Source organism: Kitasatospora sp. NPDC094015, assembly GCF_040304075.1.
GTDB lineage: Bacteria > Actinomycetota > Actinomycetes > Streptomycetales > Streptomycetaceae > Kitasatospora.
Map to the genome: position 1 here is coordinate 111918 of NZ_JBEOUL010000010.1, position 111662 is coordinate 223579.

The window sequence follows — 111662 nt, forward strand, 5'->3', positions numbered from 1 at the left end:
CGCCACCGGCCTGTCCGATCTCGACTGGCAGCGCGCCCACGGCCCGCACGTGACGCGGATGTTGGCCACCGGCCGCTTCCCGGCGCTGAGCAGGGCCGTGCACGACGCCACGGAGGTGGACGCCGGAACCACCTTCGCGACCGGACTGGACTGGGTCCTCGACGCCGTGGCCGCCCGGCTCGACCGACCCCCGGCGTGACGCCCCGCGCCCCGGGCGGGCGGTTCGGCCCGGGGTGACGGGTGTGCGGACGGCGGGTCAGCCGCGGGTGTCGGCCTCGATCTCGGCGTCGACCACGGCGATGGCGATGCCCAGGGCCGAGGCGATGTTGCCCGCCGCGGTCATGACCCGGGCGGTGCCGACGATCGGCGCGATCGCCACCAGGACGTCCTGGAGCTGCTCGGCGGTCATGCCGGCGCGCAGCGCCGGGTCGATGTGCGCGAGGTAGGAGATCGGCGGCGCGTCCGAAGCGGCCAGCGCGGCGATGCGGGTGAGGATGAGCGTGTCCGGCGGGAGGCCGCAGCGCTCGATCGAGTCGATGGTCATGGCCGCCAGGGTGTCCATGACGGGGGTCTCGGATGCAGTGGCCATCAGGGGTGCCTCCTGTACGTCGCCGGCGCCGGGGTGGAGGATGCGGCGGAACTCACGGGTCCGCGGACGCCGAGCCTGTCCCACTTCACCGTAGAAGCCTCCCGGGCCCACCGCACCCGCCCGCCGGCCGGCCCCGGTCAGCCACGCCCGGAACGGCACTCCGGGCCGGGCCCGGCGGCAGCCAGGAACCGGTCGACGGCAGCTCGCACCGGGGCCGGCAGGTCGTCCAACTCCGATACGATCGAGCGGAGTTGGTGGCGCAGCGCAGGCCACTCGATCCAGCTGTCCGGGCCGGTCGTGAGCACCGCGGCGAGCAGGTCACCCGCGTACAGGTCGCCCTCCGCCGCCGGGTCGGCGCGCAGCACCTCGATCGCCACCGGTCCGACGATCGGGTCATCGCAGGAGCGTGCCGCCAGGCTCGGCCGCCGGGGCCTGCGCCGGTACGGCCCGGTCGGTGCCGGGCGGGGGTGTGGCGGTGCGGTGGGCGCGTTCGACGGCCTGGCCCCAGGAGGTGCCGGCCACCATCAGCGCGGCGCCGAGCCCGGCGAGCGGGGTGAAGTGTTCGCCGCCGAGGCCGATGCCGATCGCGACGGCCCAGACCGGTTCGGTGCCGAGCAGCAGGCTGGCCCGGCTGGCCGAGGTCCGCTGCACCGCCCAGGTCTGGGCGAGGAAGGCGAACACGCTGCAGAGCAGGGCGAGATAGCCGAGCTGGGCCCAGACCGCCGCCCCGGCGTGGCCGAGCGCCGGCAGCCCGCCGGCGGCGGGCAGCGCGAACAGCAGCGTGCCGACCACCATCTGGACGGTGGTGAGCTGCATCGGCCGTACCGGGTGCCGGCCGGTGAGCCGCCCGACCAGTGCGACGTGCGCCGCCCGGACGCCCGCGGCGAGCAGCATCAGCAGGTCACCCGCCCCCGGGGTGCGGAAGCCGCTGCCCGCCACCAGCAGCCCGACCGCGAGCAGGCACACGGCGGTGGCGGCGAAGAAGCGCGGCGGGAGGCGCCGGGCGGCCGTGCGGTCGAGCAGCGGGGTCAGCACGATGGTGAGGCTGATGATCAGGCCGGCGTTGGCGGCGCTGGTGTGCGCGACCCCGTAGGTCTCCACCAGCAGGACGGCGGCCTGGGTGATGCCCAGCACCGTCCCGTACCGGACCTCCTCCCGGGTGCAGGTCCACTGGCGGCGCCCGGCGAGCAGGGCGAGGCAGGCGAGCGCCGAGAGCAGGTAGCGCGCGAACAGCACCGCCGGCACCGGGAGGACGGCGGTGGCGGTCTTGGCGGCGAGGTAGCTGGAGCCCCAGACCAGGGCGACGAGGAGGAGCACTGCGTCAGTGCGGCGGGCGCGGATCACGCCCCTACGCTCCCCCACCGGGATCTTGAAGCCAAGAGCGACCTTCTTCATCGACCATGAAGTTTTGCTACACCGTCTCCTACACTGGGTGGATGAACGAGCGGCAGTTGCGGATCCTGCGCGAGCTCGGCGAGCTGGGCAGCGTCACCGCCGCCGCCGAGGCGCTGTCGATGACCCCGTCCGCGGTCTCCCAGCAACTCCAGCTGCTGCAGCGGCCGATCCCCGTCCCGCTGACCGAACGCGACGGCCGGCGCCTGGTGCTGACCGAGGCCGGTCAGGCGCTGGCCGCCGCCGCGGTGGAGGTGGAGACCGCGCTGGCCAGGGCCCGGCACGTGGTGGACGAGTTCGTCGAGCAGCCGGACGCGGAGGTCTCGGTGGCGGCCTTCCACAGCGCGGCCTCGGCCTTCTTCCCGATCCTGCTGCGCGACCGGGCCGGCTCCGGACTCCCCCGGCTCGCGCTCGCGGACCAGGACGTCGCCCGTGACCGGTTCCCCCCGCTGACCCGGGAGTACGACCTCGTCATCGCCCACCACCCGGACCACGCTCCCCCGTGGCCGCCGGGCGTCTCGGCCGCCACTCTGCTGGTCGAGCCGCTGGACGTGGCGATGCCGGCCGATCACCCGCTGGCCGCGGCCCGGCGGGTGACCCCGCGGGAGGTGGCGGACCAGCCGTGGATCACCGTGCACGACGGGTTCCCGCTGATGGCCACCATCGACGGGATCTCGGCGGCCGCCAACCGCCGGCTCGACATCGTCCACCGGATCAACGAGTTCGCGGTGGTGGCCGAGGTGGTCGCGGCCGGCGGCGGGCTCGCCCTGATGCCCCGCTGGACCGTGCCCCGCCACCCGGCGCTGGTGCTGCGCCCGCTGAGCGGGGTGCCGGCCCGCCGCCACATCGACGTCCTGGCCCGTCCGGAGCGCCTCGCCCGGCGGGCCGTCCGCACGGTGCTGGCCGAGCTGCACCGGGCGGCGGCCGCGGTCCAGGGCCGGCGCAAGGCGTCGTAGCGGGCACGGCCCCCGCGGACGGACCGGCGCCGTGCGCCGAACGGGTGGACTCGCCGGGCGGCCCGTCGGTCCGGGTGCCGCGTCGCCGGCCCGGGTGGTGACGTGGCCCTCCGAATCCCCGCCCCGGAGGAAGCCCATGCCCCGCACCCCGTCCCGCCGGCTGCTCGCCGCGGCCCTGCTCGCGCTGTCCGTGCTCGCCCCGACGGCCGCCGCGCCCGCCACCGCCGCACCGGCCGCGCCCGCCACCCGGCCCGGCACCCGGCCCGGCACCGCGTCGCCGGACGGGCTCGGCCCCGAGCTGACCGCCCGCCTGGACCGCGCCGTCGAGGAGGTCCGCCGGCAGGCCGGCATCCCGGGCGCCGTCGTCGGCCTCTGGCTGCCCGGCCGGGGCAGTTACGTCCGCGCGAGCGGGGTCGCCGACACCGCCACCGGTGCGCCGATGACCACCGGCGTGTTCACCCGGATCGGCAGCGAGACCAAGACCTTCACCGTCACCGCGCTGCTCGAACTGGTCGACGACGGCCTGGTCCGGCTGGACGACCCGATCTCCGCGTACGTCGACGGGGTGCCGTGCGGCGACACCATCACGCTGCGCCAGCTCGCCGGGATGCGCAGCGGACTCTTCCCGTACAGCGAGGACCCGGACTTCGACCGGGCGCTGGAGAGCGACCCGACCCGGACGTTCAGCCCGCAGGAGGTGCTCGCGTACGGCTTCCGGCACGACAACGACTTCGGTCCGGGCGAGAAGTTCGAGTACTCCAACACCAACCTGGTGCTGCTCGGCCTGGTGGTCGAGAAGGTCAGCGGGCGCAGCCTCGCCGACTTCGTCCGCGCGCGGGTGCTGCGACCGTCGCACCTGGACGGCACGCTGTTCCCGAGCGGGGCGGAGTTCCCCGAGCCGCACGCGCAGGGCTACAGCGACGAGACCCCGAGCGGTGAGGTGGCGGACGCCGCGGACTGGAACCCGAGTTGGGCCTGGGCGGCCGGCGCGATGATCTCCGACCTGCCCGACCTGCGCCGCTGGGCGGAGATCGTGGCCACCGGGCGGCTGCTGCGGCCGGAGACCCAGCGCGAGCGCCTGACGATGCTGCCGACCGGCTTCCCCGGCACCGGTTACGGCCTCGGCATCATGGAGACCGGGGGCTGGATCGGGCACAACGGCTCGATCCCCGGCTACGAGACGGTCGCCGTGCACCTCCCCGAGCAGCGGGCCACCCTGGTGCTGATGATCAACACGGACATCCGCTACCAGGGCCAGGAGCCGTCCACCCTGCTGGCCCGCGCGATCACCCAGGTGGTGACCCCGGACCACGTCTACGACGGCTCGGTCCCGCCGCGGTAGGGCCGGTCCGGCAGGCCCTGGGCGAGGAGTTGACGGTTGCGGTAGCGGCCGGGGGTCTCACCGACGAGCGCGGCGAACGCGTCGATGAAGGTCGTCGGGTTGGCCCAGCCGCAGGCGAGGGCGGTGTCGGTGACGGACTTCCCCGCGGCGAGCCGGGTGAGTGCGTGGTGGACGCGGAGCTGGGTGCGCCACTGGGGGAAGCTCATCCGGAGCTCCTGCCCGAAGAGCCGGCTGAGCGTCCGCTCGCTCGCCCCGACGCGCGCGCCGAGCTCGGCGAGGGTCTGCTGGTTGGCGGGGTCGGCGTGCAGGATGCCGGTCAGCGCGCGGAGCCGGTCGTCGGCCGGCTCGGGCAGGTGCAGGGGCTGCTCCGGCGCCGCGATGAGCTCGTCGACGACGACCGCGTGCAACCGGTCGACCGCGTCCGGCGCCCGCCCTCCGGTGTCGGTCTCCTCCGTGGTGAGGGCGAGCAGGGCTTCGCGGGCGAGGCCGGAGACGGTGAGCACGGCGGGATGCGCCGGCAGCCGGGCGGCGAGTGCGTCCGGCAGGAACAGGATCCGCATGTCCGCGTTGCCGTGCGCGGTGTGGTGGTGCTCGAAGGCCGCGGGAGTCCACGCCACCCGGGTCGGCGGAGCGATCCAGGTCCCCCCGGCGGTGGTCACGGACAGCACGCCGGTGGCCGGGTAGACCAGGTGACCGCGGTCATGGGCATGGGTGGGCAGCCGCTGCCCGTGCGCCAGGACGAGGCGGCCGCGCTCCGCGCGATCAAGATGGCGGGTTTCCCTCATGGATTGGCATCTTATCGGTGGCCCGCCGCCCCGGATCCGCCCGAGAGTGGATGCCATGAACAGCCCAACGACCCATCAGGCCCCGGCGGTCCGCCCGTCGGCGTCCCGTCAGCCGTCCCCTTCCGGACCGGTCGCGGCGCGCACCGTCCGAGCCGCTCTCGCGTTCGGCCTGGCCGCACTGAACCTGCGCATCGCCGTCGCGTCGCTGTCCCCCGTCCTCACGGAGGTCGAGCACGACGAGCACCTCTCGTCGTTCGGCGGCGGAGCCCTCTCGACGGTCCCGGTCGTCTGCTTCGGGGCGTTCGCGTTCCTCGCGCCCCGGCTCACCCGCCGCTTCGGCCCCCACCACCTGCTCTGGTACGCGCTGCTCGCGCTGAGCGGCGGCATCGTGCTGCGCTCGGTCCCGGGCGTGCTCGCCCTGTTCGGGGGCACCCTGATCGCCGGTGCGGCGATCGCGGTCGGCAACGTCCTCATGCCGCAGCTCGTCAAGCACGACTTCGCCCACCGCGCCGGACTGATGCTCGGCTGCTACTCCCTGGCCCTGTCCGGTGGGGCCGCACTCGCCGCGGGCGTGGTCGTCCCGCTGGAGTCGGCCACCGGCTGGGGCTGGCGACAGGTGCTCGCGCTGGGGGCGATCCCGTCCTTCATGGCCGCCCTCGCCTGGCTCCCCGAACTCCTCGCACCGGGCCGGAGTACCCCGAACCGCCGGCGGCAGGAGCCGGCGGACCACGAAGGAGCCGGTACCGCCCCACCCGCGCTCGGGGCGTTGTGGCGCGACCGGACCGCCTGGGCGGTGACCCTGTACATGGGTCTGCAGTCCCTCGGCTACTACGCGATCCTCGCCTGGCTGCCGACGCTCCTGCAGGACCACGGCATGAGCGACAGCCAGGCAGGATGGATGCTCTCCTTCTCGAGCTTCCCCGGCATGGCCGCCTCCTTCGCGGCGCCCTGGCTGCAGCAACGTCTGCGCCCGGCCTTCGTCGCGCCCCTGGCGGCCGCCGTGCTGTGCGCGACCGGCTTCGTCGGCCTGCTCACGTCCCCCGTGGCGGGCGCCTACCTCTGGATGACCGCCCTCGGACTGGGCCAGGGCCTCGCCGTCGGTCTCGCCCTCGGCTACATCGTCGCCCGCTCGCCCGACGCGCACCACACCGGCCGGCTCTCGACGATGGCCCAGGGGATCGGCTACCTGATCGCCTGCCTCGGCCCGCTCGGCCTCGGCCTGCTGCACTCCGCGAGCGGGGGATGGACGCTTCCGCTCTCCGTGCTGCTCGCCGTACTCGTCGCCCAGAGCGTCGCGGCCTACGGCGCGAGCCGCGACCGCCACGTCCTGACGTCCTGACGTCCTCCTGACCGGCCGGCGCGGGCGAAGGCCACGCAGCCCTGCGGCCGGGCGCGGCACGGTAGTTGCCCGCGGGCGTACCGGGGTGCCGGTGGCCGGCGCCCTGGTGCGGCGCGTGCTCCGGCGGGACGTCCGCGGGCTCAGCCGCGGAAGCTGGCGCTGCGCTCGTCGAGGTAGATCGACCGCGGCCGGAAGGGCTCGCCGCCGTGCGGCGGCCTGAGCTCCACACCGAGCTTGCGGACCCCGATCGCGGCCCAGACCAGCCCCTCGGAGAAGGACTGGAGCCGCCACTCCTCCTGTGCGGCGAACAGCGGGCGCACCGCCTCCCAGCCGCGTCCGGGCACGAAGCGGCAGACCGCGGCGGCCCGGTCGCCGGTCACGTCCCAGAGGGATCCCACCAGCGAATCGCCGTGCCAGACCTCGTAGTCGGCTGATCTCCTCGCGGCCTTCGGCATCCGGCCACCTCCCTGCGTCGTGCCCGACCGTAGCCGTCGGCGGCCCGCTCCGGTGGTCCGTGAACCCAACGGATGGTGACACTTGGGTGTCCGCCGGTGAAGACCGGTGCACCGCGGGCCGGACGACCGCCCCGCGTGCGCGGAGGGCGCGAGCGGTACGGCTGCGCGCCGGGCGCGGCCGGACGGCTCCGCGCCCCCGACGGCGCGCGGGCGGCGCGGCAGGCCAGCGGCCGGGCGTCCGCGCCTACCATCGCGGTATGGCGTTCTTCCAGCTCACCCGGCGCTGCCCGCTGCCCCCCGCCGAGGCCTGGCGGCGGATGACGGACTGGGAGCGGCACGCCGGGCCGGTGCCGTTCACCACGATCCGGGTGACCAGCGCCTCCGGGCAGGGGGTGGGGGCGGCCTTCACGGCCCGGACGGCGGTCGGGCCGGTCGGCTTCGACGACGCCATGGAGGTGACGCACTGGCAGCCGCCCGAGGCCGGCCGGCCGGGGCTGTGCCGGCTGGAGAAGCGGGGCTCGACGGTGACCGGCTGGGCCGAGATCGAGGTCCGCGCCGACGGGACGGGCTCGGCCGTCCGCTGGCGGGAGGACCTGCGGGTGGCGGCGCTGCCCGGCCTGCTCGACCGGCCGACGGTCTGGAGCGGGCGGCTGCTGTTCGGCCGGGTGGTGCGACAGCTGCTGGACGGGCGGAGCTGACCGGCGCCGGCGGCGGCGAGTGGTCCGTGCGGGCGAATTCCCGCCGGTCGCGGGGCCGGCGCCGGACTCCGGGGGCCCCGCGGCGCGAAGGTGGTGCCCGGCCTCGCCCCCGTGGAGGAATCACCCGTGCTCACGCTCCCCGCCCGGCTGCTGTCGGTTCCGCTCGCCGCCGTCCTCGTCGCGCTGGTCCCGGCCGGCTCGGCCCCAGGCTCGGTGGAACGCCCGCCCGGCGCGGCCCGGCCCCTCGCCGCCGACCTGGACGGCCTGTGGGCCGACGCCCGGCTGACGGGCGCCCAGGTCTCGGCCCTGGTGACCGATCCCGCCACCGGCGAGGTGCTGTACGAGCACGCCCCCGGTGCGTTGCTGCTGCCCGCCTCCACCCAGAAGACGGTGACCGCGGCGGCCGCCCTCGACCTGCTCGGCCCCGACCACCGGTTCCGCACCGACGTGCTCGCCGCCGGCACGCGCTCCGGCGCCACCCTGGACGGCGACCTGGTGCTGCTCGGCGGCGGCGACCCGACCCTGCTGCCGGCCGACCTGGACGGGCTCGCCGCCGAGGTCGCGGACAGCGGGGTGCGTTCGGTCACCGGTGGTCTGGTGGCGGACGCCACCCGCTACGACGACGTGCCGCTCGGCCCGAACTGGGCCTGGGACGACCAGGCCGCCTACTACAGCCCGCAGATCTCCGCACTCACCCTCACCACCGACGAGGACTACGACCCGGGGACCGTGCGCCTCACCGTCACGCCCGGCAGCGGCGCCGGCCGGCCGGCCACCGTCCGGGTCACCCCCGCCGAGGCCCCGGTCCACGTGACCGGCCAGATCCGCACCGGGCCGGCCGGCGGCGAGCGCGCGGTGGACGTCGCACGCCGCCCGGGCGGCAACGAGCTGGTGGTCTCCGGCAGCGTCCCCGCCGGCGCGGAGCCCGGCGACGAGTGGATCGCGGTGGACCGCCCCGCGCTGCTGGCCGCCACCGTCTTCGCCACCGCGCTCGCCCGGCACGGCGTCACCCTCGCCGGCCCGGTCACCGAGGGCCCGGCACCCCGCGGCGCCGGCGCGCTCGCGAGCCACGACTCCGCCCCGCTCTCCACGCTGATGATCCCGTTCCTCAAGCTCAGCAACAACGGCATCGCCGAACACCTGGTCAAGGAGATCGGCAAGGTCCGGGCCGACGAAGGCAGTTGGGCGGCCGGCACCGACCAGGTCCGCGCCTTCCTGCACGGCAGCGGCCTGGAGGACGGCGACGCCCGGCAGGTCGACGGCTCGGGCCTGTCCCGGCACAACCTGCTGAGCGCCCGCCGGCTCGCCGCACTGCTCCAATTCGCCCGCCGGCAAAGCTGGTTCACCCCCTGGTACGAGGCGCTGCCGGTGGCCGGTGACACCCAGCGGATGGTCGGCGGCACCCTGACCAACCGCCTGCGCGGCACCGTCGCCGAGGGCCGGGTGCACGCCAAGACCGGTTCGATGACCGGGGTCGACGCGCTCACCGGCTACCTCGAGCGTCCGGGCGCCGGGCCGCTGGCGTTCACCGTCCTCGTCAACAACTTCGCGGGTGACAGCCCCCGGCCGGTGATCGACGCCTTCGTGCTGCGGCTGGCCGGCGACACCTCCGCCCGGCCCGCCGCGGCCGGCCCCGCCGACCGCACCGCCGGAGCTGCCGGAGCCGCCGGCCGCACCGGTCACGACTGGGAGAACGCCTGCCTCACGGGGGCGCGGTGCTGAACCGGGCCCCCGGCCGGACCGGAGCCGCCGTCACGGTGCTGCTCGCCCTGCTGGTGGCGCTGGTGCCCGGCTGCGCCCGGCGCGCTGCCGACGACGGCGCCCCCGACCCGCCGGCCGTCCCGGGCGGCGGGTACACGGTCGCGCTCACCGAGCCCGACCACCTCACCCCCGGCCGCACCACCAGCAGTTACGCCCTCCAGGTGATCGAAGGACTCTTCGACCCGCCGGTCGCCCTCGACCCGGCCGACGGGCACCCGGTGCCGCTCGCCGCCGAGTCGCTGACCACCGAGGACCAGCGGGTGTGGACGCTGAAGGTCCGGCCCGGCGGCGTCTTCCACGACGGCGAGCCGGTCACCGCGCAGAGCTTCGCCGCCGCCTGGAACGCCGCCGCGTACGGCCCCAACGGCTGGGAGGCCAACGGGTACTTCACCCAGATCGACGGCTACGACGAGCTCAACCCCGCGGACGGCAGCCCGCCGCGCGGCCGGGAACTCTCCGGCCTCCAGGTGCTCGACCCCGCCACCCTGCGGGTCACCCTGAGCGCGCCGTTCAGCCAGTTCCCGATGCTGCTGGCCTTCCCGGCGTTCGCCCCGCTGCCCGCCGCAGCGTTCACCGACCCGGCCGGGTACGACCGGCACCCGGTCGGCAACGGCCCGTACGCGATGGACGGCGACTGGCGGCACAACCAGCGGATCGACCTGCGGCGGGCCGGCGGCTACGGGGGCCCGCGGCCGCCGATGGCCGACCAGGTGCACTTCCGGATCTTCACCAGCAAGGACACCGCCTTCACCGAACTGCGGGCCGGCCACGTCGACTTCATGGCCAGCGTGCCGCCCGCCCGGGCGTACGAGGCGAAGCGCACCTTCGGCCGGCGCTACTCCGTGCGGCCCAGCGGCACCATGGACTACCTGGGGCTGCCGCTGTGGGACCAGCGCTACGCCCGGCCGGAGCTGCGCCGGGCACTGTCGATGGCGATCGACCGCAAGGGCATCACCCGCGCCATCTTCAACGAGGTGTTCGCACCCGCCGACTCGCTGGTCGCCCCGATGATCCCCGGCCACCGCACCGGGGCGTGCGGCGCCACCTGCGAGTACCGGCCGGGCGAGGCCAAGGAGCTGTTCGACCGGGCCGGCGGCTTCACCGGCACCCTGGAGCTGTACTTCGCCAACTCCGACCCCACCTACGAGCAGTGGATGACGGCGGTGGCCAACGAGCTGAAGCAGAACCTGGGCATCCGCGACATCGCCTTCCGCAAGATGTCCGGGGCCGACCTCGGCCCGCTGCTCAACGGCCGCAAGGCCACCGGCCCGTACCGGCAGAACTGGGTGGTCGACTACCCCAGCGCGCAGAACTACCTGGCCGGGCTGCTCGGGCACGGCAACCGCTCCGGCTGGTCCAGCCCCGACTTCGACGCCGCCCTCGCCGGCGGGAACGCCGCCGCCACGCCCGAGGAGAGCATCGCCGGCTACCACCGGGCCGAGGACATCGCACTGGCCGACCTGCCGCTGATCCCGCTGTGGAACTGGCAGGACCAGACCGTCTGGAGCAGCCGGGTCGGCAACGTCCAGGTGGACCCGTACGTGGCCGGTCTCCACCTGGAGCGGGTGACCGTCCGCCACTGAACCGAGAGAGCGACGCCGGCGCGACGCGCCGCGCGAACCACCACCCGCCCGATGCGAGAACGCGAGAACCGGGGGCGCCTGGATGGGCCGTTACATCGCCCGCCGCCTGCTGTACGCCATCCCCGTACTGCTGGCCACCACCTTCCTTATCCACACCATGGTCTTCGTGCTGCCCGGCGACCCGATCCAGGGGCTCGCCGGCGACCGCCCGGTGCCGCCCGCCGTACTCGCCGAGCTGCACCGGCGGTACCACCTGGACGACCCGCTGTTCGTCCGGTACTTCCACTACCTGGGCGGCCTGCTGACCGGCGACCTCGGCAGCACCTTCACCGGGGAGCCGGTCGCCGGGACGCTGGCCGGGCGCTGGCAGGTGACGCTGCGGCTCGGGCTGACGGCCTGGTGCCTGGAGACCGTGCTCGGGGTCGGGCTGGGCGTCTGGGCCGCGCTGCGCAAGGGCCGCTGGGCGGACAACACGGTGCTGGCCGGCACCACCCTGGTGATCGCGGTGCCGGTGTACATCGTCGGCTACCTCGCCCAGCTGATCCTCGGGGTGCGCCTGGGCTGGTTCCCGGTCTCCGGCGCGGAGGGCGGCTGGCCCACCGCGTACCTGCTCCCCGGCCTGGTGCTGGCCTCCTTCGGCGTCGCGTACGTGGCCCGACTGGCCCGCGCCTCGCTGCTGGAGAACCTGCGCGCCGACTACGTGCGCACCGCCGGGGCGAAGGGCCTGCGGTGGCACCGGGTGGTGCTGCGGCACACCCTGCGCAACTCGCTGATCCCGGTGGTGACCTTCCTCGGGGTGGAGCTCGGCTCGCTGATGGCGGGCGCCGTGGTGACCGAGTACATCTTCAACCTCCCCGGCATCGGGCAGCTGGTGTTCCAGGCCATCCAGCTGCGCGAGGGCCCGACCGTGGTCGGCGTCACCACCCTGCTGGTGCTGGTGTTCTGCCTGGCCAACCTGCTCGTCGACGTCCTGTACGGCCTGCTCGACCCGAGGATCCGCCATGAGTGACCCGCAGCCGCTGCCCGCCGCCGGACCCGCCGTGCCCGGCGCGGTGCCGACCGCCGTGCCGGTCCCGGTGCCGACCGAGGACCTGCTGCTGCCGGGCCGCAGCGGCCGCCGGCCCGCGGCGCGGCGGCGGGCGGACGGCCCGGACGGGGACGGCCGGGCGGCCGGGCGGCCCGGCGCGAGCGCCTGGCACGACCTGCGGACCCGGCCGCTGGTGATCGTCTGCACCGCCGTCCTGGTGCTGATGGGCCTGATGGCCGCCTTCCCGGCCCCGTTCATCGCCCTGTTCACCGAGGACAGCGGCCGCTGCGAGCTGTCCGACTCGCGGGTGGGGCCGACCGCCGGGCACCCGTTCGGGTTTGACCTCCAGGGCTGCGACTACCTCGCGCAGGTGGTGCGGGGCAGCCGCCCGTCGCTGGTCATCGGCCTCGCGGTGACGGCCGGGGCGCTGGCCGTCTCGGTGCTGCTCGGGCTGCTCGCCGGGTACTTCGGCGGCTGGGTGGACGGCCTGGTCTGCCGGGTGACCGACGTGTTCTTCGGACTGCCGTTCGTGCTCGGCGCCACCGTGGTCCTGGTCGCCTTCCCCGACCACGGGCTGGGCGCGATGACCCTGGTGCTGGTCGCCCTCGGCTGGACCACCATGACCCGGGTGATGCGGGCCCAGGTGATCGGCGTACGGGACGCCGACTTCGTCCAGGCGGCGCGCTCCACCGGCGCGGGGCCGGTCCGCCTGATGGCCCGCCACCTGCTGCCGAACGCGATGACCCCGGTCGTGGTGGTGGCCATGCTCAACGTCGGGAACGTGATCTCCGGCGAGGCCACCCTGGACTTCCTCGGGGTCGGACTCCAGTACCCTGCCCTCTCCTGGGGGCTGCAACTCAACGCCGCCCAGGCGTACTTCCTCGACTTCCCGCACCTGCTCGCGTTCCCCGCACTGTTCCTCTCGGCGACCGTGCTGAGCTTCATCCTGCTCGGCGACGCCGTCCGGGACGCCTACGACCCGAAGCTGAGATGAGGACCGCCGTGCCGGACCCGACCATCGAGCCGGACCCGACCGCCGAGCCCGCCGTACCGGCCGCGCTGCGCCCCGGCGACCTGGTGGCGGTGGCCGCGCCCGCCGGGCCGCCCGACCCCGGGCTGCTGGCCCGCGGCGTGGCACTGCTGGAGTCCTGGGGGCTGGTGGTGCGGGTGCTGCCGCACGCCGGCGACACCCACCTCGGCCACCTGGCCGGCCACGACCGCGACCGGGCCGCCGACCTCACCGCGACCTGCGCCGATCCCGAGGTCCGGGCGGTGTTCTGCGCCCGCGGCGGCTACGGCAGCCAGCGCATGGTCGACCTGGTGGACTGGCCGGCGATCGCCGCCACCGGGCGTCCGCCGCTGCTGATCGGCTCCAGCGACATCACCGCCCTGCACGAGGCGTTCGCCGCCCGGCTGGGCACCAGCACGCTGCACGCGCCGATGCCCGCCACCGGCGCGCTCGCGGACCGGCCGGAGAGCGCCGCGCACCTGCGGACCGTGCTGTTCGAACCGGAGCTGGTCACCGGACTGCCGCTGACCGGCCCCCCGCTGGTGCCCGGCGCCGCCCGGGGCCGGCTCGCCGGCGGCAACGCCAGCCTGCTCGCCGCCTCGGTCGGCACGCCCACCGCGGCGGTGCCGGAGGGCTGCCTGCTGCTGCTGGAGGAGGTCGGCGAGGAGCCGTACCGGCTGGACCGGATCCTGACCCAGCTGCTGCGGGCGGGGGTGCTGGCCCGGGCGGCCGGGATCGTGCTCGGCGACTTCACCGACTGCGGGCCGCCGGAGCAGGTGACGGCGGTGCTCGCCGACCGGCTCGGCGGGCTCGGCGTACCGGTGGCGGCCGGACTGCCCGCCGGGCACGGGCCGCTGCAGCTCACCGTGCCGCTCGGCGTGCGGGCCGAGCTGACGCCGGGCCGGCTGGTCCTGCTGGAGCAGCCGCTCGCCGCGCGGGCCGCCGCGGCGACGGGCGGCGAGCGGGCGCGCTGCCCGTCCTGACCGCGCCGGCCCGGGGCCCGAACTCACCGGTCCGCGGTGACGCCGTCCAGGACCCGGCGCAGCAGGGCGGTCAGTTGGGCCTGTTCGGCGGTGCTCAGCGGAGCCAGCAGCTCGCCCTGGACCTCCTGCGCCTCGGCGTGCAGGTCGCGCAGCGCGCCGCGGCCGGCGGCGGTCAGGCTGATCCGCACCCGGCGGCGGTCGGCCGGGTCCCGGGAGCGGTCGACCCAGCCGCGGGTGGCGAGTTCGTCCACGACCTTGGCGATGTCGCTGGGGTCGACCGAGAGCCGCACCGACAGCTCGCGCTGGACGTGCGGGCCGAAGTCGGCCAGCGCGGCGAGCGCCGCCAGGTGCCAGAGCCGCAGGCCGTGCCCGGCAAGCCGGTCGGCGAGCCGGCCGCGGGCGGACTTGCCGGTGCGCGACAGCAGGTAGGTGGTGAGGCCGAGCAGGCTCGGCGGGGCGGCGGTGGTGGGCTGCACGGGGCTATTGTAGGCGCCGACCCATCGTGGGTCCGCACCTATCAATGTGCTCCCCGCCGATCCGAGGAGTCCTCGTGGACGCCCTGCACCCCCGCCTGCTGGTCGACCGGTTCGCCGACAGCTTCCGGTTCTACGCCGCGGTCCTTCCCGAACTGGCCGGCGCGCAGCTGGTCCGCGGCGATGCGGGCGGCCCGTACGCCGGTTGGGACGTGGCCGGGCAGGGGATCCTGGCGCTGTTCGACCGGGCGGCGATGCGGGCCGTCCTCGGTGACGCGACCCCGGCCGGGCCGGCGGGCGCGGCCGTGTTCGTCTGCCGGGTGGCCGACGTGGACGCCGCCCACGCCCTCTGCGTGCGGCACGGCGGGACGTCGGTGACCGCCCCGGCCGACCGGCCCGACTGGGGGCCGGGGCTGCGCACCGCCCATCTCCGCGACCTCGAGGGCACCTTGATCGAACTTCAGTCGTACGGGCCTGCGGCCGGCGCCGGCCGGGTGGCAGAGTAGGACCCGCCCGCACCGAACCGCCCGCACCGAGGGGACCTGGCATGGCCGTCATCCACCGCACCACGCTGACGCCGACCAAGCTCGAACTGCTCACCGCCTGGCTCCCGTCCAGGCCCTGGTACCGGGGTGGCGCGGTGCCGGAGCCGGCCAAGGCCGGCGGATTCCGGCTGGACGACCCGCAGGGCGAGGTGGGGATCGAGTTCATGGTGGTCACCGACGCCTCGGGCGGCGACCCGGCCGCCTACCTGGTGCCGCTCACCTACCGCGGCGCTCCCCTGCCCGGCGCCGAGCACGCCCTGGTCGGCACCACCGAGCACGGTGTGCTGGGCCACCGCTGGGTGTACGACGGATGCCAGGACCCGGTCCTGGTCGACCAGTTGCTGGCGCTGATGGCGGGCCTGGCGCCCGCTCAGGACCAGAGCGCCAGCGACACCCCCGACCGCGAGGTGACCCGCTCCGCCCGGGAGGACGGCCGGGTGCCCGCCGGCTTCACCGGCACCGCCGCGGACGGCCCGGAGGGCACCGACCTGCCGGGTCCGGACGGTGCGGTGCTGCGGGTGCGGCGCGTCCTGCGGCCCGGCGAGGCCGCCGGCCCCCTCCCGGCCGGGGTGGCCGGGAGGGTGGGCGGCGCCTGGCAGCAGCCGGACGGCACCCGGGTCCAGGGCCTGTTCGCGGAGCTGCGGACCGGCTGACCGGTCCGGGCGCCGACGGGTCCGCTCAGGCCTGCCAGGTGGCGCGGACCAACGCCCCTTCCGCTGCGGTGAGATGGACGGCGGCGGCGAGCCAGGCCGCGGCGTAGTGGTCGTCGGCCGGCTCGCCGAGCCGCCCGAAGACGTCCCGGTGGCGCCGGTCGGCCTCGGTGACCAGGGACTCGGCGAGGGCGGCCGCCCCGGCGAAGCCGGTCCGCCGGAGCGCGGCCCCGTCGGTGCGGGGGTCGCCGCTGCGGGCGGATTCCGCCGCGGCCCGGCGGCCGCCGGTGACGGCGAGTTCCACCAGGCGGCGCACCCGCCACAGCGGCGAGCCGGCCAGCGGGTCCGGCGGGAGGTCACCGAGCGGGCCGACCGGGTCGAGCGCGTCCGCGTCCGGGAAGTGCGCGCCCTGGAGGCGGTCGTAGCCGAGGTCGGCCCGGCCCTGCCACTGCGGTGGCAGCCGCAGGGTCGCCGCACTGCCGGGCACCGGCCCGACGGCGAGCGGGCGCAGGGTGGCGGCCCGGTCCGGCTCGATCCGGCCGATCACCCGGATCCGTACGCCGGGCCGGGCGGCGAGCTGCCGGAGGTTGGCGCCGTGCGCGAGGTCCGGGTGGCCGTTGGCGGCGGCCAGCCGGACCAGCGGGCCGGCGGGCGCCCCGGTGTCCCGGTCCAGCTCCCGGGTGAGCAGGCAGTCGGCGGCGGAGCCGAGCACCACCAGGTCGGCGCCGACCAGGGCGCGGGCGCTGCCACCCGACTCGGGATCGGCCCCGGGCCCGTCGGCCAGGCGTTCGGCGGCGGCCTGCGCGAGCGGTGCGGCGAACAGCGCGGCCAGCGGGCCGGACCCCCACTCCAGGCCGGGGACGGCACTGGCGCGCACGCCCTTGCCGGAACCGAGCCTGCCGTCCGCGGACACCGTGGCGCCGGCCACCAGCACGCCGCCGCGGGAGAGTTCGGCATGGTTGAGGACGGCAGCGCCCACGGTCACCGGCGCCGTGCCGGCTCCCCGCGCGCGGGCCGGGCCGCCGGGCTTGACGTCGGACACCGAGTACCAGCGGCCGTCCTCCGCGATCAGGTGGGTGACCACGCCGCCGTACCCGGTGGCGCTGATCACCGGCTCCCGGCAGACGCCCTGCACCCGCAGCGCGCCGCCGTCGCGGTAGGCCCGCCGCGCGGTGCCGAGCAGGTCGGCGCGCGGGACGACTCCGGCGGCGGGCGAGTCGGGGGCGGGCGACTCGGGCGCGGCCAGCAGCGCGGTGGTGAGCAGGAGTTCGCGCAGGGCGGTGACCAGGTCGGCGGTCCGGTGGCTCTCGTGCCGGGCCCGGGCGCCGCGCAGGCCGCGCACCACCCGCAGGGCCGCCGCCTCGGCCCGCAGCAGGCCCGCCAGCCGGGCGGTGTGGGCGGCGCGCAGCAGTTCGGCCTGCGGCACGGCGCCCGCGGCGGGCACGCCGGCCGCGAGCACGGCGGCGGCCGCCGACCACAGGCCGGCCGCGGCCGCGACCTGGGCGGCGGTCAGCGGCACGGCGGTCGGCGGCGCGGCGGCGGGGACCCGGGCGTCCGCGGCGGGCTCCGCCGTCCCGGCGGGCACGGTCGGGGCCGCGCCCGCCTCGGGTGCGGCCTCCGGCGCCGCCTCGGGGACGTCACCGGGCCCGGCCAGCGGGCAGGCCCCGAGCACGGCGGCCCGGTGCAGACAGCGCGGGGCCAGCAGGCAACTGCACACCACCTGGTCCTGAGCGGTGATCACCCCGGACGGGCCCGGGGCGAGGGTGACCACCGCGTCCTCCGCGCAGGTGACGGTGAGCAGGCCTGCGTCGGTGGTGCCGCGCGGCAGGCCGGGGTAGAGCTCCACGGCGGCGTCCAGCTTCTTCCGCAGCCGGGCGGTCAGCCCCTCGACCGCGGCGGCCACGGCGTCCGGCGTGGCCGGTGGGAAGGGGGCGGGGGTGGCAGGTGTCATCGGGTTTCTCCGCGGAGGCGGTCGCCGACCCAGCGGGCGAGGGCGAGCGGGCTGAGTGCGGCCACCGGCATGCCGGCCGCCACGAGTTGCTGCGCCACCGGCACCGAGTAGCGGGGGGCGCCGGTGTCGTCCAGGGCGGCGCAGCCCATCAGGTGGACCCCGGCCGAGGCGAGCGAGCGGACCTCGGCGAGCAGGCCGCCGACCGGGTAGCCCTCCTCGAAGTCGCTGACCACCACGACCAGCGTGCGGCTGGGCACGGTCACCAGGGAGCGGGCCCGGGCGAGTCCGGCGGCGATGTGGGTGCCACCGCCGACCCGGACCTCCAGCAGCAGCGAGAGCGGGTCGTCGACCCGGTCGGTCAGGTCGATCACCTGGGTGGAGAACGCCAGGAAGTGGGTGGACAGGGTGGGCACCCCGCCGAGCACGGCCGCGGTGAGCGCCGACCAGATGACGGACGCCTCCATCGAGCCGGAGACGTCGACCACCAGGATCAGCCGCCAGTCGGCCTCCTTGCGGGCCCGGGTGCTGAACACCGGCTGCTCGGGGACGACCACGGTGCGGCCGTCGGAGAGCCGGCGGGTACGGGCCAGGTTGGCCCGCAGGGTGCGGGCCAGGTCGAGGCGGCCGCCGGGGCGGCGGGTGGGGCGCGGGTTGGCCAGCCCGGACAGGGCGGGGCGCAGCCGGGTGGCGAGTTCGCGGGAGAGCTCGTCGACCAGGCGACGCACCAGCGGGCGCAGCCGGGCGAGCCGCTGCTCGGGGAGGCCGCCGGCCAGGTTGAGGACCGAGGTCAGCAGGTCGATCGAGGGGCGGACGGCGGCGGGGTCGAGTTCGGCCAGCACGTCGGTGCGGCCGGCCTCGGCGGCGCGGCCGAGCACCTCCTCGCGGACGTCGGCGCCGAACAGGGCGTCGAGTTCCTCCGCCCATTCGCGGGCGGTCGGGAACGAGGCCTCCCGGCCGCCGCCGTCGCCCCCGGCCCCGCCGAGGTCGGCGGCGCCCTCGCCGCGGCCCGCGCCGTACAGCTCGTCGAGGGCGTGCGCGTAGCGGCGGGCGTGGTCGGGCAGGCGTTCCGCCTCCCGGCCGAGCAGCAGGCGCCAGCGGTCGGCGGGCGCGAGCCGGGGCGCCGGGTGCCCCGGGAGGGCCTCGGCGGCCGGGCCTGCGGCGGGCGGATCGGCAGCCGGGGGCTCGGCGGCCGGGGGCAGCGGGGCCGTACCGGTCGTCGGGCCGGCCGGGTGCGGGCCGGGCAGGCCGAGCGCGGCGAGGGCCTCGGTGGCGGCGGTGTCGGCGGCCGTCCACAGCGCGAGCAGCTCCGGTGCGGCCGCCAGGGTGAGGTCCAGGCGCTCGCCCAGCCGGTCGGTGACGGTCCGCAGCAGCCGGTCGCGGCCGGCCGGGGAGAGCGCGTCGAAGCCGCCGCGCAGGGCCGGCAGCCGGTCCAGGAAGCCCTGGTCCGGGAGGGTGTCGACGCGCTCCAGCAGCGGGCCGAGGGCGTCCGGCGCGGCCTGCAGCAGCGGGCCGGCGGCGGTGAGCAGTCCGGTCAGCAGCCGGGCGAGCCGGCGCCGGGCGTCGGGGTGGGTTGCGGTGTCGACCCAGCCGGCGGCGCGGATGCCCAGGGTGTCCGGGCCGTCCAGATCGAGCAGGACCCGGGCGGCCAGGGCCGCGCCCTGGACCAGCGGGGAGCCGGTCCGGGCGAGGGTGCCGAGCGCGTCGTCCATCCGCAGGCCGAGGCGGTGCTCGCCGGCCCGGGTGGCCAGCGCGACCAGCGCGGTGGCGTCCTGCGGGTCGTCGCTGCCGGCGAGACCGGGCAGGCCCCGGACGGCGGCGTCCAGCAGGGTGACGGCCAGCTCGCCGGCCCTGGCCCGGCCGGCCTCCGTGGCGCCGGGCAGGTGGGCGCGGCGCAGCGCCTCCAACAGGTCGAGCGCGCCGAGCAGTTCGGGCACGGTCGCGGCGGCGGGGAGCACCAGCTCGGCCTCGGTGAGCCGCTCGGTGACCAGCTCGGGCAGGTCGCAGCGGGCCGCCTCGTGCAGGCCCTCCAGGACCTGCGCGCAGGTCGGGCCGCCCTCGGCGGCGTGGCGCCGCGCGGTCTCCCGCAGGGTGCCGGCGGCGGCCAGCGCGGCCGTGACGCCCCGGACGCCCGCCAGGTCGAGGCGGGCGGCGACGGACGGGGTCCAGGAGAGCCGCCAGCGGGTGGTGAGCGCGGTGGCGTCGCCGGCCGCGGTGACCTCGACCGGCTCGCCGTAGCCGACCCCGCAGACCCGCAGGCGCTGCAGCAGGCTCTCGCGGCGGGCGTCGAGGGCGGAGCGCAGCGGGTCCAGGCGCAGCTCGCGGGCCTCGGGCTCGTCCGGGAACGGCAGGCGCAGCGCGGCGAGTTCGGTCTCGACGTGCGGGCCGAGCCCGGAGCGCGGGGTGCCCGGGGCGGTGCGGCCGCGGGCGGCGCCGACCAGCACGCTCTCCAGGGCGCGGGCGAGGGCCCGGCCGCGGCCGAGCGGTTCGCCCTGGCCGAGCACGCTGGTGACGGCCTCGATCAGCTCGCCGCGGCCGGGCGCCGGCAGGCCGCGCAGTCGGGCCAGGTCGCAGGCCAGCCGGAGCGTCTCGGCGGCCTCGCCGGTACCGGCGGTGTGCCCGTCGGCGCGCAGCCGGCGGCACAGGTCGGTGATCGCGCGGGCGGCCGCCTCCCGGACCGCCTCCGGGTCGCCGGCGGCCTCCAGCACGGCCTGCTGCCACTGCGGGTCGCGGATGCCCGCGGGGTAGCCGGAGCGGGAGTCGAGCAGGCCGAAGGTGTAGGGGACGAGGGAGGTGGCGATCGCGGATCCGTCCGGGGCGTCGGCGAGCTGCGGGGTGTCCGGGTCGGCGCCTGTGAGCAGGGCCGGGGCGTGGAAGGCGCCGATCACGGCGGCGACCCGGGCGCCGGAGGCACCGGCGCCGGCGATCACGGCCCGCATCCGGGCCTCGCGGGCGAGGTCGGTGGCGGGCACCCCGCCGCGCCCGGCCGCGTCGCGGCGCAGCGCCCAGCCGACGCCGAGCGCGGCCCGGCGGACCGCCTCGGGCGCGCAGCCCGGGGCGAGCACCTCGACGGCGCGGTCCCATAGGTCCTCGCCCTCGCGGCCGGTGCCCGCCGCGGTGAGGGCGTCGGCGAAGGCCGGGCCGGGCTGCTGCGCGGCGTCCGGCCGTTCGGCGGTGGGCCCGGCGCCGCCCGCGGACCAGCCCGGGTCACCCATCGGCAGGTCGCAGCAGAGCACGGTGGCGCCGCGCTCGCGCGCCCAGCGCAGTGCGGCCAGTTCCGGCGAGAAGTCGGCGAACGGGTAGAAGCCGAGCTGCCCGTTCGGGCCGGTGCCGGCGAGCGCGACGGGGGCGAGGGTCTGCGGGTCGGCGAGGTGCGGCAGCCAGTCCTGGAAGTCGGCGGGCAGCTCGACGCAGACCACCTCGGCGCCGGCCGCGTCCAGCAACGCCGGCACGGCGGCGGCCAGCGCCGGGCTGTGGTGGCGGACGCCGATCAGGTACGGGTCCGCCGAACCCGCGAGCGCCTCCAGGGCGTCCCGGGGGTGGGTCTGCACGGGGGCGTCGGTCATCGCAGGTTCTCCCGCAGGTCCCACAGGCGGCGCCAGGTGGCCGAGCCGTCCTCGGCGCGGCGCCGGACCGGGCCGTCCCAGTAGCCGAGCAGCCGGGCGTGGTCGGCCTGGTCGTCCTTGCGGACGGCGCCGAGCAGGTGGCCGGGGACCAGGTCGAGCACGTCCCCGCCGGGCAGGTACGCCGAGGCGAGGCCGAGCGAGGTGGCCACCTGGACGGCCTCGGCGGTGGACATCACGGTGCCGGGGCGCTCCAGGTCCCACCCTTCGGCGGAGCGGCCGGTGCGCAGGTCGCGGAAGACGGTGACCAGCACGTCCAGGACGGCGTCGTCGACCCCGAAGGCCGCGCCGGCCCGCCGCACGGCGGCGGTGGCCTGGCCGCGCACCAGCGCCGTCTCGGCGTCCGCGTCGGCGATCGGCTGCACGGTCTCGAAGTTGAAGCGCCGCTTGAGCGCGGCGGACATCTCGGAGACGCCGCGGTCGCGCAGGTTGGCGGTGGCGAGCACGGTGAAGCCGGGGGCGGCGGCGACCGTGGCGGACTCGGTGCCGGCGAGTTCGGGGACGCTCACCCGACGGTCGGAGAGGATCGAGACCAGGGCGTCCTGCACCTCCGGGAGGCAGCGGGTGATCTCCTCGATCCGGGCGACCCGCCCGGTGCGCATCGCGGTGAGCACCGGCGAGGCCACCAGGGCCTGCGGGGTCGGCCCCTGGGCGAGCAGCAGGGCGTAGTTCCAGCCGTACCGGAAGGCGTCCTCGGTGGTGCCGGCGGTGCCCTGGACGGTGAGCTCGCTGGTGCCGCTGACGGCGGCCGAGAGCAGCTCCGAGAGCAGCGACTTGGCGGTACCGGGCTCGCCGACCAGCAGCAGGCCGCGCTCGCCGGCGAGGGTCACCACGCAGCGTTCCACGAGTGCCCGCTCGCCGACGAACTTCTGGGTGATCACCAGCTTGGCGGGCAGCTCGCCGCCGGCGCGGCGGCGGGCCGGCAGGGCGAGGGCGGCGCCGTCGCTGCCGCAGACGAAGGTGACCACGGCGCTCGGGGTGAGCGCCCAGCCGGGCGGGCGGGGGCCGTCGTCGAGTGCGGCGAGGAAGGCGAGTTCGGCGGCGTGGAGCTCCTCGGCGGGCAGGATCTGCCGGGCGGGCGGGGCCTGCGGGGCCGTCGGCTGGTCGGCGGTCAGGGTCATGCGAGGTCCTTTGACAGGTCGTTGACGGGTCGGTGCGGAGGGGTGGCCGAGGGTGCGGCGCCGTCGCGGGGACGGCGCCGCACCCTCGGCCGAGGGGCGGTCAGCGGCGGCGGCCGCGGCGGGTCTTCAGCTCCTGGAAGCGCGGCGCGTCACCGTCGGTGACCCGCTGCCAGGCCCGGCGGTGGAGCGCGGCGGCGGGTTCGACCGGCACGCCGACGCCGAGCGGGGAGTTCTTGTCGCCGACCAGGTCGAGCATCGGGAGCTTCCAGGTCTCCACCGGCAGGAGCGGGGTGCGCAGCTCGGTCCAGCCACCGGGCAGGAACAGCGAGCGGCCGGCCCGGCTGCGACTGGCCTCGATCACCAGGTCGGTGGCGGCCAGTTCGGCCCGCGCGGCCTTGAGGCGGGCGGGCCGCCAGCCCGTCCAGCGGGCGGTGTTGCGGTCGGTCGGGTCGGGCATCGCCAGCAGCATCAGGTAGAGCGCGGCGGCGTCCGCCCCGAGGCCGTGCCGTTCGGCGGCGGCCTCGACCAGGTCGGGCACCGAGCGGGACGGGTCCTGCGGCCACCAGGTGCCGTCCGGGCCGCGCTCGCCGGCCGCCGGCTCCCCCGGGTCGGCGAGCAGCGCCTCGAAGCGAGGGTCGCGGGCCACCTGCAGCGCGGCCTCGGCGGGGAACGGCTGCTGGTCGTCCAGGCGCAGCGCGGGCAGGTACGGGTCCTCGCCGGCCGCGTCCAGCAGGGCCGTCCGGATGCCGGGGGCGGGCTGGCTGTCGTAGGTGGCCATGATGACGGCGCCGTACCGCTCGTAGCCCTCGCCGACCTCGGTCGGGGCGCCGGCCGCCTTGCGGAAGTCCGGCAGGCTGACGTACCGGCCGAGGTCGAGCATCAGCTCCGGGTTGGCCAGCCGGGCCCGGACGGCGGCCAGGGCGCGCGGCAGGCCGGCGCGCAGCGGGTCGCCGGCGGGCAGCCGGTGGGCGAGCCAGGCGGTGGCGGCGACGGCGCCGACCAGGGTCTTCGCGGTGAAGCCGGTGGCGCCGTGCTCGACCGGCACCACCCGGTCGCCCTTGACGTGCCAGGCGAGGTCGCGTTCGAGTTCCGGCGAGGCGGCCGGGTCGAGCACGGCGGGCAGCGCGTGGGTGGGCGCCCACTCGCCGCGCAGCGCCCGGACCGCCTCGGCGAGCAGCGCCTCGGGGACGGGGACCCGGCGGCCGACGTGCTGGTTCCAGAGCTCGGCGGCGGTCGCCACGTCGGGGCCCTCGGTCCACAGCCGGGCCGGGTCGGCGGGCAGCAGGGCGCCGACCAGGGCCCGCCGCACCTCGGAACTCAGGCCGCGCAGCTCGTCCTTGGCGACCGCGGCGTCCGCGACCTTGAGGCCGAGCAGGGCGCGCACCTGCGGGTCGAGGAAGTTCCGCTCGTAGGAGTCGACCTGCGGCAGTCCGGCCACCACCAGGGCGGCCAGGGTCGGGGTGACGCCGGTGAGGCGGGCGAACTCCTCGGCCGCCGCCGGGTGCCAGGGCGCGGGGCCCCGGGCGGCGAGCTCGGTGAGCAGGGCGGCCACCCGGTCGTCCGCCGGGGCGCCGGGGAGCGGCTCGGCGGAGCGCCGGGTGTAGGGCGCCGGCACCGCGAAGCGGCCGGCCGGGTCGTGCAGCAGCACGGTGGACTCCACGTCCCCGTCGTCGAGGCGGCCGGAGTCGACGAAGGCGAGGAACGCCCCGCCGTCCTGCGGGAGCAGCCGGTCCTCGTACAGCTCGCGCGGGGTGCCGTCGGCGGCGAGCAGCCGGCTGCCGGCCACGTGGACCCGCAGGAGGCGCCAGCGGTCGGCGCCGGCGGCGGTGGTGAGGCCGAGCGGCGCCAGGCCCTGAGCCAGGGCGTGCAGGCTGTCGCGGCTCTCCGGGGTGGTGGTGGCGACGGCGGCGCGGAAGGCCGCGACGGCGCCCACCGCCAGCAGGTCCGTCCAGGTCATCGACTCGGTGGGCAGCGGCACGGCGTCCAGGTGCAGGGCGCCGGGCCCGGCCGGCGGGTGCTCGCCGGCGGCGGCCCGGTCGAGGGCGCGCAGCTGGCGCAGGATGTCGTGGGTGGGCTCCGAGCCGTACCAGCCGCGGTGCGTGCCGACGCCGCTGAGCGCCTCGCGCAGCTGCTGGTCGGTGGGGCCGCTCAGCTCCTCCTCGGTCTCCGTGCCGGCGCCCGAGAGCTCGCGCTCCAGACGCTCGGTGACGGCCTCCAGGGCGATGTGCTGCGCGCCGGCGAACCGGGCGAGGCCGGCCACGCCCGCCACCAGCGCCGGGTGGCCGATCCCGGGCAGCAGCGCACCGACGGCGGCGCGCAGCTCCTCGGGGTTGCCCGCGGCCCCGGCGGCCTTGAGCAGGGCGGCCGCGGTGTCGCGGTCGATCCGGCGCAGGGCCTGCGAACCGGCCGGGTCGCGCGGCTGGAGGTTGTGCCAGTAGCGCAGCGGCGGCAGGACGAGGCTGCCCTCGGCGAAGGTGCCCGGGGCGTCGTCGGTGCGGGCCACGGCGGTGACCACGCCGTCCTGGTCGACCAGGCTGATCCGGTAGGTGTCCATGGCGACGGCCACCGGGCGGTCGCTGCCGGGGAAGAGCACCCGGCGGACCGGGGTGCTGCGGTGGGCGGGGACGGTCACGGTGTTGCCGGCGAGGTCCTCGCCGCGCTGCGAGCCGTCCGGCAGGGTGACGACCCGCCAGCCGTAGCAGCCGTCGACCGGGGTGTCGGCGGCGGTGGCGTGCCCGAGCGGGGCCGGTCGCAGCCAGGCGGGGCCGGCGGTGCTGCCGGCGGGGGCGGTGCGCAGCGCGTCGGCGAGGAAGGCGGGCCCGGCGGCGCGGCCGAGTGCGCCGGTGGCCGGGTCGTACTCGTGCCAGGTGTACGCCGGTTCGGCGTCGGCCCACACCCAGTAGGAGGTGCCGTCGCTGATCACCAGGCGCTCGGCGGGCAGGGTGGTGTCGCCCGGGTGGATGACGCCCGCGCCGGTGGTGCGGCCGCCGCGGGCCAGTGCCAGGCTGTGGTCGCGCATGGCGCCGAGCCAGGTGACCCGGGTGCCGCGCGGGCGGGTTTCCTCGGGCATGCCGAAGATCCGGTCGGCGGCGGTGTGCCAGTAGCCCTGGGCCACCGAGCCGCGCGAGCGCCAGTGGACCAGCAGCGAGCCGTCCACGTAGTGGTAGCCGGGGTCGCCGACCACCTCGGCGGGGGTGACCCGCAGGTCGTGGGTGAGGACGGTGCCCTCGGCGCCGATCACCCGGGCCTGGGTGGGGCCGGCCACCACGAGGTGCGGCCAGGCGTCCGCGACCACCAGGTCGTCGACGTCCTTGGGGGCGACCAGCTCGGCGGCGGCCTCGTCCCAGGCCGGCCAGCCGAGCTCGTCCAGCACACCGCCGCGCAGCGTGCGGGCCAGGATGTCGGCGACGTCCAGGGCGGCGGCGGCGCGGACCTGCTCCTCGGCGAGGGCCAGCACCTCGCCCGGCAGCCAGCCCAGGTCCTTGGTGGCGTCGGGCAGTTCGGGCAGGCCGGCGGCGGAGGACGCCTGTGCGACCTGGGTCATCCATTCGGCGAGCATCGGACGGCCGCCTGGCGAGGCGGCGAGCGCGCGCAGGGTGTGCAGGCCGTCGCGGTTGCCGCCGAGGCGGCCGGCGCCGCGGCGGAACGCGGCCCGGAAGCGGGGGTCGGCCTCGATCGCGGTCAGGTCGCGGCGGTCGTCGTCCTCGGCCCAGGCCTCGAGTCGCAGGCTGGCGTCGGTGCCGGGGTCGGCCACGGGTATGCCGAGGGCGAGCAGCTGGTCCAGCAGGTCGAGGTCGGCCTCGGTGACCCGTACGCCGGCGCCGGCGCCGGTGACGGCGAGTTCGGCGCGCAGCTGACCGGCGGCGGCGTCGGCCAGCCGGTAGAGGGCCGGGATCCGGGCGGGGGCGCCCCAGCGGGTGCCGCGCCAGGCGAGGAACCGCTCCAGCCAGCCGGCGGTGCCGTCGGCCGGGCGCTGCTGCGCGGGCAGCGAGGCGTCGCTCAGCCCGGTGGTGGCGCCGCACTCCTCCAGCATCTCCAGCCACAGGCCGGGCATGTCCCGGTCGTCGGTGGTGGGCATCAGGTCGAGCAGCACGCCGCGGATCGCGGGGTCGGCGGTGGCGAGCGCGGTCAGCGCCTTGCGGTGGCCCTTCCACCAGCCGGCGGCGGCGCGCAGGGTGGCCGGCCGGCCGAGCAGCTCGGCCAGGTACTCGCCCTCGGCGGCGTCCGGGTCGGCGCCGGCGGCCCGGGCCAGCTTGCGCAGGTCGGTGGCCATCTGCGCGGACGGCTGCAGGCCGCCCGCGGTGCGGCGCACGCACAGGGTGCGGAACCGGCGGAACGCCTCCTCGGCCGGCACCCGGGCGGCGAGCTCCTTGGCGTAGCCGGACAGCACCTTGACGGGCAGTGCGCCGGCCAGCGCGAACTCCAGGAAGACCGCGTCCAGCCGGGTCTCGTCGAGCGGCAGGCCGTGCTCGGCCTCGGCCTTGCGGGCCCGGGTGAACATCTGCGCCGCGTAGGTCGCGTTCTCCACCGCGAGGAAGACCCGGCCGGCCTGCTCGTAGAAGGTGGGCAGGAAGTGCGGCACCGAGGCGGCCAGCCGGCCGGCGATCTCGTGGTAGGCGTCCAGCGCGGCCTTGGGCTTGGACTTGGCCTGGACGGCGACCCGGTCCAGCTCGGGGACGACCGCCAGCGCGTGGTGCCCGTCGGCCGGGTGGTGGACCAGCACCCACTCCGGGAAGCCGAGGGCCTGGCGCAGCCCGAGGCCGACCTCGACCGGCCCGGCGTCCGGGCCCTGCGCGGGGAGCAGGCCGAGGAATCCGGCGGCCAGGTCCTCGGCCGGGCCGAGCTCGCCGGCGACCAGTCGCACCACGATCCGGCCGTCCAGGCCCGGGTGGTGGTAGCTGCGGGCGGTGAGCGGGACCGCCCGCTCGCCCGCACCGGTGGTGCCGGGCGGCAGCACCGCGCCGGCCAGCAGCAGTTCCTCGGCCCGGGCCTCGGTCATCGTCGTCTCCGTCACCGCGTCACTTCCGTCCGTCGTCCCCGCCGTACCCGCCGTCCCTGCCGTCGTGCTCATGCGTCCTTGCCTTCCTCGACCGTGCGGCCGGCGTGCAGCGCCGCGGCCATCCGCATGCCCTCGGACCAGGCGACCGGGCCGACCTCGGCCAGCGGCAGTGCGCGGCCGTCGAGGTCGTGCCAGCTGAGCCCGCCGGTCTCCGAGTCGCCGTCCCAGTACGGCTCGCCGATCCAGACGTTGGCCTCGACGGTGCGGCCGCCGTCGCGCACCCGGCAGGTGGCGTAGCCGCCGGAGACGCGGTAACCGAGGCCGGTGGCGCGGGCGGCCAGGCCGAACCGGGAGGCGAACCGGCCGCCGGCGAAGTCCCGTACCTCGACGGCGTTGGCCGCCAGGTCGGCCGGCTTGTGCCAGGTGGCCCGGTCGATCTGGTCGACGCCCTGGACGATGCCGAGTTCGGCAGCGAACTCGCGCAGGTCGGCGAGGTCGGGCAGCAGGACGGGGTGGGGCAGGGTCACCGTGGTGGGCGAGATGCGCACCGTCTCGCCGTCCAGGTCGACCAGCCGCAGCTCGCCCGCGGCGGTGGCGTCCCGCAGGAAGCCGACCTCGTCGGGGTCGTCGCCGACCACGGCGAGGTCGCGGAGCGCGGCCTGCCACGCCTCGTCCGGCCAGACCCGGGCGAGCAGCCCGGTCGGGATGGGCAGCGAGGACACCATCCAGTTGTCCACCTGGGCGACGCAGGAGGCCGCGTGCCGCTCCAGCCATTCGGCGAACTTGCGCAGCCGGTCGGTCTCGGGGTGCTCCCGGACCGCCTTCGGCAGCGTCTTCAGCTGCTTACCGGCGGCCCGGCCCGCGGTCGACCTCGCCGTCACCCGCCCCTCCACCAAGGCGATTTCGTAACCTTCGCCCGCTGCCAGCCAGCCCATCGGATCCCCACCTCTTGCTCTTGCCGTCGCACGTGCCGTGATCAGGAATGTCCGCAGGACGGGGGGTTTGCCGACACCCTCGTCGTCGCGGTGATCGGAACGCTAGCGGCACCCTCGGACAACTCACCCCCGAGGGGTCGATTCCTCCTCAGCGCGGAGGAATCGGGTGCTGGTCGGTGCTTCGGCCGAACGGGCCCTGCGCACACGGACGGTGGGGCCGTCCGGCGGCCGGCCCCGGCTCAGGCCAGGTCGAGCAGTTGCTCGTGGAATCCGCCGAAGCCGCGCCGGCGGTCGACCAGGTGCAGTTCCAGGATCCAGTGGCAGGCCCGGCCGGCCCGGTCGGTGCGCCGCAGCGGGGTGGTGTTCTCCGGCGTCAGGTAGGACTCGGCGCGGGCGCCGTCGTTGGTCTCGTGCGGGAACTCCCCGACCAAGTGGCCGGCGTGCCAGGCTCCGAGGTCCCAGCCGCCTTCGGCCGCCAGGCGTTCGACGTGGGCGTGCAGCTGCCGGCCGGTGATGCCGGGGTCGGCGGCGAACGCGGCCCGGCCGGCGTCGAAGATCCGCGGCAGCTCGTGCAGCAGGCGGTGCTTGTCGGGGTCGTCGCCGAAGACGTAGGTGCGGCCGAAGTCCGCCTCGTACTCCTCGAAGATCGGGCCGAAGTCGGCGAAGGCGATGTCGTCGGCGCCGATGATCCGGTCCGGCGGGTTCTCCCGGTACGGGTACAGGGTGTTGGGGCCGGACCGGATGATCCGCTTGTGCCAGTGCCGGGTGGTGCCGAACATCTCGTCGGCGAGGTCGCGGATCCGGTCGCTCGCCTGCCGTTCGCCGACCCCGGGCTCGACCAGGCCGCGCCGTTCGACCTCGGCGAACAGGGCGACGGCCTTCTCCTGGGCCGCCACCAGCGCCTCGGCCCGCCGGGCCTCCAGCTCCTGGGACGTCTCGACTGCCATGCGCGATCGGGCCTCTCTCCGGTGTGGTGGGGCCACCCGCCGCGGGCCGTGGCGGACCGGCCGGGACGGAGCCGCGCGGACGGCGACGCCGGTGGCCGCCCCGGTCGGCCGGGGCCCGCCACCATCCTGCACATGCGAGGGGAAATAGCCAATCCTGGTGGCATCTGCGGCGGAGTCCGGCCTCGACCCCGGGACGGCCCCCGACGACGGGGAGGTGGGCCCGGGCCGCACGGCCGGACCGCAGGGTGGCCTCCGGGCCCGTGACGGTGATCCAGGTCGGGCGATGGCCGGGCAAGGCGTCGGGGTGCCCTTCGAGCAGCCGGCCGAACCGGTCGAACCGGGCCTGCGGCAGCGGCAACGTGCCGCAGGAGAAGAGGTGGTGCTCGGAACGATCGCCCGTCGGACGCCTCCGGGGATCGCCGACGCGGGCGCGGAGCGCCCGATCCGACGAACGCACGACGGCCGGCCGAACACGTCTTCGACGATGGCGCACTGCCGCCCGCCGGATCGGGGAGCCGCCGGAATCTCCGTGCCCGAATCCAGCCCGATCGAGATTGTGCCGTGATGGGAACGAAATTTCGATCCCGGGTCCTTCGTTCCCGCCCCGCCGGACAATTCCGGCGGCCCGGACGGTGAGCATCCGCCGGCGCAGCCGTGAACGGCGCCTGCCGTGCGCCGGAGCACTACGCCTCGCGCGCCCGCCCGCCGTCCGCCGTCCACCGGTCGGGCCGGCCGGGATCACCGCTGGTCAGCGTCCCGGCGGTGGGCGGAGCCCGCCTCGGCCCGCACGACGCCGCCTTGATCATCCGGATCTGACGGGACGTCAGTCGGAGCACCCGGCGCACATATTCGCGCCAGGGCTCGTTCGCGGATCGCATACGCGCTGGTTGTGCATATCCCCGCTGAATAATCGTTTCCGCGCCGTTGCGCACGAACTCAGCGGACCCCAACACTTCGGATAGTCGCATCGCACCACGGGCTTTCCGGAGCCCGCCGGTGCAGCGTCGAGCCCCCTGCCCTCCCCCGGGCCGGTGCCGATCCCCGCCCACTGCGCCACCGCACCCGAGCACTCCCCTGCCCTGAGGAGGGATCCCGTTGGACAACCGGTACGAGGCCTACGCCTACGCCGATCCCCTGTTCTACGACTCGCCCCGGCGATGGGGCGCCCCCGACGAGTTCGCGGCCGTCGACCGGCCGCTGCCCGCCGGCTGGGAGCGCGGCGACCTGGAGATCTGGGCCGTGGTGCGGCCCGTGGGCGTGCCGCTGCCGGACCAGGGCTGGAAGATCCACGTGTCCTCCTGCCTGGCGGACGCGGAGGAGGTGCTCGAGGAGGTGTGGGCGTACTGCCTGCGGGAGCGGATCACCTTCAAGTTCCTGCGCGGCCTGCCGATCCTCCAGGTCCAGAACTCCAAGTACGCCGCCCGCGGTTCGAGCGGGAAGTTCTGCACGCTCTACCCGGTGGACGACGCGGAGCTCGAACGATGTCTCCACGGGCTCGGCCCGCTGCTGGCCGGGCGCCGGGGCCCGTACATCCTGAGCGACCTGCGCTGGGGCGACGGCCCGCTCTACCTGCGGTACGGGGGCTTCGCCGAGCGGCACTGCCGCAACGACGCCGGCGAGCGGGTGCTCGCACTGGAGGGCCCGGACGGCCGGTTGGTGCCGGACGTGCGCGGCGCCGGCTTCTCCGTCCCCTCCTGGGCACCGGTGCCGGAGGTGCTGGCCCCGGCACTGGCCGCCCGGGCCGCGCAGCAGGGCCCCGCGCTCCCCTACACCGTGGAGCGGGTGCTGCACTTCTCCAACGCCGGCGGCGTCTACCTGGCCCGCGACGGGGCGGACGGCCCTCAGCTGGTGCTGAAGGAGGCCCGGCCGCACGCCGGCCTCGACCAGCGCGGCACCGATGCCGTCACCCGGCTCGAGCAGGAGCACGCGATGCTCTCCCGGCTGGCCGGGGTGCCCGGGGTGCCCGCTGTGCACGGACTGCTGACCGCCTGGGAACACCGCTTCCTGGCCCAGGAGTTCATCGACGGGCAGTCGCTCAGCCAGTGGCTCACCGCGCGCTACCCGCTGATCCACCCCGACCCGGACGAGGCCGCGGTCGCCGACTACACCCGCGAGGCGCTCGGCATCGTCGAGCGGATCGAACGGGCGCTGGACGCCATCCACGCCCGGGGCGTGGTCTTCGGCGACCTCCACCCGCGCAACCTGATCATCCGGCCGGACGGCGAGGTCTGCTTCATCGACTTCGAACTCGCCAGCCCGACCGAGGAGTTCGTCCGCCCTGCGCTGGGCGCCGCCGGCTTCACCGCACCGTCCGGGTACACCGGCCCGCAGATCGACCGATACGGGCTGGCCGCGATCCGGCTCTGGCTCTTCCTCCCGCTGGCGCAACTCCCGGCCCTGGACGCGGGCAAGGCCCTGGAACTCGCCGACGCCGTCGAGCGGCGCTTCCCGGTGCCCCCCGGCTACACCGACGAGATCCGCCGCCTGCTCGCCCCGGCACCCGCCGACGGCCGCACCCCGCGACCCGAGCTCGGGCAGCGCCGCACCGAGGCCCGCGCCCTGCTGACCGCCGAACAGGCCGACTGGCCCGCCCTCCGGGACTCGCTCGCCGCGGGCATCGCCGCGATGGCCACCCCGCAGCGCGTCGACCGGCTCTTCCCGGGCGACGTCGCCCAGTTCACCCAGGGCGGCCTGGGCCTGGCGCACGGCGCAGCGGGCGTCCTGTACGCCCTGCACGCCACCGGCGCCCCGATCGACCCCGACCACCTGGACTGGGTGCTGCGCGCCGCCCGCAACAGCCCGCTCGGCCCTGGGCTCTACTCCGGCGGGCACGGCGTGGCCTACACCCTCGACCTGCTCGGGGAGCGCGAGGCGGCGCTCGACCTGCTGCACCGGCTGCCCGCCACCGGCGACAGCGAGCTCGGCCCGGGGCTGGCCGGCGGCGGCGCCGGCATCGCCCTGACCCTGCTGCACTTCGCCACCGCCACCGCCGACCCCCGCCTGCTGGACGAGGCGCTGGCCCTCGCCCGGGCCGCCGCCGACGAGGCCGAGAAGGCCGACCCGGACGACGCCCGCCGCAAGGCCGGGCTGCTGGCGGGCGCCTCCGGCCCCGCACTCGCCCTGGTCCGGCTGTACGAGCGGACCGGTGAGCACGCGCTGCTCGACCAGGCCGAGACCCTGCTGCAGCGCGACCTCGACCGGTGCGCCACGGTCGCGGACGGCACCCTCCAGGTGGTCGACGGCCGCCGGGTGCTGCCCTACGTCGAGACCGGCAGCGCGGGCATCGGCCTGGTGCTGAACGCCCTGCTGGCGCACCGGCCGGACAGCCCCTCGGCCGACCGGGCCGCCCCGCTGCGGCGCGCCGCGGAGCCGGAGTTCATCATCCAGCCGGGCCTGTTCAACGGACGGGCGGGCCTGCTCGGCCACCTGGCGCTGACCGCACCGCCGGACGGCACGGCCGCGGCCGCGGAGCACCACGCGCTGCTCCGCCGCCAGCGGGCGCTGCTGGCCCTGCACCAGATCACCTACCAGGGCCATCTCGCCTTCCCCGGTGACCAGTTGCTGCGGCTGTCGGCGGACCTGGCGACCGGCTCGGCCGGCGTGCTGCTCGCCCTCGGCACCGCGCTGGCCGGCACCCCCTTCCTCCCCTGGACCGGCGGAGCGGCACCCGCGCCGCCCGCCACCACCGCGGACTGAGCGGGCCGTCCGGCCCGCCTGCTCCGCCCCCGGGCGCTCCACGCGCCCCCATTGACTCCCGGCCGCCGGGCCGGGTGATGCAGGGTGATTCACCCTCGAAGAGAAGGAGACAGTCATGGCGATCCTCGACCTCCAGACGATGGAGCTGCCCGAGACCGAGGCGGCCCCGATCGACGACACCCTCGCCAGCACCAGCTCGCTGAGCGTCCTCAACTGCGGCACCAGCACGGTCAGCACGCTCGTCTGCCTCTGACCCGCACCGCCGTCCGGTAGGACGGGCAGTACCGCGCAGCCGGCCGGGCCTTCAGTACGGGCCCGGCCGGCCACCGGGCCGGAGCAGCAGACCCTGCCGCTCCGGCCCGGTCCGTCGCTCGGCCCCCGCCCGCAGGCAGTACGCCCGCCGGAGCAGCACGCCCACCCCGCATCACCAGAGAGGCTCCCCGTGGCCGACCAGCCTCCCCGCACCGCGGACAGCGCGCCCGACCCCGTGCGGCTGCGCCGTGAACTGACCGCCGAACCGGGCCGGCTCGCCTGCGCCCTCCTCTTCGCGCTGGCCGCCACCGGCGCCGCGCTCGCGCTCCCGCTGCTCGTCCGGGAGATCGTCACCGACTTCTCGGAGCACCGTCCGCTCGGCCCCGCCGTGCTGCTGATGTGCGCGGCGGCCGTGGGCGGCGCCCTCGAACAGGCCGTCTCCGGCTTCCTGCTGGCCAGGATCGGCGAGCGGATGACCTACCGGCTGCGGATCCGGATCATGGAGCACGCGCTGCGGCTGCCGCTCGCCACCGTCCGCACCCAGGGCACCGGCGATCTGGCCGCCCGGATCACCTCGGACGCGCTGCTGCTCCGGCAGGTCGTCGAGGTCGCCACCCAGCTGCCGTTGGCCGCCCTGACCGTGGCCGCGACGCTGGGGGTGATGGTGTGGATCGACTGGGTGCTGACCCTGGTCACGGTGGGTTCACTGGCCGTGCTCACCGTGCTGGTGCTGCTGATCCTGCGCCGGCTGAAGGCCAACGTGAGCGGCCAGCAGACCGCCGTCGGGCAGATCGCCCAGCGCTTCACCGCCAACCTGGAGGCGCTCACCACGATCAAGGCGTACCGGGCCGAGCCGGTGGCCGCCCGGGCGCTCGCGCAGGACGCGGAGCGGCTGCGGGTGGTGTCGCTGGAGGGAGCCAGGCTCGGCGCGCTGATCCCGGCGGTGCTGGCGCTGGGCAACCAGTTCGCGATGATCGCCGTGATCCTCACCGGCGGCGCCCGGCTGGCTGCGGGCCAGCTCGACGTGGCGGCCTTCGCGGCCTTCCTGCTCTACCTGCTCCAGACCATCCCCTCGGTCAGCACCCTGGCGACCGGCTTCGGCCGCCTCCAGGCGGGGCTGGCCGCCCGCGACCGCTGCAACGAACTGCTCGCGCTCGCCCCGGAGACCGGGCCCGAGGACGCCGACCGGGCCGCCCCCGCCCCGCTGCCGGACGCCCCCTCGGTGGTCTTCGACGCCGTCTCCTACACCCACGCCGGCGCGGGCGACGCGGCGCTGCGCGGCATCTCCTTCACCACCGCGCGCACCGGGCTGACCGCCGTGGTCGGCCCCTCGGGCGCCGGCAAGAGCACCGCGCTCTCGCTGATCGACCGGTTCATCCGGCCCTCCGGGGGGTCGATCACCGTCCTCGGCCACGACACCCGGCACTGGCCGCTGCACGCCCTGCGGGCCCGGATCGCGTACGTCGACCAGGCCTTCACCCTGCTGGAGGCCACCGCCCGGGAGAACCTCCAGCTCGGCCGCACCGACCCGGCCGGTGACCACGAGCTGGCGGCCGCGCTGGAAGCTGTCGGGCTGACCGAGGACATCGCCCGGCTGCCGCACGGCCTGGACACCCCGCTGGGCCGCGAGTCGGACCTCTCCGGCGGCCAGCGCCAGCGGATGGCGCTGGCACGGGCGCTGCTCTCGGATGCCGACATCGTCCTGCTGGACGAACCGACCAGCCAGCTGGACGGCCTCAACGAGCAGCGCTTCCGCGCCGTGGTCGAGGAGCTGGCGGCGACCCGGGCCGTGATCGTGGTGGCCCACCGGCTGTCCACCGTCCAGCACGCGGGCCACGTGATCATGATGAGCGAGGGCTCGGTGCTGGACGCCGGCGACCACCCGACCCTGCTGGAGCGCTGCACCCCCTACCGGGAGCTGGTCGCCAGCCAGGCGGCGCCGGCCCGCTGACCGCGCCCGACCCCGCCGCCCGACGCCGCGCCGACCGGGCCCCGGTGTGCGAGGTTGGACCGGGGGCGGGAACCCAGTGTCGGGAGAGGAGAGCAGCATGTCGTCGAAGCGTCGCCGGAAGAAGAAGACCCGCCGGAACAACAAGGCCAACCACGGCAAGCGGCCGCAGTCCTGAGCGGAGCACCGCGAAGCCGTACCGCCGCCCGGGGCGCAGCCGCCCCGGGCGGCGTCGTGCCGTCCGGAGGGCGTTGAGGGGTGCCGGGGGGTGCCGGGGGGTGCAGGAGGGGGCGCGGGGGTTCCTGGGCGCGCGGGGGGTGTGCGGTGTGTGCCGCCGAGGGCGCTCTGCGTGGTATCGCGGGGCCCTGGGCGGGGGTGCGCGGTGAGGGTGCTCACACGGCCCCGGAGGCCTACGACGGGGCGTAGTTGATCGTCCCGCGCCGAGCGGCGCAGCGGCGGTCCGGCCGGGCGTGTCATCCGGGCCCGGAGGGCGAGGAGGCGGGGCGGAACGGGGTTCCGGGGCGTAACACCGCGAAAAATTGTCCGAAATGCCCGTTTTTAGAAGGTTTGGATTGCCTCCGGAGCCGCTCGGGGCGATCTTCGCATCGGGTCGAAATCCGATGTTTACTACGACCGGGCGTCGTAACAGGGGGTCTTGGCGAGCGCCGGACACCCCGCTAACAATGGCGTAGTCGTCAGACGCCGCAGCAACCTGTCTCGCTGCGACGCCCGTTCAGGCCCTCGCTCCATGAGGTGCCCGCGCCCCGTCCCGACCCCCCGGCCACATCGGCCGGCGATCGTGGCGGACGGGAGCGCAGCCAACCGATTGAGGCTTTCTCCACATGCGAATCTTCTCCACCCGTCTGCGTACCTCGGCCGCCGTACTCGTCTCCGCCGCCGGTATCGCCGCGCTCGGCACCGCCGTCGCCCCCGCGATGGCCTCCGCCGCCACCCCGGCCACCTCGGCGCAGGCCCTGGCCGCGCAGATCGTCCCGGCCGACCAGCTGGCCTCGTTCAACCAGATCGTCTCGCACGAGAGCAGCTGGAACGTCACCGCCACCAACGCCTCCTCCGGCGCGTACGGCCTGGTCCAGGCCCTGCCCGGCTCCAAGATGGCCTCGGCCGGCGCCGACTGGAAGACCAACCCCGCCACCCAGATCAAGTGGGGTCTGAACTACATGAACGAGCGCTACGGCAGCCCGAACGGCGCCTGGGCGTTCTGGCAGACCCACCACTGGTACTGATCGAACCCGCCGGGCCTCCCAGCGCAGCCGTGACCACGGCGCCGCGGGGAGCCCCTGGGGCCGAGCCGCAGGGCCCGGTGCGCACTCCCGCGCACCGGGCCCTGCGGCGTTCCCGCCGATCTACCCTGTCTGCATGCCTACGCACGCGCTGCCCGGCGGCCCCGGGCCCCTGACCGCCGGCCTGGACGAGGTCGCCCGCCTGCTGGACGGCGGCGGGGTCGCCGTGCTGAGCGGCGCCGGCCTCTCCACCGAGTCCGGCATCCCCGACTACCGCGGCGTCACCGGCAGCCTGCGCCGCCGCACGCCGATGACCTACCAGGAGTTCGTCGCCGACGAGGAGGGCCGCCGCCGGTACTGGGCGCGCAGCCACGTCGGCTGGCGGACGATCGCCGAGGCCCGCCCCAACGCCGGCCACCGGGCCGTCGAGCAGCTGCGCCGCGCCGGCCGGGTGTCGGCGGTGATCACCCAGAACGTCGACGGCCTGCACCGCGCGGCCGGCACCCTGGACGCCGTCGAACTGCACGGCGGCCTGGACCGGGTGGTGTGCCTCGGCTGCGGGCGCACCAGCCCGCGCGAGGAGCTGGACCGCCGGCTGCACGCCATGAACGGCGCCTTCCGGGAGCCGGACGCGGCGACCAACGCGGACGGCGACGCCGAGCTGCCCGCCGAGCTGGTGGGCGCCTTCCGGATCGCCCCGTGCGAGGCCTGCGGGTCGGTGCTCAAACCGGACGTGGTCTTCTTCGGCGAGACCGTGCCCAGGCCCCGGGTGCAGCGGTGCTTCGACCTGGTGGACGCGGCCCGGGCGCTGCTGGTGCTCGGCTCCTCGCTGACGGTGATGTCGGGCCTGCGCTTCGTGCACCACGCGGCGCGCGCCGGCAAGCCCGTCGCCATCGTCAACCAGGGCACGACCCGCGGCGACGGGTACGCCGTCGCCACCGTCGCGCTCCCGCTGGGCGAGGCCCTCACCACCCTGGCCGACCGTCTCGGCACGCCCTGACCGGCGCCACCGACCGACCGCCGCTACACGGCCCGGCGGTAGAACCAGACGCCGAGCGGCGCGAAGACCGCCACGATCCCGGCGTCCCAGGCGAGCGCCTGCCAGACCGCGCTGGTCGCCGGCCCGCCGAGGACGAGCACCCGGACCGCCTCCGCCGTCCGGGAGACCGGCTGGTGGTTGGCGAACCCCTGCAGCCAGCCCGGCATGGTCGAGACCGGGACGAACGCCGCCGAGGCGAACACCAGCGGCGCGAGCACCGGGAACGAGGCGGCCTGCGCGGTCTCCGGATCGCCCACCGCCAATCCGACCACCGCGAAGATCCACGACATCGCGAAGCCGAACGCCAGCACCAGCAGCACCCCGCCCAGGAAGGCGGGCACCCCCGCGTGGATCCGGAAGCCCAGCAGGAAGCCGACCCCCGTCATCAGCGCCACCACGAAGACGTTGCGGGCGAGGTCCGCCATGGTCCGCCCGGACAGCACCGCGGAGCGGGCCATCGGCAGCGAGCGGAACCGCTCCATCAACCCGGTCTGCATGTCCGTCGCCAGCCCGATCGCCGTGTTCATCGCGCCGAAGACGGCGGTCTGCACGAAGATCCCGGGGATCAGGAAGTCGACGTAGGTGACCCCGGGCGGCAGCGCGGGGCCGACCACGCCGCCGAAGACGTAGCGGAACATCAGCACGAAGACCAGCGGCTGGATGGTGGAGAACACCAGCAGCCGGGGCACCCGCCGCAGCGCGATCAGGTTGCGCCAGGCCACCGCGAGGCCGTCCCGGACGGGCGCGGTGATCCGGGCGCCGAGCCGGCCGGCGTCGGCCCCGCTCACGGGGTGCCTCCCTCGGGCGCGGCTCCGGGATTCCGGCCGCCCTCCGCGCGGTGTCCGGTCAGCGCCAGGAACACGTCGTCGAGGCTGGACTCGCGGACGGTGACCGTACGCGGCACCAGCCCGGCCGCCTCCAGCGCGTGCAGGACCTCGATCAGCAGCGCGGATCCGTCCCGGGCGGCCAGCCGGAGCAGCGCGCCCTCGCGCTCCGGGGGCTCGGGCAGCCGGCCGGCCAGGACGGCGGCGGCCTGCTGCGCCCGGGACTCGTCGCCCATGCCCAGCTCGATCACGGTGTTCCCCAGCGTGGTCTTGAGGGCGGCCGGGGTGTCGTCGGCGATGATCCGGCCCTCGTTCACCACCACCACCCGGGCGGCCAGCCGGTCCGCCTCCTCCAGGTACTGGGTGGTGAGCAGCACGGTGGTGCCGTCGCCCACCAGCTCGCGGATCAGCTCCCACAGCGCGGTGCGGCTCTGCGGGTCGAGGCCGGTGGTCGGCTCGTCCAGGAAGAGCACCGGCGGGTCCGGGACGAGGGCCGCCCCGACGTCGAGCCGGCGCCGCATGCCGCCGGAGTAGGTGCGCGCCGGCCGGTCGGCCGCCGCCTCCAGGTCGAAGCGTCGCAGCAGCTCGGCCGCGCGCGGCCGGATCCGGGCGGCGGGCAGCTGGGTGAGCCGGCCGATCAGCCGAAGGTTCTCCCGGCCGGTGAGGTTCGGGTCCACCGCCGCGTACTGGCCGGCCAGGCCGATCAGGCCCCGTACGGTGCGGGCCTCGTGGACCACGTCGTGCCCGAGGACGGCGGCCCGGCCGCCGCTCGGCCGCAGGATCGTGGTCAGGATCCGGATCGCGGTGGTCTTGCCCGCGCCGTTCGGTCCGAGCAGACCGAAGATCGTCCCGGCCCGGACCTCGAAGTCCACCCCGTCCAGGGCGGTCACCGGACCGTAGCGCTTGGTGAGGCGCTCGACGCTGATGGCGGCCTGTGCCATCGCTCCTCCCTCGCCGGGGTGACGGATCGCGCCGGGTCCGCCGGTCGGGCCGCGGCTGCCTCCATCGTCCCCCCGGGTCCGCCCCCGCGCGCCCCCGGCGCGGCGGCCCGCCGGACCCCTCGCCGCCGTCCCAGCCAGCGGGATACCCGCCGGTTGGGGTTCGCACGGCGCGGATGCGCGGCTAGGGTCCTGCGCCAAGGGCAGGCGCCTCCACCGGGCCGGCCCGGGCCGACCGCCGCAGCGCGCACCCCTTCCGTCCGCGGAAGCGCTCCGGCCTCCGGCGGCGGGCCCTACCCGGGCCCGCCGACCCGGTGTCCCTGCCAGGCCCTCTCCTACGGATCTTGCCGGGCGCACGATGCTCCCGCCGCCTCCGTCCGGGAGGGACCCCCGGCATCCGGCTCCGCATGGACGCACCGCCGAAACGCCCAGGTGCACCCGGCACGAGGACGTTCCGTCGGCACGCCCGGCCGCGCGCTGATCCGACAAGATCCAAAAGCCAAGGCCTCAGCCGCTGCGAGGTCATCCGATCCGGTGACCCACCCCGGCCTCCGCCGGTCCGGGCGCGCGCCCGGCGCGCGCCGTTCGCGGCCCCGGCGCCGGCCCCGCACCTCCCGCCCCCCGCACAACGCGGCCGGGGAAGACGGTTTCTGACGGCAGGTCGGACTTGCTATCGTGCCGGGAATCAACCGGTTCGCCGCCCCCGCGGCCGGGCCGGACGGGGATTCCCAGGGGGACACATCGTGCAGGATCCGTCGCAGCCGCCCGCCCAGCCGCCGCATCCGCCGGCCACCCAGGCGGGGCCGCCGCAGCCGGCCACCGCCGGACCCTCCCAGGCCAAGCTGTGGGGCACCGCGGCCGCCGTGGTGAGCGCCGTCGCCGGTGTGGCCAGTGCCTTCGCCGCCATTTTCGGCGGCTCCTCCTCCACCGGGTCGGCCCCGCCGCCGCCCAGCTCGGTCACCGCGCCGGCGCAGCCCGTGCAGAGCTCCACCGACAAGCCCTCGACGCCGGCCCCGGTCGACTCGAAGACCACCGGGACGGGCTCCGGCTCCGGCGCCGGCTCGGTCCGCTGGACGGGGCACGTGCTCTTCGGGCAGGAAGGCGTCGACCTGGATCAGGTCCCGCCCCGGGTCGGCGTCCCGGGCACCTTCGGCCTGCGGCCCTCGGTCGGGCGCGAGGGCTCCAGCTCGCTCCAGGTCAAGGGCACCGTCGCGGTGTGGAGCGGCGCCGAGGCACCGACCGCCCAGGGGTGCAAGGAACTGCTGGCCACCCAGGCGACCGGCGCGGCCGTCGTGGGGGTGAACGACCGGGTGTGCCTCGTCCAGGAGCACTCGCCGATCGCCGTGCTGGAGGTGACCGCGACCCACTACGACGCGGGCTCCTACGGCCAGCTCGAGGGCACGCTGACGACCTGGAACCTGCGCCTCGACGGCTGATTCACGGGGTGTCGCCCGCCCAGTCCCAGCGCCGCGGGTCACCGGGGCGGGGCGCGTAGTGCGCCCGGCCGCCGGGCCCGTGCGCGCCGATCTCGGTGGGCAGCGCGGCGCCCAGGGCGAGCCGGTCGCCGTGCCAGCCGGTGACGTCCAGCAGGAGGCCGTCCAGCGGCCCGGCCACCAGCTCGCGGTAACTGCGGCCCGGCTTGGGCCCCGGGTCCGGGTCCTCGTGGTCGGCGCCGTACACCCGGCCCCGCATCAGCGCATCGTCCATGCCCGGCAGCATGCCACCCGCCACCGACAGCGGCGCGGGGCCACGGCGGGAGCGTCCGCTCGTACGCCGGTGGCCCGACCGGCCGTCACCGCCCCGGGTGGTCCTGGCCGATCGCGGCGCGCAGCCGGCTGAGCACCGCGGCGGTGGCCTCCCGGGTGACGGCGTCCGACTGCTCGCCGAGCCGGTCGTCCAGCAGCTCCGCGGCGGCGGAGATGACCGCGGCCGGGAGCGTGACGTTGCGCAGCCCGAGCATCTGCGCGGCCGCGCGCTGCCCGGCGGTGGCGCTGTCCTGGGCGGGGACGCGGGCGGCGATGCCACGGGGAGGCTGGTGGACGGTGGTCATCGGGTCATCCCTCCGGGGACGGCTGCGCCGCTCTGGTCGGCGGCGGTCGGGCTTCGACACGGGGCGGGACCGGCGAGCGGGGTGCCCGGGTCCGGTCGCCCCCCGTTCAACCGGCGCCGGGCCGCCTCGGAAACGGCATCCGCCCGGCTTTCCCACTTCAGGACTACCCCCGGCGAGTCGAGCCCGGCCCGGCGGCCGGAGTCTGCATGCGGCCCGGGCACGGCTGCGCCGGCCGGTCCCGACGCCGGCCGGCGCACGCCCCCGGGGCTCAGGCCCCTACTGGCTACCCGCGCGCTCCGCCGCGAGCTCGTCCGCGCTGCGGCGCAGCCGGGCCAGCCGGTAGGACGAGTCGGCGAGCCCGGCCGCGACCGCGTCGTGGGCCCGCTCGAGGTCGCCGCCGAGCAGCTCGTCCGTGATGACCAGCCGGATGAGTTCCCGGACGTCGGCGCGGTGCAGGTGCTCCTGCACCGCGGCCATCCCGGCTCCGGCGAGGACCTGCCGGCACTCCTCGATCAGCGGCGCCAGCCAGTGCAGGCGCAGCTCGTGGTCGGTGCGGCCGCCGAAGGTGGGGGCGAGCGCCACGGCCAGCCGGGCCGGCAGCTCCTCGCCGGCTTCGGCCAGGTCGGGGTAGTCCTTGCGGAACTCGTCCCAGTCGACCTCGAGTTCGGCGAGCCCGGCGGGCAGCAACGGCCAGGCGGCCCAGATCTCGGCGGAGCTGCAGAACGCCGCGCGGAGCAGCTCGTAGGAGAGTTCGGCGGAGGAGGCCAGCAGGACGGCGTCGTACAGGTCCTTGCCCTGCGGGTGGTTGTCCGTCACCAGCCAGAGCAGCTTCCAGGCGAGCGACAGCTCCGGCGTGGCGGCGAGCAGCGTGCCGGTGACGCCCGGGAGTTCGGCCGGGCGCGGCTCGGCCGGGAGGTGCTCGGTGAAGACGAAGTCCAGCTGGACGGTGCCGCCGGGCAGGCCGGGCGCGCTCCAGGGCAGCACCAGGCGGCGGCCCGGCACCCGGCTGTAGGTCCAGATCTCGTCCGAGAGGGCCTGGTCGGCGTGGAGCCGGACCGGGCCGGACAGCCGCTCGGCGGCGGCCGCGATCTCGTCCAGCATCCGCCCGGTGCGCTCGTCCTCCAGCTGCCAGTCCTCGGGGCGGACCACGAAGTCGAGGTCGCCGGGCTCCCGGGCTGCCTCGCCGTACCAGGCGCGCAGCAGGACGGACCCGCGCAGCACCAGGTGGTCCGCCCAGCCGGATCCGGCGACCGCGGAGAGCACGGTGGCGAGCGCCTCCCGGCGGGCGGCCAGCCAGCGCGGGGCGAGCTCCGGGTCGGCGAAGGCGGGCTCGCTCGGCCGCAGGGCGCGGGCGTAGCTCGCCAGGGCGGGGTCGAAGACCGGCTGCTGGGTGACGCCCGCGTCGTCGATCGGGGCCAGGCTGCGCGGCAGGTCGAGCTCCTCGCGGACCTCCTCGCCGGGCGCCCGGCGGGGCAGCACCACCTGCTCCCAGGGGCCGTAGTCGAAGCCGTCCCAGTCGGCGGCCGGGTCGGCGGTGTGGTCGGGCGTGTCGGTGGTCATCGGGAGGTCCCCTCCGGGTGGTGGTGTGCGTGCTGGCGGTGGGTGCTTCGGTCGTCGATCCAGCCGGCGTCCAGGGCCTCGTCGCTGTCCAGCGCCACGAACTCCCGCTCCACCGAGGCGATCCGGCGGCCGTCGGCGCGCAGGTCGGCGAGCAGGGCGTCCAGCCGGCGGCCCGCCTCGGGCAGGCCGACCAGGCGGCAGCGCTGGGTGACGAAGTGCTCCCGGTCGCCGTCGGCCCGGGTGCGGCGGGCGTTGCGCGAGAGGTGGGCGCCGTGTCGGACGGCCAGGCGGGCAAGGCCCTCGGTCCGTTCGGCGGGGCCCAGCAGGAGCTTGACGTGGTGTTCGAAGTACCGCTCGGGACCGAGCGCGGCGGCCTCGGCCGCGGTCTGCGGCACCCCTTCGGCCCACGGGACGGATTCGATCTTCACCCGCAGGACGGGGAACCCCGCGCCGGCCATCCGCCGCGCGGTGCCGGCGGTGACGGCGGCCACCTCGGCGTACGCGCCGGAGCCGCGCAGGGTGAGCATGGGCTGCGAGACGGCGGCCGTGCCGCGGTCCAGCAGGATGTGGGTGAACTTCAGACCGTGGCCGGCCGCCCAGCCGGCCAGTGCGTCGGCGTGCTCCGCCCCCACGGTGAGGTGGACCTCGAAGTCGCCGCGCAGCGCGATCGCCGGCGGGTGGTCGAGCGCGCGGGCGAGGCCGGCGTCGAGCTCGGCCCCGGGGCCGGGTCGATGGTCGGGATCGGGCGCCCCGGCGCCGTCCGCGCCGGGTCGGTGGTCGACGGCGTGGCGGCCCAGGTCAGGGCGGGTGGCGAGCATGCCCCGCATGATGCCAGGCGGCACCGACAGCGCCGCGGCGAGGGCGGGCGGCCGAACTCCCGCCGTCGGACCTCTTGACGGCCCCCGCCCCGGCTGTCACGGTTCGATCTGCTCACAGTTGCTCAATTCTGCTTGGTTCCAGCATTTTTCGAGCATCATTCCTCACCTCCCCCCGTTCGGAGCATCCATGAGATGGCATCAGCGACTGGTCGGGCTCGGGTCCGCCGCCGTCCTCGCCGCAGCCGGCCTCGCGGCCACCACCGCCGGGCCGGCCGCCGCCGACACCGTCGCGGCGAACAGCAGCACCCCGGTCGGCGACCGGCCGATGATGGGCTTCAACAACTGGGCGCGCTTCGCCTGCACGCCGCAGACCCGGCTCGACGGCACCAGCGCCGGGTACTCCTTCCAGCAGTTCATGCAGGACCAGGCGAAGGCCATGAAGGACACCGGGCTGGTGGCGGCCGGCTACACCAACCTCACCGTCGACGACTGCTGGATGCAGCGGACCAGCGCCGGCTACCTGCACGGCGCCGCCACCTGGAGCGGCAGCTCCCAGCCGGGCTTCGACCGGGAGTTGACCGACTACGCGGCCTACGTCCACGGCCTGGGCATGCAGGTCGGCCTCTACAGCACCTCCGGGGTGAACACCTGCCAGGGCGTGCCCGGCGGGGTCATGGGCCACGAGCAGGCGGACGCCACCTCGCTGGCGTACTGGGGGGTCGACTCGCTCAAGCTGGACAACTGCGGCACCACCGGCGCCAACCGGCAGCAGGAGTTCACCACCACCGCGAACGCGCTCGGCACGGCGACCGCGAGCAACCCGCGCAAGATCCTCTTCAACGAGTCGGCGCCGGCCGGTGCCGGGCCCGCGAGCGCCGACAAGTACCGGACGATGGACTGGGTTCGCGGCCTCGGCCAGATGTGGCGGGTCAGCCCCGACATCGCCGTCCGGCACTCCCCCGCCACCTCCGCCTGGGACTGGCCGCACGGCGGCGACTACTACGAGGGCGGCGTGCTGCAGAACTTCGCCGACACCGTCGCGCTCGCCCGCTACAACGGCTCCGGCAACCACAACGACGCCGACATGCTGCTGATCGGCGACAACGGACAGCTCACCCTCGCCGAGCAGCGCAGCCAGTTCGCCCTCTGGTCGGCGATGGGCTCGCCGCTGATGCTCAGCACCGACGTCCGGAAGCTGGCCGCCGATCCGGTCGGGTACGCGCCGCAGCTGGCCGTGCTGAAGAACACCGACATCATCGCCGTCGACCAGGACACCACCGCCGGCGGCTACCTGGCCTCCCGGCAGGGCGCCGCCAACGGCAGCGGCGTCGACGTGGTGGTCAAGCCGCTGGCCGGCGGCGCCCGCGCGGTGGTGGTCCTCAACCGCAACGCCACCGCCACCTCGTACACCCTGGACCTGGCCCGGGTGGGCTTCACCGACCCCGGCTGCACCCGCACCGCCCGCGACCTGTGGACGCACACCAGCTCCCCGGTGCAGGGCTCGATCACCACCACCGTCGGCGCCCACGACAACGCCATGTACACCATCGGCGGCGGCAGTTGCGCCGCCGCGCTGCCGGTCGGCCAGATCCAGGCCGCCCAACCCGCCTTCCAGGCCGCCGCGTTCTGCCTGGACGCCTACCGGGGTGCGACCGACGGCGCCACCGTCGGCCTCTACAGCTGCACCGGCAACGGCAACCAGCAGTGGCGCCGGCTGCCCGACGGCCGGATCGCCTCGCTGGCCGACCCGGCGCTGTGCGTCGCCGGCCGGACCACCGGCCTGAAGCTGGCCGGCTGCAACGCCACCGACCCGCAACAGCTCTGGAGCTACGACCGGGCCGGCCGGCTCAAGGCCGACGGACGGTGCGCGGACATCGCCGGCGGCGCCCTGGACGACCCGAACGCCCTGGTCGCCACCTACCCGTGCGGCAGCTACCAGCCGAACCAGACCTGGAGCGCCCCCTTCAGCACCCCGCCCACCCCCTGATCCACCCCTCCCCGGGACCGGCGCCACCCCCACGGCGCCGGTCCCGCACCGTGCCCCCGGAGGCGGCGGCTGCGAGGATGCCGCGGTGACCAACTCGACCGACGGGCCCGCAGGTTCGACCCCGCCCCACCCTCCGCTGCTCGCCGGACAGGCCCCGCTCGACGAGGTCATGGCGCGGCTGGCCCGGGACCGGCCGGTGTTCCACTCCGAGGCCGATCTCCAGCACTCCTTCGCGCTGGCGCTCCGGGAGCTGGCCCCCGAGCTGCGGTGCCGGCTGGAGGTGCCCCAGCAGACGGGCGGCAAGCGGCCCGCATACCTGGACCTGCTCTGCACTGGTCCGAGCGCCCGCACCGTGGTCGAGTTCAAGTACGTCACCCGGCGCTGGACCGGCACGTGCGGCCCGGACGGCGAGACGTACGCCCTGCGGAACCACGCGGCCACCGACCTCGCCCGGCTGGGCTTCGTCACCGACCTCACCCGGACCGAGCGGTTCGGCGAGGCCTCCGGCACGACCGGCCTGGCCCTGATGGTCACCAACGAGCCGCGGCTGTGGACCCCGCCCGCCCCCGGTGGGGCGCCGCGCCGGGACCAGGAGTTCCGGCTCCACCAAGGTCGGACGCTGGCCGGGACGCTCCGCTGGGCCGGCGGGTCCTACCTGCCCAACACCCGGGTGCTGCGCGGCCGCTACCCGTTGGACTGGCGCCCGTACTCGCGGCAGCCGGGGGCCGGCGGGGAGTTCCGGTACCTGGCGGTGGCGACCGGCGGCGCAGCCTGACGAGGCCGCGCGGCTGCCGTCCGGGCCGCCCGGCCGGGCCTATGCTGCTGCCGGGAGGGGCCCGGACGACGCTCCGGAAGAAATCTTCGCCGGATGTCGGGCCGGATGTCGAAATCGCCGGGCGTGCTTCGACCAGTCCGTGAGAGCGCCCCGGAGGCGGGCGCGGGAGACCGAGGAGCAGGACCATGAAGTACATGCTGCTGATGCAGTTCAGCGCCGCGACGGCCGACTTCCCCACCATCGACACCTGGACGCCGGAGGAGATCCAGGCGCACATCGGCTTCATGCGCGACACCAACGCCGAGCTCTCCGCCGCCGGCGAGCTGGTCGACGCCCAGGGCCTCGCGATGCCGGACTCGGCCCGGATCGTCCGCTCGCACGGGGGCGGCGCGCCGGTGGTCACCGAGGGCCCGTTCCCGGAGACCAAGGAATGGCTGGCCGGCTGGTGGATCGTCGACTGCGACGGTCTCGAGCGGGCGGTCGAGATCGCCGGCGCCGTCTCCGCCGCGCCCGGCCCCGGCGGCGCCCCGCTGAACATGCCGATCGAGGTGCGCCAGGTGATGGCGGCGCCGACCGGGGAGCTGTGAGCCCTGTCCGCCCGTGATCTGCCCGCCGATGACCTGCTGCGCCGGCTCGCGCCGCAGGTCGTCGGCGTGCTCACCCGCCGGTTCGGCGACTTCACCGCCGCCGAGGACGCCGTCCAGGAGGCCCTGCTGGCGGCCTCCGTCCAGTGGCCCGAGGAGGGCGTGCCGGCCAATCCCCGCGGCTGGCTGATCCAGGTCGCGCAGCGCCGGATGGCCGAGGAGGTCCGCAGCGAGCAGGCCCGCCGGCGCCGGGAGGACCAGGTGGCCCGGCAGGTGCCGGCCGACCTCCGTACGGCGCCCGCGGCGGACCTCGGCGCGCCGGCGGACCACGACGACACCCTGACCCTGCTCTTCCTGTGCTGCCACCCGGCCCTGTCCCCCGCCTCGGCCCTCGCCCTGACCCTGCGGTCGGTCGGCGGCCTCACCACCGCGGAGATCGCCCGGGCGTTCCTGGTGCCGGAGGCGACCATGGGCCAGCGGATCAGCCGGGCCAAGCAGCGGATCAAGGCCTCCGGCGTCCCGTTCCGGCTGCCGGACCGGGAGGGCTGGGCCGGGCGGCTCGACGCGGTGCTGCACGTGCTGTACCTGATCTTCAACGAGGGCTACGCCACCGGTGTGGGCGCCGACCTGCAACGGGTGGAGCTGGCCGAGGAGGCGATCCGGCTCACCCGGGCCGTGCACGCGCAGCTGCCCGAGGACGGCGAGGTGAGCGGGCTGCTGGCGCTGATGCTGCTCACCCACGCGCGCAGCCCGGCCCGGACCGGCCCCGGCGGCGAGCTGGTCCCGCTGGCCGAGCAGGACCGCGGGCGCTGGGACGCCGGCGCCGTTGCCGAGGGGATCGCGCTGATCACCGCGACCCTGCCCCGGGGCCCGGTCGGCCCGTACCAGGTGCAGGCGGCGATCGCCGCCGTACACGACGAGGCCGGGACCGCCGCCGACACCGACTGGCCGCAGATCCTCGCGCTGTACGGCGTGCTGGCGCGGATCGCGGACAACCCGCTGGTCGCGCTGAACCGGGTGGTCGCCACGGCGATGGTGCACGGGCCGCAGGCCGGCCTGGACGAACTCGCCGTGCTCGACCGGGATCCCCGGCTGGACGGGCACCACCGGGTCACCGTGGTCCGCGCCCACCTGCTGGAGCTGGCCGGCGACCGCGAGGGCGCGGCGGAGCAGTTCCGCGCCGCGTCCCGGGCCACCGCGAGCCTTCCCGAACGGCACCACCTCGCGATCCGGGCCGCCCGGCTGTCCCGGCCGCAGGCCGGCTGACCGTCTCCTCAGGCGACCAGCTCGTAGATGCTCCGGGCGGTCAGCCAGAGCCCGAGCAGCAGCGACAGCGTGACGATCAGCTGCTCCTGGTGGCCGTCCAGCCATTCGCGCAGGCCCGTCAGCCGGGCCCGGGAGGCCTCCGGCGCCCAGACCGTGTAGAGCTCCATCACGATCAGGCTCACGGTGGCCAGCAGGCAGTAGCCGGTCAGTGCCAGCCAGGATTCGAGCGTGGAGAGGTCGGCGTCGACCGCGGTGGCCGCGCCCGCACCGACCATCGCCCACGGCTGGAGCAGGAAGGCGAGGCCGCCGGCGGCCCAGACCGAGGCCCGGTCGACCTTCGCCATCCACTTGGGCGGACGCCGGGCGCCGGGCGGCCGGCGCCGCCGGTGCTCGCCGAACAGCGCGAGCAGCACACCGATGGCCAGCTTCACCGCCACGGCGCCCGTCGAGGGGGCGCTGTGCCGCATCGGCGGGCTGCCACCGGTCAGCAGCACCACGCAGGCCACCACGATGACCAGGTTGGCGAGCCAGGCGAGCAGGAAGGCGAGGCCCTTGCGGACGCCGTTGTCCGAGGAGAGCAGCAGGATGAACGCACTGTTGTGCAGGGGCCCGAGCGTGATCGCGGTACCGATCAGGAACAGGTCGAGGTCCATCGCGGCAGCGGCTCCCGGGGTGTCGGCCGGCGGTGCCCCGCGGGCGGCGGTGGTGTGACGCGGCGGCGGCCGCACCGCAGGGCGACTCTCTTCCTCCGGCCGCGGCGAGTCAACCAGCCACGACGCCGTTCCCCCGAATGACCGTGCCGCGGCGGCGGCGCCCGCCCCAGGGTGCGGATCCGGCCGGGTCGCCCGGTTCGGCCCGGCCGGCGGGCCGGCGGCGGCTATCGTCGGCCTGGCAGGCCGCGGTCCGTCGGGTACGGACGGACCGGGCGGAGCGCGACCGGCGAGGGGGCCGAATTGACGCGGATCATGGTGGTGGGGGCGGGGATCGCCGGTACGGCGGCCGCACTCGGGCTGCACCGGGCGGGCTTCGAGGTCACCGTGCACGAGGCTCACCCGGACACCGGCGCCGACATCGGCGCCTTCCTCACCCTGGCCAGCAACGGCATGCGGGCGCTGGCACAGCTGGACGCCGCGGCGCCGGTCGCCGGGCTCGGCTTCCCGCTGACCTCGATGAGCGTGCTGGACGAGGCCGGCCAGCAGCTCGCGGAGGTGCCGCTCGGCGAGCCGGACCACCCGCTGACCCGCTACCGGTGCCTGCGCCGCGCCGAGCTGGGCGCCGTGCTCCGGGAGGAGGTCGGCCGCCGGGGGATCCCGGTCCGGCACTCCGCGCGGCTGGTCGGCCTGACCGAGGACGCGGACGGCGTGACCGCCCGGTTCGCCGACGGCGGGTCGGCCACCGCCGATCTGCTGGTCGGCGCGGACGGACTGCACTCGGCGGTGCGCGCGCAGCTGGACCCGGCGGCGCCCCGGCCCGGGTACGCGGGTCAGCGGGTGTTCTACGGCTGCACGACCGAGGCGGCGCCGCCCGGCGGCCCGTCCGACCGGATCACCATGGTGCGCGGCAGCGGCGCCGCCTTCGGCTACGCGGTCTCGCCGGCCGGCGAGACCTTCTGGTTCGCCCGCGTCCCGGGTCCCGCGGTGACCGAGGACGAGCTGGCCGGAGGCAGCCCCGTGCGGTGGCGCGAGCAGCTGCTGCCGCTGCTGCGGCCCGACCGCACCCCCACCGCGGAGATCGTCGCCGCGACCTCGGAGCGGCTGATGGTGACCAACGCGCTGCACCTGGGCCCGGGGGTGCGCTGGCGCGGCCGCCGCACCGTCCTGATCGGGGACGCGGCGCACGCGGCCTCGCCGGCCACCGGCCAGGGCGCCTCGATGGCGCTGGAGGACGCCGTGCTGCTCGCCAAGGCGCTGCGCGACCGCGGGCCCGGGCCGGCGGCGCTGGAGCGGTACGAGGAGCTGCGCCGACCGCGCACCGAACGCAACATCGCGGTGAGCGCCCAGCTCACGGCGGCCCGGACGGCGGAACGCTCCCCCGCCGCGCCGCCGGCCCGGGACACCGAGCGCCCGCCGGCCCGGGTGGACGAGGAGCTGCTCCGGCTGCTCGACTGGGACACCCCGCTGCCGGACTCCGACCCGGAGCCGGAGCCGGACCCGGTCGCCTGAGCCCCTCGCAACGCCGCTCGCCGGGCCGGTCGCCCGCGCCGCCGGGGACACGCGGGCGGTGCGGGCGAGCACGGCGGGCGGCCCGGCGGGGACCTACCATCGTGACCACTCCGTCACTGTCCGGTCGCGCGCCGGGGGAAGACAGGTGCGCGCGTGGTCGCTCTGGTCGTCACCATGGGGACGCTGTTCGGCTGGGCCCTGGTGGCCGGCCGGCTGGCGCGGTGGAGCATCACGGCGCCGGTCGCGATGACCGCCGCCGGCGTACTGCTCTCGGTGGGGTCGCCCCCGGTGGTGACGATCAACCTGACCACCTCGGACGCCGAGCACGCGGTCGAGGTGATCCTCGCGGTGCTGCTGTTCACCGACGCGACCCACGTGCCGGAAGGGGTGGTGCACGGGCAGCGGCACCTGCTGACCAGGCTGTTGCTGATCGCGCTGCCACTGACCTTCGCCGCCGGGGTGCTGACCGGCGGGCTGCTGTTCCCGTCCGGCGGCTGGTGGCTGGCCGCGCTGTTCGCCGCCATCACCGTGCCGGTCGACCTGGCGCCGGCCGCGGAGCTGATCCGCGACGTGCGGCTGCCGTCCTGGCTGCGCGGGGTGCTCACGGTGGAGAGCGGGCTCAACGACGGCCTGATCGCCCCCGTGTTCCTGCTCTGCCTGGCCGGTACCGAGGCGCACGGCGGCGATCCCGGACCGGTGTCCGAGGCGCTGCTGGACGCGCTGTCCGCGCTGTTCTGGGCGGTGCTGGCCGGTGCGGTGGTGGGCAAGCCGGGCGGCTGGCTGCTGCGGCGGGCCTGGCAGGCGGGCTGGACCAAGCCCGGAGCCGTCCGGTTGGGGACGGTGGCGCTGCCGCTGCTGTCGTACGGGCTGGCGATCGTGCTGGACGGCAACGGGTTCGTGGCGGCGTTCGTCGCGGGGCTGTGCTTCACCCCGGACTCGCGGGCGCTGCCGCCGAAGGCGCTGCACCTGGTGGAGGACGTCGGGACGCTGCTGTCGCTGGCGCTCTGGTTCGTCTTCGGCAAGGTGGTCACGCAGGCGTTCACGGGTGAGTTCGACGGCCGGGTGGTGGCGTACGCCGCGCTGTCGCTGACCGTGGTGCGGGTCGCCCCGGTGCTGATCTCGCTGGCGGGCAGCGGCCTGGACCGGGCCGACCGGATGCTGCTGGCCTGGCTCGGGCCGCGCGGCCTGGCGTCCATCGTGTTCGGCCTGCTGGCCTTCATCAGCCTCGCTCCGGACGACGGACACGCCGCCGACCTGGTCGGCCAGGTGATGACCATGACGGTGCTGATGAGTCTGGTCCTGCACGGCCTGACGTACGGTCCGCTGGCCGCCCGGTACGCCCGGGCCCGCGAGCGCGCCGCGGCCGCCCGGGGCTGAGAGCGGCTCAGCGCCCGGCGGTCCAGCTGTGGGCGACGTCGACCACCAGCCGGTCGTCGAGCTGGAACACCCGGAACGGCAGCCGGGCGCGCACGCCCAGGCCGAGCTGGGTGCGGCCCTCGAAGCTGCCGGCGAACCGGGCGTCGACGAAGGTCCGGTAGCCCGTCAGGTCGACCCCGGGCAGCGGCTGCCCGGCGCGGGCCGGGTAGGTCGGGGCGCCGGTGGCCGGGTCGTAGGACGGCGCCAGCACGATCACCTCGAGGATCGCGCCGCCGCCCACCGGCAGGGTCCGGCCGGAGCCGTCCTGGACCAGAGCGTCGACGTACCGGACGTGGTAGCCGGCCGGGCGGGCGGCCGAGGTCCCCGGTACGTCCAGGACCAGCCGGTCGTAGCAGGGGTGGGCGCCGGTCCGCACGTCGGCCAGCGGCCGGATGCCGGAGGCGGCGCGGTCCTCGGGCAGGCTGCCCCACCCGGTCGGGCACTGCGCCACCGCTGCCGGGGGCGCGGCCGCCGCCGCGGTGAAGGGCGCCGCCGCCGTCCCGGCCCCCATGAGTACGAGTGCTGCCGGTACCGCCGTCCAACGTCGCATCGCAACCGCCTCCTCCGACGTGACTCCCCCTACCGAGAGGGACGGCGGTGCCCGGCCACCGGTTCCGGCCCCTGGCACACTCGAACCGGCGTACGGCCGACCGTCGTACCCTGGACGGACCTGGCCGCGGCGCGTCGCCTGCCCGCCCGGCTCCCCCGTCCTCACCCCCTCCGGTGACCCATGCGCCGTTCTCGCCGACTTCCCACCGCTCTCGCCACCACCGCCGCCGGTGCGCTGGTCGCCGTGCTCGCCGGCTGCTCGGCCGCCGGTGGCGGCGCCTCGGCCGCGCTCGCAGGCTCCCCGACCGGCCCCGCGACCGCCCCCGCCTCCCCGACACCGGCGGCCGCGCCGGTCACCGCCGCACCGAGCACCACCGCACCGAGCACCACCGCGCCCGCCGCCGACCCCCGGACCCGGCCGGCCACGCTGTCGATCCCCTCGATCGGGCTCGCCGGCCTCCCGGTGGTCCCGTACCAGGGCACCACCGACGACGCGCCGGGGACCACGATCCAGGACCGCGGGGTGGCCGCCAGCCCCTACGGCGAGCACGGCGGGGTCGGGCCCGGCCAGGTCGGCAACTACCTGATCACCGGGCACCGGCTCTCCGCCGGCGGCCCGCTCGGCCGCCTCCCCGCCGTGCAGGTGGGCGACGTGGTCGAGGTCAGCTCGGACGGCCTGGTCTACCGGTACGAGATCACCGCGACCAGGAGCACCTCGTTCCGCTCCGAGCAGTCCCTCGCCGAGCAGCGCGCCGCCGTCCCCGGCAGTCCGGGCACCGCGCCGACCCAGGCGATGATCACGATCTCCACCTGCGCCACCCCCGAGGACAACGCGGCCGGCGACCGCTGGCGGGACGCCAACGGGAACCCCGAGCACCGGATCGACAAGATCGGCGTCCTGGTCGGGACCCCGACCCCGGCACCGCCGTCCTGACCGGGCGCCCCGGTGCCCAGGTGCTCCGCCCGGGAGCCTCAGTGCTTCGCCGGGAGCCGGTCCAGCACGATCCCGAACAGCTCGCGGTAGGCGGCGAGCGCCTCGTCCGCACCCAGCACCCGCTCGGTGCGCCCGTCCACGGCCGTGGTGCGGATCAGCCGGGTGCCGCTGATCGTCACCCGACCGTCCTCGGTGAGCAGCGAGCAGGTGGGTGACCGGGTGAAGTGCGAGTCCGGCGAGGTGGTCTGCCACCAGCAGGTGGGCACGAAGTCGGTCAGCCGGTAGGGGCGCAGGTCGAGCCGGTACTGCGGCGTCCCGTCCAGCAGGACGTCGACCTCCTCGCCGTGCGGCCGGACGGTGAACACGCCGCACGGGTCGGGCTGCTCGCCGCGCTCGTCCAGGCGCAGCGGCAGCTTGCTGAACCGGCCGAAGCCGACGTCGACCAGCCAGGGCTCGCCGAGGTCGACCAGCAGCGCCAGGTGGTCCTGGGGCGGTCCGGGGCGCTCGCCGGCGAAGACCCGGGCGCTGTGCAGGGTCACCCGGTAGCCGAGCGCGCGCAGCAGTTCGGCGAAGGCGCCGTTGAGTTCGTAGCAGAAGCCGCCCCGGCGGCGGCCGACGATCTTCTCCAGCAGCAGGTCGAGGTCCAGCCGGACCGGCTCGTCCAGGTGGATGCTGAGGTTCTCGAACGGGACGGCCAGCAGGTGCGCGCTCTGCAGCGCGGCGAGCGCCTGCGCGTCGGGGCGGGCGGGCCGCGGGGCGCCGATCCGGTCGAGGTAGGCGGTGACCTGCGGCTCGGTGAGGCCGGGGGCCGGCGGGGTGTGGTCCATCAGGCCATTCCACCTCCGGGTCCGGCCTCCGGGCAAGATCGACCCGGGTGGTCCGGCGCCGCGCGCCGCCCGTTCAGCGGCGTCCGGCTGGCCGGACCTTCCCACCGTGGCCGATGGTCGGACCGGGGCCGCCGCCGCGGTGACCGACAGGACGGGCCGCCGGACGGCGGCCGCCGGGAACGAAGGAGCGGGCGGATGCCGAAGTACCTGGTCCGGGCCAACTACACCGCCGAAGGGGCCGAGGGCCTGCTCGCCGAGGGGGGCACCGGCCGCCGGGCCGCCGTGGAGCGGGTGGTGACCTCGTTCGGCGGCCGGCTGGAGACGATGTACTTCGCGTTCGGCGAGCACGACCTGTACTGCGTGATCGAGCTGCCCGACCACGAGGCGATGGCCGCCGTCGCGATGACGGTGCGCGCCAGCGGGGCGCTGTCGTCCACGGTGGCGGTGCTGCTCACGCCCGAGGAGGTCGACGCCGCCGCCGGGCGCCCGGTCGACTTCCGCCGCCCCGGCGCCTGATCAGGCCGCCGGGCCCGGGTTCAGCCGGGGGTGCGCCACCCCGGGGAACACCCGTACCCGGACGCCGGGCTCCGCACCACCGCCCGCCGGCACCGGCTCGGCCCGGCCCCACGGACGGCCCGGCAGCACCACGGTCAGCCGGTACGAGGCCGCGCAGCCGAGGCAGTCGTAGCGGTCCTCCCAGGTCTCGAGGTTGACGGTGCTGCCGGGGTCGCGGGCGACGTGCCGGTGGGTGGCGTGGCACCGCTCGCAGGTCTCGCCGGGCTCGCAGGTGCCGCCGCACGGGCAGGGCAGGTCCAGGCTCTCGGCGGGCAGCCAGCGCTGGACCTCCAGCGCCTTGGCCACCTCGGCCTTGGGGGTGGCCATGATCAGGCTGCGGGCGGCCACGTTGTAGGACTCGCCGGTGGTGGCCATCCGGTCGCGGATGACGTCCTTGCGGGCGCGGTTGGTGGTCATACCGTCTAAACCTCCGGTGGTCTGGCACGCAACCGACAGGAGGACGGCGGGACCGTCCGGGGTGGTGCGCGTGAGTCGGGGACCCTTGTCCGGGCCGGGTGGACCGCCTGCGGCGGGGGTACGGCTCGGAGCGGGCAGACGCAGCTGCCGTGCACCACGGTACCCGGTCGGCGGAGGGCGCCGTCGCCTCACACTGGGGAGCGACACCCCGGCACCCGTCCGAATCCGGCCCGCCCGGACGGCCGTCCCGGTGGCCGCGGCGGCCGTCCGGGTGCCGTAGGCATGTGCTCGCGGTCTGACGGAACCCGAAGTGCTCATGCCCAACCCCGCGGCCGGTCATCCTGGGACGGTGACTGCGATCGACTCCCGGGCGCCCGGCGCCCGCCTGCTGCCCGCCCCCGCCGCGGCGGTGCGGCTCCCCGTCCCCGCCCGGCTGGTGGACGACCTGACCCGAGACCTGTCCGGCGCGGCCGACGCCGTCCGCTCCATGCCCGGCCGCGCGGGGGACGTGACCGTGGCCGCGTACACCGCCGTGGTCTGCACCGGCGGCAGCGCCGCCGACGCGCTGCGGCAGGCCGCCGACTGGTGCCGGCAGGCGCCCGAGGCCGAGATCCACAGCAGCCACCTGGCCCGGGTGCCCGGCCACCGCGAGGACGTCTGGGAGTACACGGTGACCCTCGCCGTCTCCTTCCCCGACCCGGAGACCGGGGAGCACCCGGGCCACACCCACACCGGCCGCCGCCCGCAGGGCCGCTGACACCTGGTCGGATGGTGTACGCCCCGCCGGTGCGCGCCGGCGGGCCCGACGGACGGTAGGTTTCAATGGTGATCATCTACCCGGCTCCGGAGTCGTACCAGTGGATCGAGTCCGAGGGCGGCCCGCTGGTCGTGCTGCCCGAGGAGGCGCTCGGCGCCTGGCGGGGCACCGACGGCGACGCCCCGGACAGCGACTACGCGCGAGCCTGCGCCGTGGACGGCTACGCCGCCGTCATCCCCGCGGGCCCGGCCGAGGCCCTGGTGCTCGGGGACGAACCGGCGGCCACCACGTACCTGCCCGAGCACCGGCTCTTCGTCCGGTGGTGCGCGGCCGAGTCGGAGGCCGCGCTGTTCGCCGCGCTCGGGCCCGCCCTGGAGTACGCGCGCTGGGAGGAGGGGCTGAGCTGGCGGACGCCGGGCGCCGCCGTCCTGCTCGACGCCGCAGCACCGGGCGCCGGCGCGGGGCCGCGGGAGCGGCTCACCCTCGACCTGGCCCCCGGCCGCTACGCCGTACGCGCCGCCTGGGTGGAGCCGGACCCGCTGACCTGGCTGACGCTGGTTCAGCTGATCCCCGAGGCGGACTAGCACCCGGCGGGGGTGACCGAAAGGATCCGGGCCGCGCCGCGGGGGCGTACCCGGCGGGGACCGAAAGACCGGGCCGGCTCGGCGATCTGCCGGTTGTGGGGCGATCCGGCCGGTCGGCAGGGTGTCGTACGGAGCGGGTCCACCTCCCGCCGTGACGACAGGAGCCCCCGGACATGCCCGCGCCGAACCCGCCCCGTGCCAAGGTCCTGGCCGCCTACCGCTACTGCGAGGCGGTCACCGCGCTGGAGGCGAGGAACTTCGCGTACGGCATCCGGCTGCTGCCCGCGCCGAAGCGGCGGGCGGTGTCGGCGCTCTACGCGCTGGCCCGCCGGGTCGACGACATCGGCGACGGTCCGCTGCCCGCCGATCGGAAGGCGCTGCTGCTGGAGCACGTGCGCGACCTGCTCGCGGAGGTGCGCGAGGGCGCGGTCGGCGAGGAGGAGACCGACCCGGTCAAGCTCGCCCTGGCCGACGTGGTGACCGCCTACCCGATCCCGCTGGAGGCCTTCGAGGAGCTGGTGGACGGGGTCGGCATGGACGTGCGGGGCCGCGAGTACCGGACCTTCGCCGAACTGCGCGAGTACTGCGGCTGCGTGGCGGGCTCGGTGGGCCGGCTGCTGGTCGGCGTGTTCGGCTGCACGGACCCGGTGCGCGGGGCGGAGTACGCCGACGCGCTCGGGCTCGCCCTGCAGCTCACCAACATCCTGCGCGACCTGCGCGAGGACGCCGCCCTCGGCCGCAGCTACCTGCCGGCGGAGGACCTGTGGCGGTTCGGCTGCGAGAGCGGCCTCGGCGCGGCCGCCCGCTCCCCGCAGGCCGACGTGACGGGGCTGGTGCTGTTCGAGGCGGCCCGGGCGGAGCGGTACTTCCAGGACGGCCTGCGGCTGCTGCCGCTGCTCGACGGCCGCAGCCGGGCCGCCACCGCGACCATGGCCGGCATCTACCGGCGGCTGCTGCACCGGATCGCGCGCGACCCCGAGGCGGTGCTGCACGGGCGGATCGCCCTACCGAGCCACGAGAAGGCCTGGATCGCGGGCTCGGCGCTCGCCCGGGGCGCGGCCCCGCTCCGGGCCGCCTGAGCGCACACCGGCCCCGGCGCGGCGCCGGGGCACCGTCCGACCCGAAGGAGAGAGGGCGATGGCCCTACGCAAGTCGAGCACGGTGGAGCAGGTCGCGGAGGCGGTCCGGCGGGCCGACCCGGACGACCGGCCGGTCGTCACGCTGGCGGTGCTCCCCGGCCCGAGCCCGTGGCGGTCCGCCCTGATGAGCGGTCAGTTCGACGCCGAGGAGTACTTCTTCACGCTCACCGAGCACACCGTGCTGCTGCACCGGATCGAGTTCCTGCGCCATCGGCCGGGCGCACCGGCCTATGCGCTGCCCCGCTCCGAGGCGGTCCGCCGCTTCGTCCCCGGGCAGCGCCGGACGCTGTGGAGCTGGTTCCGCTTCCGGCTGCCCGGGGAGCCGGCGCCGACCAGGATGAACGTCCGCCGGGCCTGGCGCCCGGAGCTGGACCGGCTGGCCGACGCGCTGGCCGGTCACTCCGTCGGGGGGATCGGGCCCGGCCACCCGTGACCGCGGCGCCGTTCGGCGGTTGGTCAGGCCGGCAGTCCCCCCAACCCGCTCACGGAGGCCCCGGTGCGCACCGCCGTCCGAACCATCCTCGCCTGCACGCTGCTCGGCGCCGTCGCGCCGGCCACGACCGGGGCGGCGGCCGCCGCGGAGCAGCCGGTGGCGCAGCACCAGAGCATCCCGGTGCTGGCCGTCACCGACCTGGGCGACCTCACCACGATCGCCAACCTGGGGCGTGACTTCGCGGGCCTGCTCGGCCGCTGACGCCACGCCGCACGGCCCGCCGCCGGCCCGCGGGCCGGCCGGCCGTCGGCCCGATGGCGGGCCGTGCGGGCCGCTATCGTGGAGCCCATGTCCACCCGGCGCCACGAGGCGCGGTTCGCCGCCGAGGTCGGCCGAGCCGTCCGCAGGCTCGGCGACGACGACCGCAAGGAGCTGCTGGCCGCCGTCGAACGGGCCCAGGCGGACCCGTGGTCCTGGCCGCAGGCCGACCGGTACGACCTGGACGACTCGGTCCGGGTGGTCACCACCACCCGGGCGATCGTGCACTACGTGATCCTGCCCGAGCCGCCGCACCTGTGGGTCTTCGCCGCCGCCGTGATCTAGGCCGTGTTTGCGCGGGCGACGGCACCGCGGAGGTGGTGGGACTCCGCGGTGCCGTCGGTTGGTCGGTGCTGCGGGTGGTGCTACTCGGCGCCGGCGCGGCGGGCGCGGGTGCGGCGGGTCAGCAGGGCGCCGAGCCCCGCCGAGAGCACGGCGCCGGCGCCGAGGGCGGTGGTGGTGCCGGTGTCGGTGCCGGTGTCGGCGAGGGCTCCGTGCTGGCCGGCCGCGGGCTTGCCGTCAGCGCTGGTGCCGGAGGTGTAGCCGGCCGGGTGGACGGCCGGCTGCCCGCCCCAGTGGCCGGGGTGGTCGCCGTGGCCGGGGTGGTCGTCGTCGCAGTCGTCGCCGGGGCCGTGGCCGTGGTCGTGGTCCTCGCAGGGCGTGCACGCCGGGACGGTCACGGTGTTGCTGGTGGCGGTCACGGTGCTGCCGCCGGGGCTGGTGCCGGTGACGGTCGCGTGGTCGGTGATCCGGCCGGCCTTCACGTCGGCGGCGGTCACGGTGTGGGTCGCGGTGCAGGTGGTCGACGCGCCGGGCTCCAGTCCGGTGACCGGGCAGGTCACCTGGGGGGTGCCGGGGCCGTCGTCGACGACGTGCAGGCCGGTGAGGGGCGTGTTGCCGGCGTTGGTGACCGTGAACGTGTAGTGGACGCTCTGCCCGGCCGCGGAGAACGCGGTCTCCTGCGCCCGCTTCTCGATCGTCAGGCCGGCGTAGGGGACGGTCACCTGGTTGCTGGTACCGGTGACGCTGACGCCGCCCGGGTCGGTGCCGGTGGCGGTCGCCGTGTCGACGACCTTCCCGGCGCGCACGTCCGCGGCGGTGGTGGTGTACATCGCGGTGCAGGTGGTGAAGGCACCCGGCAGCAGGACCGACACGGGGCACGTCACCTGCGGGGTACCGGGCCCCTGGTCGGTGACCGCGACGTTCGTCAGCGGCTGGGAGCCGGTGTTGGTCACCACGTAGCTGTAGTGCAGGACCTGCCCGGGCGCGGTGAAGTCCTGCTCGGTGGCGGACTTCACGACGGTGAGGCCGCGGGTGGGCGGGGTGACCCGGACGGTGGTGGTGCAGCCGCCCACGGTGGCGCAGCTGCCGCCCTGTCCGGTCGCGGTGGCCGCGTTGGTCAGGGCCCGGTCGCCGGTGTCCGGGGTCTTCACCGTGACCTGGTAGCTGACGGTCGCGGTGGCGCCCGCGGCGAGCAGGCCGGTGTAGCCGAGGGTGGTGCCGGTCACCGACGCGCTGCCGATGGTGGCCATGACGGACCCGGGGACCAGGGTGGCGTCGTCCAGCACGGCGCCGAGGTCGTCGCTGAAGTCGGCGTTCGCCGGGACGGTACCGGTGTTCGACACCATCACGGTGTAGGTGACCGTGGCGCCCTCGTCGACCGGGCCGGCCGGCGAGGCGCCCTTGGCGATGGTGTAGGTGGGCACGGTGCAGCTGCCGGAGTCCTGGGGGGCGGTGGCACCGTAGAAGCCGGATCCGGTGGCGACCACCGGCGTCACCGGCAGCGGGTCGGTCGAGGCGGCGGTCGGGACGCTGTCGAGCCGGTTGATCGTCCCGTCCGAGGCGAACGCGTAGACGCTGCCGCCCGACTGTGCGGCGCCGAAGGTCTGCGGGACGGTCCCGATCTGGGTGACGGTGTTGTCCGGGTGGATCCGGAACACCGCGGAGGGGACGCCGGCGCCGGAGCCGGCCGGGGTGCCGAACGCGAGGACGTCGCCGTCCGCGAGGGTCAGGAAGTCACCTGCGGAGACGAATCCGGCGGGGAAGGCGTAGGGGGCCACGGTGCTGACGCCGGTGGCCGGGTCGAGCAGGTAGATCTGGTTGGTCGTGAACGCCCCGACGATCAGCGTGCCGTTGGCGGCGGCGGTCAGACCGTTGACCACCGTGACGGCGGCGAGCGGCCCGGTCACCGCGGTGGTCGCGGTCTCGGCACCGGTGGCCGGGTCGATCGTGTACAGCGATGGAGCGCCGGGGAAGTTGATGCCGTAGAGCTTGGAGCCGTTCGGGCTGAACGCGATGTCCCCGTAGTCACGGACGAGCGGCGCGCTGAACAGGACCGTTCCGGCGGTGTCGTACTCGACGAGGGTGTGGGTCGCCCCTCCGGTGTTCGTCCACAGCGGGACGGGCGGGCAGTCGGCCCGTACGGCCCGCGGTGGCGGGGCGGATGCGTGAGCCACCGCGGGGACGCCTTGGGCGAGGGCGAGCGTCGTTCCCATGCCGCTGGTGGCGAGGACGAGGCCGGTGGCGGCCGCGACGAGCGAGCGCCGCGGGGAGGGGCGACCGATGTGCGCCATGTGCTGGTGACCATTTCTGTTCGGGGACGGGGACAGATCGGCGAACCGGAGCCGTGTCCGAAGCACGGCTCACCACGGCACGGGGGATGTCGGAAGTCTGCGTGTTCGACTCGTGCCACGGTTTCGTATGATCACCAGACCGCAATCCCGGTACTCCTGACGGTGCGCCCGAACGGTGAATGTCCACCGTTTGCCCCTCCGGGCACACCCCGCCACCGTGGATCGGGCCCGGCCCCACCCGCGCGCTCGGCGGAGCCGGCGCCCGCCCTTCGTCCTCGGCCGTCCTCGGCCGTCCGGTCCTGTCCGGGGCTCAGGCCAGCTGGGGCATCACCCGGGTGGCGATCAGCTCCAGGTGGTCGAGGTCGTCCAGGTCGAGGATCTGCAGGTAGATCCGGCTGCTCCCGGCCTCCCGGTAGTGGCCGATCCGGTCGACCACCTCGGCCGGGCTGCCGGCCAGGCCGTTGCGGCGCAGCTCCGCCGGCTCCCGGCCGATCGCGGCGGCCCGCCGGGCCACCTCGGCGTCGTCCGCGCCGACGCAGGCCACCAGCGCGTTGCTGTAGACCAGCGAGTCGGCGCTGCGGCCGTGGCGCTCGGCGGCGGCCCGCACCCGGCCGATCTGCTCGGCGCTCTGCTCCACCGAGGCGAACGGCAGGTTGAACTCGTCGGCGTAGCGGGCCGCCAGCGCCGGGGTCCGCTCCGGTCCCATGCCGCCGACCAGCACCGGGATCCGCTGCTGGGCCGGCTTGGGCAGCGCCGGGGAGTCCCGGAGTTCGTAGTACTCGCCCTTGAAGTCGAAGGTCTCCCCCACGGCCGTTTGCCACAGGCCGGTGACGATCGCCAGCTGCTCCTCCAGCCGGCCGAACTTCGCGGCCGGGAACGGGATGCCGTAGGCGCGGTGCTCCTGCTCGAACCAGCCTGCGCCGAGCCCGAGTTCGACCCGGCCGCCGCTCATCCGGTCGACCTGGGCGACCTGGATGGCGAGCACGCCGGGCAGCCGGAAGGTGGCGGCGGTCATCAGGGTGCCGAGCCGGATCCGGCTGGTCTCGCGGGCCAGACCGGCCAGGGTGATCCAGGCGTCGGTGGGGCCGGGCAGGCCGTCGGCGTCGCCCATCCGGAGGTAATGGTCGGAGCGGAAGAAGGCGTCGTAGCCGAGGTCCTCGGTGGCCTTGGCCACCCGGAGCAGGGTGTCGTAGTCGGCGCCCTGCTGGGGTTCGGTGAAGATGCGGAGATCCATGACCGCCACGCTAACCCGCCGGGGTCGACCGGCTCAGGGCGCCGTGACCGCCCTGGCACCGGCCTCGCGGACCACGGCCGAGAGCGTGGCGAGGTCGTAGGCGCCGTGGTGGCGGCGGCCGTTGACGAAGAAGGTCGGTGTCCCGGCGACGCCGCTGAGGTCGGCGGACTCGATGTCCTCGGCGACCCGGGCGGCGGCCCGCTGCGCCCGCAGGTCGCGGCGGAAACGCTCCACGTCCAGGCCGAACTCCTCGGCGTAGTGCACCAGGTCCTCGGCGCGCAGCGCCTTCTGGCGCTCCAGCAGCAGGTCGTGCATCTCCCAGTAGACCCCCTGGACGCCCGCCGCCTCGGCCGCCTGGGCCGCGAGCTGGGCGTGCGGGTGGACGTCGTGCAGCGGCAGGTGGCGCCAGACGTACCGGATGTCGGCGAAGCCCGCGAGCAGCTGGCGGACCACGGGCTCGGCCTGGCCGCAGTACGGGCACTCGAAGTCGCCGTACTCCACCAGGGTGACCGGGGCCTCGAGCGGGCCGCGGATGTGGTCGCGTTCGGTGTCCACGGGGGTGAGCAGGTCGACCAGGCCCTCGCCGGTCCCGAGCAGGGCCCGGATCCGGGTGCGTTTGGGCAGCGCGCCGATCACCCGGGTGACGATCCAGGTCACCGCCGCGGAGCAGACCACCGCGCTGAGGATGCCGACCTTGGCCTCGGTCAGCCGGGTGCCGTCGAAGGCGAGCGTGGCGATCAGCAGCGAGACGGTGAAGCCGACCCCCGCGATGGTGCCGCCGGCCGTGATCGAGCCCCAGCCGACCGGCGGGCGCAGCCGGCCGCGGCTGAGCGCGGTGGTGAGCAGCGCGGTGCCGAGGATGCCGATCGGCTTGCCGAGGGTGTAGCCGAGCAGGATGCCGAGGGTGACCGGCGAGCCGAACGCGTTCGCGAGCTGGCTGCCGCTGAGCGTGATCCCCGCGTTGGCGAGCGCGAACAGCGGCACGATGACGTAGCTGCTCCACGGGTGGTACATCCGTTGGAGCCGTTCGTTGGGCGAGAGCGTGGAGGCGATGCCGGCCCGCAGGGTGCGCTCCAGCTCGGGGGTGGGCTGCTCGCGGAAGCGCCGGAACATCCCGCTGGCCCGTTCCAGGTCGGTCCGGGCCGCGGGGCGGGCGTACGTCAGCAGGCCCATCGCCAGGCCGGTGACGACCGGGTCGACGCCGGACTCCAGCATCGCCACCCAGACCGCCGCGGCCAGCAGCGCGTAGATGCCGCCGCGGCGCATGTCGATCCGGCGCAGGACGACGATCACCGCGAAGATGCCGACCGCGACGGCCAGCGCCGGGAGCGAGATGTGCCCGCTGTAGAAGACCGCGATCACGCCGAGCGCCACGAAGTCGTCGACCACGGCCACGGTGAGCACGAAGATCCGCAGGCCGTCCGGCAGCCGCCGGCCGAACAGCGCCAGCAGGCCCAGCGCGAAGGCGGTGTCGGTGGACATCGCGGCGCCCCAGCCGTGCGTGGTGCCTTCGCCGGCCGCGATCGCCAGGTAGATCAGCACCGGGACGAGCATCCCGCTCAGCCCGCACAGCAGCGGCAGGGTGAAGCGCCGGCGCTCCCGGAGCTCGCCGAGGTCGAACTCGCGCCTGGCCTCCAGGCCGACCACGAAGAAGAAGATCGTCATCAGCCCGCTGTTGACCCACTCCCGCAGGTCCATCGAGATCCCGGCGGAGCCGATCCCGACGGACATCTCGGTGTGCCAGAACTCCTGGTAGGACCCGGCGGCCGCGTTCGCCCAGACGAGGGCGGCCAGGGTGGCGGCCAGCAGGACGGCGGCGCTGCCGGTCTCGGTGCGCAGGAAGTCCCGCAGCGGGGTGGAGTGGGTCCGGCGGTCGCAGACGGTGTGGCCGGTGTACCGCGGGGCGTCGGGCAATGAGGTCACAGGGGCATTCTCCAGCGGCCGGGGGCGGGCCGCGCGCGCCCGTGCCGGGTGTCGCCGGACGGGGGCCGCTCAGTAGCGCTCGTCGTCCGGCTCGCGGACCACGTGCACGGCGGCCTCCTCGGCCGAGGCGGCGGCGCCGTCGATGCCGACGTCCGAGGCGAGCAGGCCCCTGGGCCGCCCGTCCGGCGCGACCAGCCGGCCGGCGCGCCGGTCGCCGACCTCGTCGTCGAGCAGTTCGCCGTCCGTGTCGGAGGCGTCGCCGAGGCCGTCCGTCTCGCCGTCCCGGTCCTGCAGGTTCGGGTCCGGCCACTCCTCCGAGAGCCGCTGCTCCAGCGTCTCACCCTCGGCGCCCTCGCGGGCGGTGGTCCCGGTCCGGTTGACGGCCAGCGGCCGTTCGGGCGGTGACCAGCCCTCGTCGTACGGGTCCGCGCCCCGGTCCAGCAGGGTGTCCTCGGTGTCCAGGACACCGGCATCATCGACGATCTCGCTACCGTCGGGCTGGTAGACGACATCTCCCATGGCCTCGTCGGCTTCTCCCGCCACTGGGTGCTCCTTCCGTCCAGCCCTCGGTGCCCGCCCGTCCAGCGTCCCGCAGCCCGCTGCTCACGGCACGCCGAGCCGCCAAGAGGCCCGAGGACAGGGCCTTACGAATGAAGCCTGGGCCCGGGGTGTCGCACGGGCGGCCGACTTGGGTAGCGGTGACCCGGACGACCCTCCGGAGGCCCGTATGAGTTCCATGCCCGAGCCGAACCCGCTGCTGCGCGACCTGGTCAGGACCAAATCGGTCGAGCAGTCGATCGCCGACACCACCGAGCCCGAACACACGCTGCGCCGATCGCTGTCCGCCCTGGACCTGACCGTGTTCGGGGTCGGTGTCATCATCGGCACCGGCATCTTCGTGCTGACCGGCACCGCGGCCAAGAACCACGCCGGCCCCGCGGTCGCGCTCTCCTTCGCCGCCGCCGGCGTGGTCTGCGCGCTGGCGGCGCTCTGCTACGCCGAGCTCGCCTCCACCGTGCCGGTGGCCGGCTCGGCGTACATCTTCGCATACTCCACCATCGGCGAACTGCCCGCCTGGATCATCGGCTGGGACCTGGTGCTGGAGCTGGCGCTGGGCGCGGCGGTGGTCGCGGTCGGCTGGTCCGGCTACGTGCAGTCGCTGCTGGACAGCGCCGGGGTCAGCCTGCCGCACGCGCTCACCGGCGCGGACACCGGTGGCTGGAGCTTCAACCTGCTGGCCACCCTGCTGGTGCTGGTGCTGACCGGGGTGATCGTGGCCGGGATGCACCTGTCGGCGGAGATCACCCGGGTGATCGTGGCCATCAAGGTCACGGTCGTGCTGATCGTGATCGTGGCCGGCCTGTTCTTCGTGAAGTCCGACAACTACTCACCGTTCATCCCGCCGGCGGTGACGGTGGAGGGCAAGTCCGGCGGGCAGTCGCCGCTGATCCAGGCCATGTTCGGCTACACGCCGACGGACTTCGGGGTGATGGGCATCTTCACCGCCGCGGCGGTGGTCTTCTTCGCCTTCATCGGCTTCGACGTGGTGGCGACCGCCGCCGAGGAGACCCGCAACCCGCAGCGCGACGTGCCGCGCGGCATCCTGGGCTCGCTGCTCATCTGCACGCTGCTCTACATGGCCGTGTCGGTGGTGGTCACCGGCATGCAGAAGTACACCGAGCTCTCCAGCGACGCCCCGCTCTCGGACGCCTTCAAGGCGGTCGGGCAGGACGCCTTCGCCGACATCATCAACGTCGGCGCGGTGGCCGGTCTGACCTCGGTGACCATGATCCTGCTGCTCGGCCAGAGCCGGGTGTTCTTCGCGATGAGCCGCGACGGCCTGCTGCCGCGGACCTTCTCGGCCGTGCATCCGCGGTTCAAGACGCCCTCGAAGGCGATCCTGATGCTGGGCCTGGTGGTGGCGGTGCTGGCCGGTCTGATCCCGCTGGAGGAGCTCTCCGAGCTGGTGAACATCGGGACCCTGTTCGCCTTCATCGTGGTCTCGATCGGCGTGGTGATCCTCCGCCGCACCCGGCCCGACCTGCCGCGCTCGTTCCGCTGCCCGTGGGTGCCGGTGGTGCCGATCCTGTCCGTGCTGGCGAGCCTGTGGCTGATGATCAACCTGCCGGTGGAGACCTGGTGGCGGTTCCTGATCTGGATGGTCATCGGCATGGTGGTGTACTTCCTGTACGGCCGTGGCCACAGCCGGGTCGGCCGGGCCGAGCGGGCCGGGCGGGCCCCGCGCGGCCAGGCCTGACGGAGGCCGGCCGGTCACCCGCGGGGCGCCGCGGGTGACCGGCCGGTCCCGTCACAGCCGGTGCTGCTCCAGCAGGAGCCCGGCCCGGTCCAGCTCGCCGTACGGCGGTGCCTGGTGCGCCGCGGCGGCGGCCGACCCACCACCGGCGGTGGGTCCGACGCCCGCCCAGCGGAGCAGGTCCGCGGTGGCCGCGGCAGCCTCGGCGGGCACCAGCGCGGCGATCTTCGCCCCGTGGTTGGCACCGGGCGCGGTGTAGACGTGGGAGTCGCTGCTCCCGCGGCCGAGGCCGAACCGCTCGGCGCCCCACGGGTCGTTCTGCCCGTAGACGAAGAGGATCCGCTCGGCGTGGTGGCGCACCCAGCCGTCGATGTCCCGCATCGCCCCGCGGTCGAACCGCATCGGGATCGAGCGCGGCACGTAGGTGCGGGGCGCGTAGAGCTCCTTGGTGTCGTAGTGCAGCAGCCCCTTGAGGTGCGGGACCGCGAACAGCGGGGAGCCGAGCTGGGTGCCCGCCTGGTAGTAGTACGCGGTGTAGGCGGCGAGCGACCGGTCGCTGTTGGCGTCCACCCCCGAGTGGGTGTCCAGCCAGGCGTACAGCTGGTCGTCGGTGGCCCCGGCGCCGGGCACGTCGGCGCAGTCCGCCTCGGTGCTGTACTGCCAGAACGCCCAGACCACGTCCAGGACCCCGAGCTCGTACCCGCGGTCGGCGCTGCCCACCGTCCGGAAGGTGTTGCCGCGCGCGGCGTTGTCGGCCGCGTAGCGCGGCTCCAGGGTGCCGCGCCGGACCAGCAGCTCGCGCTGGGCGGCGTTCAGCGCGTCCCGGCACTGCGCGGTGCCGACCTGCCGGAAGAACGCCGTGTAGGCGGAGTCCTCGCGGTCGTCCACGTCGTCGGGCGCCACGTACGCGACCGTGCCGGCCACGTCGTCCGGGTAGAACCGGCGATGGTAGACCGAGGACATGCCGCCCTTGCTGGCCCCGGTGGAGATCCAGGCCTGGCCGTAGACCCGCTTGAGCGCCGTGATGATCCGGTGGGTGTCGGCGGCGGCCTGCTCGATGCCGGCCTTGGACCAGTCGGCGGGCTCGGGTCGGGACGGGGTGAAGAACCGGTACTCGATGGAGACCTGGTTCCCGTCGATCAGCCGGGTCGGCTCGGTGCGCGAGGGCGTGGTGCCCAGCGTGTAGCCGTTGGTGTACAGGACGGTCGGGCGGTCCTCGCCGCGGTGCAGGACGCTCAGGCGCTGCTGGAAGGTGCCCAGCCAGGGCCGGTCGTGGTCGACCGGCTGGGTGTAGGTCAGCAGGAAGTAGCGGTACCCGGGGGCGGGCTTCTCCTCGGTGACGGTCATCCCGGGGACGGCCGCGAGGCGGTCCCGGATGTCGCCCGCGGGCGCCTCGCCGGCCGTCGCCGGGACGGCCAGGCCGAGGGCGAGCAGCGGCAGCAGCAGGACGGCGACCAGCAGCCGCCCGAACGCGGGTCTTCTGAGCGCGAGCCCCGCGGGCGTCGGGCCGCTGGGGGTGGGCCTTCTGAGGGTCGGTCGGGCGGGCCTTTGTCTGGCGAGCAGGGTACGCATCAACGCTCCGGGGAGTCGGCGGTGCTGGGCCGGACCTCGGCGGATCCCGAGGTGAGGGGCCGAGGCCACTCCAAACCTGTCGCGTACATGACGCAATGTCAAGGGGCACCTACTGTCAGCCACCCCTTACGGTGGCAGACATGAGTGTTCGTCAGCGCTCCTCCCGGCCGACCCGCCCGACCGACTACCTCGCCGCCGCCGGCACCTTCGCCGTCTGTATGGCCGGCACCACGCTGCCCACCCCGCTCTACGGCCTCTACCAGGACGAACTCGGCTTCTCCGAGCTGACCGTGACGATCGTCTTCGCGGTCTACGCCTTCGGGGTGATCGGCGTGCTGCTGGTCGCCGGGAAGGTCTCCGACACCGTCGGCCGCCGGCCGGTGCTGCTCTGCGGGCTCGGGCTCGCCGCGCTCAGCGCCCTGTGCTTCCTGTTCGAGGGCGGCCTCCCGCTGCTCTACCTCGGGCGCCTGCTGTCCGGGCTGTCCGCGGGCCTGTTCACCGGCGCCGCCACCGCCTACGTGATGGAACTCGCCCTGCCCGGCCGGGAGTCCCGCGCCGCCTTCGCCGCCACCGCGGCCAACATGGGCGGCCTCGGCTGCGGCCCGCTGCTGGCCGGGCTGCTCGCGCAGTACGCGCCCTGGCCGCTGCGCACGGTCTTCGTGGTGCACCTGGTGCTGGTCGCGGCCTCGGTCGCGGTGATCCTGCGGCTGCCGGAGACCGTCCGCGCACCCGAACCGCTGAGCGCCGTCCGGCCGACCCGGCCCAGCCTGCCGCCGGAGGTCCGCAAGGTGTTCGTCCCCGCCGGGCTGGCCTCGTTCGTCGGCTTCTCCCTGTTCGGGGTGTTCACCTCGGTCTCCCCCGCCTTCCTCGCCCAGGGCCTGGACATCCACAACCACGCGGTGGTCGGCCTGATCGTCTTCTCCGCCTTCTTCGCCTCCACCCTCGGCCAGTTGCTCGCGGGCCGGCTCGGGGTGGCCGTCGCGCTGCCGGCCGGCTGCCTGACCCTGATCGGCGGGCTCGCCCTGCTGGCCGGCTCGCTCAGCTGGGACCTGCTGGCGCTGCTGGTGCTGTGCGCGCTGGTCGGCGGGTTCGGCCAGGGGCTGGCGTTCCGCGGATCGGTGTCGGCGGTGGCGGGCGCCGCGCCGGCCGCGAACCGCGCCGGAGCGATCTCGGCGCTCTTCGTGGTCGCCTACTCGGGCATCTCCGTCCCGGTGATCGGGATCGGTGCGCTGACCGAACCGCTCGGCCTCGAGGACGCGGGCCTGGTGTTCATCTGCTGCATGGTGCTGCTGGCCGCCGCCGCGACCGCCTACCTGCTGCACAGCCCGGCGGGGCGGCCGGCGCAGCCCTGACCGCCCCGGCCGTCCGGGGCGGGCGGCGGTCCAGGGTGGTCAGCCGTGCGAGGTGTCGATCACGCAGAACCGGTTCCCCTCCGGGTCTCCGGAGAGGCGGTCTTAGGGGTTCTACGGCAGAGCCGAGAGAGCCCCGCCCGGATCGGTCCCGGACGGGGCGAGGGGGTTCTACTCGGGGCAGGTGGGCGAGCACGCCCACACGGTGTGCCCGGGGCCGATAATGGCTTCCTGGTGGCCGATCGGGACCGGGGTGGGGGCCGGGCCACCGCACCTGGCGCAAGGACCGGAGCGAGCCGGGGCCACGTCTCGCCGAGAGCGTTCGCGTGGTCGTCCCGGTGGAACGGGTCACGGGTGCACGGGGCTCCGTCATGCTGCCCGGGGCGCGGAGAGCCGCACGTGGGCTTCTGAGTGGCCGCGAGGGTCATCACGCCACCGCCCCGGCGAGGCTGTGCGCCCCGTCATAGGTGTAGCCCGGATCGGGCTGCTCATCGGCGACCGCCCGCAGGGCCTCGCGGCGCTCGTACTGGCGCTGCTTCTCGTCCAGCTCGGCCCGCCATGCGACGTGGTCGACGTAGGGGCGGACCAGGGGCCAAGACTCCAGGCCTTCGGAAGCGGTTTCCGGTTCGCTTTGGGGAACGGGTTCGGTGGTGGCCGCCAGGGCGGTGGGCTCCGCCTCAACCGGGACGGCGCGATGTTGACCGCGAGCCGGCAGAGCCAGGGTGACGCATGTCGGCAGCTCCCTAATAGCTGCGCGGACGAATGGCCCCGGTGACTGGTCGCACAGTCCCGGGGCTTCTTTGGTTGGTGGTGCGGATTCCGACCGTAGCCGACTCCTATAGGTACGTCTAGATACGTTCATGATCGTAGCGAAACGCGCGAGGTCGTTTGGGTCGCCCTACGCTTTTGGGTATGGACGTAACCCCGATCGACCCGGACGCCGAGGCGCACCCGTATCAGCAGATTGCGGCGGACATCATCCGGGCCATTCAGTCCGGGGAACTGCGAGTCGGGGCCCGAGTGCCATCCGAGAGCACGTTGATCCAGGCATACGGCGTTGCCCGGAACACGGCCCGCCATGCGGTCGAGCACCTGCGCTCCGAAGGGTGGGTCCGGACCGTTCCGCAGCGCGGCACGTTCGTTGCGGACCGCACCGGCCAGACCACCGGAGGCCAGCAGGCCCCGCCCACCGGACTTGACCAGTAGGGCGGAGTCGAGTGGGTGCGGGTCAGGCTCGGACGAGTTCGGCGGCGCGCTGCCCCAGGTCTGAGGCGCCGGGGATTCCGCGACGGGCCCAACTCGCCATTGTGGTACGGACTTTGTAAAGGTCCTTCTTGTGCCGGTCCGAGACGACTCCGTCCATGAAATCCAGCGACTGGCCCCAGATCCCCACAGCTTCGTCGTGGCGCCGCTGGGCAGCGACGGACCGGGCCAGATTCCCGAGCGTCAGGGCGTGAATGCGCCGGAACGCCTCGGGGTCACGGCCGGCGAGGGCGGCTCGATGGTGGCGCTCGGCCGCCTGATGGTCGTTCAGCTCGGCCAGCGTCTTGGCGGTGTGGGAGGCGACGGTTGCCGCCACCGGCCCGGTAGCCGCCGTGAAAGACGCGGGCGGTGTCGCGGTGTCGAGCATGGCGTCCTCGGCTGCGAGAAGCGCCGCCGCAGCCTCCTGCCCGCTCCCCACGGCTCCGTACGCCCTGGCGCTCGTGATCAGCAACAGGGCCTCGGTCTGCGGGTCCACCTTCCCGCGCGCTCGCCGTAGGGACTCCTCCGCCAGTTCGACGCAGAACTCCGGCTGCTTGAGGTTGAGAGCCTGATGGGCGAGAGCGCGCATCATCCAGGCCCCGTGTCCTGTCGGATCGCTCTCGCACGCGAGTTGGTAGCCGAGGAGGTAGTACCGCTGTGCGGCGCCCTCTCGGCCCAGGTCGTGGTACTTCCATGCGGCGAGGTACGACAGTTCGGCCGCCACGCCGTAGGCATCCCGGCGAATCGCCTCGGAGGGGTACACGGCCTGGAGCATCGGCACCACCGTGTCGGTCAGGTAGGTGATCACCGCGCTCAGTCCGTGCCCACCACCAAGACGCTCGTCAGCGGCGGTGAACACGCCGGTGATGTGCCGGACGGTGGCCACCTCGCCGACGCCCACCCGGCCGCCGGTCCTTCCCGCTCGCAAGGTGGCGGCGACCGCTTGGTGATCGTAGGTCAGCGGCAGTGCTACGGCAGCGGTGGCGAACGCACTGGCGAGGAAGTCACGGCGGGACTGCATCACGGCTCTCCCGAGGTCGGCGGCGGTGGCCAGCGGGTCGGCACTCATAACCTCCCCGATCGCTTCCGACCCTAATCCGATCTCCGCCACGGTCACCTTGCGACGCATCCTCCGGGTGAGTGCCTCGGCAAGGTACAACGGGGTGCGCCCGGTGGGGGCTCCGCCGGCCACCCAGTGAGCGACGGCCGAGGGTGCCGTTGCCAGGTGCTCCCCGGCCTCGGAAGCAACCGCGCGCACTGTCGTCGCCAGCGCCTGGTAGGTGCATCCGGCCTCCGCGATGGCACGGGCCAGCGCCTCGTTCGGTGCCTTGGTGTCCGTCAACTGTTGCCCCCAGTTCCGATCTTGAACGGGTTGAACGGGATCGGTGTGCTCCCACCGTACCGGCGGAGCGTAACTGACTGTTCACTGATTGCACCGACAGGCCGGGGGCTCCCGCCCGGCTGACGCGGCAAGGGCAACACCTGGCCGCAACCCACGCGGAGCACCCGCCAGCGGTCCACAGACTCCTCCCCGGCTCGGGGAGGAGTACCAATCCGCAGCAGTACCCATGGAGGGAGCACAACCATGTCCGACAGCACCCAGGTCAGCAACCTGACGCGGCGCCTGGACCACTCGGTGCCGGACGGCGACTTCGTGCCGGTGGGCGTCGAGTCCCTGACGCGGCGGCTGGACCACTCGGTCCCGGACGGCGACTTCACGCCCGTGGCCACCGAGGTCTGACAGCAATTCCCAACCGATGCCGTGTAGTTGACGGCATGGCGGGTCGGCCCGGATGACCACCTGGGCCGGCCCGCCGCACGGCACCGCCTCACAGCCCCAAGCAAGGAGAGTCCGCAGTGAACACCACCATCGCCACCAGCGTCCCGGCAGGCTCGTTCTTCGACCTCAGCCGGAAGGACCCGGAACTTCTCCGCCTGCGTGAGGAGGGCGCCGAGAGCGCCCTGCCGTTCGCCTTGATGGAACGCCTCATCAAGTCCGGCACCCCCTACGCGCAGCACGCCCGTACCCTGCGCAGCGAGCACGTGACCGTGGCCGGTGTGTCCGTCGACTGGTTCGACGCCGCGCTTCCCGGCGAGATCGCCAACGAGATCAATCTGACGAACTACGAGATCGCCGAGCACACCGACGACCGCCGCGAGGCACTCTCCGAGGCGTTGGACCGGCTGTCGTTGGTCCACCCCGAGGGATTCGCCCGCGTGCGCGAATTCGTCCGTGGCCTGCTGTGGGTCGGGCTCAGGCCCGGTGTCCGCGATTCTTCGCTGACCAGTTCCAGTGACCCGGCGCTCCCGTACGTCGTGGTGTTCTCCGACAAGGCCCGGCACCACATCCCCCCGAACACGGTCAGCCCGGAGCCGTCTCCCCGCTTCCTGGCAGAGAACCTGCTGCACGAGGGAACGCACCAGTCGATCAGCTTCCACATCCTTCAGCACCAGGTCTTCGCCGATGGGTACTCGTCCAAGGAGTCCCCGAAGATCGAGATCAGGTGGCGAGCGGGGCAGGGCATCGCGCGCAACCAGTACTGGGAGGTGGACCGGGCCTTCCACGCGGCTTGTGTCTACAACCAGTTGTTGAGGTTCCGCCGTACCGAGCTGGACCGCGACGACCTGACCGCCAACGAGCGCGCGTGCTTCCAGGCCGCTTATGACGAGGGCCTGCCCGCCGTCCGCTATCTCATGCGCGAACTCGAACTCCTGAGCGAGAACTTCACCCCGCACGGGGTGGAGCTGCTGGCCGACCTGCGCCAGCAGACCGACCGCCTGTAGTACCACTCTGAGCAGAACCGAACGAGGAGGGTCCGGTGCTCCAGCACCTCATCACACAAGACGCCGGCCTGCGGATGATCCCGACCGACCGGGGCAAATTGACCACGGCGGTCGGCCAACTCCAGGACGATCTAAGGGCTTTGCCCAAGGGGACCGACCCCGCCCGCACCCGGACCCTGTCCAGGTGGATCGGCGTCGGACAGATGTGCTTGGGCCACCACCAGGAGGCCCTTACGTTCCTGCGGCAGTCGCTCGACTTGGCCGCAGCGAGCGGCAACACCCGAGCGATCGTCGCCACCAGCCTCAACCTCGGCGACGCCCATCGCTACGCCGGTGACATGCGGGCAGCGGACGTGCTCTACCGCAGCGCCCTGGGGGCCGCGCGGAGCCACCACCCGGAACTGGTGGACTTCGCGCTCCAGCACACCGGTAAGTACCTGATGGAGCGCGGTGACCTCGCGGGTGCAGAGGCTCACCTCCGGGAAGCGCTGCGGCTGCGGATCGCCAAGGGCGACACCGAGCTGATCGAGTCCACACAGGCAGCACTCTCGCGGGTGGAACTGCTGATCGCCTGCGCCACCGCGCCGGGAGCGGACGACCCTGCGTCTCGCCAGTGGAACGGCCAGTGGACCTCGTGGCTCCAATCCCACACCACGGCCCGCAGCCCGGACCGATGGGCAGAGGACTTCCCCGCCATCCGGGGCGCCGTCCGTGGGCTGACCGCGCATCAGCGAGTCCACCCGCGACACCTGCGCGACCAGCCGTTCCCGGCTGAGCTGATCACCGCGATGGCACAGGAGGCCGAGGAGGCCCTGACTGCCAACGGCTACCTTCACAACGGCAAGTGGAACGCAGCCGTGGGCGATGCTGCGAACCGGTTCGCCGGCCAAGTCGATCTCGCCGCAGTCGTCACGGAGTCCACCGGTCTGGAAGTTGAGCAGCCGCGCAACGGCATCTACATCGCCTATCTGGAGGCGGGGCAGTTCCTCGACTTCCACGTGGACGAGTTCGGGTTCGGCGAGGCCAACCTGATCCTGTGTCTCAATCACGAGCGTTCCGCTGCGGCTCCGACCGTGAGCACCACCGTTTTCATCGGCGCCGACGGCTACCGTGCGTGCGATCTCACAGCGGGCGAATGCGTCGTGTTCGATGGGGCGATCACACCGCACGGCAGGACGCCCCTCGGCGCCGGAGAACGCGTGACCTTGATCAGCTTCGGCTTCCGTGCGCGTGATGTGGCCAAGCGTTCGGCCGCTCACCTCCCGGCGGCTCCGCGCTGAGTACGGGAGGCTCTTCGCAAATGCAGAAAGCCCCGCCCTGTTCCCATGAGGGAGAACAGGGCGGGGCCTTTGTGGTTCTCTTGCTCTGTGACGCTCCGCGCAAACGGCTCTACCTGCGGCGAGAGTCTTTCCCCTCCCTGCCGGTGGACCCTCGGGTGTTCCTGCACCGGTGAGGTGCTGCGGCCGAGCGCCAGCCCAGGGCCGTGGCCGTCGGCCGGCGCCAGCACCGTCCAGTCCTGCGCCGGGCCGCCGGCGTCCCGCGGCACGTACCCGAGGGCCGCGCCCCAGAAGGCGGCGGCCCGGGGGACGTCCTCGGCGCCGAGCACGATCGTTCCGATCTTCAGCATGGGCCGATTCTGCCGCACGGCAGGGCGGTCCGGGGGTGCGCCGGGCGGCCCGGCGCACCCCCGCGGCCGGTCAGAAACGCACCACCCGCACGGCGTCGCAGCCGAGGAAGCGGAAGGTGCGGCCGCTGGCGCGGTCGGTGTACTCGCCCTTCACGCAGGCCTCGGTGTCGCCCGGCCGGAGGCCGGACCGCTCGGTGTCGAAGTGCAGGACCAGGTCGAGATCACCGTCCTTGACCGCCTGGGCCGGGTGCTCGGTACGTTCCACCACGTCCATCGGGTGTCCCTGGGCGTGCGGCTCGGTGCTGCCGCCCGTCCCGTCGTGCACCACCGCGCGGGCGCCGAAGCGGGCGGTCGGTGGCAGGACGGTGGTCGCGTCGAAGGCGATCGGCAGGCCGTACTCGCCGGCGCGGGTGGTGAGCACCGCGAGCGTGACCTCGCTGTGCGGCACGAGCACCAGGCTCGGGGCGACCGTCGGCGGTTCGATGTTGATCATGACGGGGACGACGCAGTCCAGGGTGAACTCCACCGGCCGGTGGTTGTTCGGCTCGACCGGGTCGGTGTCGTCGGGCCGGGCCGGGGTGACCGAGGCGGTGAACCGATAGGTGTGCGAACCCGGTTCGGCGCAGCCCACGGTGACCGTGGTGTCGACCGTCCTCGGGGCCCCGACCGCGAGGGCGGGGACGGCCTGCTCGGCGGTGGCCGGGACGACCGTGGCGCCCGGGTCCGGCGCCGCCGCGGTGACCAGCCGGGCGTCCATCGGGGAGGACGGCCCGCTGTTGGCGACCGTGCTGCGCAGGGTGACGTCGACCGTCCGGCCGATCACCAACTGGGTCGGCGGCGCCTGCGCGGTGAGGTCGGTGACCGCCAGGTCGGCGACGGCGACCACCCGGGTGTCGGTGGTGGCGGTGTCGTCGGCCGGCTGCGGGTCCGGGCCGGCCAGGTTGTCCACCACCGCCCGGTCGGTCAGGGTGAGCGGGCCGCCCGCGTCGTGCACCAGGCCGGCCGGCACGTGCGCGGTGATGGTGACCGTCCGTGCCGCACCGGGCCCCAGGTCACCGAGACCGCAGGTGACGGTCGAGCCGGAGGCGTGGCAGGCCGGGTCGGCGCCGACGAAGGCGAGCAGCGCCGGCAGGGTGTCGGTCAGCGTGGTGGCGGCCGAGGGGTTCGGCCCCTTGTTGGTGACCACTGCCGTGTACGTGATGTCGGTGCCCGCCGCGACCGGGTCGGGGCCGTCGGTCAGCGTGACCCCGAGATCGGCGGTGTTGACCTCGTCGGACAGGGCGATCATCTCGGCGGTGGTCGGGCTCGGCGTGGTCTCCGTGCCGATCCCTCCGCCGCCGGAGTCGCCGAACTGCCGGAACGGCAGCGAGACCGCGCGCCAGTCGTCGAACCCGTGCAAGGTCTCGTTGCTGGTGGCGTTGGCACAGCCGACCGGGCCGCCGCCGGCTCCCCTGGTGTCGATGTTCGCGGTGAACGCCGCCCCCTCGTACGGCGGGTCGGCGTCACCGTTCCAGTTGGCCGGGGCCGCGAGGCTCTGGGTGACCTTCGCTCCGAGGCTGTTGACGTAGGTGAAGCGGTTGGCCTGGTCGGAGGCGTCCAGCACGGTCGGCTCGGTCAGGCCGTTCTCGACCAGGTCGGCGAGCGGGGCGTGCCCGCGGCTCGTCCCGTCGACCTTGATCCGGGGCGGCGAGTAGTCGAGGACGGTGCCGCCGCCCACCCGCGGGATTCCGGACTGGTGGTCGTAGTTCATGCCGCTGACGTAGTTGGGCTTGCAGTTGGTCGGGTCGGATCCACCGTGCTGGAGGTTCAGGGTGTGGCCGAACTCGTGGAAGATCGTGCCGGCGTCCTGGTTGAAGACGACGAAGTCGTTGCCGCCGATCTCGCCCCAGCCGCCGGAGATCAGCTTGGGGTGGCAGGTCGGGGCGGCCGGCTGGGCGGCCAGGATGCCGTAGCGGAAGATCCAGCGCCGGTTCTGGTTGAAGTGCTGCGCCTTGGCGTTGTAGAAGTTCACGTCGAGCGTGCACGCCATCACGGGCAGGTTGAAGATGTCGCCGCCGCCCAGGTCGTCGCCCACCAGACAGTCCGGGTCGCGGTCGTCGGCGAGGCCGTCGCCGTCGTTGTCCAGGTTGTCCCCGCAGTTCGACGGGCCCGGATTCTCGACGCTCGCATCGAGGTAGTTGGTCAGCCGTCCGATGCAGGACGGGTCGTTGCCGTCGATCAGGCCGTCCGGTGGGACGGCGTTGTCCTTGCCGTCCGAGCAACTGCCCGTCGGCGCGCCCTCGCTCGCCGTCGGGTCCACCCGTCGGCCGGTGTCGACGTGCAGGTTGATCCCCGGAACGCCGTCGGGGTTGAGCGGTGCGGCCACCCCGCCGCGCTCGCCCGCCGACGCCCCGGCGCCGGGCGGCGCGGCCGCGAAGGCCTTCTTCATCGCCTGGATGCCCTCGCGCGTCAAGGTACGGCCGCGCTCGGCGTCGAGTTCGAGGAACAGGTCCTTGTGGTCCGGATCGGCACCCATCGCCGACAGGTCGACGTCGATCGTGCCATCGCCGTTGTCGTCGTACCCGTTGCGCTCCCAGCCGTCGAGCAGGCCGTCGCCGTCCGCGTCGCCGCCGGCCGAGATGGTGCTGACGTCCCAGCACACGCGGACCGCGGGTTCGTCGCCGCCGTCACCGCTCGAGCAGGACTGCGGCCAGTTCACGTTGTCCGTCGGCGCGGCGGCCGGGTCGCGCCACTTGCCGTCGAGGTACGAGACGGTGAAGTCGAGGTTGTTGTCGCCGTGGTGCGGGGTGTCGTCGCCGAGGTCGTCACCGCCGGGGGCGTCGTCCTCGTCCCAGATCTGGATGGTGACCGGCACGTTCTCCACCGTGCTCGGCAGCTCGGTGGAGACCACCCAGAACGGGTCGATACCGGAATTGTTGTCGATCGTGGGGGTGCGGTGCTCCACGCCATTGATGAAGACCTTGGCGAAGAAGTCGGGGTGCCCCTCGAAGACCCCCTCCAGGCCCTCCTCGTCGCAGGGGTCGACGCATTCGACGTGGGTGATGGTGACGGAGAACGGCCGGGTGCCGGCGGCGCGTGCCATGGCCGGCGCGAGCGCCAGCAGGAGCACGACGACCACCATGGCCGCCGCGCTCCGCAGCCGCTTCGCGGTTCGCTGCATAGGAGTCCCTCTCGTCGCGGATCGCGTCCGGGGAGAATCGGTGGGAAATCGGTCGCACGGAATTCCCGCGCGGGTACGGCACGGCTATACGCATGTCGTTCGACAGCGAACAGCCCTGCGAAGGGGTGTCCGCAGGACGGCCGCGACGAACAGTGTGGCAAAGGAATGACGGCCGGCGGCAGATATTCACTCCGACGAGGTGTCGAGCTGAATATGCGGGACCAGCATCTTTTCGGACCACCGGATGGGTCGGCCGCCGATTCCGGATTTCCACCGGAAGAGGACCTTCGCCCTCTGCCGGTCGGCCGCCGCGCGGCGCACGCTGGAAGGGGTGCCGGGGGGCCGCCGCGGTGATGTTCCCGCGGGCGCCGCACCACACCCGACCGAGGAAGCGCGCCACCACGCGCGGATGGGACCCGAGCCAGTGACCGCCATGACACCGCAGCGCCCGCACCGGCTCTCCCCGCGGGCGGCGCTGTGGACCTGCCTCGGGCTCGCCACCCTGCTGGTGGCCGGGACCAGTCTCGGCGCCGCCGGGATGCGCGGGCAGAGCACCGCGGCCGTCGGGCAGCTCACCGGCGCCCTCGAGCCGGCCGACGACGCCCTGCAGGAGCTGGTCATCGCCGTGCACGCGCAGGACTCGGCCCGGCGCGGCGCCCTGCTCACCGCGCAGAGCACCTTCACCGAGCAGTGGGACCAGCAGGTGCGCGCCGCCGCCGGACCACTGGCGGAACTGGGCCGCGCCGCGCAGCACGTACCGGCGCTCGGCGGCCCGCTCGCCGAGCTGGACCAGCAGTACGCGCGGTGGCTGGCCGCGGCCGACCCGGCCGCGGCCCCGAACGGACCGACCGGCGCGGCCGGCCAGGGCTCGGGGGCCGTCCTGGCGGCCTCCGCCGAGGCCGGACCGGGCCAGGTCGTCACCGCTGCCGAGGCCTTCGGCGACCGCCTGGACCAGCGGCACGACGCCGCCCAGCAGGCGGCCACCCATGCGCGCGAATCGATGTTCCTGCTGCTCGGGGTGTGCGCGGCCGTCCTGCTCGCGCTGCTGGTCGCCCTGACGGTGCTGGTCCTGCGGCGGGTCGTCGCACCGCTGTCCGAGCTGGAAGGGGGCCTGCGGCGGGCCGCCGGCGGCGTGCTGGAGCCGGGCACGGCGCCGCCGGACCGGGGCTGGCTGTCCGGGGCCTCGGAGGAGGCCGAGCGGATCCGGCTGCAGCTCAAGGAGTACCGGTGGGCCTCCCGGCGGGACCGGGAGGCGCTGCAGCGCGACGGCTCCACCTCACTCGGGCTGCTGCGCATCCTGACCGGTCTGGAGCGGCCCGGGCCCGGGGTGCACGCCCACGGCGACCTGGTGGCGGCCGAGGGCGTGGTGGCGGGCGACTTCTTCGACACCCTGGCGCTGGCCGACGGCACCACCGCGCTGCTCCAGGGGGACGTGTCGGGCCACGGCGTGGAAGCGGGCCTGGTCGCCGCGCAGGTCAAGTCCGCGGCGGTCGCCGCGCTCCGACTCGGGCACGGCGCCGAGGCGGCCACGCACGCGGCCTGGTCCGCGCTGTCCCAGGAGGAGGAGCGGTTCGCCACCCTGGCGATCGTGCTGGTCGACCCGGCGGCGGGGACGCTGAGCTGGCTGAACGCCGGGCACGAGGCACCGTTCCTGCGGCGCGCGGACGGCACCGTCGAACGGCTCGCCACCACCGGCCCGCTGGTCAGCTCGCTGACCAGCGGCACGGAGCGCCCGTGGGTGGTGCACCGGACCGCCTTCGAGCCGGGCGACCTGGTGCTGCTGGCCACCGACGGCCTCACCGAGGCCCGGAACCCGAGCGCCGAGGAGTTCGGCGGCGACGCGGTGGCGGACCTGCTCCGGGACCTGCCCGCCGCCGACCCGCGGGCCGCGGTGCGCACGCTGTACCTCGCGGCCGAGCAGCACGGGACGGACTGGGGCCGCGACGACATGACGATCCTGGCCGCCACGCTGACCCCCACGCCGGCCGCGCCGTGACCGGTCGCCCGCCGGGGCGGGTGGGAATGGCGCGCTGTCCGGGATGGTTGTCATGCCCATCAGGGGGTCGACCGACGGAAGGCGGGACTGCCATGAAGGTCCGCAAGTCGCTGCGCTCGCTCAAGGGCAAGCCGGGCGCCCAGGTGGTGCGCCGGCACGGCAAGGTGTACGTGATCAACCGCAAGGATCCGCGGTTCAAGGCCCGTCAGGGCTAGAGCGCGGCACGGGTACGGCCCGGCACTCCCGCTGATGCGGGGGTGCCGGGCCGCGGTGCTGCGGTCGGTCGCGGTGCTGCGGTCGGCCGGGGTGGGCCGGTGGCGGCCCGGGTCGGCCGGTGGCGCCGTAGTCAGCCGGTGGCGGCCTTCGTGACGAACTCCGTGGTGTAGGTCTTCGCCAGGTCGATGGTGCCCTCCTTGCCCTGGACGTCCGGGTGGAAGGCGCCGAGCACGGCCAGCACCGTCTTCGGCCCCTCCGCCGGCATCACTCCGTCGGTGGTGAACATCGGCAGCGTGGCCTTGATCGCCGCCGCGTACTCCTCGGCGCCGCCCTGTGCGTAGTCGGCCGGCATCTGGGCGGCGATCTCCGCGGGCGAGTGGCTCGCCATCCACTTGAGGGTCTTCACGAAGGCGTTGGCCAGCTTCTGGGTGGTGTCCTTGTTCTTCTCCACCCAGTCGGTGTTCATGTACAGCGAGGACGACGGGTAGAGCCCGCCGAGCGCGCTGCGGGAGCCCTCGGGGGTGCGCATGTCGTAGAGCACCGCACCGATCTGCCGGGACAGGATGGTCGCCACCGTCGGGTCGGTGGTCATCCCGGCGTCGATCGAGCCCTGCTCCATGGCCGCGATGAAGGTCTGGCCCGCGCCGACCGCGATCGGGCTGAACTCGCCGACCCGGACGCCGTTCTTGACCGCGAGGTACTTCGTCAGGAAGTCGGTGGAGGACCCGACGCTGGTCACCCCGAGCTTCTTGCCCTTGAAGTCGGCGCCGCTGCGGATCGCGGCGGCCCGCCCGGCCGCCACCACCTCGACCTCGCCGGGGGCCTGCGAGAACTGCACCACCGACTCGACGATCTTGCCCTTGGCCTGGAGGTCGATGGTGTGGTCGTAGAAACCGACCGCGCCCTGGACGTCCCCGGCGAGCAGCGCGGTGGTGGCGTTGACACCGGCCGGCTCGCTCAGCAGCTCGACGTTGACCCCGGCCTCGGCGAAGAAGCCCAGCCGCTGGGTGAGCATCGCCGGCAGGTAGATCACCTTGTCCAGACCGCCGACCATGATCTTGACCTTGGGGCCGTCGACCGTCTTCCCGGCCGGCGCGGCGCCGCCGTGCGCGGTCGAGGAGGCGTCGTCGGCGCAGCCGGCGAGGGGCAGGAGCAGCACGGCGGCGACGGCGGCTGCGAGGGTTCTGCGCATGGGTGGGCCTTTCCGGGGGTGGGGGTGGTCAGCGGCCGTCGCCGGCGTCGGCCGGCTTCCAGCGGAAGAGCCGCTTCTCGGCGAGGGTCAGCAGCCCCTCGGTGAGCAGGGCGACCACCGCGAGGATGGTCATCGCGGCGTACACGCCGGCCGCGTTGAAGGTGCCCTGGGCGGCCGCGACCAGCAGGCCGAGGCCCTTGGTGGCGCCGATGTACTCGCCGACGATGGCGCCGATCAGGGCGAAGCCGAAGCTGACGTGCAGGCTGGTGAAGATCCAGGTGGTGGCGGCGGGGATGACCACCTGGAGGGTGACCTTGCGGTTGTCCGCGCCCAGGATCCGGGCGTTGGCGACCAGGTTGCGGTCCACCTCGCGGGCGCCCTGGAAGGCGTTGAAGAAGACCGGGAAGAAGACCAGGACGACCGCCGAGGCCACCTTGGAGGCCGGTCCGAGCCCGAACCAGATCAGGAAGATCGGGGCGAGCACGATCCGCGGGATGGCGTTCAGCACCTTGATGTACGGGCCGAACACGTCCGCCAGGAACCGGATCCGGCCGAGCGCGATCCCGAGCAGCACGCCCGCGGTCACCCCGATCACCCAGCCGGTGAGCGCCTCGTAGAGGGTGTAGCCGATCTGCTCGCCGAGCGAGCCCTGCGCGGTGCCGTGCGTGGTCCACTGCCAGATCTGGTCCCAGATCCGGGACGGCTGCGAGAAGTTGAACGGGTCGATCACCTCGGTGCGGGCGCCCAGCTCCCACAGGCCGAGGAAGGCGGCGAGCACGGCCGCGCGGGCCCCGTACACGCCGAACTTCCGGTTGCGGGCGGCCCGTTCGCGGGCCTCGGTCCTGCTGCTGGTGGCGGCGGCGGGCGCGGCCACGGCGGTGTCAAGCGGCACGACCCGCTCCTCTCTCCCGGGTGATCCGGACCTCTTCGCCGAGCGAGCCCCAGATCTCCCGGTAGAGCTCGACGAACCGGGGCTCCAGGCGGATCGCCTCGACGGTGCGCGGGCGCGGCAGGTCGACGGTGAAGACCTCCTTCACGGTGGCGGGGCCCGCGGTCATCACCACCACCCGGTCGGCCAGCGCGATCGCCTCGTCCAGGTCGTGGGTGACGAAGACGACGGAGGAGCCGGTGCCGGCCCACAGCTCCAGCAGCTGGTCCGACATCAGGGCCCTGGTCTGCACGTCGAGCGCCGAGAAGGGCTCGTCCATCAGCAGGATCCGCGGGTCGTTGACGAAGGTCTGGGCGAGCGCCACGCGCTTGCGCATCCCGCCGGAGAGCTGGTGCGGGTAGCGGTCCTCGAACCCCTCCAGGCCCACCCGGGCCAGCCAGTCCCGGGCCCGCTCCCGGGCCTCGGCGGCCGGCACGCCGCGGAACCGGGGGCCGGCCGTCACGTTGGACAGCACGCTGCGCCAGGGGAAGACCGCGTCCTGCTGGAAGACGAACCCGACCTGCCCGTTGATCCCGTCGACCGGTGCGCCGTGCACCCGGACCTCGCCCTCGGTGGGCTCCTCCAGGCCGCTGACCAGGGTCAGCGTGGTCGACTTGCCGCAGCCGGTCGGGCCGACCACCGCGACGAACTCCCCTTGGGCCACGGTCAGATCGAGATCCCGGACGGCGGTGTGCAGGGCTCCCGAGGGAGTCCTGAACCGCTTGGTCGCACCGGTCAGTTCGATCGCCGGGGCCGTCGTACCAGGCCCGCTCATGTGCACCACCCACTCCTGCCCTCCCGGCGCCGTCGCCGGGGTCCGTGCTGTGCTCCGGAGGTTAGGAGCGGGGGCGGGCGGCGCGGCAGCCTTGTCGGCGTACTGCGGGTTGCGCGCGTTGAGGCCTGTTCTGCTCGTTTTGCTTCCGCTACAACAGCGGGGACGGTGACAGAAACACGGCGGAAACATAGGGTGACCGCGCGCCGGAACAGCCGGTTCCGCCAGGCCGACAGCAGTGATGATGCGAGCCCGGCCGATCAGGACAGGAAGGGAGCAGCGATGAGACGTCCGCACTGGCCGCGCCGGGTCTTCGCGCAGCTGCTGCTCAGCCAGACCCTGGTCACGGTCGGGGTCAGCGCGGTGACCGCCGGCCTGTTCCTCGCGCCGGTCAGCCACGAGCTGGACCGGGACGCCATGCAGCGGGCGCTGTCGATCGCCCAGGCCACCGCGACCGACGAGGTGATCGCGCGGGCCGCCGCGGCGCGGGACAGCGCGGCCGCGCAGCGCAACGCCGAGCAGATCCGGCTCGCCACCGGCGCCAGTTTCGTGGTGGTCACCGACCTGGACGGCATCCGGCTCTCGCACACCGACCCCGCCAGGATCGGGCTGCGGGTCTCCACCGATCCGGGCCCCGCGCTCGCCGGGCACAGCGTCACCGCGATCGAGCAGGGCACGCTCGGCCGCACGGCGCGGGGCAAGGTGCCGCTGCGGCTGGCGGACGGCCGGATCGTCGGCGAGGTCTCGGTCGGGATCAGCGACGACTCGATCCGGCACCGCCTGCTCGGCATGGCCACCGGCATCCTGCTCTGCGCGGGGGCGGGCCTGGCGGCCGGGACGGTGGCCACCCTGGTCCTGGCCCGGCGCCTCAAGCGGCGGACCCACAACATCGAGGTCGCCGACATCTCCGCGCTGCTGGTCGAGCGGGAGGCCATGTTGCACGGCATCCGGGAGGGCATGGTCGCGCTGGACCGGGACGGGCGGATCCGGCTGGCGAACGACGAGGCGGTGCGGCTGCTGGCGCTGCCGGAGGACTGCACCGGGCGGCCGATCCGGCAGGCCCTGCCGGAGGGCCGGCTGGCCGAGATCCTGGCCGGCCGGATCGCGGGCACCGACCTGCCCGCGGTCCGGGACGACCGCGTCCTGGTGGTCAACCGGACGGCGACCCCCGACGGCGGCGCCGTGGTGACCCTCCGCGACCGCACCGAACTGGAGTCGCTGGTACGGGAGCTGGACACCACCAGGAGCCTGACCGAGGCGCTCCGGGCGCAGGACCACGAGCACGCGAACCGGATGCACACGCTGCTCGGGCTGCTGGAGCTGGGCCGGCACGAGCAGGCGGCGGAGTTCATCTCGGAGCAGTCCGGCTCGCACGCGGCGGTGGCCGCCGCGATCGCCGGGCAGGTGCAGGACCCGCACGTGGCGGCGCTGCTCGCGGGCAAGGCCGCGGTCGCCGCGGAACGCGGGATCCGGCTGGTGATCGACCCCGGGAGCCACCTGCCGGACGCCGCCGTGGACCCGCGGGCGCTGGTCACCGTGCTCGGCAACCTGGTGGACAACGCCCTCGACGCGCTCGCCGGCGGCGTGGTGGGCGGGGCGGCCGGCGGCGTGGTGGGCGGCGTGGTCGAGCTGGCCCTGCGGGCCGAGGGGGCCGAGGGGGCCGAGGGGGTCGCCCTGCTGATCGAGGTCGCGGACAGCGGTCCCGGCATCCCGGCCGAGCTGCGCGAGCGGGTCTTCGAGGAGGGCTGGACCAGCAAGGACGCTCCGGCGCACCGGCCGCGCGGGCTCGGGCTGGCCCTGGTGCGGCGGGTGGTGGAGCGGGCCGGCGGCCGGATCACGGTCGGCGACGGGCCGCTCGGCGGTGCCCGGTTCACCGTGCGGCTGCCCGAGGCGCTGCATCCGGGCTGCGGCGGCCCGGCCGGGTCCGCCGGCCCGGCGGAGCCCGTCCGCCGCGTGGACACCGTGCTCCTGGAGGCGTTGTGATCGACGTGCTGGTGGTGGACGACGACTTCCGGGTCGCCGAGGTGCACGCCGCGTACGTGGCCAAGGTGCCCGGCTTCCGGGTCACCGGGAGGGCGCACAGCGCGGCCGAGGCGCTGGCGGCGCTGGAGCTCCGGCCGGTCGACCTGCTGCTGCTGGACCACCACCTGCCGGACGAGACCGGGCTGGCGCTGGTCCGCCGGATGCGGGCGGCCGGGATCGGCTGCGACGTGATGATGGTGACGGCCGCGCGCGACGTGTCCACGGTGCACGCCGCCATGCAGCACGGTGCGCTGCAGTACCTGGTCAAGCCGTTCGCCTTCGCCGGGCTGCGGGAGAAGCTGGTGGCGTACGCCGAGCTGCGGCACGCGCTGGCCGGGCCGGCCGCCCGGGAGGCCGGGCAGGCCGAGGTGGACCGGCTGTTCGCCACCATGCGCAGCGCCGTCTCCCCGGCCGCCGCGCTGCCCAAGGGCCACTCCGCGCCCACCACCGACCTGGTGCTCGGCGCGCTGCGGCGGGCCGGGCGGCCGCTGTCGGCCCAGGAGGTGGCGGACGAGACGGGGCTGAGCCGGTCGACGGCGCAGCGCTACCTCAAGCAGTTGGAGCGGGACAGTCGGTTGCGGCTCAGTCTGCGGTACGGCGACACCGGCCGTCCGGAGCACCGGTACGTGCTGCCGGGGCGGTGAGAGCGGCAGGAGGCCGGGCCGGGACCGAGGGGATCGGTCCCGGCCCGGCCGGGGTGGAACGGGTGGTGCTGGTGAAACGGGTGGTACTGGAGGTGCTTGTGGTGCTCAGTGGCCGAAGGCGTCCTTGGCGACGTCCTTGACGTTCTCGCCGGCCTGCTTGGCGTCACCCTTGGCCTGGTCGGCCTTGCCCTCGGCCGTGAGGCGCTCGTTGCCGACGGCACGGCCGGCGGCCTCCTTGGCCTTGCCCTTGGCCTTGTCGGCGAGGTTCTCGGCCTTGTCCGCGGTGCCCATGTGATCCTCCTGTGCTGTCGTCGGTTCCCGAGGTCGTCGGTCACCGAGGCTTTCGTGGTCCGACGCGGTCGGCGGCCGAGGTGATCGGCCCCCGAACCTGTCGGTGTCCGAGCCGTTCGATCGGCGAGGTTGTCGATCGGCGAGGCTGTCCGTCGTCGAAGTTGTCGGTCCTCGATGCGTGTCGGCCGCCGCCGACCGCTGGTCAGCGCATCCCGGGGAAGCCCAGGTAGTACCCGCCGAGCCGGTTGAGGTAGTCGGGGTCGGCGGTGTGCTGCTCGGGCTGGAACTCGGGTGCGTCCTTGATCTGGTCCTTCGTGCGGTCCACCTGGACCGTCCGGTCCTCGGTGTCCACCCGGGTGATGGTGCCGGCCGGCAGCAGGACCTGCTTTCCGAAGATCCACTTCCCGGTGTCGACCACCAGGTACGAGGCGTCCACCTCGGCGGAGTGCCGGTCGATCCGGCCGATCCGGCCGTCGGCGGCCTCCACGTGGTATCCGATCAGGTCGAGGCCCTCGAAGTAGCCCGCGGTCTCCCGGTAGTTCCAGATCGGCGTGCCCATCCGTGCTGTCCTCTCCCTCGACGGTGCCCGGCGGGGCCCGGAGCCGACCGGCCCCTTCCGGGGCCCGGCGCCGAGTGCCGTGCAGCACCGCGCCTGCCCCGGAGCGGGCGCTTCACACGCCCCACCCCGCGTCCGGATCGGCGGCACCGCTCCCCCGCCGTTCGCGGCCGCCGTTCCGAGCCCCGCTCCCGAGCGCATTTCCGAGCGGCAATTCCCGGCCCGACCCCCGGCGACCGGCGGTACGGTGCATCCCGGGTCACCGGGCTGCCGGCGGGTGATCATAGAGTCGTCCCCACGGGGAACTGTTCCCGGTGGGAACGGGCGGACCGGCGTTACGGAAGGGCTGGAACACATTGGGCAGCGAATGGCACGAGACAGGCGCGGCCGCGTACTCGGCGCCACCGACCTCAGGAATCAGCGCGGTCGCCCGGCAGGCCGAGGGCGGCGCCGTGGTGTGCCGGCTGGAGGGTGAGCTGGACCTGGACTCGCTGGCTCCGGCGCGCACCGTCCTCGAGCAGGCCATCGGCTCCGGGGCGCCGCTGCTGGTGGTGGAGTTGGCGGGGGTCACCTTCTGCGACTCCTCCGGGCTCAACCTGCTGCTCCAGACCCGGCTCGCGGCCGAGCAGGCCGGCGTGGCGCTGCGGCTGGGGCCGCTGTCCGCGCAGGTGGCCCGGCTGATGGAGATCACCGGGGCGGGCGAGGTCTTCTCGGTCCACCCCTCCACCGCCGACGCCCTGGGCCTGATCTGAGCCGCCCGGGAGCCCGGGCGCCGTACCAGTCCGCTTCGACCACCTATCCCTTGGGGCTGACCGAATGAGCACCAACGGCGGGCCACCGCCAACCGAGGGCCCGAGGGCCCCGTACCTCCCGCCCGGCGGCCAGGTCCGTCGGCTGCCGCTGCTCGGTCTCGACCGGCAGGTCGCGCGCGGCCGCGAGTTCGCCCGCCGGGCACTCGCCGACTGGTACGGCTGGACGGACGAGGACCCGGGCTGCGGGCCGGCCGGCGAGGACGTGCTGCTGCTGGTCTCGGAACTGCTGGCGAACGCCGCCATGCACGCCGGCGGCACCCGCGAGCTGATCCTGCGGGCGACCCCGGCCGTGCTGCGGGTCGAGGTGGTCGACGGCACCACCACCGTGCCCCGCCCCCGCACCCCGCACCGGCCCGGACTGCCGGGCGGCCACGGCCTGCACGTGGTGGAGCGGCTGTCCGACCGGTGGGGCGCCGATCCCGGCGCGGCGGGCAAGACCGTCTGGCTCGAGGTCGACGGCGACCGCCTCAGCCGGTGAGGGCCAGTTCGGCGACCACGGCCCGGTGGTCCGAGCCCGGCAGCGTGTGCTCGGAGACGTCCACGGCGGTCAGGGCGGCGCCGTGCAGCACGTGGTCGATCTGGATCAGCGGCGGGAGCAGCGGGAAGTCGTCGTTGTGCACCGGCCAGGTGGGCGAGCCGCCCCGGCCGAGTTCGGCGTGGGTGTCGGTGAGGCCGGTGGCCAGCAGGGACCGCATCGGCGCGTGGTCCACGGTCGCGTTGAAGTCACCGAGCAGCACGGAGTCGCGGGTGTCCGCGCCGGCCGCCGCCCGCAGGCCGTCGAAGCCGCGGCCCCACTTCGCGGCGTCGCCGAGCGGGTAGTAGGTGTGTACGGCGACCAGCCGCACCGTGCGCCCGGCCACCTCGACCCGGGCCCCGACCATCGACCGGGCCGCGGCCGGGTCCCCGGGGTCGAGCGGGGTGAGCGGGTGCCGGGAGCGGAGCACGGTGTCGTTGCCGTCCGGCTGGGCGCGGTAGGGCATCAACTCGCCCAGTCCGGCCCGGTCGAGGGCCGACGCCGCGCCGGGCGAGAGCTCTTCGACCGCGAGCACGTCCACCCGCTGCTCGCGCACCAGCCGGACCAGCGCGGCCGGATCGACCCGGCCCAGGTACGCGTTGCTGGTCGCCACCCGCAGCCGTGGTGCGGCGGCCGGGACGTCGGTGCCGGCCGGGACGAAGCGCGGCACCAGCCACCACAGTTGGACCAGGACCAGCAGCCCGGCCACCGCGGCGGTCCACCGGTTGCGCAGTGCCAGCAGGCCGGCCATCGCGACCAGGGTCACCGGGGTCGCGTACGGCAGGGCGGCCAGCGGGACCGCCAGGGGTGAGTCCTCGTCCGCGCCGGTGAGCCGGATCAGCATCAGTGCGGCGGGGCCGGTCAGCAGGGCCAGGCAGCCCACCAGGAGGGCGACCCGCAGGGCGCGGGCGGTCCGTGGCCCACCGCCGGGGGCGGGTTCCGGATGCTCGGTCCGTGCCGTACCCGCTTCCGTACCCGCCGTCATGGTGCTCCCCCCGCCCCCGCCACCCCCGCTCCCCGGCCGTGGTCGGCCGGCCGGGAGTGATCACCGCCTGCCGCTGGGGACGCCCTCCGCGCGCTTGCGGTTGCGCCGGGGTGCGGCCCGGCCCGTGCGCCGGGTGCGGTGCACCGGGCCCAGCAGGGTCTGGCGTTCGTCCTCGCTCAGGCCGCCCCAGACGCCGTACGGTTCACGGGCCGCCAGGGCGTACTCCAGGCACTGGGCGCGGACCGGGCAGCCGGCGCAGACCTGCTTGGCGGCCTCGTCCCGGTCGTCGTGCGGACCGCCGCGCTCTCCCGGCGGGTGGAAGAACAGGCTGCTGTCGGCGCCGCGGCAGGCGGCCTCCGTCTGCCATCCCCAGTAGAGCTCGAACGGACCGGGCAGCCGGGATATGTCGGTCATCGGTGGAACCTCCAGCGGGTCGGGGGCCGGGGGCCGCGTCCTGCCGCGCGCCCCGGAGCCCTGCGCCTGCCCGGGACACGGGTTTCAAACCCGCCGCTTCCGGCCGATCCGTGCACGGACCGGTCGTCCGGTCCGTCGCGTGCGCCCGCCGTCGTGGTTCAGGACCGCCGGGGCAGCGCGGCGGCCGTGCGGCTCGCGCCGGAGCGGGTGGCGCCGAAGCCGGTCTCGTGGTCCCAGACGTGGGTGCAGCCGGGGCACTGGAGGTGCAGGACGCTGCCGGTGTTGGCGAGCAGGTAGCGCCAGTGCTGGTGGCAGTTGCGGCCGCCGGCGCAGTCCGCGCAGCCGCGGATGTCCGCGCAGGCCGGGCACGGGATCCAGGCGCGGCGGCCGAGGTCCGCCTGCGGGTCAATGGGCAGCACGGCCGGCCTCCGTCCCGGGCAGCACGCCGGCGGCGACCAGCCGGTCGTGCAGGGCCTGCTGCTCGGCGTCGAGGCCCGAGTAGAGCAGGGCGTACGCCTCGTCCTCGGCGCGCAGGACCGCCGCCGGGTCCCAGTCGGGGCCGAGCGCGGCCACCACCTCGGCGCGCCGGCGGGCCTCCTCCGCGGTGAGGTCGATCTCGAATGCCACACGGTTCGAAGACATGGGAACAGAAGTTAGGCCAGCCTTACCTTCCTGTCAACCGGCGTGATCACCGCGGATCCCGGGCGCGGGACGTGCGCGACGCCCCGGGATGTGCGGATCGCCGACCTCGGTGATGCTGGGAAGATCAGGCCTCCCGTTAGGAGAACCGCCCATGTCCATGCTCGACAAGCTCAAGAACATGATGAAGGGCCACGAGGACACCACCCGGACGGGTGTCGAGAAGGCCGGCGACGCCGTCGACTCCAGGACCGGGAACAAGTACCAGGGTCAGGTCGACACCGCCCAGCAGAAGATCGACGAGCAGCTCGGCCAGCAGCCCCCGTCGGACGGCCAGTGAGGGACGGCCGGTAGCGGGACACGGCGAGGCGGCCGACCGGGATCCCGGTCGGCCGCCTCCGCGTGTGCCGCCGCGCTCCGGGCCTCAGCCTCAGGCCGGTACGAGCAGCGTGAGCGACTGCGGCACCACCCGCACCTCGGCCGGCAGCGGTCCGGCGAGGTCGCCGTCGGCGTAGGCGTTGATCCCGGCCGACTCGATCCGCAGGCCCGCGGTCCGGTGGGTGCTGACCCCGGTGTGCCGGACGTGGGTGCCCTTGAAGACCGTCGGGAAGAACCGCACCAGCCGCCGCCTGGGCATCGCCCCGACCAGGGTGACGTCCAGCAGGCCGTCCGCGTGGTCGGCCTCGGGGCAGATCAGCATGCCGCCGCCGTAGCTGCGGGTGTTGCCGACCGCGGCGAGGGTGAGGTCCTGCTCCAGCACCGTGCCGTCGTCCAGCACCAGCCGGAACGGCAGCGGCCGCAGCCGGGCGAGCTCCAGCAGGATCGCCAGGTTGTAGCGCATCCGGCCGCGCGGACGGCGCAGCCGGTTGGCCCGGTCGCTGACCAGCGAGTCGAAGCCCGCCGCCAGCACCGAGCCGAAGTACCGGGTGGCTCCGTCGGCGGTGTCGATCCGGCCGGTGTCCACCCGCAGCGCGTGGCCGTCGGCGATCAGGTCGGCGGCCGCCTCCGGGTTCTTGAGCGGCAGGCCGTAGTCCCGGGCCAGGTCGTTGCCGGTGCCGGCGGGCACCACTCCGAGCGGGACCTGGGTGCCGGCCAGCGCCTGGATCGCGAGGCCGATCATGCCGTCGCCGCCGACCGCGACCAGCGCGTCCACGTCCCGGGCGATCGCCTCCCGGGCCAGCCGGACGGCGTCCTGCGGGTCGTTTCCGCTGACCGCGAGCACCTCGACGCCGCGCTCGCGCAGCCGGGCGGTGGCCCGCCGGGCGGCCTCGCCGGCCCGGCCGCCGCCCGCGGCGGGGTTGGTGAGCACCACGGCGGTGCGGATCTCCCGCCGCTGCGGCCGGGCGGTCACGGGATGAGCTTGCCGGGGTTGAGGATCCCGGCCGGGTCGACGGTCGCCTTGACGGCGCGCAGCACGGCGGCGCCGAGCTCGCCGATCTCCTGCGGCATCCACGGCCGGTGGTCGGTGCCGACGGCGTGGTGGTGGGTGATGGTCCCGCCGTTGGCCATGATGGCGTCGCCCGCCGCGGACTTGGCGGCCTGCCACTGGGCGATCGGGTCGCCCTGCTGGGCGCCGAGCACGGTGAAGTAGAGCGAGGCGCCGGTCGGGTAGACGTGCGAGATGTGGCACATCACCAGCGAGGTGGTGCCGCCGGCCTGGAGGGCGCCCTGGAGCGCGGCGGTGACCGCGTCCTTGAGCCGGGCGAGGTCGGACCAGTTGGCGGCGGTCTCCAGGGTCTCGCAGAGCGCCCCGCAGTCCAGCAGCGCGTCGCGCAGGTAGGGGGCGTCGAAGCGGCCGTGCTCCCAGGCGCGCGCGGGCTCCTCGCCGAGCGGGGTGCCGCCGGCGTCCAGCAGGGTCTGGCGGGTCAGCCGGTGGCGGGCGGCGGTCTGCTCGCCGGTGCCCTCGTAGACGGTGACGGCCAGGCAGCCGCTGGTGATCTGGCTGCCGCCGATCTTCGCCGTCATCGCCAGGTTGACGCCGGTCTCGGTCTCGTCGGACAGCCGCAGCACGGTCGGACCGGCGCCCTGCTGCTCGACGGCGCGCAGCGCGGCGGCGCCGGTGGCGAAGTCGGGGAAGCTCCAGGCCTCGTGGATCTTGACGGCGGGGACCGGGTGCACCCGCAGCCGGACCGAGGTGATCACGCCGAGCGTGCCCTCCGAGCCGACGAACAGCTGGCGCAGGTCGGGGCCGGCGGCGGAGGCCGGGCCGCGGCCGAGGTCCAGGACCCCGGCGGGGGTGACCACCCGCAGGCCGCGGACCATGTCGTCGAAGCGGCCGTGGCCGGCGGAGTCCTGCCCCGAGGAGCGGGTGGCCGCGAAGCCGCCGATGGTGGCGAAGCGGAAGCTCTGCGGGTAGTGGCCGAGCTCGAAGCCGCGGGCGGCGAGCAGCTGCTCGGCCTGCGGGCCGGTGAGGCCCGCGCCCAGGGTGGCCTCGCCGGAGACCTCGTCCAGGTCGCTCAGCGCGTCGAAGCGGCGCAGGTCGAGCGAGAGGACCGCGTCGAAGCCGGCCCGGACCGGGTCGAGGCCGCCGACCACGCTGGTGCCGCCGCCGAACGGGACCACGGCGATCCGCCGCTCGGAGCAGTACGCGAGCACCGCCGCGATCTCCTCCTCGGTGCCGGGCAGCACCACGGCGTCCGGGGCGTCCTGCTCCTCGCGGCTGCGCCGGCGCAGCAGGTCGGGGGTGGACTTGCCGCCGGCCCGGGGCAGCCGGTCGGCGTCCTCGGCACTGACGGCGTCGGGGCCGACGATGGCGGCCAGCGCCGCGAGGTCCTGCGCGGTGAGCGCGGACGGGCGCAGCAGGACCTCGTCGGCCGTGGGCGCGGCGCCCTCCTGCGGCGTGACGCCGAGCAGCTGCTCCAGCAGCGCCTTGATGTCCTCGGAGAGCGGCTTGGCGAGCGCCGGGTCGCCCCAGGCGTTCCACGACATCGGCGGCAGCGGCAGTGCTGCGGGCTTGCTCGGTCCTGCGTGCGGATCAGATGGCATGCGTTACAGTTTTCCACATCATGTCAAGTAGTCACAGAGACTCCTCGAACAGCGACGCTCCGCGCAGCGTCGACGACGCGATCCTGGACGCCGCCGCCGAGCTGGTGCTCGTCCTCGGCCCGCGGCGCACCCAGCTGGCGGAGATCGCCCGCCGGGCCGGGGTCAGCCGCCCCACCGTCTACCGCCGCTGGCCGGACGTGCGCGCGGTGGTCGGCGCGCTGCTGACCCGGGAGATCCGGGCCACCCAGGAGAGCGTGGTGCGGGCGGCGGACGACCGCGAGTCGGTGGTGGCCTGGATCGTCGAGGTCGCCGTCCGGATCCGGGACCACCAGGTGCTCGGGGCGCTGCTGCGCTCGGACGCCGACCTGCTGGTCGAGTACGTCGTCGAACGGCTCGGCACCAGCCAGCGCGGCCTGCTGGACGCGCTGCGCGAGGCCCTCGCGCTCGGCCAGCGGCACGGTTCGGTCCGTGCCGGGGAGCCGGCCGAGCTGGCCGCGATGGTGCTGCTCATCGCCCAGTCCACCGTCCAGTCGCACCGCATGGTCGCCCAGTTGCTGCCCGAAGAGGCCTGGCGCCGCGAACTGGCCTTCGCCCTGAACGGATACCTGAAACCATGACCGACCGGAGCACCGCCGCCGACCCGGGCGGGACCGCCGTCCCGAGCACCGCGCTCAGCGCCCGCCGCCGCACCGCCGACCTCGACGCCCTCGCCACCGGTCCCGCGGTGGACCTGCTGGTGATCGGCGGTGGCGTGACCGGGGCCGGCGTCGCCCTCGACGCCGCCTCGCGCGGCCTGCGGACCGTCCTGGTGGAGGCCCGGGACCTCGCCTTCGGCACCAGCCGGTGGAGCTCCAAGCTGGTCCACGGGGGGCTGCGCTACCTGGCCTCCGGCCGGATCGGGGTGGCCCGGGAGAGCGCGGTGGAGCGCGGCATCCTGATGACCCGCACCGCCCCGCACCTGATCCGTGCCCTGCCGCAGGCCGTCCCGCTGCTGCCCTCGGTCGGCCGCGGCACGGCGGCGCTGGTGCACACCGGGTTCCTCGCCGGGGACGCGCTGCGGGTGGCCGCGCGGACGCCGGCGTCGGTACTGCCGAGGGCCCGCCGGGTCGGCCCCGCCGCGGCGGCCGCGCTGGTGCCGGCCGTGCGCACCGACGGGTTGCGCGGCGCGCTGGTCGCCCACGACGGGCAGTTGATCGACGACGCCCGGCTGGTCCTGGCGATCGCCCGGACGGCCGCGCAGCACGGCGCCACCGTGCTCACCCGGGTCCGGGCCGACCGGGTGACCGGCACCTCGGCGGAGCTCACCGACACCCTGACCGGCCGGACCGTCACGCTCACCGCCGGGGCCGTGGTCAACGCGACCGGCGTGTGGGCCGACCAGGTCGACCCCTCGATCCGGCTGCGGCCGAGCCGGGGCACCCACCTGGTGCTCGACGCCGCCACGCTCGGCCGTCCCACCGCCGCGCTGACCGTCCCCGTCCCCGGGTCGACCAGCCGTTTCGTCTTCGCCCTGCCGCAGCAACTCGACCGGGTGGTCCTGGGGTTGACGGACGAGGACGCGCCCGGGCCGGTCCCGGACGAGCCGGTGCCCACCGAGCAGGAGATCGACTTCCTGCTGGCGACCGTCAACACCGCCCTCGGCCGCGAGCTGACCAGGGCGGACGTCCGCGGCGCGTTCGCCGGCCTGCGCCCGCTGATCGACACCGGCGGCGGCGACACCGCCGACCTGTCGCGCCGGCACGTGGTGCACCGCTCCCCCTCCGGGGTGGTCACCGTGGTCGGCGGCAAGCTGACCACCTACCGGGCGATGGCCGAGGACACCGTCGACTTCGTGCTGCGCGAGCGGGGCGGCGCCGCGTCGGCCTGCCGCACCGCCCGGCTGCCGCTGGTCGGCGCGCCCACGCACCCCGACAGCCGCCCGGCGACCGCCGGCGCGCTGCCCGAACCGCTGGTCGCCCGGCACGGCGGCGCGGCCCGGGCGGTGCTGGACGCGGCCCGGCTGCCCCGGCCGCTGGAGCAGATCGTGGAGGGCATCGACGTCACCCGCGCGGAGATCGAGTACGCCCTGACCCACGAGGGGGCGCTGGACGCCGAGGACGTGCTGCACCGCCGGACCAGGATCGGGCTGGTCCCGGCGGACGCCGAGCGGGCCCGCCCGGCGGTGCAGGAGATCGTCGACGCGCTCGCGGAGTGAGGCGCGCCCGGAAACCGGGGCCGCCGTCGCTCAGCCGCGCTCGCGGCGGGCGCGGCGGCGCTCCTCCTCCTCGCGCATCAGGCGGGACATCTCCAGCACGGCCTCGCCCGGATCGAACGGGTCGCCGTCCTCGCGCGGGAAGTCGCCCTGCGCGCAGAGCAGTTCCTCCTGGGCCAGGAAGGGCAGCTCGGTGTCCGGGTCGGACGGCCGGGGGCTCTCCGGGCCGTCCGGGCCGAACCGCACCAGCCGCTCGACCCGCACCACCCGCAGCCGCCGCCCGCCGACCTCCACCTCGACCGGCCGCTCGGACTCCCAGCGCTCCGCCGCCTCGGCGTACTCGGCGCGCTCGTCGGGGTCGAGCCCCCTGGTCACCGGATCGATCACCCGCAGGCCGAGCGCCAGGCTCTCCCTGATCTGCTGCGGGGTGTTGCCGTGGTTGGGGGGCACCGGCTCCCAACGGCCGTCCACCAGCTCCGCGGCCATGAACCCGACGGGCAGCAGCACCCCGCCCGGGTGCGAGGCCGTCACCAGCAGCGCGTCCCGCCGCACGTCGGCCGGCACCGCACCGGCGACCGGGGTGAGGCCGAGCAGCTCGACCTTGAGGATGCCCTCGGACATCCCGGTCGGCCGGACCGGGTCGAGCACGAAGCCGGCCGCCGGGTCGGGTGTCCGGACGCCGTCGTCGGGGCCGGCCGGGTCCGGGTCGGTGGGGCGCGGTGGCTCGGGTCCGTCCGGACCGGAGCGGATGAACCGCTCGCCGCGCACCACCCGGTAGCGCTCACCGAGCACGGCCACCTCGTTCAGCGGCTCCCAGTCGAGCCGCCCGGCCGCCCGCTCGTACTCCGCCGCGCCGGTGTGCTCGCCGCGCTCGCGGGCCTCGGTGGCCAGCTGGCGCAGGGTCATCGCCAGCGCGTCCCGGGCCGCCTGCGGCTGGAAGTTGACGAAGTACGGGTGCAGCTCCCAGCCGCCCTGCTCGCGCTCGCGGGCGATCCCGAAGACCGGGCCGCCCGCCGACAGGATCTTCGGGTACGCCTCCCGCGCCGTCCAGGCCGCCACGTCGGCGAGCGCCTCGACCGGCTCGTCCGACGCGCCGATCCTGACCGTCCGGTACCCGGGCACGTCCTCACCGTTGTGCGTCATCCCAGCAGCATGCCTGCGCCGGCCCCACCGCGCAGGGCAATCACAGAGACTTCACCCGGGGCCGGCGCACCGGGTGGTACGCCGGCCGGCCGGGACACCGGGTGGTACGCCGGCCGGCCGGGACACCGGCGGTGGTTCAGCCGAGGTAGCCGAGGCCGCCGATCGCACCGATCCCGCCGAGCACCATGAAGACCGGCATCAGCACCTTGATCTCGACCCAGCTGCCGGCCCGGAAGCGGATCGCCTTCGGCGGGCCGATCGGGTACCAGCGCTTGCGCCCGATCGGGATCGGCCACATGATCGGGCAGCCCGAGACCGTCAGGGCGTCACCCACGCAGTGCACCAGCGCGCCGAGCACGATCGGCAGGCCGACCCACAGGTACTGCTGGCCCGGCTCGGTGAACAGCCAGTCGGAGCCGTTGCCCGGCTTGTCGAGGATGTCGGCGATCATCCAGGCGCTGCAGATGCCGAGCAGCCACACCAGGACGTCGCTGGACATCCGGGCGGCCTTCCAGAGCAGCCCCTCGATCGCCAGCACCATGTGCACGAACAGCACCGCCAGCACGCCCCAGCGCCCGCCGAAGACGCACACCGCGGCCGCACCGGCCCCGCACAGCACGGCCCACAGCCAGGTGTGGGTCAGCGTGCGGTGGCCGCCCGAGCGGCGCGGGTCACCCGGCTTGCGGGTCGACTTGTACGCCGCGTACGAGAGCTTGTCGATGATCTCGCACAGATTGCGCGAGACCGGCCCGAAGGCCCTCGATATGGTGGCCGCCTTGTGGTCGAGGTCGGGGGCGAGCGCCGCTCCGGCGCAGATCAGCGCCCCGGCGAGGAGCACCGGCCACGGCATCGGGGTGTCCAGTGCGGCCGCGGCCGCACCCACCCCCAGCCAGGCCGCTGCACCGGAGAGCGCATGCGCCGGTCCCATCATCGCGATAACCGTCCCTAGATCAGATCGCAGGTGCGCCGCGCACCTGACGGTGCCGCAGCATACCGGCCGACGATCTTCACCCGGCACCGGGCCCGACAGCAGGTCAGGAGGGCGGCCGGGCCGGGGATTAATCGATGGATCGACCTTTCCGCCCGCCCTACCCTGGCCGGACCGCCACGACCTCGGGAAGCAGGGAACCATGCGGACGCACTACCCACGCACCGCGCACCTGCCGTGGTCACCGGGCGCATCCGCGGACGACCTGCGGGCGGGCGACCTGTCCGGGTTCGCCGGCCTGGAGGTGGTGGTCACCGAGAAGCTCGACGGCGAGAACACCACGCTCTACCGGGACGGCCTGCACGCCCGCTCCCTCGACTCCGCGCACCACCCCTCCCGGGCCTGGGTCAAAGCACTGCAGGGCCGGATCGCGCACGCGATCCCACCCGGCCGCCGGGTCTGCGGGGAGAACCTGTACGCCCGGCACTCGATCCGCTACGACGACCTGGACAGCTGGTTCTCCGCCTTCTCGGTCTGGGACGGCGAGCACTGCCTCGGCTGGGACGACACCGTCCGCTTCGCCCGCCGGCTCGGCGTGCCGACACCGCCGGTGCTGTGGCGCGGGGTCTTCGACGAGCGGGCACTGCGGGCGCTGCGGCTGGACACCGAGCGCCAGGAGGGCTACGTGGTGCGGACGGTGGCCGGTTTCGGGCGCGCGGAGTTCGCCCGGCGGGTGGCCAAGTGGGTCCGCCCGGCGCACGTGCGCACCGGTACGCACTGGATGCACGCGGCGGTGGTGCCCAACGGGCTCGGTCCGCGCGCGGCGCTGTGGGACGCCGCCTCGGGCGGCCCCGCCGACCCGGCGGCCCTGCTGGCCGCGCTCGACCTCGACCCGCAGGACGCCGCGCGGCCGCCCCGAACCGGGACCGCAGCCGGGACGGCCGCCGCCGCGGTGGCCGAGGTGACCGGACGGCTGGACGCACTCGGCCGCTGCGGCGCCGCCCGACTGGCGGGCGTGCTGGCGGCGCTGCTGCACGGCGGCCGGCGCGCCGCCTTGGCCCCGGCCCTGGTGGCACCGCTCGGCCTGCCGCTGGCCCGGCGGGTCGCCGACCTGGTCGGGCTGCACCGGGCGCTGCACCGCCCGTACCCGGACCAGGACCGCCGGGCGGGGCTGGTCCGGCTGTCGTACGCCGCCGACCTCGGGGTGCTGCACGCGGTCGCGCTGGCGGCGACGGCCGGGCGGACGGATCCGCAGGCCGGGGAGGACCGGGAGCAGGTCGAGTGGTCCGAGCTGCACGCGCAGGAGGCCGGACTGCTCGGCGAGGCCCCGCTCGCACCACTGCGCACGGGCCTGCGGGCCGCCCTCGACGGGCTGCCCGCCGCGGCGGCCGACCGGTGCTGGGCCGAGGCCAGGGAGGGGTTCGCGCTCGGCCGGATCAGCACCGTGGAGGAGGCCGCCGCACGCGGCTGGCGGTGGCGCACGGGCGACTTCCCCCGGCTGGTGCTGACGGTCGGTCCGGCGGGCAGCGGCAAGAGCACCTTCGCCCGCGCCCTGCCCGGCGTCGACGAGACCGTGTCACTGGACGACCTGCGCGCGGCCCGCGGCTGCCGGTCGGACCAGCGCGCCAATCCCGAACTGCTGCGGGCGGCGCTGGCCCGGCTCGACGAGGCACTGACCGGCCGCCGTACCGTGGTCTGGGACGCGACCTCGCTCAACCAGCAGCAGCGCTCGCTGGTGCACGCGGTGGCCGCCCGCCGCGACGCGCTCACCACCCACGCCGTGCTGCTGGTCACCGGGGCGGAGCTGGCCCGGCGCAACGCGCACCGCGAGCACCCGGTACCGCCACCGGTGCTGGCCGCGCAGCTCGGCCGACTCGGGCAGCCCTACCCCGGCCAGGCGCACCGCACCTGGTACGTCGGCCCGGACGGCGCCGTCGGCGACCGCGACGGCACGCTCGAGGACGAGGAGTTCTGATGCGCACCAGCGAGGAGGTCTACCACCGGGTCCGCTGGGACCAGCGGTTCGACCCGGCCCGGTTCGTGCTGGGCGTCAACGTCCGCGGCGCCGCGCCCGCGCGGGTGCCGCTGGCCGCCTTCGTGCCGGGCGGCGACATCCCGTGGCACCGGGTGCTGTTCATCGAGGCGGACGGCGTGCCGGTCTGGGACCGCGCGGCCGGGCTGGACCGGCTGGACTCGGCCGGGCTGGGCCTGGCCCGGGCCCCGCGCCGGCTGCGGGCGCCGTTCTTCACCGCCCGCACCCCGCACGCCTGGGATCCGGCCGCGGCCGGCTGGCGCCCCGTCACCGGTGTCGTGCCCACCGCTCCGGGCGCCCCGGCACGGCTGCGGGTGATCACCTGGAACACGCTGTGGGACCGGTACGACAGCGAGCGGATCCACACCGCCCGCCGCCGGCCGCTGCTGCTGGCCGCGCTGGAGCACGCCGACGCGGACGTGATCGCGCTGCAGGAGGTCGAGCCCGCCCTGGTCGGGCTGCTGCTGGCGGCGCCCTGGGTGCGGGCCGGGTACGCGGTGGACACCGACCCGACCGGGCCGGACGTGGCCGGCAGCGGCCTGCTGCTGCTCAGCCGGCTGCCGGTGGCGGAGGCCGCCCGGCACGAGCTCGGGCCGCACAAGGCGGTCGCGGCTGTCACCGTGCTGACCACCGGCGGCCCGCTGGTGGTCGCCACCACGCACCTCAGCAGCGACCACTCCGAGAACGGCGCCGGGCGACGCGATGCGGAGCTGGCCCGCCTGTCGGAGGGCCTGGACGCGGTGGCGGGCCCGCTCGTGCTGGTGGGCGACTTCAACGACGGCACCGAGCGGCCCGCCACGGCGCTCGGCCTGCGGGACGCCTGGAGCGAGGTGCACGGGCCCGCCGACCGGACACCCACCTTCGACCCGGGCGCCAACCCGCTGGCCGCCGTCGCCTCGCTCTCCGGCCGGGCCTCCCGGCTGGACCGGATCCTGCTGCGCGGAGCGGACCCGTACCCGGCCGGCGCCGCCCTGCTGGGCGAGCGCCCCGCGCCGGACGGCCTGTTCGCCTCGGACCACTTCGGGGTGGTCGCCGACCTGGTCGGCGCCGCGCCCGGCCACGGCGAGGACACCGGCGTGCACACCGGCGAGGAGGAGAGCGCCGAGCTGCTCCGCGGCGCGCCCACCGCCCGTACCGCGCTCGCCTGGATCCCGCCGGCCGGGCTGTGGCCGGCGATCCAGCAGGTCCGCGCGGCCCACGATCCGCAGCTCGACCGGTGGCCGCCGCACGTGAACCTGCTGTTCGGCTTCGTCCCGGAGGCCGACTTCGACCGGGCCGCCGAACTGGTCGCCCGGGTCGCGGCGGAGCAGCCGCCGTTCGCCGCCGAACTCGGCGGGGTCCGCTCCTTCGCCCACCGCGACGACGCCACCCTCTGGCTCGACCCGGCGGCGGCCGACCCGGCACCGTGGGCCGCCCTGCACTCCGCGCTCAGCGCGCGCTTCCCGGGGTGCCGGGGGCGGGCCGAGGGCTACACCCCGCATCTGACGCTGGGTCGCGCCCCCGACCCGCAGCGGCTCGCCGACCGGCTCGCCACCCGGCTCGGCCGGGAGCAGGTGCGGGTCGGCGAGCTGGTGCTGCTCTCGCGCCGCGGCGAGGAGCCGATGCGGCCCCGGATGACGGTCGCGCTCGGCACCGGCGAGATCCACCGCCTGCCGGAACCGACCGGCGACCCGACCACCGCGCAGGCCGTCACCCCCGCCGCCGACCCGGTCGGCCCCGTGCTGGACCGGCTGGCGGCCGCGCTGCCCGCGGCCGCCGTGCTGCACCTGGCCGGCTCCCGGCGCCTGGGGTGCGAACTGCCCGGCGCGGACCTGGACCTGGTGGCCGCCCTGCCGGGCGCGGTCGACCCCGCCGAACTCCGCACCCGGCTGGCGACTGCGCTGCCGGAGGCGGCCGTACGGCAGGTGACCGGGGCCCGGGTGCCGGGTCTGCGGCTGCGGATCGGCACGCTCGCGGTCGACCTGGTGACCGTCGGCACCGGGCAGCTGCCGCCGGCCGAGGCGGTGGCCCGGCGGGCCGAGTTGGGTGAGGCGGCCGCGACGGCGCTCGGCGCGGTCAGCGACGCGCAGGCGCTGGCGGACGCGGTCGGCGCCGAACGGGCGGCGTTCGCCGGGCTCGCCCGCGAGGTCAAGGCCTGGGCCAGGGCCCGCGGCCTGGACTCGGCGCCGTTCGGCGGGCTGCCCGGCCTGGCCTGGACGGTGCTGGCCGCGCTGACCGTCCGCCAGGCGCCCGGCGGCGAGAGCCCGGAAGTCCTGCTGCACCGGTTCTTCGGCGACTGGGCGGCCTGGGACTGGCGGCAGCCGGTGGCGCTCACGCCGCCCGGAGCCGAGGCCCCCGCCGCGACCGGCCTGCCGGTGACCGTGCTGACGCCGACCGCGCCGCTCCGGCCCTGCACCGACCAGGTCGGCCCGGGCGGGCGCGACCTGCTGGTCCGCGAGCTCTACCGGGCCTGGGAGCTGACCGATCCGGCCGGCCCCGCACAACCCGGACTGCTGTCACCGCCACCGCTGCACCGGCGGCACGCGGCCTGGGCCGTACTGCGTGTCCGGGCCCGGGCGGGCGAGGACTTCGAGGTCACCCGCGGCCGGCTGCGCGGCCGGCTGCGGGCACTGCTCACCGCCCTGGAGCGGGCCGGGTGCGCGGAGGCGCACGCCTGGCCCCGGCCGGTCGAGGCGGGCCCGGGATCGGCCCGCTACGCGGTGGGGCTCGGCCGGACACCACCGGACCGGGCGCGGCTGGCCGCCCTCGCCGAGGGCTGGCTGCGGACCGTGCCCGGTACCTCGGTCGAGTGGGCCGACGGCTGCGCGGTGCCGACCCTGCGGTGAGCGCAAGGGGCCCGCGCCGGTGCGGCGCGGGCCCACTGGGGTGGACGGGAGGTCAGGGGCGGCCCATCTGGGTCGGGTAGTAGCCGCTGCTGAGCGTGGAGACCCGGACCGTGGTGCCCGGCCGCGCCGCCTCGACGTACTGGTTGCCGCCGAGGTAGATGGCCACGTGCTCGATGTCGTCGGCGTCCCCGGTCTCGGACCAGAACAGCAGGTCACCGCGGCGCAGGCTGCTCGCGCTGATCGGGGTGGTGGCCCGGTACTGGTCGTCGGCGACCCGCGGCAGGCTGACGCCGGCCCGGCGGTAGGCCTGCTGGACCAGGCCCGAGCAGTCGTACCCGTCCGGCCCGTTGCCGCCCCACAGGAAGGGCGTGCCGACCTCGCCGAGTGCGAACTGGACAGCCGCCTCGAAGGAACCGCTGCCGCCGCTGCTCGCGGGGGCGGCGGGCGCGCCGGAGATCCGGCTCAGGTAGACGTCGTAGTGGGTGGTCCAGCGCCACTCACCGGCACTGTTCCTGAACCAGTACTTCGAACCGTCCCAGCCCTGCTTGATCCCGCCGCCGCTGCTCGCGGGGGCCGCGGGCGCGGCGGGCGTACCCGAGATCCGGCTCTGGTAGACGTCGTAGTGGGTGGTCCAGCGCCACTGACCCGCGCTGTTCCTGAACCAGTACTTCGAACCGTCCCAGCCCTGCTTGATCCCGCCGCCACTGCTCGCGGGGGCCGCCGACGCTGCCGGCGCGCCGGAGATCCGGCTCAGGTAGACGTCGTAGTGCGTGGTCCAGCGCCAGGCGCCGGCGCTGTTCTTGAACCAGTACTTCGAACCGTCCCAGCCGGCGTGGGCGGGGGCGGGCTCGGCGCCCGCCGCGACGGTCGTGCCGAGGCTGATCGCACCCGCGGTCGCCAGCACCGCGGCGATCCGGCCTGCCCTGCGGGCGGCCCTGGCCGCCCGTCCCGGGCGGGCGCGGCCCGCCGCTCGGGGCTGCCGGAGGTGGCGATCGGCCGGTATCGCCCGGTCCGAGATGGGGGCTGACTCCGTTTCGGCCGTGGCCGGGACGATGGTGGTGTTCTTGTCCATGACCTCACGCTAAGCAGATCTGACGGTCCCTCGCCTCGTGGTGTCCGCCGAGGGAGGGTTCACGCTTCGTGAGCGGATGAACACGCGCCCCCTGTACGGGGCCCGTTGACTGTGGTGCCATGTACACGCCAAACCCGGGCGGTGCATCCGCCGTCCGGGGTCAGCAACGATCGGAAGGAAGGCCCATGATGCTCCGTCTGCTGGCCACCGCCGGCCTCGCCGCCACCTCCCTGCTGGGCGGCCCGATCTTCGGCGACGGGTCCACCCCGCCGCCGGACAAGATCGTCATCGACGTGGCCACCGTCAACGGCTCCGGCTGCCCGACCGGCACGGCCGCCGTCGCGGTCTCCCCCGACAACACCGCGTTCACCGTGACCTACAGCAATTACCTGGCCCAGGTCGGGGTCGGCTCCAAGCCCACCGACTTCCGGAAGAACTGTCAGGTCAACCTGAACGTGCACGTCCCCCAGGGCTTCACCTACGCGATCGCCTCCGCCGACTACCGCGGCTTCGCCCACCTGGAGAAGGGCGCCGTCGGCACCGAGCGGGCGAACTACTACTTCCAGGGCTCCGCGCAGACCGCCTCGCTCAGCCACCAGTTCAAGGGGCCGGTGGACGACAGCTGGCAGGCCACCGACACCGTCGACGTGGCCGCCCTGGTGTACGCGCCCTGCGGCGAGCTGCGGAACTTCAACATCAACACCGAGCTGCGGGTGAGCGCCGGGACGTCCGACCCGGCCAAAACCACCAGCTTCATGACGATGGACTCCACCGACGGCGACATCAACACCGTCTACCACCTGGCCTGGAAGACCTGCCCCTGACCGCACGGGCGCAACACGCGCACGGGGTGCGGGCCGGGTCGGGGGACGCCCCGGCCCGGCCCGCACCGCCTCCCGCCCCCGCTACGGCGCCGGCTGCGGCTGGGTCACGCAGTGGATCCCGCCACCGCCCGCACCGACCGAGTCGATGTTGAGCTGCTCGATCACCCGCCCGGGGAACAGGCCCTGCAGGACGGCCTTCGCCGCCGCATCGGCCTTGGCGTCGCCGAACTGGGCCGAGATGACGGCCCCGTTGCAGACGTAGTAGTTGGCGTAGGAACCGACGAAGTCGGCGCTGGTCGAGCGGATCACGTTGTAGTCCGGTCCGCCGACCTTGGTCACGGCGACCGGGTGACCGGCCGCGTCGGTGGCGGTGGACAGCACCTTGTACTGGTTGATCTCGTCGTTGTTCCAGCCGTCCTTCGGGTCCTTGGCGTTCGGCTGCTGGACCAGGCCCTTGCCGACCTCCAGGAACCGGCTGGTGGCGTCCACGTGGTCGCGGGTGATGTCGCCCTGGTCGACGTACCCGTCGAACCAGATCACCTTGGAGGCGCCGTAGGCGGCGCACATCGCGGCCTCGGCCCCGGCCTGGTTCATGCTCCCGTTGCGGGCCGGGTCGAGGATGCTGCTGCGGGTGGCCATCAGGGTGCCGGCGCCGTCGGCCTCGATCGCGCCGCCCTCGGCCACGAAGCCGGCGGCCGCGGTGAACGGGACCCCCGCATAGGCGGCGACCAGCCGGGCGACCTGGGCGTCCTTGGCGTGGGTCTGCTTGTTGCCCCAGCCGTTGAAGTTCAGCCCGATGGCGTCCAGGCCACCCGCGCCGTTGGTCCGGAAGACCGGCCCGGAGTCCCGCATCCAGCAGTCGTCGACCGGGATGGTGCTGATCACCGTCACGTTCGCGGCGCTGCAGGCCCGCTTCGCGGCGGCGGCGCTGGCCGGGTTGGCGCACATGACGACCGGCTCGTACTTGGCGATGGTGTTGGCGATCAGCGCGATGTTGGCCTGGATCCCGGCCAGCGAGGTGCCGCCGCGACCGCCGCCGCTGCCCCAGATCGCCGTGCTGTCGGGCCAGGCCATCCAGGTCCGGGTGTGCCGGACGGTGTCGATCGGGACGCGGAAGGTGCCCGTGCCCCCGGTGGGGGTGGGGGACGGGGTGGGACTCGGGGTGCCGCAGCCGGGGGCGTCTGCGGCCCGGGCGACCTGCGAGGTGCCGCTGTTCGCCGCCCAGACCACACCGACCGCGGTGAGCCCCGCCGCCGCCAGTACCCGGCGCCGGCCCAGCGCCGGCATCTCCGGTCTGCCGGCCGAATTCTCCTCTGCCACCTGCTCGTTCATCTGCTCGACCTCCGTGGGGGAACCGGCGGATCCGACCGCCGGGGGGTGGCAAGGAAGCTATAACTGACCAAGCGCTCGGTCAATACTTTGCGCAGAGCTGGATCGGATCCGCCGCGCGCCCACCCACCCCGCGGCGACGCGCTCGGGGCAGGCAGCACGGTCGGCGGCGGCCCGGGTACGCGCTGCGGACCCACCGGGCCCGGCCGCTTCGTTACAGTTCGCGGGTGGCTACAGGTACCAGTGACTCCCGATCCCTGCCCGTCCCGGCGGAGCGGCCGGCCGCGCGCGGGCGCGCGTCGGCGAAGGGCGAACAGACCCGGGCCCGCCTGATCGCGGCCGCCCGGACGCTGCTGGCGGGCGACGGCAGCGTCCCCTTCACCACCCGCAACGTGGCGTCCGCCGGCGGGGTGACCCACGGCATGTGCCACTACCACTTCCACGACCGGACCGACCTGATCCTGGCCGTCGTCGAGGACATCCGGCCGGAGTGGATCGCACCGCTGGAACGGGCGGTCGAGGCGCCCGGGAGCTTCGCGGAGCGCGCCGAGCGGGTGGTCGCGCTGCTGACCCGGCCCGAGGGCGCCGACCTGTCCCGGCTGCACTCGGCGCTGCACTGGTTCGCACTCAACGACGACCGGGTGCGGGCCGCGCTGGCGCAGGAGTACCGGCAGTGGCGGGCCTGCTTCGTGGCGCTCTTCCAGGTGCTCGCCGACGAGCGCGGCGACGGTCTCGACCCGCGCCCGCTCGGCGAGGCGGCCGCCGCCGGGGTGGACGGGCTGGCCGCCATCGAGGCCCTCGACCCGGAGGTCGACGCCGGCGCGGTGGTCCGCACCCTGGTGCTCGGGCCGGCAACCGCCGCGGGCACCGGTCGCTGACGCCTCAGGACGCCGGTGCCACCGGCTGCTGCTGGGTCGAGCAGTGGATCCCGCCACCGCCCGCGGCGATGGCGTCGATCGGGACCTGGACCACCTCGCGGTCCGGGTGCAGGTCGCCGAGCACCCCGGCGGCCCGGTCGTCGGCGGCCCGGTCGCCGAACTTCGGCATGATCACCCCGCCGTTGACCACGTAGTAGTTGAGGTAGGTCGCCAGGAAGTCGTCGCCGTGCCCGGTGATCGCCGTGAAGTCCGGCTCGGTCAGCTCGACCACCCGCAGCGGGCGGCCCTGGGCGTCGGTGGCGCCCCGCAGCACCTGGAGCGCCTGGTCCGAGGCGGTGGACCAGATGTCCGGCGGGGTGTCCGGGCCCGGCCGGTGCAGGACCACCACGCCCGGCTCGGCGAACCGAGCCAGCGCGTCGATGTGGCAGTCGGTGATGTCCTTGCCGGCGACGCCCTGGAACCAGATCACCTTCCGCACCCCGAGCAGCCCCTTGAGGTCCGCCTCGATCCGGTCCCGGTCGAGCCCGGGGTTGCGGTTGGGGTTGACCAGCGAGCTCTCGGTGGCCATCAGGGTGCCCTCGCCGTCCACCTCCAGCGCGCCGCCCTCCGCCGTCAGCGGCGCGTCGATGCGCCGGATCCGGTACCGGTCGAGCAGCTCCGCGGCCACCCGGGCGTCCGCGTCGTGGGTCTGCTTGCCGCCCCAGCCGTTGAAGTGGAAGTCCACCCCGGCGAGGCCCGGCGCACCGGTGACGAAGGTGGGGCCGGTGTCGCGGGCCCACAGGTCGTCCACCGGGAGGTCGATCACCTCGACCGAGGAGCCGCACAGCTGCTGCGCCTCGGCGCGCTGCTCCGGGCGCGCCATCAGGACCACCGGCTCGAACCGCCCGACCGCCTGGGCGACCCGGGCGATGTCCTGGCGGACGGCGCCCAGCTGGTCGCCCCAGACCTCCTCCAGGGCCGGCCAGGCCATGAAGGTGCGGGTGTGCGGCTGCCACTCGGCCGGCATGGCGAGGCCGGCCGCCGCGGTCAGGGAGCCGGTGGACTGCGCCGAGCCCACCGACGGTCCTTCGGACGGCGTGGCACTGCCGGCCGGGTCGCCGGCCGGGTCGCCGCCCGAGCCGCAGCCGTCGAGCAGGGCCGCGGCGGCGAGGACCGCGCCCGAGCGCAGCACGGTCCGGCGGGTGAGGGCGGGGTGGTTCATGCGGGTCCCCTGTCGGTGCGCGTACCGTCCTGAACCGGGTGGTTTCCGATGGTATGCGGCGTGCCGTCCGCCCGCCGGACGGCCCGCGCGCCCGCGCGGCGGCGGGCCGCCGGGCCGGGGTCACAGCGCGCGGCGCGCGGCGGCGATGCGCCGCGGGTCCCAGCCGGGGACGGGGACGGAGTCCAGCAGCAGCCGGGTGTACGGGTGCCGGGGCCGGGCGAGCACCTCGGCGGTCGGGCCGGACTCCACGATCCTCCCCCGGCGCATCACCACCACCTCGTCGGTGACGCACCGCACCACCCCGAGGTCGTGGGTGATGAACAGGTAGCCGATGCCGGTCGCGGCCCGGATGTCGGCGAGCAGGTTGAGGATCTGCGCCTGCACGGACACGTCGAGCGCGGCCACCGCCTCGTCCAGGACCAGCACGGCCGGCTCCACCGCGAGCGCGCGGGCGATGGCGACCCGCTGGCGCTGGCCGCCGGAGAGCTGCCGGGGCAGTGCGGCGGCCTCCCGGGGGCCGAGGCCGACCTGGTCGAGCAGTTCGGCGATCCGCCGCTCGTGGTCAGTGCCGGGGAAGTGCAGCCGCAGGGTCTCCCGCAGGACGGTGGCGACCGGCATCCGGGGGTCGAGCGAGAGGTACGGGTCCTGGAAGACCATCTGCACCTCGCGGGCCCGGGCGAGCCGGTCGGCCCGGCCGCGCCCGCGTTCGGTGCGGTCGCGCCGGTGCACCAGGACCCGCCCGGAGTCCGCGCGCTCCAGGCCGACGATGATCCGCGCGGTGGTGGTCTTGCCGGAGCCGGACTCGCCGACGATGCCCAGCGACCGCCCTTCGGCGAGCGTGAGGCTCACGTCGTCCACCGCCCGCACGCCCCCGTACGAGCGGTGCAGGCCGAGGACCTCGAGGACGGTCTTGCGCATCGCTGGTGCTCCTTGCGGCCGGGCGGTGGGGGTGCTCCCCCCGGAGCTGCTAGGCATCGGCGCCGCCCCGGGTACCGATCCGGTCGGTGTGGTGGCAGGCGGTGCGGCGGGCCGGTTCGCCCGCCACCGGCAGCAGTTCTGGGGCCTGCTGGCTGCACAGGTAGGTCGCCAGCGGGCAGCGGGCGGCGAACGAGCAGCCGGTCAGGTCCTCGCGCAGTCCGGGCGGGCGGCCCTCGATGGCGGCGAGCCGGCCCTGCGGGGCGTCCGGGCGCGGGGTCGAGTTCAGCAGGGCGGCCGTGTACGGGTGGCGCGGGCGCTCGAACAGGGCGGCGGCCGGGCCGGTCTCGGCGATCCGTCCGGCGTACATCACGTACACCCGGTCGCTGATCGCGGCGGCGAGGCCGAGATCGTGCGTGACGAACAGCAGGCCGGTGCCGAACCGCTCCCGCAGGTCGCCGAGCAGGGCGACCACCTCGGCCTGGGTGGTGACGTCGAGCGCGGTGGTGGGCTCGTCGGCGAGGATCAGCGCCGGGTCGCCCATCAGGGCGGCCGCGATCATGACGCGCTGGAGCATGCCGCCGGACAGCTGGCCGGGGTGGCGGCGCAGCACCGCGGCGCTCAGGCCGACCGCCTCCAGCATCTCCACGGCGCGGTCGGTGGCGGCCCGCGCGCCGGTGCCGGCGTTCAGCCGCAGGCTCTCGGTGAGGAAGTCCCCGATCCGCCGGAGCGGGTTGATGGCCGCCCGGGGGTCCTGGAAGATCATCGCCGCGGTGGAGGTGCGCAGCCGGCGCAGCCGGTCGGGGGTCATGGTGAGGACGTCCTCGCCGTCGACCTCGACGGTGCCCCCGGTGGTGGCGCCGTGGGGCAGCAGGCCGAGCACGCTGCGGGAGGTGAGGCTCTTGCCGGAGCCGGACTCCCCCACCAGGGCGACGGTCTCGCGGGCGTCGACGGTGAGGTCGACGCCGGCCAGGACCGGGCGGGCGGTGTCGGGCAGGCGCAGGTGGTACGCCCGGATGTCGAGGGTGGTGGTCATCGGTCCCTCCTGGCGACCTGGTCGGCCCAGCGTTCGCCGACGACGTTGAAGGCGACGACGGTCAGCACGACGGCGGCGCAGGGCAGGACCGCCGACAGCGGGTAGCCGTGCTGGACGGCGGACTGGCCGTCGAAGACCATCCGGCCCCAGTCGGGGGTCAGCGCGGGTACGCCGAGGCCGAGGAAGGAGAGGCCGGCGAGGTCGATCAGGGCGTAGCCGAAGTTGACGGTGGATTGGGCGAGCACGACCGGGGTGACGGCCGGGATCACGTGCCGCAGGCAGATCTGCAGGCCGGAGTGGCCCTGGACCTGGTAGGCCTCGACGTACGGGCGGCCGCGTTCGGCCAGCACCAGGGAGCGGGTGAGCCGGCTGACGTACGGGAGGTAGGCGATGGCGAGCGCGATGACGGGGGCGAGCAGGCCTTCGCCGTACACCGAGACGATCAGGATGGCGAGCAGCATGCCGGGGAAGGCGAAGACCAGTTCGGTGCTGCGGGAGAGCACCGAGTCCAGCCAGCCGCCGCGCCAGGCGGCGGTGACGCCGACGGCGACGCCGGCGAGGGTGGAGAAGGCGACCACGCCGAGCGGCCCGAGCAGCGAGGTGCGGGCGCCGGTCAGCAGGCGCGCGAGGGTGTCGCGGCCGGAGGCGTCGACGCCGAGCAGGTGGTCGGCGGACGGCCCGGCGAGGGCGTTGCCGAGCTCGATCCGGTTGGGGTCGTAGGGGGCGATCCAGGGGGCGAGGACGGCGGCCAGCACCACCAGGGCGACGAAGCCGAGGCACAGGTGCTGGAGCGGCGCCCGGGTGGTGCGGATCCGGGCCAGGCCCGGTCGGCGCAGGACGGTGGTGCTCATGCGGGGGACCTCCTGGCCCCGAGGGTGACCGTGGGATCGACCAGCGGGTGCAGCAGGTCGACGACCAGGTTCACCGTCATGAACAGCCCCACCATGATCAGGGAGATGGCCTGCACGGTCGGGAAGTCCTTGGTGGTGGTGGACAGTTCGAGGAGCTGGCCGATCCCGCCGACGCTGAACGCGGACTCCACCAGCACGGTGCAGACCAGCAGGGTGGAGACGATCAGGCCGCCGGTGGTGAGGACCGTGCCCAGGGCGTTGCGGAACACGTGCCGGCGGATCACCCGGTGCCGGGAGAGACCCCGGCTGAGGGCCACCGTGACGTGCTCCTGGCCGAGCACCTCCAGCATCGCCGCCCGGGTGACCCGGGCCAGCAGGCCGATCAGGTAGAGGGCGAGCGCGACGGCGGGCAGGGTGAGGTGCCACAGCAGCTGGCCGAACCCCTCCCCGGTGCCGCCGGTGGGGAACCAGCCGAGCTCGACCGCGAACAGCCCCTGGAGCAGGACGGCGGCGACGAAGGACGGCGTGCCGAGCGCGAAGGTGGTGCCGACCAGGACGGCCGAGTCGGTGCGCCCGCCGCGGACGGCGCCGATCCAGCCGAGCAGCAGGCCGGCCGCGGTCACCAGGACCAGCGCCATGGCGACCAGCAGCAGGGTGGCCGGCAGCCGGTCGGCGAGCAGCCGGGAGACGTCGGTGCGGTAGGTGATCGAGCGGCCGAAGTCGCCGTGCAGGATCTGGCCGGCCCAGCGCAGGTACTGGAGCAGGAACGGGTCGTCCAGGTGGTAGTGCGCGTTGACGGCCTTGAGCGCCTCCGGCGAGGCGGAGCGGCCGGAGAGCAGGAAGCCGGCCGGGCTGCCCGGTGCCAGGTACATCGCACCGAAGATCACGAACGAGGCGCCGACCAGGGTGGCGGCCATCTCGGCCAGCCGGCGGGCGGCGAACCTCAGGAAGCCGAGCGAGCCACCCGCCGAGCCGCCCGCCGGGCCCTTCACCGCGCCGCTCACCGGGCCGCACCCACGTCCGCGGCCCACGGGTAGTACATGTACGAGATCGTGGTGGGCGCGCCGGTGATCCGCTTGTTCTGGAAGAGGGCGGTCGGCCACTCGGCGACCGGGATCCAGAGCAGCTGCCGGGAGGCGGTCTGCTGGAGCTTCGCCTCGATCGCGTACCGCTGCGCCGGGTCGGCGGCCTCGGTGGCCTGCTTGACCAGGTCGTCGTAGCCGGGGTCGCTGTAGGAGGCGAAGTTCTGGAAGGCGCCGGTCCGGAAGTTGGCCAGCAGGTCGAGCGGGTCGGTGATGGAGTCGTAGTAGGTCTCGGGGAACAGGTCGATGCCCTGGCGGGCCTCGGCGGAGGTGAACAGCGCGGTGAAGGCGTTGGGTGCCACCGTCTTCAGCTCGACGTTCAGGCCGATGCTGGTGCCGGCCGCCTGCACGGCGGTGGCCAGCAGCGAGACGTCCTGGCCGATCGGGCTGGTGGCGACGGTGATCGTCTTCCCGATGGCGCCGGCCTCCTTGATCAGGGCCT

The 111662-nt window shown here is 75.1% G+C and carries 105 protein-coding genes (2 of these 105 cut by a window edge); 53 read left to right on the plus strand and 52 right to left on the minus strand.

The window, feature by feature from the left end:
- Positions 1-199, plus strand: the final stretch of a protein-coding gene (locus ABT014_RS15415) for a TetR/AcrR family transcriptional regulator (protein ID WP_350639235.1). It extends 494 nt beyond the left edge of the window; the window shows 199 of its 693 coding nt (coding positions 495-693); its start codon lies off the left edge, out of view; the stop codon is at positions 197-199.
- Between the two features lie 57 nt (positions 200-256).
- On the opposite strand, the gene ABT014_RS15420 is transcribed toward ABT014_RS15415, so the two are convergent.
- From ABT014_RS15420 to ABT014_RS15430, 3 genes are all read right to left on the minus strand, one after another.
- On the minus strand, positions 257-589 hold the full coding sequence (locus tag ABT014_RS15420) for a carboxymuconolactone decarboxylase family protein (RefSeq protein WP_350639236.1): 333 nt from the start codon (positions 587-589) through the stop codon (positions 257-259).
- Between the two features lie 137 nt (positions 590-726).
- Positions 727-966, minus strand: coding sequence for a contact-dependent growth inhibition system immunity protein (locus tag ABT014_RS15425; RefSeq protein ID WP_350639237.1), 240 nt, complete (start codon positions 964-966; stop codon positions 727-729).
- A gap of 16 nt (positions 967-982) precedes the next feature.
- A complete protein-coding gene (locus ABT014_RS15430; RefSeq protein ID WP_350639238.1) occupies positions 983-1933 on the minus strand; it encodes a DMT family transporter in 951 nt (316 codons plus the stop codon).
- A gap of 92 nt (positions 1934-2025) precedes the next feature.
- Between ABT014_RS15430 and ABT014_RS15435 the strand changes: the two genes are divergently transcribed.
- Positions 2026-2937 (plus strand): LysR substrate-binding domain-containing protein, encoded by a 912-nt coding sequence (locus ABT014_RS15435; protein ID WP_350639239.1) that lies wholly within the window; start codon positions 2026-2028, stop codon positions 2935-2937.
- A gap of 136 nt (positions 2938-3073) precedes the next feature.
- Complete coding sequence (locus ABT014_RS15440) at positions 3074-4279, plus strand: serine hydrolase domain-containing protein (RefSeq protein ID WP_350639240.1); 1206 nt, start codon at positions 3074-3076, stop codon at positions 4277-4279.
- Here the strand turns inward: ABT014_RS15440 and ABT014_RS15445 are convergent.
- Positions 4252-5064 (minus strand): AraC family transcriptional regulator, encoded by an 813-nt coding sequence (locus ABT014_RS15445; protein ID WP_350639241.1) that lies wholly within the window; start codon positions 5062-5064, stop codon positions 4252-4254. The genes ABT014_RS15440 and ABT014_RS15445 overlap by 28 nt on opposite strands.
- A gap of 55 nt (positions 5065-5119) precedes the next feature.
- Between ABT014_RS15445 and ABT014_RS15450 the strand changes: the two genes are divergently transcribed.
- The gene (locus tag ABT014_RS15450; RefSeq protein WP_350639242.1) at positions 5120-6403 is read left to right on the plus strand and encodes a CynX/NimT family MFS transporter; all 1284 of its coding nucleotides are present in this window, start codon (positions 5120-5122) and stop codon (positions 6401-6403) included.
- A 140-nt stretch (positions 6404-6543) separates the two neighbouring features.
- Here ABT014_RS15450 and ABT014_RS15455 read toward each other — a convergent pair whose 3' ends face one another.
- Complete coding sequence (locus tag ABT014_RS15455; protein ID WP_350639243.1) at positions 6544-6858, minus strand: hypothetical protein; 315 nt, start codon at positions 6856-6858, stop codon at positions 6544-6546.
- 257 nt (positions 6859-7115) lie between these two features.
- On the opposite strand from ABT014_RS15455, the gene ABT014_RS15460 reads away from it, so the two are divergent.
- The 6 genes from ABT014_RS15460 to ABT014_RS15485 all read left to right on the plus strand — a co-directional run bounded on the left by ABT014_RS15460 (position 7116) and on the right by ABT014_RS15485 (position 13919).
- Positions 7116-7556, plus strand: coding sequence for an SRPBCC family protein (locus ABT014_RS15460; protein ID WP_350639244.1), 441 nt, complete (start codon positions 7116-7118; stop codon positions 7554-7556).
- 126 nt (positions 7557-7682) lie between these two features.
- Complete coding sequence (gene dacB / locus ABT014_RS15465; protein ID WP_350639245.1) at positions 7683-9278, plus strand: D-alanyl-D-alanine carboxypeptidase/D-alanyl-D-alanine endopeptidase; 1596 nt, start codon at positions 7683-7685, stop codon at positions 9276-9278.
- Positions 9272-10900, plus strand: coding sequence for a peptide ABC transporter substrate-binding protein (locus tag ABT014_RS15470; protein ID WP_350639246.1), 1629 nt, complete (start codon positions 9272-9274; stop codon positions 10898-10900). The genes dacB and ABT014_RS15470 overlap by 7 nt, the downstream gene beginning before the upstream one ends.
- 82 nt (positions 10901-10982) lie before the next feature.
- Positions 10983-11909: an ABC transporter permease gene (locus ABT014_RS15475; protein WP_350639247.1), complete on the plus strand. Its 927-nt coding sequence runs from the start codon at positions 10983-10985 to the stop codon at positions 11907-11909.
- Positions 11902-12921, plus strand: coding sequence for an ABC transporter permease (locus ABT014_RS15480; RefSeq protein WP_350639248.1), 1020 nt, complete (start codon positions 11902-11904; stop codon positions 12919-12921). Before ABT014_RS15475 ends, ABT014_RS15480 begins: the two co-directional genes overlap by 8 nt.
- A complete protein-coding gene (locus ABT014_RS15485; RefSeq protein ID WP_502894978.1) occupies positions 12918-13919 on the plus strand; it encodes a S66 peptidase family protein in 1002 nt (333 codons plus the stop codon). The genes ABT014_RS15480 and ABT014_RS15485 overlap by 4 nt, the downstream gene beginning before the upstream one ends.
- A gap of 23 nt (positions 13920-13942) precedes the next feature.
- On the opposite strand, the gene ABT014_RS15490 is transcribed toward ABT014_RS15485, so the two are convergent.
- Positions 13943-14395: a MarR family winged helix-turn-helix transcriptional regulator gene (locus ABT014_RS15490; protein WP_350639250.1), complete on the minus strand. Its 453-nt coding sequence runs from the start codon at positions 14393-14395 to the stop codon at positions 13943-13945.
- Between the two features lie 74 nt (positions 14396-14469).
- On the opposite strand from ABT014_RS15490, the gene ABT014_RS15495 reads away from it, so the two are divergent.
- Both ABT014_RS15495 and ABT014_RS15500 read left to right on the plus strand, forming a co-directional pair.
- Positions 14470-14898 (plus strand): VOC family protein, encoded by a 429-nt coding sequence (locus ABT014_RS15495; protein WP_350639251.1) that lies wholly within the window; start codon positions 14470-14472, stop codon positions 14896-14898.
- Positions 14899-14939: 41 nt separating this feature from the next.
- Entirely contained in the window at positions 14940-15590 is a 651-nt protein-coding gene (locus ABT014_RS15500) for a maltokinase N-terminal cap-like domain-containing protein (protein WP_350639252.1), read from the plus strand.
- A 25-nt stretch (positions 15591-15615) separates the two neighbouring features.
- On the opposite strand, the gene ABT014_RS15505 is transcribed toward ABT014_RS15500, so the two are convergent.
- The 6 genes from ABT014_RS15505 to ABT014_RS15530 form a co-directional block, all read right to left on the minus strand.
- Positions 15616-17538 (minus strand): hypothetical protein, encoded by a 1923-nt coding sequence (locus ABT014_RS15505; RefSeq protein ID WP_350639253.1) that lies wholly within the window; start codon positions 17536-17538, stop codon positions 15616-15618.
- A complete protein-coding gene (locus ABT014_RS15510; protein ID WP_350639254.1) occupies positions 17535-21101 on the minus strand; it encodes a vWA domain-containing protein in 3567 nt (1188 codons plus the stop codon). Before ABT014_RS15510 ends, ABT014_RS15505 begins: the two co-directional genes overlap by 4 nt.
- Complete coding sequence (locus ABT014_RS15515) at positions 21098-22279, minus strand: ATP-binding protein (protein ID WP_350639255.1); 1182 nt, start codon at positions 22277-22279, stop codon at positions 21098-21100. The genes ABT014_RS15510 and ABT014_RS15515 overlap by 4 nt, the downstream gene beginning before the upstream one ends.
- A 100-nt stretch (positions 22280-22379) precedes the next feature.
- A complete protein-coding gene (locus ABT014_RS15520; RefSeq protein ID WP_350639342.1) occupies positions 22380-27278 on the minus strand; it encodes a DNA-binding protein in 4899 nt (1632 codons plus the stop codon).
- 68 nt (positions 27279-27346) lie between these two features.
- Positions 27347-28213 carry a DUF4132 domain-containing protein gene (locus ABT014_RS15525; protein WP_350639256.1) on the minus strand — a complete coding sequence of 289 codons (867 nt, stop codon included), beginning with the start codon at positions 28211-28213 and terminating at the stop codon, positions 27347-27349.
- A gap of 239 nt (positions 28214-28452) precedes the next feature.
- Positions 28453-29160, minus strand: a complete 708-nt coding sequence (locus ABT014_RS15530; RefSeq protein WP_350639257.1) for a M24 family metallopeptidase — start codon at positions 29158-29160, stop codon at positions 28453-28455.
- A gap of 304 nt (positions 29161-29464) precedes the next feature.
- Between ABT014_RS15530 and ABT014_RS15535 the strand changes: the two genes are divergently transcribed.
- The 7 genes from ABT014_RS15535 to ABT014_RS15560 all read left to right on the plus strand — a co-directional run bounded on the left by ABT014_RS15535 (position 29465) and on the right by ABT014_RS15560 (position 37297).
- On the plus strand, positions 29465-29725 hold the full coding sequence (locus tag ABT014_RS15535) for a hypothetical protein (protein WP_350639258.1): 261 nt from the start codon (positions 29465-29467) through the stop codon (positions 29723-29725).
- A gap of 530 nt (positions 29726-30255) precedes the next feature.
- Positions 30256-32856: a class III lanthionine synthetase LanKC gene (lanKC, locus tag ABT014_RS15540; protein ID WP_350639259.1), complete on the plus strand. Its 2601-nt coding sequence runs from the start codon at positions 30256-30258 to the stop codon at positions 32854-32856.
- A gap of 115 nt (positions 32857-32971) precedes the next feature.
- Positions 32972-33109 (plus strand): SapB/AmfS family lanthipeptide, encoded by a 138-nt coding sequence (locus tag ABT014_RS15545; RefSeq protein WP_350639260.1) that lies wholly within the window; start codon positions 32972-32974, stop codon positions 33107-33109.
- A gap of 189 nt (positions 33110-33298) precedes the next feature.
- The gene (locus ABT014_RS15550; RefSeq protein ID WP_350639261.1) at positions 33299-35059 is read left to right on the plus strand and encodes an ABC transporter ATP-binding protein; all 1761 of its coding nucleotides are present in this window, start codon (positions 33299-33301) and stop codon (positions 35057-35059) included.
- A gap of 97 nt (positions 35060-35156) precedes the next feature.
- Positions 35157-35234: a 50S ribosomal protein bL37 gene (locus tag ABT014_RS34585; RefSeq protein ID WP_452216473.1), complete on the plus strand. Its 78-nt coding sequence runs from the start codon at positions 35157-35159 to the stop codon at positions 35232-35234.
- Between the two features lie 664 nt (positions 35235-35898).
- Positions 35899-36300 (plus strand): aggregation-promoting factor C-terminal-like domain-containing protein, encoded by a 402-nt coding sequence (locus ABT014_RS15555; protein WP_350639262.1) that lies wholly within the window; start codon positions 35899-35901, stop codon positions 36298-36300.
- Between the two features lie 133 nt (positions 36301-36433).
- Positions 36434-37297, plus strand: a complete 864-nt coding sequence (locus ABT014_RS15560) for an NAD-dependent protein deacetylase (RefSeq protein WP_350639263.1) — start codon at positions 36434-36436, stop codon at positions 37295-37297.
- A gap of 23 nt (positions 37298-37320) precedes the next feature.
- Here ABT014_RS15560 and ABT014_RS15565 read toward each other — a convergent pair whose 3' ends face one another.
- Both ABT014_RS15565 and ABT014_RS15570 read right to left on the minus strand, forming a co-directional pair.
- Positions 37321-38124 carry an ABC transporter permease gene (locus ABT014_RS15565; protein WP_350639264.1) on the minus strand — a complete coding sequence of 268 codons (804 nt, stop codon included), beginning with the start codon at positions 38122-38124 and terminating at the stop codon, positions 37321-37323.
- Positions 38121-39101 (minus strand): ATP-binding cassette domain-containing protein, encoded by a 981-nt coding sequence (locus ABT014_RS15570; RefSeq protein ID WP_350639265.1) that lies wholly within the window; start codon positions 39099-39101, stop codon positions 38121-38123. Before ABT014_RS15570 ends, ABT014_RS15565 begins: the two co-directional genes overlap by 4 nt.
- Before the next feature lie 740 nt (positions 39102-39841).
- On the opposite strand from ABT014_RS15570, the gene ABT014_RS15575 reads away from it, so the two are divergent.
- Positions 39842-40534: a hypothetical protein gene (locus ABT014_RS15575; protein WP_350639266.1), complete on the plus strand. Its 693-nt coding sequence runs from the start codon at positions 39842-39844 to the stop codon at positions 40532-40534.
- A 1-nt stretch (position 40535) separates the two neighbouring features.
- Here the strand turns inward: ABT014_RS15575 and ABT014_RS15580 are convergent, their stop codons facing one another.
- The 4 genes from ABT014_RS15580 to ABT014_RS15595 form a co-directional block, all read right to left on the minus strand.
- Positions 40536-40805, minus strand: coding sequence for a hypothetical protein (locus ABT014_RS15580; RefSeq protein WP_350639267.1), 270 nt, complete (start codon positions 40803-40805; stop codon positions 40536-40538).
- A gap of 85 nt (positions 40806-40890) precedes the next feature.
- Entirely contained in the window at positions 40891-41148 is a 258-nt protein-coding gene (locus ABT014_RS15585) for a hypothetical protein (RefSeq protein WP_350639268.1), read from the minus strand.
- A gap of 276 nt (positions 41149-41424) precedes the next feature.
- Entirely contained in the window at positions 41425-42708 is a 1284-nt protein-coding gene (locus ABT014_RS15590; RefSeq protein WP_350639269.1) for a nucleotidyl transferase AbiEii/AbiGii toxin family protein, read from the minus strand.
- A complete protein-coding gene (locus ABT014_RS15595) occupies positions 42705-43526 on the minus strand; it encodes a hypothetical protein (protein ID WP_350639270.1) in 822 nt (273 codons plus the stop codon). The genes ABT014_RS15590 and ABT014_RS15595 overlap by 4 nt, the downstream gene beginning before the upstream one ends.
- Positions 43527-43713: 187 nt before the next feature.
- Here ABT014_RS15595 and ABT014_RS15600 point away from each other — a divergent pair, with 187 nt between their 5' ends.
- The 4 genes from ABT014_RS15600 (at position 43714) to ABT014_RS15615 (ending at position 48138) form a co-directional block, all read left to right on the plus strand.
- Complete coding sequence (locus ABT014_RS15600) at positions 43714-45513, plus strand: ricin-type beta-trefoil lectin domain protein (protein WP_350639271.1); 1800 nt, start codon at positions 43714-43716, stop codon at positions 45511-45513.
- Positions 45514-45598: 85 nt separating this feature from the next.
- Complete coding sequence (locus tag ABT014_RS15605) at positions 45599-46288, plus strand: hypothetical protein (protein WP_350639272.1); 690 nt, start codon at positions 45599-45601, stop codon at positions 46286-46288.
- Between the two features lie 185 nt (positions 46289-46473).
- Positions 46474-46875 (plus strand): YciI family protein, encoded by a 402-nt coding sequence (locus tag ABT014_RS15610; protein WP_350639273.1) that lies wholly within the window; start codon positions 46474-46476, stop codon positions 46873-46875.
- Positions 46876-46878: 3 nt separating this feature from the next.
- Complete coding sequence (locus tag ABT014_RS15615) at positions 46879-48138, plus strand: RNA polymerase sigma factor (protein WP_350639343.1); 1260 nt, start codon at positions 46879-46881, stop codon at positions 48136-48138.
- Between the two features lie 8 nt (positions 48139-48146).
- Here ABT014_RS15615 and ABT014_RS15620 read toward each other — a convergent pair whose 3' ends face one another.
- The gene (locus ABT014_RS15620) at positions 48147-48791 is read right to left on the minus strand and encodes a GAP family protein (RefSeq protein ID WP_350639274.1); all 645 of its coding nucleotides are present in this window, start codon (positions 48789-48791) and stop codon (positions 48147-48149) included.
- Positions 48792-49091: 300 nt separating this feature from the next.
- On the opposite strand from ABT014_RS15620, the gene ABT014_RS15625 reads away from it, so the two are divergent.
- Positions 49092-50300: an FAD-dependent oxidoreductase gene (locus ABT014_RS15625; protein WP_350639275.1), complete on the plus strand. Its 1209-nt coding sequence runs from the start codon at positions 49092-49094 to the stop codon at positions 50298-50300.
- A 153-nt stretch (positions 50301-50453) separates the two neighbouring features.
- On the plus strand, positions 50454-51677 hold the full coding sequence (locus ABT014_RS15630; RefSeq protein ID WP_350639276.1) for a cation:proton antiporter: 1224 nt from the start codon (positions 50454-50456) through the stop codon (positions 51675-51677).
- A 7-nt stretch (positions 51678-51684) separates the two neighbouring features.
- On the opposite strand, the gene ABT014_RS15635 is transcribed toward ABT014_RS15630, so the two are convergent.
- Positions 51685-52266: an AMIN-like domain-containing (lipo)protein gene (locus ABT014_RS15635; RefSeq protein WP_350639277.1), complete on the minus strand. Its 582-nt coding sequence runs from the start codon at positions 52264-52266 to the stop codon at positions 51685-51687.
- A 180-nt stretch (positions 52267-52446) separates the two neighbouring features.
- Between ABT014_RS15635 and ABT014_RS15640 the strand changes: the two genes are divergently transcribed.
- The gene (locus tag ABT014_RS15640; protein WP_350639278.1) at positions 52447-53199 is read left to right on the plus strand and encodes a class E sortase; all 753 of its coding nucleotides are present in this window, start codon (positions 52447-52449) and stop codon (positions 53197-53199) included.
- Positions 53200-53237: 38 nt separating this feature from the next.
- On the opposite strand, the gene ABT014_RS15645 is transcribed toward ABT014_RS15640, so the two are convergent.
- Positions 53238-54026: an arylamine N-acetyltransferase family protein gene (locus tag ABT014_RS15645; protein WP_350639279.1), complete on the minus strand. Its 789-nt coding sequence runs from the start codon at positions 54024-54026 to the stop codon at positions 53238-53240.
- A 195-nt stretch (positions 54027-54221) separates the two neighbouring features.
- On the opposite strand from ABT014_RS15645, the gene ABT014_RS15650 reads away from it, so the two are divergent.
- The gene (locus ABT014_RS15650; RefSeq protein WP_350639280.1) at positions 54222-54542 is read left to right on the plus strand and encodes a GYD domain-containing protein; all 321 of its coding nucleotides are present in this window, start codon (positions 54222-54224) and stop codon (positions 54540-54542) included.
- Here ABT014_RS15650 and ABT014_RS15655 read toward each other — a convergent pair whose 3' ends face one another.
- Entirely contained in the window at positions 54543-54998 is a 456-nt protein-coding gene (locus ABT014_RS15655) for a hypothetical protein (RefSeq protein ID WP_350639281.1), read from the minus strand.
- 349 nt (positions 54999-55347) lie between these two features.
- On the opposite strand from ABT014_RS15655, the gene ABT014_RS15660 reads away from it, so the two are divergent.
- From ABT014_RS15660 to ABT014_RS15685, 6 genes are all read left to right on the plus strand, one after another.
- A complete protein-coding gene (locus ABT014_RS15660) occupies positions 55348-55755 on the plus strand; it encodes a hypothetical protein (RefSeq protein WP_350639282.1) in 408 nt (135 codons plus the stop codon).
- A 65-nt stretch (positions 55756-55820) separates the two neighbouring features.
- Entirely contained in the window at positions 55821-56339 is a 519-nt protein-coding gene (locus ABT014_RS15665; RefSeq protein WP_350639283.1) for an Imm21 family immunity protein, read from the plus strand.
- A 173-nt stretch (positions 56340-56512) separates the two neighbouring features.
- A complete protein-coding gene (locus ABT014_RS15670; protein ID WP_350639284.1) occupies positions 56513-57418 on the plus strand; it encodes a phytoene/squalene synthase family protein in 906 nt (301 codons plus the stop codon).
- Positions 57419-57476: 58 nt separating this feature from the next.
- Positions 57477-57911, plus strand: a complete 435-nt coding sequence (locus ABT014_RS15675; protein WP_350639285.1) for a hypothetical protein — start codon at positions 57477-57479, stop codon at positions 57909-57911.
- A 63-nt stretch (positions 57912-57974) separates the two neighbouring features.
- The gene (locus ABT014_RS15680) at positions 57975-58172 is read left to right on the plus strand and encodes a hypothetical protein (RefSeq protein WP_350639286.1); all 198 of its coding nucleotides are present in this window, start codon (positions 57975-57977) and stop codon (positions 58170-58172) included.
- An 87-nt stretch (positions 58173-58259) separates the two neighbouring features.
- Positions 58260-58514 (plus strand): hypothetical protein, encoded by a 255-nt coding sequence (locus ABT014_RS15685; protein ID WP_350639287.1) that lies wholly within the window; start codon positions 58260-58262, stop codon positions 58512-58514.
- Between the two features lie 80 nt (positions 58515-58594).
- On the opposite strand, the gene ABT014_RS15690 is transcribed toward ABT014_RS15685, so the two are convergent.
- The 4 genes from ABT014_RS15690 to ABT014_RS15705 all read right to left on the minus strand — a co-directional run bounded on the left by ABT014_RS15690 (position 58595) and on the right by ABT014_RS15705 (position 64478).
- Entirely contained in the window at positions 58595-60802 is a 2208-nt protein-coding gene (locus ABT014_RS15690) for a CLIPPER-2 domain-containing protein (protein WP_350639288.1), read from the minus strand.
- 310 nt (positions 60803-61112) lie between these two features.
- Positions 61113-62036 carry an LLM class F420-dependent oxidoreductase gene (locus tag ABT014_RS15695; protein WP_350639289.1) on the minus strand — a complete coding sequence of 308 codons (924 nt, stop codon included), beginning with the start codon at positions 62034-62036 and terminating at the stop codon, positions 61113-61115.
- 33 nt (positions 62037-62069) lie between these two features.
- Positions 62070-63959 carry a Na+/H+ antiporter NhaA gene (gene nhaA, locus ABT014_RS15700; RefSeq protein WP_502894979.1) on the minus strand — a complete coding sequence of 630 codons (1890 nt, stop codon included), beginning with the start codon at positions 63957-63959 and terminating at the stop codon, positions 62070-62072.
- Positions 63960-64028: 69 nt separating this feature from the next.
- Positions 64029-64478, minus strand: a complete 450-nt coding sequence (locus tag ABT014_RS15705) for a DUF5709 domain-containing protein (RefSeq protein WP_350639345.1) — start codon at positions 64476-64478, stop codon at positions 64029-64031.
- A 208-nt stretch (positions 64479-64686) separates the two neighbouring features.
- On the opposite strand from ABT014_RS15705, the gene ABT014_RS15710 reads away from it, so the two are divergent.
- Complete coding sequence (locus tag ABT014_RS15710) at positions 64687-66216, plus strand: amino acid permease (RefSeq protein ID WP_350639290.1); 1530 nt, start codon at positions 64687-64689, stop codon at positions 66214-66216.
- A 51-nt stretch (positions 66217-66267) separates the two neighbouring features.
- Here ABT014_RS15710 and ABT014_RS15715 read toward each other — a convergent pair whose 3' ends face one another.
- Complete coding sequence (locus ABT014_RS15715) at positions 66268-67785, minus strand: S28 family serine protease (protein ID WP_350639291.1); 1518 nt, start codon at positions 67783-67785, stop codon at positions 66268-66270.
- A gap of 140 nt (positions 67786-67925) precedes the next feature.
- Between ABT014_RS15715 and ABT014_RS15720 the strand changes: the two genes are divergently transcribed.
- The gene (locus ABT014_RS15720; RefSeq protein WP_350639292.1) at positions 67926-69137 is read left to right on the plus strand and encodes an MFS transporter; all 1212 of its coding nucleotides are present in this window, start codon (positions 67926-67928) and stop codon (positions 69135-69137) included.
- Between the two features lie 424 nt (positions 69138-69561).
- On the opposite strand, the gene ABT014_RS15725 is transcribed toward ABT014_RS15720, so the two are convergent.
- Positions 69562-69996, minus strand: a complete 435-nt coding sequence (locus ABT014_RS15725; protein WP_350639293.1) for a hypothetical protein — start codon at positions 69994-69996, stop codon at positions 69562-69564.
- A 50-nt stretch (positions 69997-70046) separates the two neighbouring features.
- Here ABT014_RS15725 and ABT014_RS15730 point away from each other — a divergent pair, with 50 nt between their 5' ends.
- On the plus strand, positions 70047-70340 hold the full coding sequence (locus ABT014_RS15730; RefSeq protein WP_350639294.1) for a winged helix-turn-helix domain-containing protein: 294 nt from the start codon (positions 70047-70049) through the stop codon (positions 70338-70340).
- Between the two features lie 22 nt (positions 70341-70362).
- On the opposite strand, the gene ABT014_RS15735 is transcribed toward ABT014_RS15730, so the two are convergent.
- On the minus strand, positions 70363-71718 hold the full coding sequence (locus ABT014_RS15735; RefSeq protein WP_350639295.1) for an NsdA family TPR-like regulatory protein: 1356 nt from the start codon (positions 71716-71718) through the stop codon (positions 70363-70365).
- Positions 71719-71961: 243 nt separating this feature from the next.
- Between ABT014_RS15735 and ABT014_RS15740 the strand changes: the two genes are divergently transcribed.
- From ABT014_RS15740 to ABT014_RS15750, 3 genes are all read left to right on the plus strand, one after another.
- Entirely contained in the window at positions 71962-72117 is a 156-nt protein-coding gene (locus tag ABT014_RS15740) for a hypothetical protein (RefSeq protein ID WP_350639296.1), read from the plus strand.
- A gap of 116 nt (positions 72118-72233) precedes the next feature.
- Entirely contained in the window at positions 72234-73160 is a 927-nt protein-coding gene (locus ABT014_RS15745; RefSeq protein WP_350639297.1) for a hypothetical protein, read from the plus strand.
- 35 nt (positions 73161-73195) lie between these two features.
- Positions 73196-74440 carry a tetratricopeptide repeat protein gene (locus ABT014_RS15750; protein WP_350639298.1) on the plus strand — a complete coding sequence of 415 codons (1245 nt, stop codon included), beginning with the start codon at positions 73196-73198 and terminating at the stop codon, positions 74438-74440.
- On the opposite strand, the gene ABT014_RS15755 is transcribed toward ABT014_RS15750, so the two are convergent.
- Both ABT014_RS15755 and ABT014_RS15760 read right to left on the minus strand, forming a co-directional pair.
- Entirely contained in the window at positions 74416-74787 is a 372-nt protein-coding gene (locus tag ABT014_RS15755; protein ID WP_350639299.1) for a VOC family protein, read from the minus strand. The genes ABT014_RS15750 and ABT014_RS15755 overlap by 25 nt on opposite strands.
- Positions 74788-74857: 70 nt before the next feature.
- Positions 74858-77947, minus strand: coding sequence for a hypothetical protein (locus ABT014_RS15760; RefSeq protein WP_350639300.1), 3090 nt, complete (start codon positions 77945-77947; stop codon positions 74858-74860).
- 433 nt (positions 77948-78380) lie between these two features.
- Here ABT014_RS15760 and ABT014_RS15765 point away from each other — a divergent pair, with 433 nt between their 5' ends.
- Both ABT014_RS15765 and ykgO read left to right on the plus strand, forming a co-directional pair.
- The gene (locus ABT014_RS15765; protein ID WP_350639301.1) at positions 78381-79943 is read left to right on the plus strand and encodes a PP2C family protein-serine/threonine phosphatase; all 1563 of its coding nucleotides are present in this window, start codon (positions 78381-78383) and stop codon (positions 79941-79943) included.
- 92 nt (positions 79944-80035) lie between these two features.
- Positions 80036-80158: a type B 50S ribosomal protein L36 gene (gene ykgO / locus ABT014_RS15770; RefSeq protein WP_350639302.1), complete on the plus strand. Its 123-nt coding sequence runs from the start codon at positions 80036-80038 to the stop codon at positions 80156-80158.
- Between the two features lie 131 nt (positions 80159-80289).
- On the opposite strand, the gene ABT014_RS15775 is transcribed toward ykgO, so the two are convergent.
- Genes ABT014_RS15775 through ABT014_RS15785 form a run of 3 tightly spaced genes read right to left on the minus strand, consistent with a single transcriptional unit; the run spans position 80290 to position 83054 of the window.
- Entirely contained in the window at positions 80290-81351 is a 1062-nt protein-coding gene (locus tag ABT014_RS15775) for an ABC transporter substrate-binding protein (protein ID WP_350639303.1), read from the minus strand.
- Between the two features lie 28 nt (positions 81352-81379).
- Complete coding sequence (locus tag ABT014_RS15780; RefSeq protein ID WP_350639304.1) at positions 81380-82243, minus strand: ABC transporter permease; 864 nt, start codon at positions 82241-82243, stop codon at positions 81380-81382.
- Positions 82233-83054 (minus strand): ABC transporter ATP-binding protein, encoded by an 822-nt coding sequence (locus ABT014_RS15785; RefSeq protein WP_350639305.1) that lies wholly within the window; start codon positions 83052-83054, stop codon positions 82233-82235. The genes ABT014_RS15780 and ABT014_RS15785 overlap by 11 nt, the downstream gene beginning before the upstream one ends.
- A 279-nt stretch (positions 83055-83333) precedes the next feature.
- Between ABT014_RS15785 and ABT014_RS15790 the strand changes: the two genes are divergently transcribed.
- Positions 83334-85034, plus strand: a complete 1701-nt coding sequence (locus ABT014_RS15790; RefSeq protein ID WP_350639306.1) for a sensor histidine kinase — start codon at positions 83334-83336, stop codon at positions 85032-85034.
- Positions 85031-85717, plus strand: coding sequence for a response regulator (locus ABT014_RS15795; protein ID WP_350639307.1), 687 nt, complete (start codon positions 85031-85033; stop codon positions 85715-85717). The genes ABT014_RS15790 and ABT014_RS15795 overlap by 4 nt, the downstream gene beginning before the upstream one ends.
- Positions 85718-85822: 105 nt before the next feature.
- Here ABT014_RS15795 and ABT014_RS15800 read toward each other — a convergent pair whose 3' ends face one another.
- A complete protein-coding gene (locus ABT014_RS15800; RefSeq protein ID WP_350639308.1) occupies positions 85823-86008 on the minus strand; it encodes a CsbD family protein in 186 nt (61 codons plus the stop codon).
- A gap of 202 nt (positions 86009-86210) precedes the next feature.
- Positions 86211-86567, minus strand: a complete 357-nt coding sequence (locus ABT014_RS15805; protein WP_350639309.1) for a PRC-barrel domain-containing protein — start codon at positions 86565-86567, stop codon at positions 86211-86213.
- A gap of 353 nt (positions 86568-86920) precedes the next feature.
- On the opposite strand from ABT014_RS15805, the gene ABT014_RS15810 reads away from it, so the two are divergent.
- Both ABT014_RS15810 and ABT014_RS15815 read left to right on the plus strand, forming a co-directional pair.
- The gene (locus tag ABT014_RS15810) at positions 86921-87316 is read left to right on the plus strand and encodes an STAS domain-containing protein (RefSeq protein ID WP_350639310.1); all 396 of its coding nucleotides are present in this window, start codon (positions 86921-86923) and stop codon (positions 87314-87316) included.
- Positions 87317-87380: 64 nt separating this feature from the next.
- On the plus strand, positions 87381-87854 hold the full coding sequence (locus tag ABT014_RS15815) for an ATP-binding protein (RefSeq protein WP_350639311.1): 474 nt from the start codon (positions 87381-87383) through the stop codon (positions 87852-87854).
- On the opposite strand, the gene ABT014_RS15820 is transcribed toward ABT014_RS15815, so the two are convergent.
- From ABT014_RS15820 to ABT014_RS15835, 4 genes are all read right to left on the minus strand, one after another.
- On the minus strand, positions 87844-88875 hold the full coding sequence (locus tag ABT014_RS15820) for an endonuclease/exonuclease/phosphatase family protein (protein WP_350639312.1): 1032 nt from the start codon (positions 88873-88875) through the stop codon (positions 87844-87846). The genes ABT014_RS15815 and ABT014_RS15820 overlap by 11 nt on opposite strands.
- 60 nt (positions 88876-88935) lie before the next feature.
- On the minus strand, positions 88936-89289 hold the full coding sequence (locus tag ABT014_RS15825) for a WhiB family transcriptional regulator (protein ID WP_350639313.1): 354 nt from the start codon (positions 89287-89289) through the stop codon (positions 88936-88938).
- Between the two features lie 158 nt (positions 89290-89447).
- Positions 89448-89708: a hypothetical protein gene (locus ABT014_RS15830; RefSeq protein WP_350639314.1), complete on the minus strand. Its 261-nt coding sequence runs from the start codon at positions 89706-89708 to the stop codon at positions 89448-89450.
- Entirely contained in the window at positions 89695-89931 is a 237-nt protein-coding gene (locus tag ABT014_RS15835; protein WP_350639315.1) for a DUF6400 family protein, read from the minus strand. The genes ABT014_RS15830 and ABT014_RS15835 overlap by 14 nt, the downstream gene beginning before the upstream one ends.
- Positions 89932-90082: 151 nt before the next feature.
- Between ABT014_RS15835 and ABT014_RS15840 the strand changes: the two genes are divergently transcribed.
- Positions 90083-90268: an antitoxin gene (locus ABT014_RS15840; protein ID WP_350639316.1), complete on the plus strand. Its 186-nt coding sequence runs from the start codon at positions 90083-90085 to the stop codon at positions 90266-90268.
- A 90-nt stretch (positions 90269-90358) separates the two neighbouring features.
- Here the strand turns inward: ABT014_RS15840 and ABT014_RS15845 are convergent, their stop codons facing one another.
- Both ABT014_RS15845 and ABT014_RS15850 read right to left on the minus strand, forming a co-directional pair.
- Positions 90359-91279, minus strand: coding sequence for a diacylglycerol kinase (locus ABT014_RS15845; protein ID WP_350639317.1), 921 nt, complete (start codon positions 91277-91279; stop codon positions 90359-90361).
- Positions 91276-92913 carry an FAD-binding oxidoreductase gene (locus ABT014_RS15850; protein ID WP_350639318.1) on the minus strand — a complete coding sequence of 546 codons (1638 nt, stop codon included), beginning with the start codon at positions 92911-92913 and terminating at the stop codon, positions 91276-91278. The genes ABT014_RS15845 and ABT014_RS15850 overlap by 4 nt, the downstream gene beginning before the upstream one ends.
- A 20-nt stretch (positions 92914-92933) precedes the next feature.
- Between ABT014_RS15850 and ABT014_RS15855 the strand changes: the two genes are divergently transcribed.
- Positions 92934-93530 carry a TetR/AcrR family transcriptional regulator gene (locus tag ABT014_RS15855; RefSeq protein WP_350639319.1) on the plus strand — a complete coding sequence of 199 codons (597 nt, stop codon included), beginning with the start codon at positions 92934-92936 and terminating at the stop codon, positions 93528-93530.
- A complete protein-coding gene (locus ABT014_RS15860) occupies positions 93527-95107 on the plus strand; it encodes a glycerol-3-phosphate dehydrogenase/oxidase (protein ID WP_350639320.1) in 1581 nt (526 codons plus the stop codon). The genes ABT014_RS15855 and ABT014_RS15860 overlap by 4 nt, the downstream gene beginning before the upstream one ends.
- Before the next feature lie 30 nt (positions 95108-95137).
- Here ABT014_RS15860 and ABT014_RS15865 read toward each other — a convergent pair whose 3' ends face one another.
- Positions 95138-96247, minus strand: a complete 1110-nt coding sequence (locus ABT014_RS15865; protein WP_350639321.1) for a DUF5954 family protein — start codon at positions 96245-96247, stop codon at positions 95138-95140.
- Positions 96248-96383: 136 nt separating this feature from the next.
- Positions 96384-97178 carry a metal-dependent hydrolase gene (locus ABT014_RS15870; RefSeq protein ID WP_350639322.1) on the minus strand — a complete coding sequence of 265 codons (795 nt, stop codon included), beginning with the start codon at positions 97176-97178 and terminating at the stop codon, positions 96384-96386.
- A 199-nt stretch (positions 97179-97377) separates the two neighbouring features.
- On the opposite strand from ABT014_RS15870, the gene ABT014_RS15875 reads away from it, so the two are divergent.
- Together ABT014_RS15875 and ABT014_RS15880 are read left to right on the plus strand one after the other, a co-directional pair.
- A complete protein-coding gene (locus ABT014_RS15875) occupies positions 97378-99150 on the plus strand; it encodes an RNA ligase family protein (RefSeq protein ID WP_350639323.1) in 1773 nt (590 codons plus the stop codon).
- The gene (locus ABT014_RS15880; RefSeq protein ID WP_350639324.1) at positions 99150-102032 is read left to right on the plus strand and encodes a poly(A) polymerase; all 2883 of its coding nucleotides are present in this window, start codon (positions 99150-99152) and stop codon (positions 102030-102032) included. Before ABT014_RS15875 ends, ABT014_RS15880 begins: the two co-directional genes overlap by 1 nt.
- A 52-nt stretch (positions 102033-102084) precedes the next feature.
- On the opposite strand, the gene ABT014_RS15885 is transcribed toward ABT014_RS15880, so the two are convergent.
- Entirely contained in the window at positions 102085-103104 is a 1020-nt protein-coding gene (locus ABT014_RS15885) for a C40 family peptidase (RefSeq protein WP_350639325.1), read from the minus strand.
- A 185-nt stretch (positions 103105-103289) separates the two neighbouring features.
- Between ABT014_RS15885 and ABT014_RS15890 the strand changes: the two genes are divergently transcribed.
- Positions 103290-103928 (plus strand): DUF4360 domain-containing protein, encoded by a 639-nt coding sequence (locus ABT014_RS15890; protein ID WP_350639326.1) that lies wholly within the window; start codon positions 103290-103292, stop codon positions 103926-103928.
- A gap of 81 nt (positions 103929-104009) precedes the next feature.
- On the opposite strand, the gene ABT014_RS15895 is transcribed toward ABT014_RS15890, so the two are convergent.
- Positions 104010-105260 carry an agmatine deiminase family protein gene (locus ABT014_RS15895; protein ID WP_350639327.1) on the minus strand — a complete coding sequence of 417 codons (1251 nt, stop codon included), beginning with the start codon at positions 105258-105260 and terminating at the stop codon, positions 104010-104012.
- A 224-nt stretch (positions 105261-105484) separates the two neighbouring features.
- On the opposite strand from ABT014_RS15895, the gene ABT014_RS15900 reads away from it, so the two are divergent.
- Entirely contained in the window at positions 105485-106135 is a 651-nt protein-coding gene (locus ABT014_RS15900) for a TetR/AcrR family transcriptional regulator (protein WP_350639328.1), read from the plus strand.
- 4 nt (positions 106136-106139) lie between these two features.
- Here the strand turns inward: ABT014_RS15900 and ABT014_RS15905 are convergent, their stop codons facing one another.
- The 6 genes from ABT014_RS15905 to ABT014_RS15930 all read right to left on the minus strand — a co-directional run.
- Positions 106140-107336: an agmatine deiminase family protein gene (locus ABT014_RS15905; protein WP_350639329.1), complete on the minus strand. Its 1197-nt coding sequence runs from the start codon at positions 107334-107336 to the stop codon at positions 106140-106142.
- Between the two features lie 120 nt (positions 107337-107456).
- Positions 107457-108254 (minus strand): ABC transporter ATP-binding protein, encoded by a 798-nt coding sequence (locus ABT014_RS15910; protein WP_350639330.1) that lies wholly within the window; start codon positions 108252-108254, stop codon positions 107457-107459.
- Between the two features lie 49 nt (positions 108255-108303).
- Complete coding sequence (locus ABT014_RS15915) at positions 108304-109287, minus strand: ABC transporter ATP-binding protein (RefSeq protein WP_350639331.1); 984 nt, start codon at positions 109285-109287, stop codon at positions 108304-108306.
- Positions 109284-110138, minus strand: coding sequence for an ABC transporter permease (locus tag ABT014_RS15920; RefSeq protein ID WP_350639332.1), 855 nt, complete (start codon positions 110136-110138; stop codon positions 109284-109286). Before ABT014_RS15920 ends, ABT014_RS15915 begins: the two co-directional genes overlap by 4 nt.
- Positions 110135-111142 carry an ABC transporter permease gene (locus ABT014_RS15925; protein ID WP_350639333.1) on the minus strand — a complete coding sequence of 336 codons (1008 nt, stop codon included), beginning with the start codon at positions 111140-111142 and terminating at the stop codon, positions 110135-110137. The genes ABT014_RS15920 and ABT014_RS15925 overlap by 4 nt, the downstream gene beginning before the upstream one ends.
- On the minus strand, positions 111139-111662 hold the final stretch of the coding sequence (locus ABT014_RS15930) for an ABC transporter substrate-binding protein (RefSeq protein WP_350639334.1). It continues 1165 nt past the right edge of the window; 524 of the gene's 1689 nt are visible here — the last part of the coding sequence; its start codon lies off the right edge, out of view — the gene reads right to left on this strand; it ends in the stop codon at positions 111139-111141. The genes ABT014_RS15925 and ABT014_RS15930 overlap by 4 nt, the downstream gene beginning before the upstream one ends.

Bases quoted from the DNA above. Each gene is read 5' to 3' on its own strand.
- ABT014_RS15515 (WP_350639255.1), bottom strand. From the start codon at position 22,279: ATGACCCTGACCGCCGACCAGCCGACGGCCCCGCAGGCCCCGCCCGCC.
- ABT014_RS15765 (WP_350639301.1), top strand. From the start codon at position 78,381: ATGACACCGCAGCGCCCGCACCGGCTCTCCCCGCGGGCGGCGCTGTGG.
- ABT014_RS15645 (WP_350639279.1), bottom strand. From the start codon at position 54,026: ATGGACCACACCCCGCCGGCCCCCGGCCTCACCGAGCCGCAGGTCACC.
- ABT014_RS15655 (WP_350639281.1), bottom strand. From the start codon at position 54,998: ATGACCACCAACCGCGCCCGCAAGGACGTCATCCGCGACCGGATGGCC.
- ABT014_RS15905 (WP_350639329.1), bottom strand. From the start codon at position 107,336: ATGAACCACCCCGCCCTCACCCGCCGGACCGTGCTGCGCTCGGGCGCG.
- ABT014_RS15875 (WP_350639323.1), top strand. From the start codon at position 97,378: ATGCGGACGCACTACCCACGCACCGCGCACCTGCCGTGGTCACCGGGC.
- ABT014_RS15525 (WP_350639256.1), bottom strand. From the start codon at position 28,213: ATGGGCTGGCTGGCAGCGGGCGAAGGTTACGAAATCGCCTTGGTGGAG.
- ABT014_RS15690 (WP_350639288.1), bottom strand. From the start codon at position 60,802: ATGGCGCACATCGGTCGCCCCTCCCCGCGGCGCTCGCTCGTCGCGGCC.
- ABT014_RS15835 (WP_350639315.1), bottom strand. From the start codon at position 89,931: ATGTCTTCGAACCGTGTGGCATTCGAGATCGACCTCACCGCGGAGGAG.
- ABT014_RS15555 (WP_350639262.1), top strand. From the start codon at position 35,899: ATGCGAATCTTCTCCACCCGTCTGCGTACCTCGGCCGCCGTACTCGTC.
- ABT014_RS15650 (WP_350639280.1), top strand. From the start codon at position 54,222: ATGCCGAAGTACCTGGTCCGGGCCAACTACACCGCCGAAGGGGCCGAG.
- ABT014_RS15520 (WP_350639342.1), bottom strand. From the start codon at position 27,278: ATGACCGAGGCCCGGGCCGAGGAACTGCTGCTGGCCGGCGCGGTGCTG.
- ABT014_RS15485 (WP_502894978.1), top strand. From the start codon at position 12,918: ATGAGGACCGCCGTGCCGGACCCGACCATCGAGCCGGACCCGACCGCC.
- ABT014_RS15790 (WP_350639306.1), top strand. From the start codon at position 83,334: ATGAGACGTCCGCACTGGCCGCGCCGGGTCTTCGCGCAGCTGCTGCTC.
- ABT014_RS15475 (WP_350639247.1), top strand. From the start codon at position 10,983: ATGGGCCGTTACATCGCCCGCCGCCTGCTGTACGCCATCCCCGTACTG.
- ABT014_RS15805 (WP_350639309.1), bottom strand. From the start codon at position 86,567: ATGGGCACGCCGATCTGGAACTACCGGGAGACCGCGGGCTACTTCGAG.
- ABT014_RS15695 (WP_350639289.1), bottom strand. From the start codon at position 62,036: ATGGATCTCCGCATCTTCACCGAACCCCAGCAGGGCGCCGACTACGAC.
- ABT014_RS15760 (WP_350639300.1), bottom strand. From the start codon at position 77,947: ATGCAGCGAACCGCGAAGCGGCTGCGGAGCGCGGCGGCCATGGTGGTC.
- ABT014_RS15715 (WP_350639291.1), bottom strand. From the start codon at position 67,785: ATGCGTACCCTGCTCGCCAGACAAAGGCCCGCCCGACCGACCCTCAGA.
- ABT014_RS15890 (WP_350639326.1), top strand. From the start codon at position 103,290: ATGATGCTCCGTCTGCTGGCCACCGCCGGCCTCGCCGCCACCTCCCTG.
- ABT014_RS15685 (WP_350639287.1), top strand. From the start codon at position 58,260: ATGTCCACCCGGCGCCACGAGGCGCGGTTCGCCGCCGAGGTCGGCCGA.
- ABT014_RS15880 (WP_350639324.1), top strand. From the start codon at position 99,150: ATGCGCACCAGCGAGGAGGTCTACCACCGGGTCCGCTGGGACCAGCGG.
- ABT014_RS15665 (WP_350639283.1), top strand. From the start codon at position 55,821: ATGGTGATCATCTACCCGGCTCCGGAGTCGTACCAGTGGATCGAGTCC.
- ABT014_RS15445 (WP_350639241.1), bottom strand. From the start codon at position 5,064: ATGAGGGAAACCCGCCATCTTGATCGCGCGGAGCGCGGCCGCCTCGTC.
- ABT014_RS15710 (WP_350639290.1), top strand. From the start codon at position 64,687: ATGAGTTCCATGCCCGAGCCGAACCCGCTGCTGCGCGACCTGGTCAGG.
- ABT014_RS15640 (WP_350639278.1), top strand. From the start codon at position 52,447: ATGCGCCGTTCTCGCCGACTTCCCACCGCTCTCGCCACCACCGCCGCC.
- ABT014_RS15585 (WP_350639268.1), bottom strand. From the start codon at position 41,148: ATGACCACCGTCCACCAGCCTCCCCGTGGCATCGCCGCCCGCGTCCCC.
- ABT014_RS15500 (WP_350639252.1), top strand. From the start codon at position 14,940: ATGGCCGTCATCCACCGCACCACGCTGACGCCGACCAAGCTCGAACTG.
- ABT014_RS15580 (WP_350639267.1), bottom strand. From the start codon at position 40,805: ATGGACGATGCGCTGATGCGGGGCCGGGTGTACGGCGCCGACCACGAG.
- ABT014_RS15635 (WP_350639277.1), bottom strand. From the start codon at position 52,266: ATGCGACGTTGGACGGCGGTACCGGCAGCACTCGTACTCATGGGGGCC.
- ABT014_RS15885 (WP_350639325.1), bottom strand. From the start codon at position 103,104: ATGGACAAGAACACCACCATCGTCCCGGCCACGGCCGAAACGGAGTCA.
- ABT014_RS15755 (WP_350639299.1), bottom strand. From the start codon at position 74,787: ATGCTGAAGATCGGAACGATCGTGCTCGGCGCCGAGGACGTCCCCCGG.
- ABT014_RS15815 (WP_350639311.1), top strand. From the start codon at position 87,381: ATGAGCACCAACGGCGGGCCACCGCCAACCGAGGGCCCGAGGGCCCCG.
- ABT014_RS15705 (WP_350639345.1), bottom strand. From the start codon at position 64,478: ATGGGAGATGTCGTCTACCAGCCCGACGGTAGCGAGATCGTCGATGAT.
- ABT014_RS15570 (WP_350639265.1), bottom strand. From the start codon at position 39,101: ATGGCACAGGCCGCCATCAGCGTCGAGCGCCTCACCAAGCGCTACGGT.
- ABT014_RS15600 (WP_350639271.1), top strand. From the start codon at position 43,714: ATGAGATGGCATCAGCGACTGGTCGGGCTCGGGTCCGCCGCCGTCCTC.
- ABT014_RS15670 (WP_350639284.1), top strand. From the start codon at position 56,513: ATGCCCGCGCCGAACCCGCCCCGTGCCAAGGTCCTGGCCGCCTACCGC.
- ABT014_RS15855 (WP_350639319.1), top strand. From the start codon at position 92,934: ATGTCAAGTAGTCACAGAGACTCCTCGAACAGCGACGCTCCGCGCAGC.
- ABT014_RS15620 (WP_350639274.1), bottom strand. From the start codon at position 48,791: ATGGACCTCGACCTGTTCCTGATCGGTACCGCGATCACGCTCGGGCCC.
- ABT014_RS15920 (WP_350639332.1), bottom strand. From the start codon at position 110,138: ATGAGCACCACCGTCCTGCGCCGACCGGGCCTGGCCCGGATCCGCACC.
- ABT014_RS15910 (WP_350639330.1), bottom strand. From the start codon at position 108,254: ATGCGCAAGACCGTCCTCGAGGTCCTCGGCCTGCACCGCTCGTACGGG.
- ABT014_RS15865 (WP_350639321.1), bottom strand. From the start codon at position 96,247: ATGACGCACAACGGTGAGGACGTGCCCGGGTACCGGACGGTCAGGATC.
- ABT014_RS15800 (WP_350639308.1), bottom strand. From the start codon at position 86,008: ATGGGCACCGCGGACAAGGCCGAGAACCTCGCCGACAAGGCCAAGGGC.
- ABT014_RS15850 (WP_350639318.1), bottom strand. From the start codon at position 92,913: ATGCCATCTGATCCGCACGCAGGACCGAGCAAGCCCGCAGCACTGCCG.
- ABT014_RS15480 (WP_350639248.1), top strand. From the start codon at position 11,902: ATGAGTGACCCGCAGCCGCTGCCCGCCGCCGGACCCGCCGTGCCCGGC.
- ABT014_RS15530 (WP_350639257.1), bottom strand. From the start codon at position 29,160: ATGGCAGTCGAGACGTCCCAGGAGCTGGAGGCCCGGCGGGCCGAGGCG.
- ABT014_RS15825 (WP_350639313.1), bottom strand. From the start codon at position 89,289: ATGACCGACATATCCCGGCTGCCCGGTCCGTTCGAGCTCTACTGGGGA.
- ABT014_RS15730 (WP_350639294.1), top strand. From the start codon at position 70,047: ATGGACGTAACCCCGATCGACCCGGACGCCGAGGCGCACCCGTATCAG.
- ABT014_RS15870 (WP_350639322.1), bottom strand. From the start codon at position 97,178: ATGATGGGACCGGCGCATGCGCTCTCCGGTGCAGCGGCCTGGCTGGGG.
- ABT014_RS15895 (WP_350639327.1), bottom strand. From the start codon at position 105,260: ATGAACGAGCAGGTGGCAGAGGAGAATTCGGCCGGCAGACCGGAGATG.
- ABT014_RS15595 (WP_350639270.1), bottom strand. From the start codon at position 43,526: ATGCTCGCCACCCGCCCTGACCTGGGCCGCCACGCCGTCGACCACCGA.
- ABT014_RS15510 (WP_350639254.1), bottom strand. From the start codon at position 21,101: ATGACCGACGCCCCCGTGCAGACCCACCCCCGGGACGCCCTGGAGGCG.
- ABT014_RS15820 (WP_350639312.1), bottom strand. From the start codon at position 88,875: ATGACGGCGGGTACGGAAGCGGGTACGGCACGGACCGAGCATCCGGAA.
- ABT014_RS15505 (WP_350639253.1), bottom strand. From the start codon at position 17,538: ATGACACCTGCCACCCCCGCCCCCTTCCCACCGGCCACGCCGGACGCC.
- ABT014_RS15740 (WP_350639296.1), top strand. From the start codon at position 71,962: ATGTCCGACAGCACCCAGGTCAGCAACCTGACGCGGCGCCTGGACCAC.
- ABT014_RS15590 (WP_350639269.1), bottom strand. From the start codon at position 42,708: ATGACCACCGACACGCCCGACCACACCGCCGACCCGGCCGCCGACTGG.
- ABT014_RS15675 (WP_350639285.1), top strand. From the start codon at position 57,477: ATGGCCCTACGCAAGTCGAGCACGGTGGAGCAGGTCGCGGAGGCGGTC.
- ABT014_RS15775 (WP_350639303.1), bottom strand. From the start codon at position 81,351: ATGCGCAGAACCCTCGCAGCCGCCGTCGCCGCCGTGCTGCTCCTGCCC.
- ABT014_RS15560 (WP_350639263.1), top strand. From the start codon at position 36,434: ATGCCTACGCACGCGCTGCCCGGCGGCCCCGGGCCCCTGACCGCCGGC.
- ABT014_RS15840 (WP_350639316.1), top strand. From the start codon at position 90,083: ATGTCCATGCTCGACAAGCTCAAGAACATGATGAAGGGCCACGAGGAC.
- ABT014_RS15545 (WP_350639260.1), top strand. From the start codon at position 32,972: ATGGCGATCCTCGACCTCCAGACGATGGAGCTGCCCGAGACCGAGGCG.
- ykgO (WP_350639302.1), top strand. From the start codon at position 80,036: ATGAAGGTCCGCAAGTCGCTGCGCTCGCTCAAGGGCAAGCCGGGCGCC.
- ABT014_RS15785 (WP_350639305.1), bottom strand. From the start codon at position 83,054: ATGAGCGGGCCTGGTACGACGGCCCCGGCGATCGAACTGACCGGTGCG.
- ABT014_RS34585 (WP_452216473.1), top strand. From the start codon at position 35,157: ATGTCGTCGAAGCGTCGCCGGAAGAAGAAGACCCGCCGGAACAACAAG.
- ABT014_RS15435 (WP_350639239.1), top strand. From the start codon at position 2,026: ATGAACGAGCGGCAGTTGCGGATCCTGCGCGAGCTCGGCGAGCTGGGC.
- ABT014_RS15460 (WP_350639244.1), top strand. From the start codon at position 7,116: ATGGCGTTCTTCCAGCTCACCCGGCGCTGCCCGCTGCCCCCCGCCGAG.
- ABT014_RS15420 (WP_350639236.1), bottom strand. From the start codon at position 589: ATGGCCACTGCATCCGAGACCCCCGTCATGGACACCCTGGCGGCCATG.
- ABT014_RS15915 (WP_350639331.1), bottom strand. From the start codon at position 109,287: ATGACCACCACCCTCGACATCCGGGCGTACCACCTGCGCCTGCCCGAC.
- ABT014_RS15610 (WP_350639273.1), top strand. From the start codon at position 46,474: ATGAAGTACATGCTGCTGATGCAGTTCAGCGCCGCGACGGCCGACTTC.
- ABT014_RS15455 (WP_350639243.1), bottom strand. From the start codon at position 6,858: ATGCCGAAGGCCGCGAGGAGATCAGCCGACTACGAGGTCTGGCACGGC.
- ABT014_RS15860 (WP_350639320.1), top strand. From the start codon at position 93,527: ATGACCGACCGGAGCACCGCCGCCGACCCGGGCGGGACCGCCGTCCCG.
- ABT014_RS15450 (WP_350639242.1), top strand. From the start codon at position 5,120: ATGAACAGCCCAACGACCCATCAGGCCCCGGCGGTCCGCCCGTCGGCG.
- ABT014_RS15725 (WP_350639293.1), bottom strand. From the start codon at position 69,996: ATGAACGTATCTAGACGTACCTATAGGAGTCGGCTACGGTCGGAATCC.
- ABT014_RS15440 (WP_350639240.1), top strand. From the start codon at position 3,074: ATGCCCCGCACCCCGTCCCGCCGGCTGCTCGCCGCGGCCCTGCTCGCG.
- ABT014_RS15720 (WP_350639292.1), top strand. From the start codon at position 67,926: ATGAGTGTTCGTCAGCGCTCCTCCCGGCCGACCCGCCCGACCGACTAC.